This is a genomic window from Streptacidiphilus fuscans, from assembly GCF_015690355.1.
Lineage (GTDB): Bacteria > Actinomycetota > Actinomycetes > Streptomycetales > Streptomycetaceae > Streptacidiphilus > Streptacidiphilus fuscans.
Genome location: NZ_JADPRT010000003.1, coordinates 112,817 through 225,995 on the forward strand (window position 1 = coordinate 112,817; position 113,179 = coordinate 225,995).

104 protein-coding genes, 5 tRNA genes, 2 pseudogenes and 1 riboswitch (2 of these 112 cut by a window edge) are annotated in these 113,179 nt (G+C 70.4%); of the genes and pseudogenes, 37 read left to right on the forward strand and 74 right to left on the reverse strand.

Annotation, left to right across the window (positions count from 1 at the left end; all coding sequences use genetic code 11):
• From rplV to rfbB, 11 genes are all read right to left on the reverse strand, one after another.
• A protein-coding gene (gene rplV, locus I2501_RS07675) for a 50S ribosomal protein L22 (RefSeq protein ID WP_196193113.1) crosses the window boundary here: on the reverse strand, positions 1-344 show its 5' portion. It extends 4 nt beyond the left edge of the window; the window shows 344 of its 348 coding nt (coding positions 1-344); the start codon lies at positions 342-344; its stop codon lies beyond the left edge, outside the window.
• A gap of 46 nt (positions 345-390) precedes the next feature.
• Positions 391-672 carry a 30S ribosomal protein S19 gene (gene rpsS, locus I2501_RS07680; RefSeq protein ID WP_111504504.1) on the reverse strand — a complete coding sequence of 94 codons (282 nt, stop codon included), beginning with the start codon at positions 670-672 and terminating at the stop codon, positions 391-393.
• Between the two features lie 11 nt (positions 673-683).
• The gene (gene rplB / locus I2501_RS07685) at positions 684-1,520 is read right to left on the reverse strand and encodes a 50S ribosomal protein L2 (RefSeq protein WP_196193114.1); all 837 of its coding nucleotides are present in this window, start codon (positions 1,518-1,520) and stop codon (positions 684-686) included.
• Between the two features lie 41 nt (positions 1,521-1,561).
• Entirely contained in the window at positions 1,562-1,882 is a 321-nt protein-coding gene (gene rplW / locus I2501_RS07690) for a 50S ribosomal protein L23 (RefSeq protein WP_196193115.1), read from the reverse strand.
• Positions 1,882-2,559, reverse strand: a complete 678-nt coding sequence (gene rplD / locus I2501_RS07695) for a 50S ribosomal protein L4 (protein ID WP_111504500.1) — start codon at positions 2,557-2,559, stop codon at positions 1,882-1,884. The genes rplW and rplD overlap by 1 nt, the downstream gene beginning before the upstream one ends.
• Positions 2,560-2,563: 4 nt before the next feature.
• Complete coding sequence (rplC, locus tag I2501_RS07700; RefSeq protein WP_196193116.1) at positions 2,564-3,208, reverse strand: 50S ribosomal protein L3; 645 nt, start codon at positions 3,206-3,208, stop codon at positions 2,564-2,566.
• 16 nt (positions 3,209-3,224) lie between these two features.
• On the reverse strand, positions 3,225-3,533 hold the full coding sequence (gene rpsJ, locus I2501_RS07705) for a 30S ribosomal protein S10 (RefSeq protein ID WP_020549238.1): 309 nt from the start codon (positions 3,531-3,533) through the stop codon (positions 3,225-3,227).
• Positions 3,534-3,987: 454 nt separating this feature from the next.
• Complete coding sequence (locus I2501_RS07710) at positions 3,988-4,791, reverse strand: glycosyltransferase family 2 protein (protein WP_196193117.1); 804 nt, start codon at positions 4,789-4,791, stop codon at positions 3,988-3,990.
• Positions 4,791-5,189, reverse strand: a complete 399-nt coding sequence (locus tag I2501_RS07715; RefSeq protein ID WP_196193118.1) for a DUF2304 family protein — start codon at positions 5,187-5,189, stop codon at positions 4,791-4,793. The genes I2501_RS07710 and I2501_RS07715 overlap by 1 nt, the downstream gene beginning before the upstream one ends.
• A 34-nt stretch (positions 5,190-5,223) precedes the next feature.
• The gene (locus tag I2501_RS07720) at positions 5,224-6,564 is read right to left on the reverse strand and encodes a lipopolysaccharide biosynthesis protein (RefSeq protein ID WP_196193119.1); all 1,341 of its coding nucleotides are present in this window, start codon (positions 6,562-6,564) and stop codon (positions 5,224-5,226) included.
• Complete coding sequence (rfbB, locus tag I2501_RS07725) at positions 6,561-7,547, reverse strand: dTDP-glucose 4,6-dehydratase (protein ID WP_196193120.1); 987 nt, start codon at positions 7,545-7,547, stop codon at positions 6,561-6,563. The genes I2501_RS07720 and rfbB overlap by 4 nt, the downstream gene beginning before the upstream one ends.
• A 134-nt stretch (positions 7,548-7,681) precedes the next feature.
• On the opposite strand from rfbB, the gene rfbA reads away from it, so the two are divergent.
• Both rfbA and rfbC read left to right on the forward strand, forming a co-directional pair.
• Positions 7,682-8,557, forward strand: a complete 876-nt coding sequence (gene rfbA, locus I2501_RS07730) for a glucose-1-phosphate thymidylyltransferase RfbA (protein ID WP_196193121.1) — start codon at positions 7,682-7,684, stop codon at positions 8,555-8,557.
• Entirely contained in the window at positions 8,554-9,153 is a 600-nt protein-coding gene (rfbC, locus tag I2501_RS07735; RefSeq protein ID WP_196193122.1) for a dTDP-4-dehydrorhamnose 3,5-epimerase, read from the forward strand. The genes rfbA and rfbC overlap by 4 nt, the downstream gene beginning before the upstream one ends.
• Here rfbC and I2501_RS07740 read toward each other — a convergent pair.
• The 3 genes from I2501_RS07740 to I2501_RS07750 all read right to left on the reverse strand — a co-directional run bounded on the left by I2501_RS07740 (position 9,128) and on the right by I2501_RS07750 (position 12,390).
• On the reverse strand, positions 9,128-10,465 hold the full coding sequence (locus I2501_RS07740; protein WP_196193123.1) for an acyltransferase family protein: 1,338 nt from the start codon (positions 10,463-10,465) through the stop codon (positions 9,128-9,130). The two genes, rfbC and I2501_RS07740, sit on opposite strands and share 26 nt — an antisense overlap.
• Positions 10,458-11,402, reverse strand: a complete 945-nt coding sequence (locus tag I2501_RS07745) for an NAD-dependent epimerase/dehydratase family protein (RefSeq protein WP_196193124.1) — start codon at positions 11,400-11,402, stop codon at positions 10,458-10,460. The genes I2501_RS07740 and I2501_RS07745 overlap by 8 nt, the downstream gene beginning before the upstream one ends.
• Positions 11,403-11,490: 88 nt before the next feature.
• Entirely contained in the window at positions 11,491-12,390 is a 900-nt protein-coding gene (locus I2501_RS07750; protein WP_328806262.1) for a glycosyltransferase family 2 protein, read from the reverse strand.
• Positions 12,391-12,744: 354 nt separating this feature from the next.
• On the opposite strand from I2501_RS07750, the gene I2501_RS07755 reads away from it, so the two are divergent.
• Positions 12,745-14,238, forward strand: a complete 1,494-nt coding sequence (locus tag I2501_RS07755; RefSeq protein ID WP_196193125.1) for a glycosyltransferase family 39 protein — start codon at positions 12,745-12,747, stop codon at positions 14,236-14,238.
• Positions 14,239-14,456: 218 nt separating this feature from the next.
• Here the strand turns inward: I2501_RS07755 and tuf are convergent, their stop codons facing one another.
• The 6 genes from tuf to I2501_RS07785 form a co-directional block, all read right to left on the reverse strand.
• Positions 14,457-15,650: an elongation factor Tu gene (gene tuf / locus I2501_RS07760; protein ID WP_196193126.1), complete on the reverse strand. Its 1,194-nt coding sequence runs from the start codon at positions 15,648-15,650 to the stop codon at positions 14,457-14,459.
• Positions 15,651-15,812: 162 nt separating this feature from the next.
• The gene (fusA, locus tag I2501_RS07765) at positions 15,813-17,918 is read right to left on the reverse strand and encodes an elongation factor G (RefSeq protein ID WP_196193127.1); all 2,106 of its coding nucleotides are present in this window, start codon (positions 17,916-17,918) and stop codon (positions 15,813-15,815) included.
• Between the two features lie 42 nt (positions 17,919-17,960).
• Entirely contained in the window at positions 17,961-18,431 is a 471-nt protein-coding gene (gene rpsG, locus I2501_RS07770) for a 30S ribosomal protein S7 (RefSeq protein WP_037605734.1), read from the reverse strand.
• 2 nt (positions 18,432-18,433) lie between these two features.
• A complete protein-coding gene (rpsL, locus tag I2501_RS07775) occupies positions 18,434-18,805 on the reverse strand; it encodes a 30S ribosomal protein S12 (protein ID WP_014144289.1) in 372 nt (123 codons plus the stop codon).
• A 353-nt stretch (positions 18,806-19,158) separates the two neighbouring features.
• Complete coding sequence (locus I2501_RS07780; RefSeq protein WP_236046024.1) at positions 19,159-19,803, reverse strand: DUF1707 and DUF4190 domain-containing protein; 645 nt, start codon at positions 19,801-19,803, stop codon at positions 19,159-19,161.
• A gap of 180 nt (positions 19,804-19,983) precedes the next feature.
• The gene (locus I2501_RS07785) at positions 19,984-21,363 is read right to left on the reverse strand and encodes a DUF2637 domain-containing protein (RefSeq protein WP_196193128.1); all 1,380 of its coding nucleotides are present in this window, start codon (positions 21,361-21,363) and stop codon (positions 19,984-19,986) included.
• A gap of 170 nt (positions 21,364-21,533) precedes the next feature.
• Here I2501_RS07785 and I2501_RS07790 point away from each other — a divergent pair, with 170 nt between their 5' ends.
• Positions 21,534-22,781 (forward strand): DUF2786 domain-containing protein, encoded by a 1,248-nt coding sequence (locus I2501_RS07790; RefSeq protein ID WP_196193129.1) that lies wholly within the window; start codon positions 21,534-21,536, stop codon positions 22,779-22,781.
• Between the two features lie 89 nt (positions 22,782-22,870).
• On the opposite strand, the gene I2501_RS07795 is transcribed toward I2501_RS07790, so the two are convergent.
• The 10 genes from I2501_RS07795 to I2501_RS07840 form a co-directional block, all read right to left on the reverse strand.
• Complete coding sequence (locus I2501_RS07795) at positions 22,871-26,770, reverse strand: DNA-directed RNA polymerase subunit beta' (RefSeq protein ID WP_196193130.1); 3,900 nt, start codon at positions 26,768-26,770, stop codon at positions 22,871-22,873.
• 126 nt (positions 26,771-26,896) lie between these two features.
• Positions 26,897-30,370: a DNA-directed RNA polymerase subunit beta gene (rpoB, locus tag I2501_RS07800; RefSeq protein WP_196193131.1), complete on the reverse strand. Its 3,474-nt coding sequence runs from the start codon at positions 30,368-30,370 to the stop codon at positions 26,897-26,899.
• Between the two features lie 733 nt (positions 30,371-31,103).
• Entirely contained in the window at positions 31,104-31,493 is a 390-nt protein-coding gene (gene rplL / locus I2501_RS07805; RefSeq protein WP_196193132.1) for a 50S ribosomal protein L7/L12, read from the reverse strand.
• A gap of 80 nt (positions 31,494-31,573) precedes the next feature.
• Positions 31,574-32,146, reverse strand: coding sequence for a 50S ribosomal protein L10 (gene rplJ, locus I2501_RS07810; protein WP_196193133.1), 573 nt, complete (start codon positions 32,144-32,146; stop codon positions 31,574-31,576).
• 351 nt (positions 32,147-32,497) lie between these two features.
• Entirely contained in the window at positions 32,498-33,343 is an 846-nt protein-coding gene (locus tag I2501_RS07815; RefSeq protein WP_196193134.1) for a LolA-like protein, read from the reverse strand.
• A gap of 135 nt (positions 33,344-33,478) precedes the next feature.
• Complete coding sequence (gene rplA, locus I2501_RS07820) at positions 33,479-34,201, reverse strand: 50S ribosomal protein L1 (protein ID WP_196193135.1); 723 nt, start codon at positions 34,199-34,201, stop codon at positions 33,479-33,481.
• A gap of 107 nt (positions 34,202-34,308) precedes the next feature.
• Positions 34,309-34,743 carry a 50S ribosomal protein L11 gene (rplK, locus tag I2501_RS07825; RefSeq protein ID WP_196193136.1) on the reverse strand — a complete coding sequence of 145 codons (435 nt, stop codon included), beginning with the start codon at positions 34,741-34,743 and terminating at the stop codon, positions 34,309-34,311.
• A 232-nt stretch (positions 34,744-34,975) separates the two neighbouring features.
• Positions 34,976-35,833 (reverse strand): transcription termination/antitermination protein NusG, encoded by an 858-nt coding sequence (nusG, locus tag I2501_RS07830; protein WP_196193137.1) that lies wholly within the window; start codon positions 35,831-35,833, stop codon positions 34,976-34,978.
• 230 nt (positions 35,834-36,063) lie between these two features.
• Positions 36,064-36,399 carry a preprotein translocase subunit SecE gene (gene secE, locus I2501_RS40170; protein ID WP_196193138.1) on the reverse strand — a complete coding sequence of 112 codons (336 nt, stop codon included), beginning with the start codon at positions 36,397-36,399 and terminating at the stop codon, positions 36,064-36,066.
• Between the two features lie 109 nt (positions 36,400-36,508).
• Positions 36,509-36,581: transfer RNA gene (locus I2501_RS07840), tRNA-Trp, on the reverse strand.
• A 238-nt stretch (positions 36,582-36,819) separates the two neighbouring features.
• On the opposite strand from I2501_RS07840, the gene I2501_RS07845 reads away from it, so the two are divergent.
• The 4 genes from I2501_RS07845 to I2501_RS07860 all read left to right on the forward strand — a co-directional run bounded on the left by I2501_RS07845 (position 36,820) and on the right by I2501_RS07860 (position 41,677).
• Positions 36,820-38,058, forward strand: a complete 1,239-nt coding sequence (locus tag I2501_RS07845; protein WP_196193139.1) for a pyridoxal phosphate-dependent aminotransferase — start codon at positions 36,820-36,822, stop codon at positions 38,056-38,058.
• Between the two features lie 171 nt (positions 38,059-38,229).
• On the forward strand, positions 38,230-39,294 hold the full coding sequence (locus tag I2501_RS07850; protein WP_196193140.1) for an adenosine deaminase: 1,065 nt from the start codon (positions 38,230-38,232) through the stop codon (positions 39,292-39,294).
• A 116-nt stretch (positions 39,295-39,410) separates the two neighbouring features.
• Complete coding sequence (locus tag I2501_RS07855) at positions 39,411-40,688, forward strand: ABC transporter ATP-binding protein (RefSeq protein WP_196193141.1); 1,278 nt, start codon at positions 39,411-39,413, stop codon at positions 40,686-40,688.
• Entirely contained in the window at positions 40,685-41,677 is a 993-nt protein-coding gene (locus I2501_RS07860) for an ABC transporter permease (RefSeq protein WP_196193142.1), read from the forward strand. Before I2501_RS07855 ends, I2501_RS07860 begins: the two co-directional genes overlap by 4 nt.
• Positions 41,678-41,749: 72 nt before the next feature.
• On the opposite strand, the gene I2501_RS07865 is transcribed toward I2501_RS07860, so the two are convergent.
• From I2501_RS07865 to I2501_RS07900, 8 genes are all read right to left on the reverse strand, one after another.
• Positions 41,750-42,808 (reverse strand): UDP-N-acetylmuramate dehydrogenase, encoded by a 1,059-nt coding sequence (locus tag I2501_RS07865; protein ID WP_196193143.1) that lies wholly within the window; start codon positions 42,806-42,808, stop codon positions 41,750-41,752.
• A gap of 59 nt (positions 42,809-42,867) precedes the next feature.
• Complete coding sequence (locus I2501_RS07870; RefSeq protein ID WP_196193144.1) at positions 42,868-44,400, reverse strand: DHA2 family efflux MFS transporter permease subunit; 1,533 nt, start codon at positions 44,398-44,400, stop codon at positions 42,868-42,870.
• An 81-nt stretch (positions 44,401-44,481) separates the two neighbouring features.
• Positions 44,482-45,135: a TetR/AcrR family transcriptional regulator gene (locus tag I2501_RS07875; RefSeq protein WP_236046025.1), complete on the reverse strand. Its 654-nt coding sequence runs from the start codon at positions 45,133-45,135 to the stop codon at positions 44,482-44,484.
• A gap of 93 nt (positions 45,136-45,228) precedes the next feature.
• Entirely contained in the window at positions 45,229-45,657 is a 429-nt protein-coding gene (locus tag I2501_RS07880) for a MaoC family dehydratase (protein ID WP_196193145.1), read from the reverse strand.
• Positions 45,658-45,664: 7 nt separating this feature from the next.
• The gene (locus tag I2501_RS07885) at positions 45,665-46,120 is read right to left on the reverse strand and encodes a MaoC family dehydratase N-terminal domain-containing protein (RefSeq protein ID WP_196193146.1); all 456 of its coding nucleotides are present in this window, start codon (positions 46,118-46,120) and stop codon (positions 45,665-45,667) included.
• 195 nt (positions 46,121-46,315) lie between these two features.
• A complete protein-coding gene (gene rpmG, locus I2501_RS07890; RefSeq protein ID WP_004571794.1) occupies positions 46,316-46,480 on the reverse strand; it encodes a 50S ribosomal protein L33 in 165 nt (54 codons plus the stop codon).
• 83 nt (positions 46,481-46,563) lie between these two features.
• A tRNA-Met gene (locus tag I2501_RS07895) sits at positions 46,564-46,639 on the reverse strand.
• Between the two features lie 44 nt (positions 46,640-46,683).
• Positions 46,684-46,756: transfer RNA gene (locus tag I2501_RS07900), tRNA-Thr, on the reverse strand.
• 252 nt (positions 46,757-47,008) lie between these two features.
• Here I2501_RS07900 and I2501_RS07905 point away from each other — a divergent pair.
• Entirely contained in the window at positions 47,009-48,328 is a 1,320-nt protein-coding gene (locus I2501_RS07905; RefSeq protein ID WP_236046026.1) for an amidohydrolase family protein, read from the forward strand.
• A gap of 73 nt (positions 48,329-48,401) precedes the next feature.
• Here the strand turns inward: I2501_RS07905 and I2501_RS07910 are convergent, their stop codons facing one another.
• The gene (locus tag I2501_RS07910; RefSeq protein ID WP_196193147.1) at positions 48,402-48,923 is read right to left on the reverse strand and encodes a GNAT family N-acetyltransferase; all 522 of its coding nucleotides are present in this window, start codon (positions 48,921-48,923) and stop codon (positions 48,402-48,404) included.
• 178 nt (positions 48,924-49,101) lie between these two features.
• Between I2501_RS07910 and I2501_RS07915 the strand changes: the two genes are divergently transcribed.
• From I2501_RS07915 to I2501_RS39095, 3 genes and pseudogenes are all read left to right on the forward strand, one after another.
• Positions 49,102-49,722, forward strand: coding sequence for a PadR family transcriptional regulator (locus I2501_RS07915; protein ID WP_196193148.1), 621 nt, complete (start codon positions 49,102-49,104; stop codon positions 49,720-49,722).
• Positions 49,723-50,021: 299 nt separating this feature from the next.
• Positions 50,022-50,144 (forward strand): annotated as a pseudogene (locus tag I2501_RS39090) (helix-turn-helix domain-containing protein); the annotation flags it as partial.
• 143 nt (positions 50,145-50,287) lie between these two features.
• Positions 50,288-50,545 (forward strand): annotated as a pseudogene (locus I2501_RS39095) (IS30 family transposase); the annotation flags it as partial.
• 447 nt (positions 50,546-50,992) lie between these two features.
• Here I2501_RS39095 and I2501_RS07925 read toward each other — a convergent pair.
• Both I2501_RS07925 and I2501_RS07930 read right to left on the reverse strand, forming a co-directional pair.
• A complete protein-coding gene (locus tag I2501_RS07925; protein ID WP_196193149.1) occupies positions 50,993-52,261 on the reverse strand; it encodes an RCC1 domain-containing protein in 1,269 nt (422 codons plus the stop codon).
• Between the two features lie 1,078 nt (positions 52,262-53,339).
• Positions 53,340-53,420: transfer RNA gene (locus I2501_RS07930), tRNA-Tyr, on the reverse strand.
• 248 nt (positions 53,421-53,668) lie between these two features.
• Between I2501_RS07930 and I2501_RS07935 the strand changes: the two genes are divergently transcribed.
• Positions 53,669-54,157, forward strand: coding sequence for a YajQ family cyclic di-GMP-binding protein (locus tag I2501_RS07935; RefSeq protein ID WP_196193150.1), 489 nt, complete (start codon positions 53,669-53,671; stop codon positions 54,155-54,157).
• Between the two features lie 174 nt (positions 54,158-54,331).
• Positions 54,332-54,877, forward strand: coding sequence for a G/U mismatch-specific DNA glycosylase (gene mug, locus I2501_RS07940; RefSeq protein WP_196193151.1), 546 nt, complete (start codon positions 54,332-54,334; stop codon positions 54,875-54,877).
• Positions 54,878-54,913: 36 nt separating this feature from the next.
• Here the strand turns inward: mug and I2501_RS07945 are convergent, their stop codons facing one another.
• The 12 genes from I2501_RS07945 to I2501_RS08000 form a co-directional block, all read right to left on the reverse strand.
• Positions 54,914-55,321 carry a YccF domain-containing protein gene (locus I2501_RS07945; RefSeq protein WP_196193152.1) on the reverse strand — a complete coding sequence of 136 codons (408 nt, stop codon included), beginning with the start codon at positions 55,319-55,321 and terminating at the stop codon, positions 54,914-54,916.
• 63 nt (positions 55,322-55,384) lie between these two features.
• Positions 55,385-56,263, reverse strand: coding sequence for a zinc metalloprotease HtpX (gene htpX / locus I2501_RS07950; protein ID WP_196193153.1), 879 nt, complete (start codon positions 56,261-56,263; stop codon positions 55,385-55,387).
• 200 nt (positions 56,264-56,463) lie between these two features.
• The gene (locus tag I2501_RS07955; RefSeq protein ID WP_196193154.1) at positions 56,464-58,020 is read right to left on the reverse strand and encodes an NADH-quinone oxidoreductase subunit N; all 1,557 of its coding nucleotides are present in this window, start codon (positions 58,018-58,020) and stop codon (positions 56,464-56,466) included.
• A 3-nt stretch (positions 58,021-58,023) separates the two neighbouring features.
• Positions 58,024-59,568, reverse strand: coding sequence for a complex I subunit 4 family protein (locus I2501_RS07960; protein ID WP_196193155.1), 1,545 nt, complete (start codon positions 59,566-59,568; stop codon positions 58,024-58,026).
• A gap of 61 nt (positions 59,569-59,629) precedes the next feature.
• Positions 59,630-61,618: an NADH-quinone oxidoreductase subunit 5 family protein gene (locus tag I2501_RS07965; protein WP_196193156.1), complete on the reverse strand. Its 1,989-nt coding sequence runs from the start codon at positions 61,616-61,618 to the stop codon at positions 59,630-59,632.
• Positions 61,615-61,980, reverse strand: coding sequence for an NADH-quinone oxidoreductase subunit NuoK (gene nuoK, locus I2501_RS07970; RefSeq protein ID WP_196193157.1), 366 nt, complete (start codon positions 61,978-61,980; stop codon positions 61,615-61,617). Before nuoK ends, I2501_RS07965 begins: the two co-directional genes overlap by 4 nt.
• 5 nt (positions 61,981-61,985) lie before the next feature.
• Positions 61,986-62,558: an NADH-quinone oxidoreductase subunit J family protein gene (locus I2501_RS07975; protein ID WP_328806263.1), complete on the reverse strand. Its 573-nt coding sequence runs from the start codon at positions 62,556-62,558 to the stop codon at positions 61,986-61,988.
• Positions 62,555-63,181: a NuoI/complex I 23 kDa subunit family protein gene (locus I2501_RS07980; protein WP_196193158.1), complete on the reverse strand. Its 627-nt coding sequence runs from the start codon at positions 63,179-63,181 to the stop codon at positions 62,555-62,557. Before I2501_RS07980 ends, I2501_RS07975 begins: the two co-directional genes overlap by 4 nt.
• Positions 63,181-64,140, reverse strand: coding sequence for an NADH-quinone oxidoreductase subunit NuoH (nuoH, locus tag I2501_RS07985; protein WP_196193159.1), 960 nt, complete (start codon positions 64,138-64,140; stop codon positions 63,181-63,183). Before nuoH ends, I2501_RS07980 begins: the two co-directional genes overlap by 1 nt.
• The gene (locus tag I2501_RS07990; protein ID WP_196193160.1) at positions 64,137-65,171 is read right to left on the reverse strand and encodes an NADH-quinone oxidoreductase subunit C; all 1,035 of its coding nucleotides are present in this window, start codon (positions 65,169-65,171) and stop codon (positions 64,137-64,139) included. Before I2501_RS07990 ends, nuoH begins: the two co-directional genes overlap by 4 nt.
• Positions 65,168-65,800 (reverse strand): NADH-quinone oxidoreductase subunit B, encoded by a 633-nt coding sequence (locus I2501_RS07995; RefSeq protein WP_196193161.1) that lies wholly within the window; start codon positions 65,798-65,800, stop codon positions 65,168-65,170. The genes I2501_RS07990 and I2501_RS07995 overlap by 4 nt, the downstream gene beginning before the upstream one ends.
• Positions 65,791-66,192 (reverse strand): NADH-quinone oxidoreductase subunit A, encoded by a 402-nt coding sequence (locus I2501_RS08000; protein ID WP_196193162.1) that lies wholly within the window; start codon positions 66,190-66,192, stop codon positions 65,791-65,793. The genes I2501_RS07995 and I2501_RS08000 overlap by 10 nt, the downstream gene beginning before the upstream one ends.
• A 279-nt stretch (positions 66,193-66,471) precedes the next feature.
• Between I2501_RS08000 and I2501_RS08005 the strand changes: the two genes are divergently transcribed.
• The 3 genes from I2501_RS08005 (at position 66,472) to I2501_RS08015 (ending at position 69,179) form a co-directional block, all read left to right on the forward strand.
• Complete coding sequence (locus I2501_RS08005; protein WP_196193163.1) at positions 66,472-67,641, forward strand: sensor histidine kinase; 1,170 nt, start codon at positions 66,472-66,474, stop codon at positions 67,639-67,641.
• A gap of 160 nt (positions 67,642-67,801) precedes the next feature.
• Positions 67,802-68,296: an LppU/SCO3897 family protein gene (locus I2501_RS08010; protein ID WP_196193164.1), complete on the forward strand. Its 495-nt coding sequence runs from the start codon at positions 67,802-67,804 to the stop codon at positions 68,294-68,296.
• 205 nt (positions 68,297-68,501) lie between these two features.
• The gene (locus tag I2501_RS08015; RefSeq protein WP_196193165.1) at positions 68,502-69,179 is read left to right on the forward strand and encodes a sensor domain-containing protein; all 678 of its coding nucleotides are present in this window, start codon (positions 68,502-68,504) and stop codon (positions 69,177-69,179) included.
• A gap of 18 nt (positions 69,180-69,197) precedes the next feature.
• Here I2501_RS08015 and I2501_RS08020 read toward each other — a convergent pair whose 3' ends face one another.
• The 11 genes from I2501_RS08020 to I2501_RS08070 form a co-directional block, all read right to left on the reverse strand.
• Positions 69,198-70,940 (reverse strand): N-acyl-D-amino-acid deacylase family protein, encoded by a 1,743-nt coding sequence (locus tag I2501_RS08020; RefSeq protein WP_196193166.1) that lies wholly within the window; start codon positions 70,938-70,940, stop codon positions 69,198-69,200.
• Between the two features lie 88 nt (positions 70,941-71,028).
• Positions 71,029-72,153 (reverse strand): LLM class flavin-dependent oxidoreductase, encoded by a 1,125-nt coding sequence (locus I2501_RS08025; protein ID WP_196193167.1) that lies wholly within the window; start codon positions 72,151-72,153, stop codon positions 71,029-71,031.
• Between the two features lie 137 nt (positions 72,154-72,290).
• Positions 72,291-73,157 (reverse strand): SDR family NAD(P)-dependent oxidoreductase, encoded by an 867-nt coding sequence (locus tag I2501_RS08030; RefSeq protein WP_196193168.1) that lies wholly within the window; start codon positions 73,155-73,157, stop codon positions 72,291-72,293.
• Between the two features lie 132 nt (positions 73,158-73,289).
• Positions 73,290-74,207 carry a TIGR03619 family F420-dependent LLM class oxidoreductase gene (locus I2501_RS08035; RefSeq protein WP_196193169.1) on the reverse strand — a complete coding sequence of 306 codons (918 nt, stop codon included), beginning with the start codon at positions 74,205-74,207 and terminating at the stop codon, positions 73,290-73,292.
• Positions 74,200-75,471, reverse strand: a complete 1,272-nt coding sequence (locus I2501_RS08040) for an amidohydrolase family protein (RefSeq protein WP_196193170.1) — start codon at positions 75,469-75,471, stop codon at positions 74,200-74,202. The genes I2501_RS08035 and I2501_RS08040 overlap by 8 nt, the downstream gene beginning before the upstream one ends.
• Before the next feature lie 78 nt (positions 75,472-75,549).
• Positions 75,550-76,680 carry a S1C family serine protease gene (locus tag I2501_RS08045; protein WP_196193171.1) on the reverse strand — a complete coding sequence of 377 codons (1,131 nt, stop codon included), beginning with the start codon at positions 76,678-76,680 and terminating at the stop codon, positions 75,550-75,552.
• Positions 76,681-76,787: 107 nt separating this feature from the next.
• A complete protein-coding gene (locus I2501_RS08050) occupies positions 76,788-78,935 on the reverse strand; it encodes a glycosyltransferase family 39 protein (protein ID WP_196193172.1) in 2,148 nt (715 codons plus the stop codon).
• Positions 78,936-79,031: 96 nt separating this feature from the next.
• Positions 79,032-80,510, reverse strand: a complete 1,479-nt coding sequence (locus I2501_RS08055; protein WP_328806264.1) for a sensor histidine kinase — start codon at positions 80,508-80,510, stop codon at positions 79,032-79,034.
• Complete coding sequence (locus I2501_RS08060; RefSeq protein ID WP_196193173.1) at positions 80,507-81,262, reverse strand: response regulator transcription factor; 756 nt, start codon at positions 81,260-81,262, stop codon at positions 80,507-80,509. The genes I2501_RS08055 and I2501_RS08060 overlap by 4 nt, the downstream gene beginning before the upstream one ends.
• Positions 81,263-81,409: 147 nt before the next feature.
• A complete protein-coding gene (locus tag I2501_RS08065; RefSeq protein WP_328806265.1) occupies positions 81,410-82,180 on the reverse strand; it encodes a rhomboid family intramembrane serine protease in 771 nt (256 codons plus the stop codon).
• A 74-nt stretch (positions 82,181-82,254) separates the two neighbouring features.
• A complete protein-coding gene (locus I2501_RS08070; RefSeq protein ID WP_196193174.1) occupies positions 82,255-83,223 on the reverse strand; it encodes an aldose 1-epimerase family protein in 969 nt (322 codons plus the stop codon).
• Positions 83,224-83,645: 422 nt separating this feature from the next.
• Between I2501_RS08070 and I2501_RS08075 the strand changes: the two genes are divergently transcribed.
• On the forward strand, positions 83,646-85,814 hold the full coding sequence (locus tag I2501_RS08075; RefSeq protein ID WP_196193175.1) for an N-acetylmuramoyl-L-alanine amidase: 2,169 nt from the start codon (positions 83,646-83,648) through the stop codon (positions 85,812-85,814).
• A gap of 91 nt (positions 85,815-85,905) precedes the next feature.
• Here I2501_RS08075 and I2501_RS08080 read toward each other — a convergent pair whose 3' ends face one another.
• Positions 85,906-86,436 carry a hypothetical protein gene (locus tag I2501_RS08080; RefSeq protein ID WP_196193176.1) on the reverse strand — a complete coding sequence of 177 codons (531 nt, stop codon included), beginning with the start codon at positions 86,434-86,436 and terminating at the stop codon, positions 85,906-85,908.
• A gap of 316 nt (positions 86,437-86,752) precedes the next feature.
• On the opposite strand from I2501_RS08080, the gene I2501_RS08085 reads away from it, so the two are divergent.
• Positions 86,753-87,910 carry an acyl-CoA dehydrogenase family protein gene (locus I2501_RS08085; RefSeq protein WP_196193177.1) on the forward strand — a complete coding sequence of 386 codons (1,158 nt, stop codon included), beginning with the start codon at positions 86,753-86,755 and terminating at the stop codon, positions 87,908-87,910.
• Positions 87,911-87,931: 21 nt separating this feature from the next.
• Here the strand turns inward: I2501_RS08085 and I2501_RS08090 are convergent, their stop codons facing one another.
• Positions 87,932-89,026 carry a MerR family transcriptional regulator gene (locus tag I2501_RS08090; protein ID WP_196193178.1) on the reverse strand — a complete coding sequence of 365 codons (1,095 nt, stop codon included), beginning with the start codon at positions 89,024-89,026 and terminating at the stop codon, positions 87,932-87,934.
• Between the two features lie 144 nt (positions 89,027-89,170).
• Positions 89,171-89,917 carry a tyrosine-protein phosphatase gene (locus I2501_RS08095; RefSeq protein ID WP_196193179.1) on the reverse strand — a complete coding sequence of 249 codons (747 nt, stop codon included), beginning with the start codon at positions 89,915-89,917 and terminating at the stop codon, positions 89,171-89,173.
• Positions 89,918-90,039: 122 nt separating this feature from the next.
• Here I2501_RS08095 and I2501_RS08100 point away from each other — a divergent pair, with 122 nt between their 5' ends.
• The 5 genes from I2501_RS08100 to I2501_RS08120 all read left to right on the forward strand — a co-directional run bounded on the left by I2501_RS08100 (position 90,040) and on the right by I2501_RS08120 (position 93,507).
• Positions 90,040-90,531, forward strand: a complete 492-nt coding sequence (locus I2501_RS08100; RefSeq protein WP_328806266.1) for an SRPBCC family protein — start codon at positions 90,040-90,042, stop codon at positions 90,529-90,531.
• A 78-nt stretch (positions 90,532-90,609) separates the two neighbouring features.
• Entirely contained in the window at positions 90,610-91,308 is a 699-nt protein-coding gene (locus I2501_RS08105; RefSeq protein ID WP_196193180.1) for a class I SAM-dependent DNA methyltransferase, read from the forward strand.
• Positions 91,309-91,373: 65 nt separating this feature from the next.
• Entirely contained in the window at positions 91,374-91,901 is a 528-nt protein-coding gene (locus I2501_RS08110) for a pyridoxamine 5'-phosphate oxidase family protein (RefSeq protein ID WP_196193181.1), read from the forward strand.
• Positions 91,902-92,004: 103 nt separating this feature from the next.
• Positions 92,005-92,574 (forward strand): Rv1733c family protein, encoded by a 570-nt coding sequence (locus I2501_RS08115; protein ID WP_196193182.1) that lies wholly within the window; start codon positions 92,005-92,007, stop codon positions 92,572-92,574.
• A 108-nt stretch (positions 92,575-92,682) separates the two neighbouring features.
• Positions 92,683-93,507: a sensor histidine kinase gene (locus I2501_RS08120; protein WP_196193183.1), complete on the forward strand. Its 825-nt coding sequence runs from the start codon at positions 92,683-92,685 to the stop codon at positions 93,505-93,507.
• A gap of 50 nt (positions 93,508-93,557) precedes the next feature.
• On the opposite strand, the gene I2501_RS08125 is transcribed toward I2501_RS08120, so the two are convergent.
• On the reverse strand, positions 93,558-94,193 hold the full coding sequence (locus I2501_RS08125) for a maleylpyruvate isomerase family mycothiol-dependent enzyme (RefSeq protein ID WP_196193184.1): 636 nt from the start codon (positions 94,191-94,193) through the stop codon (positions 93,558-93,560).
• A gap of 304 nt (positions 94,194-94,497) precedes the next feature.
• Between I2501_RS08125 and I2501_RS08130 the strand changes: the two genes are divergently transcribed.
• The 3 genes from I2501_RS08130 to I2501_RS08140 all read left to right on the forward strand — a co-directional run bounded on the left by I2501_RS08130 (position 94,498) and on the right by I2501_RS08140 (position 97,675).
• Entirely contained in the window at positions 94,498-96,108 is a 1,611-nt protein-coding gene (locus tag I2501_RS08130) for a helix-turn-helix domain-containing protein (RefSeq protein WP_196193185.1), read from the forward strand.
• A 457-nt stretch (positions 96,109-96,565) separates the two neighbouring features.
• The gene (locus I2501_RS08135) at positions 96,566-97,060 is read left to right on the forward strand and encodes a hypothetical protein (RefSeq protein ID WP_196193186.1); all 495 of its coding nucleotides are present in this window, start codon (positions 96,566-96,568) and stop codon (positions 97,058-97,060) included.
• Between the two features lie 426 nt (positions 97,061-97,486).
• Positions 97,487-97,675 (forward strand): KOW motif-containing protein, encoded by a 189-nt coding sequence (locus tag I2501_RS08140; protein ID WP_196193187.1) that lies wholly within the window; start codon positions 97,487-97,489, stop codon positions 97,673-97,675.
• 75 nt (positions 97,676-97,750) lie between these two features.
• On the opposite strand, the gene I2501_RS08145 is transcribed toward I2501_RS08140, so the two are convergent.
• A tRNA-Arg gene (locus I2501_RS08145) sits at positions 97,751-97,823 on the reverse strand.
• A gap of 60 nt (positions 97,824-97,883) precedes the next feature.
• Positions 97,884-98,762 (reverse strand): NADP-dependent oxidoreductase, encoded by an 879-nt coding sequence (locus I2501_RS08150; protein WP_196193188.1) that lies wholly within the window; start codon positions 98,760-98,762, stop codon positions 97,884-97,886.
• Positions 98,763-98,876: 114 nt separating this feature from the next.
• Between I2501_RS08150 and I2501_RS08155 the strand changes: the two genes are divergently transcribed.
• The 4 genes from I2501_RS08155 (at position 98,877) to I2501_RS08170 (ending at position 100,749) form a co-directional block, all read left to right on the forward strand.
• On the forward strand, positions 98,877-99,254 hold the full coding sequence (locus I2501_RS08155; protein WP_196193189.1) for a MerR family transcriptional regulator: 378 nt from the start codon (positions 98,877-98,879) through the stop codon (positions 99,252-99,254).
• The gene (locus tag I2501_RS08160; RefSeq protein ID WP_196193190.1) at positions 99,251-99,802 is read left to right on the forward strand and encodes a GNAT family N-acetyltransferase; all 552 of its coding nucleotides are present in this window, start codon (positions 99,251-99,253) and stop codon (positions 99,800-99,802) included. The genes I2501_RS08155 and I2501_RS08160 overlap by 4 nt, the downstream gene beginning before the upstream one ends.
• Before the next feature lie 90 nt (positions 99,803-99,892).
• A complete protein-coding gene (locus I2501_RS08165; RefSeq protein ID WP_196193191.1) occupies positions 99,893-100,342 on the forward strand; it encodes a (4Fe-4S)-binding protein in 450 nt (149 codons plus the stop codon).
• A gap of 113 nt (positions 100,343-100,455) precedes the next feature.
• Positions 100,456-100,749 (forward strand): GNAT family N-acetyltransferase, encoded by a 294-nt coding sequence (locus I2501_RS08170; protein ID WP_196193192.1) that lies wholly within the window; start codon positions 100,456-100,458, stop codon positions 100,747-100,749.
• A gap of 158 nt (positions 100,750-100,907) precedes the next feature.
• Here I2501_RS08170 and I2501_RS08175 read toward each other — a convergent pair whose 3' ends face one another.
• Both I2501_RS08175 and I2501_RS40530 read right to left on the reverse strand, forming a co-directional pair.
• Entirely contained in the window at positions 100,908-102,191 is a 1,284-nt protein-coding gene (locus tag I2501_RS08175) for a transglycosylase family protein (RefSeq protein WP_196193193.1), read from the reverse strand.
• 5 nt (positions 102,192-102,196) lie between these two features.
• A riboswitch (cyclic di-AMP (ydaO/yuaA leader) is annotated at positions 102,197-102,355 on the reverse strand.
• A gap of 307 nt (positions 102,356-102,662) precedes the next feature.
• Positions 102,663-104,687 (reverse strand): D-alanyl-D-alanine carboxypeptidase family protein, encoded by a 2,025-nt coding sequence (locus tag I2501_RS40530; protein WP_196193194.1) that lies wholly within the window; start codon positions 104,685-104,687, stop codon positions 102,663-102,665.
• Positions 104,688-105,001: 314 nt separating this feature from the next.
• On the opposite strand from I2501_RS40530, the gene I2501_RS08185 reads away from it, so the two are divergent.
• The 3 genes from I2501_RS08185 to I2501_RS08195 all read left to right on the forward strand — a co-directional run bounded on the left by I2501_RS08185 (position 105,002) and on the right by I2501_RS08195 (position 107,386).
• Positions 105,002-105,727 (forward strand): GOLPH3/VPS74 family protein, encoded by a 726-nt coding sequence (locus I2501_RS08185; protein WP_196193195.1) that lies wholly within the window; start codon positions 105,002-105,004, stop codon positions 105,725-105,727.
• 327 nt (positions 105,728-106,054) lie between these two features.
• A complete protein-coding gene (locus tag I2501_RS08190) occupies positions 106,055-106,918 on the forward strand; it encodes a helix-turn-helix domain-containing protein (protein ID WP_196193196.1) in 864 nt (287 codons plus the stop codon).
• 273 nt (positions 106,919-107,191) lie between these two features.
• Positions 107,192-107,386: a DUF397 domain-containing protein gene (locus I2501_RS08195; protein ID WP_328806267.1), complete on the forward strand. Its 195-nt coding sequence runs from the start codon at positions 107,192-107,194 to the stop codon at positions 107,384-107,386.
• Positions 107,387-107,540: 154 nt separating this feature from the next.
• Here I2501_RS08195 and I2501_RS08200 read toward each other — a convergent pair whose 3' ends face one another.
• Positions 107,541-108,377: a hypothetical protein gene (locus I2501_RS08200; RefSeq protein ID WP_196193198.1), complete on the reverse strand. Its 837-nt coding sequence runs from the start codon at positions 108,375-108,377 to the stop codon at positions 107,541-107,543.
• A gap of 176 nt (positions 108,378-108,553) precedes the next feature.
• On the opposite strand from I2501_RS08200, the gene I2501_RS08205 reads away from it, so the two are divergent.
• The 3 genes from I2501_RS08205 to I2501_RS08215 all read left to right on the forward strand — a co-directional run bounded on the left by I2501_RS08205 (position 108,554) and on the right by I2501_RS08215 (position 110,942).
• The gene (locus I2501_RS08205; protein WP_196193199.1) at positions 108,554-109,297 is read left to right on the forward strand and encodes an XRE family transcriptional regulator; all 744 of its coding nucleotides are present in this window, start codon (positions 108,554-108,556) and stop codon (positions 109,295-109,297) included.
• 99 nt (positions 109,298-109,396) lie between these two features.
• The gene (locus I2501_RS08210; RefSeq protein WP_196193200.1) at positions 109,397-110,182 is read left to right on the forward strand and encodes an SDR family oxidoreductase; all 786 of its coding nucleotides are present in this window, start codon (positions 109,397-109,399) and stop codon (positions 110,180-110,182) included.
• A 79-nt stretch (positions 110,183-110,261) separates the two neighbouring features.
• The gene (locus tag I2501_RS08215) at positions 110,262-110,942 is read left to right on the forward strand and encodes an MSMEG_1061 family FMN-dependent PPOX-type flavoprotein (RefSeq protein ID WP_196193201.1); all 681 of its coding nucleotides are present in this window, start codon (positions 110,262-110,264) and stop codon (positions 110,940-110,942) included.
• Positions 110,943-110,945: 3 nt separating this feature from the next.
• On the opposite strand, the gene I2501_RS08220 is transcribed toward I2501_RS08215, so the two are convergent.
• On the reverse strand, positions 110,946-113,179 hold the 3' portion of the coding sequence (locus I2501_RS08220) for a bifunctional FO biosynthesis protein CofGH (protein WP_196193202.1). It continues 418 nt past the right edge of the window; the window shows 2,234 of its 2,652 coding nt (coding positions 419-2,652); its start codon lies beyond the right edge, outside the window; it ends in the stop codon at positions 110,946-110,948.

Here is a 113,179-nt window from a genome sequence, read left to right on the forward strand (position 1 = left end):
CGGGTCCCTTCCTTCGACGCGACGACCACGGTGATGTGGCTCGTCCGCTTGCGGATCCGGTACGCGCGGCCCTGGGCCCGCGGACGGAAACGCTTCAGGGTCGGGCCCTCGTCGACGTAGGCCTCGGAGATGTAGAGGCTCGACACGTCGTTGTGGTTGTAGTTGTGGTCCGCGTTCGCGATGGCGCTGTTGAGCACCTTGAGAACGGGCACAGACGCGGCCTGCGGAGCGAATCGCAGGACCGCCTGGGCCTCCGTGGCACTCATGCCACGGACAAGGTCCACCACGCGGCGGGCCTTCATGGGCGTTACGCGGATGTACCGCGCCGCTGCCCTGGCTTCCATGGTTGTCCCCTTGATGGTGATTGTCATCGTGTCTTCGCTTCGCAGGTCAGCGACGCTTGGACTTACGGTCGTCCTTGACGTGACCCTTGAACGTGCGGGTCGGCGCGAACTCGCCGAGCTTGTGGCCGACCATCGACTCGGTGACGAACACCGGGATGTGCTTGCGGCCGTCGTGCACCGCGAGGGTGTGCCCCAGCATCGCCGGAACGATCATGGAGCGACGGGACCAGGTCTTGATGACGTTCTGGGTACCGGCCTCGTTCTGGACATCCACCTTCTTCATGAGGTGGTCGTCGACGAAGGGCCCCTTCTTGAGACTGCGCGGCATCGAGACTGCTCCTAGCGCTTCTTGTTCGTCTTGCGGCGGCGGACGATCATCTTGTCGCTAGCCTTCTTCGGCTTGCGAGTACGACCCTCCTTCTGACCCCACGGCGAAACCGGGTGGCGACCACCGGAGGTCTTACCCTCACCACCACCGTGCGGGTGGTCGATCGGGTTCATGGCGACACCACGCACGGTCGGGCGGACGCCCTTCCAGCGCATACGGCCGGCCTTGCCCCAGTTGATGTTCGACTGCTCGGCGTTGCCGACCTCGCCGACGGTCGCGCGGCAGCGCGCGTCCACGAGGCGGACCTCGCCGGACGGCATGCGCAGGTGGGCGTAGACGCCCTCCTTCGCCAGCAGCTGGACCGACGAGCCCGCGGAACGGGCGATCTTCGCGCCGCCACCGGGACGCAGCTCGATGGCGTGGATGACCGTACCGACCGGGATGTTCCGGAGCGGGAGGTTGTTGCCCGGCTTGATGTCGGCGCTGGGGCCGTTCTCAACCCGGTCGCCCTGGCCCAGCTTGGCCGGAGCGATGATGTAGCGCTTCTCACCGTCTGCGTAGTGCAGCAGCGCGATGCGCGCGGTGCGGTTCGGGTCGTACTCGATGTGAGCGACCTTGGCCGGCACGCCGTCCTTGTCGTGACGACGGAAGTCGATGACACGGTACGCGCGCTTGTGGCCGCCACCCTGGTGGCGAACAGTCACACGACCGGTGTTGTTACGACCGCCCTTGCTGTGCAGCGGGCGGACCAGCGACTTCTCCGGCTCGGACCGCGTGATCTCGACAAAGTCGGCAACGCTGGAGCCGCGACGGCCCGGCGTTGTCGGCTTGTACTTGCGGATGCCCATGGCTTCTTCTGTCCTTAACCGTTACGGGATTCCCCAGCGCCTCAGGCGGCGGGGGCGTTCCCGAAGATGTCGATGCGGTTGCCCTCTGCCAGCGTCACGATGGCGCGCTTGGTGTCCTTGCGCTTGCCGAAGCCGGTGCGGGAGCGCTTGCGCTTGCCCTGGCGGTTCAGCGTGTTGACGTTGGCGACCTTGACCGAGAAGACGGCCTCGACGGCCTGCTTGATCTGGGTCTTGTTGGCGTCCGGCGACACCACGAAGGTGTACTTGTTCTCGTCGAGGAGCGCGTAGCTCTTCTCCGAGATGACCGGCTTGATCAGGACGTCACGGGGGTCCGTGTACGTCTTGCTCGTGATCTCGCTCATCAGGCGGCGCTCCCATCGAGCTCGCCCTCAGCGGCGACAGCCTTGGCGGACGCGACCGGACCGGCCACGAAGCGCTCGAAAGCAGCCTGAGTGAAGACCACGTCGTCGGAGACGAGCACGTCGTAGGTGTTCAGCTGGCCGGCGTCCAGGATGTGCACGGTCGGCAGGTTGCGGGCGCTGAGCAGCGACAGCTCGTCGTCACGCTCGACGACCAGCAGCACGTTCTTGCGCTCGCTGATCTTGCCGAGCAGCGTGCGGGCAGCCTTGGTGGACGGCGCCTCGGTCGCGGTCACGCCGGTGACGACGTGGATGCGAGCGTTGCGGGCCCGGTCGGTCAGGGCGCCACGCAGAGCGGCGGCCTTCATCTTCTTCGGCGTCCGCTGCGAGTAGTCACGCGGCACGGGACCGTGCACGACGCCACCACCGGCGAACTGCGGCGCACGGGTCGAACCCTGACGGGCGCGGCCGGTGCCCTTCTGGCGGTACGGCTTCTTGCCGCCACCACGGACCTCGCCACGACGCTTGGTCTTGTGCGTGCCCTGACGAGCGGCGGCGAGCTGAGCGACGACGACCTGGTGCAGCAGCGGAACGCTGACGCGCGCGTCGAAGATCTCAGCCGGCAGCTCGACGGTGCCGACGGTCTCACCCGCGGGGGAGAGAACGTTGATGGTGCTCATTACTTCAGGCCCCCTTCGCCGCGGTGCGGACCAGGATGAGGCCGCCGTTCGGACCGGGGACCGCGCCCTTGATGAGCAGCAGGCCCTTCTCCGCGTCAACGGCGTGGATGGTGAGGTTCTGCGTGGTGACACGCTCGTGGCCCATACGGCCGGCCATCTTCAGACCCTTGAAGACACGACCGGGGGTGGCGCAGCCACCGATGGAACCGGGCGAGCGGTGCTTGCGCTGGACACCGTGACCGGCGCCGAGACCCTTGAAGTTGTGACGCTTCATGACACCGGCGAAGCCCTTGCCCTTGCTGGTGCCGGTCACGTCGACCTTGACACCGGCCTCGAACACCTGAGCGGTGATCTCCTGGCCGAGGGTGTACTCGGAGGCGTCGGTCGTGCGCAGCTCGACCAGGTGGCGGCGCGGGGTCACGCCGGCCTTGGCGAAGTGACCCGCGAGGGGCTTGTTCACCTTGCGCGGGTCGATGTCGCCGAAACCGATCTGCACGGCGTCGTAGCCGGTGCCGTCGGCGGTGTGGACCTGGGTCACGACGTTCGGGCCGGCCTTGACGACGGTCACCGGGACGATGCGGTTGTTCTCGTCCCAGACCTGCGTCATGCCGAGCTTCTCGCCCAGGATGCCCTTGATCTGCTTAGCCATCTTCAGCTCACGCCCCTCAGAGCTTGATCTCGATGTCGACACCGGCCGGCAGGTCGAGTCGCATCAGAGAGTCAACGGTCTTGGGCGTCGGGTCGAGGATGTCGATCAGGCGCTTGTGCGTGCGCATCTCGAAGTGCTCGCGCGAGTCCTTGTACTTGTGCGGCGAGCGGATGACGCAGTACACGTTCTTCTCAGTGGGCAGCGGCACCGGGCCCGCGACCTGCGCACCAGTACGCGTCACCGTCTCGACGATCTTCTTCGCCGAGGAGTCGATGACCTCGTGGTCGTAGGCCTTGAGCCGGATGCGGATCTTCTGTCCCGCCATGGCTACTTCGTAGTCCTTCTGTCTCTGTCGCCTCTGCGCCGTACGCCTCCGGGTGGAGGCATTCGGGGCGTTTCCGCCGACCCACGCGGTCGGGCGTGTCGCGCTTGCCCTCAAGAGCAAGCCTTGGCGGAAACACCGGATCGGCACCTCTGACCACGCTTCCCGAAAGATTCCCGTACTTTCGCGCCGCAGCTGCCGCGTCTCGTCCAGACGTGCTGGATCACAGACAAACGGGCTTCACGGGCACGACGAGTACTGTGGGACTCGCTTTCGGTCCCCCCGATCCCGAAGGACCCGACCCCGAAGGGTCTGATGAGGGGCGCGCGACATCGGCGCTCAACCGAGCAACTCGGCTAGTGTGCCATACCGGACAAGGGGCACGCCAATCGAGGTCAACACGCCAGTGGGGCCTCCCGGAGGAGGCCCCACCTGACGTTCGATCAGTTCCCGCTGCTCACTCGGCGGTGGCACTCGCCAGTCGGGCGGTCGGCTGCTCGTGGGCGGGAATCTTCGGCATGCGCCGGATCATCGCCAGCAGCAGCACGAAGCCGGCCCGGCCCAGGTAGATCGTCGCCTTTATCGGCGAGGCGCTCGGCGTGCCGGTGGTGCGCTCGCGCATCGCCACCGGGATCTGGCGCACGGTGAATCCGCAGCGGACCGCGCCGACCAGGGTCTCGATCGTGTCGCCCAGGTACTCGACCGGGTACCAGTGCGCGAAGAACGCGATCATGCTCCGGTTGCAGGCCTTGAAGCCGGAGGTGGTGTCGGTGAGCCGGGTCCGCGCGATCCGCGAGAGCACCGCGGAGAGCAGCTTCATCGCCCACGCGCGCGGGCCGCGCACCGAGTACGCGCCCTCCCCCGCGAAACGGGCGCCGATGACCAGGTCTGCCGACTCCAGCGCCTCGACCAGGGCGGGGACGTAGCCGGGGTCGTGCTGGCCGTCCGAGTCGCACTGGATGGCGACGTCGTAGTCGTGCTCGTACGCGTAGCGGTACCCGAGGCGCATCGCGCCGCCGACGCCCAGGTTGTACGGGAGCCGCGCGACGGCGGTGGCGCCGGAGGCGGCGGCCACGCGGGCGGTGGTGTCGGCCGAGCCGTCGTCCACCACCAGGGTGTCCACTCCGGGGAGCTTCTCCTGGATCTCCTTGAGTATGAAGGGCAGGCCCTCCGACTCGTTCCAGGCCGGCAGGATCAGCAGCACCCGCTTGCCGTCCAGTGCCGCGGTGTCGATCACACTGTCGGTCACGTTGTCGCCCATCAGGCCCGCACCTCCCGCGGCTGCCCCTGCTCCTGTCGGTCGCGGAGCTCGGCGAGCTCGGCCGCGTGCTGGTCCAGCTGCGTGCGGACCAGGGCGATGTCCTCCGAGAGGGTGCGCGTCTCCGCCTCCAGGCGGCTCGCCTCCCAGCTCAGGTGCAGGCAGACGAGCAGCACCAGCAGGAAGCCGCAGAAGAGCACCAGGCTCGCCCCGTTGGCCACACCCAGACGGTGCGCGACCCCGTTCAGCAGGGACGGGAAGAAGCCGATCGGCGTGACCACGATGCCGATCGTGATCCAGATCGCTGCGTACTTCTCCCGCAGCTGCTGGCGGCGCAGCAGCTCCAGGATGCACCCGATCACCAGCACGCTGCTGATCGAGGTGAGTACGGAGAGTTGCACGGCGGGGAGCCTTTCAGATGGGGCGTAGGGAATCCTAGCGAGTGGCGACGGGTTCCGCGTCACGGGCGTCGGCGGGCTCACGGCCGCCGGACACGCGCGACAGCAGTACCAGAAGGACCCCCGCGGTGACCACCGAGCCGGTGAAGTACGCGAACTCCACCCGCGTCGAGGCACCCCCCGGTAGGAATGTCGCACCGACGAGCGCGACGGTTCCCACCACCCAGCCGAGCAGCTGGAGCTTGTGCCGTCCGACGGCCATCAGCGCCTGTCCGAGGACCAGCGCGAGCATGTAGGCCATCGTCCCGGCGGCGAACCAGAAGAAGTCCAGCATGTGCAGGACGTCGGGAGCGTTCAGGAAGGTGTGAATCAGCCAAGAACCGAGCAGGACCGAAGGAACTCCGCCCAGTACGCCCAGTCCGGTGATCACGCCGCAGGTGCGCAGCAGCATCTTCCGGAACCCGGCCCGGTCCCCCGAGGTCGCCGCCGTGGACAGCCCGGTCATCAGCGTCGGCTGCAGCGAGCCGAAGACGAAGAGCGGGATCCGGCAGAGCACGCCCGCGCTGAGCACCGCGAAGGTCAGGTTCGCATCGTTCGGCGCCAGCAACGCCAGGGCCACCACCGGAGCGTTGACCACGACCTGGGCCAGGATCGAGGCGCCCATCATCGTGGTGAGGTTCTGCGACAGCTCCGGCCAGGGCATCTGCGGCCCCGGACGCGAACCGCGCAGGGCCGGACGCAGCGTCAGCAGCATGGCCAGCAGCGGCGCGACCGCCATCACCAGGCCGTAGTAGATCGCCTCGTGCACGCCGGCCAGCACCAGCGCGAAGGCGAAGACCATGCGCAGTCCGCCGTCGAGGGCCAGCGAGATGCCGTAGGAGTCGAAGAGGCCGAGCCCGGCCAGCACGCCGCGGGTCATGAAGACCAGGCCCATGCCGACCAGCGTCGCCGCGAACGCCCAGACCAGGCCGGTGTCTCCGCCGAAGAACCGGTGCGCGACCGGACCGGCGGTGGCCGCCAGGATCGCGCAGAGCAGGGCCAGCAGGCCGGCGGTGAACAGCGCCGCCCGGCGGAACACCGGCCGGACGCCCTCGCCGCGGACCTGGCGCGCGGCGACGACCCGGGTGAGCTCCTGCTCGACCGGGAAGAACAGCCCGAGGCTCAGCGTCATCGCCAGCGACCAGAGCTCGGAGACGGCCGCGCGCGGGTCCTGTCCCAGCGCGTGTCCGGAGATCGCGATCTGGACGTAGGAGGCCAGGCCGAGGATCAGCGTCCCGCCGATCACCAGGTGGGTGCCCGGCGGGATGACGCTGAGGATCCGGGCGAACGGGCCGCTCTTCGCGGCCGGGGTCGCGCTCGCGGCGGCGGCCTCGCTCACTTCTCCAGCGCTGCCTTCGCCTTGAGCGGCTCCCACCAGGCGCGGTTCTCGCGGTACCAGGCGATGGTGTCGGCCAGGCCCTGCTCGAACGCGACCTGCGGGGTGTAGCCGAGCTCCTCGGAGATCTTGGTGATGTCCAGGGAGTAGCGCAGGTCGTGGCCCTTGCGGTCGGCGACGCGCTCGACCATGTCCCAACCGGCGCCGGCGGCCTCCAGCAGCAGGCCGGTCAGCTTCTTGTTGGTGATCTCGGTGCCGCCACCGATGTTGTAGACCTCACCCGCGCGGCCCTTGGCCAGCGCCAGGGCGATGCCGCGGCAGTGGTCGGAGACGTGCAGCCAGTCGCGGATGTTGCCGCCCTCGCCGTACAGCGGGACCTTCCTGCCGTCGATCAGGTTGGTCGTGAAGAGCGGGATGACCTTCTCCGGGAACTGGTAGTGCCCGTAGTTGTTGGAACAGCGGGTCACCACCACGTCCATGCCGTGGGTGCGGTGGTAGGCCAGCGCCAGCAGGTCGGAGCCCGCCTTGGAGGCGGAGTACGGGGAGTTCGGGGCCAGCGGCCACTCCTCCGTCCAGGAGCCCTCCGCGATGGAGCCGTAGACCTCGTCGGTGGAGACGTGCAGGAAGCGGCCGACGCCGTGCTTGCGGGCGGCGTCCAGCAGCACCTGGGTGCCCAGCACATTGGTGGTCACGAACGGCCCCGCGCCCGCGATGGAGCGGTCGACGTGGGACTCGGCGGCGAAGTGCACGACCGCGTCGTGGCCGGCCATGACCTGGTCGACGGCCTCGGCGTCGCAGATGTCGCCGCGGACGAAGCTGTAGTCCGGGTGGTCGGCCACCGGGTCCAGGTTCGCCAGCACGCCGGAGTAGGTGAGCTTGTCGAACACCGTGACCTGGGCGCCCTGCAGCGGACCGGGTGCCGTAAGGAGCTGGCGGACGAACTCGGAGCCGATGAACCCGGCACCGCCGGTGACAAGAATGCGCATAGTCCGGTCAGCATAGCCGGACCCCCTGAGCCCGGGGCCAGCCGCAGGCCGGACCTTTGCCCCTTCGTCACAGTCCGCAAACATCCACAACCCGGCGGGAGGGCCCCTCCGGGAGGAGGCCATAGAGTGGCCGCATGCGCGGCATTCTTCTCGCCGGTGGAACGGGCTCCCGTCTCTGGCCTCTGACCAGGGCGGTCTCCAAGCAGCTGCTCCCCGTCTTCGACAAACCGATGATCTACTACCCGCTGTCCACGCTGATGATGGCAGGCATCACCGAGGTGCTCGTCATCACCACCCCGGAGGACCAGGACCAGTTCCAGCGCCTGCTCGGCGACGGCTCCCAGTGGGGGCTGCAGCTGAGCTACGCCGTCCAGGAGCGTCCCGAGGGCATCGCCCAGGCGTTCTTGCTGGGCGCGGACTTCATCGGCGACCAGCCGGTGGCGCTGATCCTGGGCGACAACATCTTCCACGGCAGTGGCCTCGGCACCCGGCTGCGGGAGAACAAGAGCCTGGTCGGCGGGCGGGTCTTCGCCTACCCGGTGGCGGACCCGAGCGCGCTCGGCGTGGTCGAGTTCGACAGCGAGGGCAAGGTCATCTCCATCGAGGAGAAGCCGGAGAAGCCCAAGTCCCGCTACGCGGTGCCGGGCCTCTACTTCTACGACTCCGAGGTCGTCGAGATAGCCCGGAACATCACCCCCAGCGCCCGCGGCGAGCTGGAGATCACCGCCGTCAACGAGGCCTACCTGCGCCGTGACCGACTGACCGTCACCGTGCTGGACCGCGGCACGGCCTGGCTCGACACCGGCACCCACGACTCGATGGTCCAGGCCTCCGAGTACGTCCGGGTCATCGAGCAGCGGCAGGGCTTCAAGATCGGCTGCGTCGAGGAGATCGCCTGGCGCATGGGCTACATCGACGCGGCGCAGCTGCGCACCCTGGCCGAGCCGCTGGTCAAGAGCGGCTACGGCACCTACCTGCTGAACCTGCTGGACGAAGGGCTCACCGCATGAAGATCCGCCCGCTGAGCATCGAGGGCGCCTGGGAGATCACCCCGGTGCAGCACGGCGACCCCCGCGGCATGTTCATGGAGTGGTACCGCTTCGACCACCTCGCCGAGGCCGTCGGCCACCCGCTGCGGCTGGCGCAGGGCAACATGTCGGTCTCCGCGGCGGGTGTGGTCCGCGGCATCCACTTCGCCGACGTCCCGCCCGGCCAGGCCAAGTACGTGACCTGCGTGCGCGGCGCGGTGCTCGACGTCATCGTCGACCTGCGCGTGGGCTCCCCCACCTTCGGTCAGTGGGAGGGCGTCCGCCTGGACGACGCCGACCGCCGCGCGGTCTACATCTCCGAGGGCCTCGGCCACGGCTTCTGCGCGCTGACGGACGACGCGACGCTGTCGTACCTCTGCTCGGAGACGTACAACCCGACCGGCGAGCACGGCATCCACCCGCTCGACCCGACGCTGGCCATCGAGTGGCCGGCGGACGCGCCGCAGCTGTCCGCCAAGGACACGGCGGCCCCGACCCTCGTCGAGGCCGAGGCCGCCGGTCTGCTGCCCGTCTACGACGCCTGTCGCGCGTTCACTGCTTCCCTGCGCCGGCACTGACCGCCGACGCCGACTCGGAGGCCGTACCGGAGGCCGCCGTCGCTGCGGGAGCCGCTGCTCCCTCGGCGAGGGCGGCCTTTTCGCGTGCGGCTTGGCGCACGGCTTGGCGTGCGGTCAGCCAACGCTGCAGCGGCGCCGGGGTCCAGTGCCGCAGGCTCATGGCCCGGTCCTCCACCAGGTGCCAGGAGAGCCAGGCGAGCGCCCAGGTGATCGCGATCGCGGCCAGCACGTACGCGTAGTGGCCGTACTTGGTGAAGTGGTACATCAGCAGCGTCTGCAGCACGGGGAAGCCGTAGATGTAGATGCCGTACGAGTAGTCGTTCTTCCGTCCGACCCAGTGCAGCTTCTTCGGCATCCGCACGCCGCCCCAGATCACCAGGTAGGCGAAGGCCGGGTAGCCGATCACGAAGAAGCCGCCGAGCAGCAGCGAGCCGACCAGTGCGGCGAACGCGCCCACGGCGAGCAGGTCGTTGATCGGCACCCGCTCCTTGTAGAGCTGGAACGTCGCGCCGAGCAGGAAGACGAAGCCCAGGTAGATCACGTAGTGGCTGCTGAGCCAGCCGAGGATCGGCATGTTCCAGGCGGTGCTGCCCTCGCTGGGGGCGCCGCGCCAGCCCTTGGCGTCGATCAGGTTCATCAGGATCATGATCCAGAGCCCGACGGTCACCAGCGCGACCGTCCTGCGGGCCCGGGTCAACACGCCGCCGGCGGCCAGGATGCCGACGATGACGTAGCAGAAAATCTCGTACTTCAGCGACCAGAGCGCGCCGTCGAAGGCCCCGTTGAAGTTGGTGTGGCGGTGGATCCCGGTGGTCATGATCCCGGAGATGTCGTAGCCGCTGCCGATCGAGGTGTTCCACATCCCCTCGATGTACTGGAACGGCCCGTACTTGGCCGTCCAGAAGCCCGCCAGCGAGCCGTGCTGCCCGTGGTAGAGGACCGGCGCGAGCACGAACGCGGTCAGCACGATGCAGACCCACAGGGCCGGCAGGATGCGCAGCGCGCGGTGCCAGGCGTAGCGTCCGACGCCCAGCCGCTTGCCACTGCCGGTGATCATGAAGCCGGAGATGGCGAAGAAGCCGACCACGGCCATCTTGCCCAGGTCCACCTGGTTGCCGAAGAGCTGGGAGCCCACGTCCAGGCGGCCGTAGCCGACCGGGTTGCTGTGCGAGACCACGACGGACAGGGCCAGCAGCAGACGGATCAGGCCGAAGCCGTTGGCGCGGCCGGAGAGCAACTCACCCAGCGTGCCGCGGGTGCGCCACCACGCGCGGGGCCTGCCCGCCGGAGCGGCAGCTATGGTCTCAGCCATTCCGGCTTCCCTCCGCCTTCCAGAGCGCCGCGACGGACTCCGCCAGCGACCGGCGCGCCTCCCAGCCGAGCACGCGACGCACCAGTGTGACATCCAGGCACTGCCAGTCCGTCTCGGGCCCGGCGCCCGCCGGACCCGGGTCCTCGGTGATCTCCACCGGCACGCCGGAGGCGGCGATCAGGAGCTCGACCATCTGCCGCGCGGAGACGCCCTCGCCCCGGCCGACGTTGAGCACCGGCGTCGCGGCCCAGTCGACGTCGGTGGCGTCCAGCGCGACGACGACGGCGTCGACGACGTCGTCCAGGTCCACGAAGTCCCGCTGCGCGGTCAGCGGCGCGAGGGTGAGCGCGGCCGTCTCGCCCGCGGCCTCGGCAGCGGCCAGCTTGGCGGCCATCACGCCCAGCAGGCTGTGACCCGGCTGCCCGGCGCCGACGACATTGCCGACGCGCAGCGCCACGGCCTGCGCGCCGCCCTTGGCGGCGGTCTGCACCAGGTCGGTGGCCCGCACCTTCAACCGGCCGTACGCCATCACCGGCTGCGGCTCGTCGCCCTCGGCCTGGACCGTGCCGATCGGGGCCAGCCCATACTCGTGGACCGAGCCGAGCTGGACGAAGCGGACCGGCTCCGGCAGCAGCGCGATCGCGTCCAGCACGCGCTGGACCATGGTCACGTTGGCGTCGACCATCTGCTCGTCCGTCAGGCCCCACATGCCGCCCGCGGCGTTGACCACCGCGGTCACCTGCTCCTCGCGCAGCAGCTCGGCGAGGTCGGCGGCGGTCCCGGCGACCAGGTCGAAGGCCCGGAACCGTCCCGGCACCGGGACCTCGGGCTCGCGGCGCGCGACGACCAGCACCTGCCTGCCGCCCTGGACCAGCTCCTCGGCCAGGGCGCGGCCGATGAAGCCGGTACCGCCGAGGACCGCCACGCTGTTCGACATACCTGCTTCTCCATAGGTGGTTCGTGATGCGGCGAAGCCGCGGATCATGCCTGGTCAGGCCGAGCGCCAGGCCGGGACGGGCGGTGCGTCAGGGCCGACGGCCGGAGGCCGCGGCGTGCCGCAGCAGGGCACGCGCACCGTCCCGCTGCCCGGTCCGCAGCGCGCCCGGCAGCAGCGTGAGCGCGTGGATGCGCGAGGAGAGGTGCGTGCGGGCGGCCTTCGCCGCGCGCGGCCAGCCGTGGGCGTCGAGCCGGTCGGCGACGTCCGCGAAGTACTGCGCGGACTCCTCGAAGCGGTAGCCGCTGAACGCCTTCGCGGAGGAGATGCTCACCGCGTGCCGCCGGTACTGGAACGAGAGGGTCTCGTCGACCAGCAGCTGCTCGCCGTCCTGGATCAGGTCGATGATCAGCGCCAGGTCCTGGATGATCTCCAGACCCTCACGGAACCCCCACTTGCGCACCGCGTCCGTGCGCCAGCACAGCGCCGGGAAGTAGAGCCAGTTGCCGCGCAGCAGGTTGGCCGCGAGCGCCTCGCCGCCGAGCAGCCGTCGGCCCTGGATCCTGGGGGCGTAGATGCGGCGCTTGGCCTCGTCGACAAGCGTGTTGCTGGGCTTCCCGTCGGAGTCGATCACCTCGACGCCCGGCTGCACGATCGCCGTCCCCGGGTGCTCGGTCAGGGCGGCGCGGACGGTCGCGACGTAGTTGGGCAGCATGACGTCGTCGGTGCCCATCATCACGAAGTGCTCGGCCTCGACCAGGCCCAGGCACTTCTGGTAGTTGCCGACGACGCCGAGGTTCTTCTCGTTGCGCTGGTAGCTCACCCGCGGGTCGCCGAGCTCGGCGAACCACTCCGGCACCCCTGGTTCCTTGCCGTCGTCGACCACGACCAGCCGCCAGTCGCGGTCCGTCTGAGCGATGACACTGCGCACGGCGGTCTGCATCAGAGCGACGTCGCCGTAGTACGGCAGCATGATGTCGAGAGTGGTCACGATGAAGGCACCAAATCGGTTGGGGTCCGGACGGGCGGCCTGCCGGGCGCGCACGAGCTCCTGCGTGGGCGGAGGGCACCCTAGGGGCGAAGCATACCGACCGCGGCCAACCCGGTACCTTCCCGCGTTCACGCGTCCGCGTGCCTGCGCTCGGGCGGCTCACACGGCTCAGAGGCCTCGGACGCCTCAGAGTTCTCAACTGATCCTCGCTGCATCCCGAACTTCCGCCGCCGGCTTCCTGACCTCAGCCGGTTAGGCTGTGACGCTGACCCCGGACCGAGCACAGGGACGTCACAGAAAAAGACGTCACAGGAGAGCAGACGGAGAGCCGGGCAGGACTTGCTAAGGACCCCCGTGCCCCAATCCGTGCGCACCCTCATGGGCCGCCGACTGCTCGGTCCCGTGTGGCTGCTCCCCGTGCTGGTCACCCTGCTGACCACGCTCTACCGCCTCGGCAACCCCGTGATGTGGCAGGACGAGCTGGCCACGATCAGCGTCGTCACCCGTCCGGCCGGGAAGATCCTGGCGACGGTGCAGAACGTGGACGCCGTCCACGGCCTGTACTACATGGCCATCCACTTCTGGGTCACTCTTGCGGGCGACTCCCCCGCCGCGCTGCGGTTGCCCTCCGTCCTTGCGATGACCGCGGGCGCGGCCTTCACCGCGCTGGCGGCGCAGCGCCTCTTCGACTACCGGGCCGGCCTGCTCGCCGGACTGGTCTACGCGCTGGTCCCCGCGATCGGCCGCTACGGCCAGGAGGCGCGGGACTACGGCATGGTCGTGCTGGCGTCCTCACTGGCCCTGCTCCTGCTGCTGCGCGCGCTGGAGCGCCCCACCGCGCTGCGCTGGCTCTGCTACGCGGGCGCGCTGGCGCTCTCCGGCTACTCGAACCTGGTCTCGTTGGCCTACCTGGCCGGCCATGCCGCGCTGGTCGCGCTCGCGCTGCGCCGCGAGGGCGGCCGTGCCCGCTGGATCGGCTTCCTGGGCGCGGGAGCGCTGGCCGGGCTCCTGCTGATCCCCGTCGTCACACTGGGCGAGAAGCAGGCGACGCGTCAGATCTCCTGGATCCCCAAGCCGACGGTGCGCGACCTGGCCACGCTCTGGCCCCAGATCCTCTGCTCCACCGGGCTCGTGGTGGCCCTGGTCGCCGTCGTCGTCCTGCTCGGCTGGCGGGTCCGCCGCCGGGCGGAGCTGGCCGTGGCAGTGGTCATGACGCTGGTGCCGTTCGTCGCGGTGTGGGCGCTGTCGTACGGCTCGGTGTCGTACGTGATGCCCAAGTACCTCTTCTTCCTGATCCCCGCGGTCGCCCTGCTGGCGGGCGCGTCTCTGGCGACCCTGCGGCTGCGCTACGCGCTCCCCGTCGCGCTGGCGCTCGCCGTCGTCGTCATCCCGGACCAGCGCGCGCTGCACGGGACGCTCTCGCACAACCGCTACCAGTACCCGACGGCCGCGCCGTTCACCGCGCTGGACTACCGCGCGGCGGCGGACGTCGTCGCGGCGGGCTACCGCGCGGGGGACGGCATCGTCTACGGCTACGGCTACGCGCAGTGGTGGGAGATCCAGACCGGCGTCCCGTACTACCTGCCGTCCGGCGACAAGCCGGTCGACGTCTTCGCCGGGACGACGGCGGAGCAGCGCAACGACCTCTGGGGCATCACCTGCCCGGCGCCTGCGCGCTGCCTGGGCACCGAACCCCGCCTGTGGCTGGTCGCCGACGGCGGGCACGTGGTGAACCCCTTCACCACGGTCCCGAAGGCGGAGGCGAACGTCCTGCGCGCCCACTACCACGAGGTGCTGCGCAAGCTCGTCTCGGGCCTCTCGGTCTTCCTACTCACGCGCGTGCACTGAGCTGCCGCTCGGGCGGGCGGGGAAGTTGCACCCGCCCGCCTACTCGCGCCCACGCGGCGGAGCCGCATATGGGTAGAGCCCCGCGCCCCTGAGGAAGTGCAACTTCCCCGCCTGCCCCGAGGTCCCCTTGTTCAAAACACACAGAAGCCCCCTACCAGCAGTGCTGGCAGGGGGCTTCTTGTGTCGCTGAGTGGTGACTCAGATCAACAGGTCATCAATTACTTGATGATCTTGGTGACCTGGCCGGCGCCCACGGTACGACCACCCTCACGGATGGCGAACTTCAGGCCCTCCTCCATGGCGATCGGCTGGATCAGCGCGACCGTCATGCCGGTGTTGTCGCCCGGCATGACCATCTCGGTGCCCTCGGGGAGGGTCACGACGCCGGTCACGTCCGTGGTACGGAAGTAGAACTGCGGGCGGTAGTTGTTGAAGAACGGGGTGTGGCGGCCACCCTCGTCCTTCGACAGGATGTAGGCCTGGGCCTCGAAGTCGGTGTGCGGCGTGACCGAACCCGGCTTGATGATGACCTGGCCGCGCTCGACGTCCTCGCGCTTGATGCCACGGAGCAGCAGACCGACGTTCTCACCGGCCTGGCCCTCGTCGAGCAGCTTGCGGAACATCTCGATGCCGGTGACCGTGGTGGTGGTCTTGGTCTCCTTGATGCCGATGATGTCGACAGTCTCGTTGACCTTGAGGACGCCACGCTCGATACGACCGGTGACGACCGTGCCACGACCGGTGATCGTGAAGACGTCCTCGATCGGCATCAGGAACGGCTTGTCGACGTCGCGGTCCGGGGTCGGGATGGCCTCGTCGACGGCGTGCATCAGGCCGAGGAGCTTCTCGCCCCACTCCTTGTCGCCCTCCAGCGCCTTCAGCGCGGAGACGCGGATGACCGGGAGGTCGTCGCCCGGGAACTCGTACTCGGAGAGCAGCTCGCGGACCTCGAGCTCGACGAGCTCCAGGATCTCCTCGTCGTCCACCATGTCGGCCTTGTTCAGGGCGACAACGATGTAGGGGACGCCGACCTGGCGGGCCAGGAGGACGTGCTCCTTGGTCTGCGGCATCGGGCCGTCGGTGGCGGCCACGACCAGGATCGCGCCGTCCATCTGGGCGGCACCGGTGATCATGTTCTTGATGTAGTCCGCGTGACCCGGGCAGTCGACGTGGGCGTAGTGACGCGCCTCGGTCTGGTACTCGACGTGCGCGATGGAGATGGTGATACCGCGCTGACGCTCCTCCGGCGCCTTGTCGATCTGGTCGAACGGCGTGAAGGGGTTGATCTCCGGGTACGCGTCGTGCAGCACCTTGGTGATCGCAGCAGTCAGGGTGGTCTTGCCATGGTCAATGTGACCGATGGTGCCGATGTTGACGTGCGGCTTGTTCCGCTCGAACTTGGCCTTAGCCACTTTGGGGTCCTCCTGAGGACAGTTTCTGTACGCCGTTCGACGTCAGGTGGTCTGGGGTGGGGGCCGAAGGAGCCCGGGGTCCACATGTTCCGTGGACCCCAGGACCACCTCCGTACAGCCTAAGCGAGGTTTCGCACCGGAAAGTCCCGGTATGCGAGGTACTTACTCGCCCTTGGCCTTTGCCACGATCTCTTCCGCCACGTTCTTGGGAACCTCGGCGTACGAGTCGAACTGCATGGAGTAGCTTGCGCGACCCGAGGTCTTGCTGCGCAGGTCACCGACGTACCCGAACATCTCGGACAGCGGGACCAGCGCCTTGACGACGCGGGCGCCGTGACGCTCGTCCATGGCCTGGATCTGGCCACGGCGCGAGTTGATGTCGCCGATGACATCGCCCATGTAGTCCTCGGGCGTGGTCACCTCGACAGCCATCATCGGCTCGAGCAGCACGGGGGACGCCTTGCGGGCACCCTCCTTGAACGCCATCGAACCGGCGATCTTGAACGCGAGCTCGGAGGAGTCGACGTCGTGCGACTGACCGTCCAGCAGCGTCACGCGGACGCCCTGGAGCGGGTAGCCGGCGAGGATGCCGAACTCCATGGCCTCCTGCGCACCGGCGTCGACCGAGGGGATGTACTCACGAGGCACGCGACCACCGGTGACGGCGTTCACGAACTCGTAGCCCTCGCCGGACTCCAGCGGCTCGATCGCGATCTGGACCTTGGCGAACTGACCCGAGCCACCCGTCTGCTTCTTGTGGGTGTAGTCAATGCGCTCGACGGCCTTGCGGATCGTCTCGCGGTACGCGACCTGCGGCTTGCCGACGTTGGCCTCGACCTTGAACTCACGCTTCATACGGTCGACCAGCACCTCGAGGTGCAGCTCGCCCATACCCGCAATGATGGTCTGGCCGGTCTCCTCGTCCGTGTTGACCTGGAAGGAGGGGTCCTCCTCCGCGAGACGCTGGATGGCGACACCCAGCTTCTCCTGGTCACCCTTGGACTTGGGCTCGATCGCGACGCGGATGACCGGGGCCGGGAAGTCCATGGACTCCAGGATCACCTGGTTCTTGTCGTCGCTCAGCGTCTCACCGGTGGTGGTCTGCTTCAGGCCCATGACGGCGACGATGTCGCCGGCGCCCACCGAGTCGATCTCCTCACGCTTGTTCGCGTGCATGCGGTAGATCTTGCCGATGCGCTCCTTGCGGCCCTTGACCGAGTTGAGCACGGCGGTGCCCGCCTCGAGGCGGCCGGAGTACACGCGGACGAAGGTGAGCTTGCCCAGGTGCGGGTCCGACATGATCTTGAACGCCAGAGCCGACAGCGGCTCGTCGTCCGACGCGTGGCGGATGATCTCGACCGACTCGTCGCCCGGCTTGTGACCGACGATGGACTCGACGTCCAGCGGCGACGGCAGGTACTTCACGACCGCGTCGAGCAGGGGCTGGACGCCCTTGTTCTTGAACGCGGTGCCACAGAAGACCGGGGTGAAGTTGCTGGCGAGCGTGCCACGACGGATACCGGCGATCAGCTGCTCCTCGGTGGGCTCCTGGCCCTCGAGGAAGAGCTCCATCAGCTCGTCGTCGCCCTCCGCGGAGGTCTCGAGCAGCTTGGCCCGGTACTCCTCGGCGAGCTCGGTGTGCGAGGCCGGGATGTCGACGACGTCGTACATCTCACCCTTGGTGGCCTCGGCGGACCAGACCAGCGCCTTCATCGTGACCAGGTCGACGACACCGGTGAAGTCGGACTCGGCACCGATCGGCAGCTGCATGACCAGCGGGGTCGCGTTCAGGCGGTCGACGATGGAGTCGACACAGCGGAAGAACTCCGCGCCCGTGCGGTCCAGCTTGTTCACGAAGCAGATGCGCGGGACGCCGTAACGGTCGGCCTGACGCCACACCGTCTCGGACTGCGGCTCGACACCGGCCACACCGTCGAACACCGTCACGGCGCCGTCGAGCACGCGGAGCGAACGCTCCACCTCGACGGTGAAGTCGACGTGACCCGGGGTGTCGATGATGTTGATGGTGTTGTCGACGCCGTCGACGGTCCAGTGGCAGGTCGTCGCGGCCGACGTGATCGTGATGCCGCGCTCCTGCTCCTGCTCCATCCAGTCCATCGTGGCAGCGCCGTCGTGGACCTCACCGATCTTGTACGACACACCGGTGTAGAACAGGATGCGCTCGGTCGTGGTGGTCTTGCCCGCGTCGATGTGCGCCATGATCCCGATGTTGCGGACCCTGGCGAGGTCAAGGGAGGTTGCAGCCATTGTGGCTCGTCTCTCTCTTTCTTGGTTCTGACGGGGTTCGGACTACCAGCGGTAGTGCGCGAAGGCCTTGTTGGACTCGGCCATCTTGTGGGTGTCCTCGCGACGCTTGACGGAGGCGCCCAGACCGTTGCTGGCGTCCAGGATCTCGTTGAGCAGACGCTCGGTCATGGTCTTCTCGCGACGAGCGCGGGAGTACCCGACCAGCCAGCGGAGGGCCAGCGTGTTGGCGCGGCCCGGCTTGACCTCGACCGGCACCTGGTAGGTGGCGCCACCGACGCGGCGGGACTTGACCTCGAGAGTCGGCTTGACGTTCTCCAGGGCGCGCTTGAGCGCGACCACCGGGTCGTTGCCGGTCTTCTCACGGACGCCCTCGAGGGCGCCGTACACGATGCGCTCAGCGGTGGAGCGCTTGCCGTGGAGGAGGATCTTGTTGACGAGCTGGGTCACCACAGGGGAGCCGTAAACCGGGTCGATGATGACCGGGCGCTTCGGGGCAGGGCCCTTACGAGGCATTCTTACTTCTCCTTCTTGGCGCCGTAGCGGCTGCGGGCCTGCTTGCGGTTCTTGACACCCTGGGTGTCAAGGGAGCCGCGGATGATCTTGTAGCGCACACCCGGCAGGTCCTTCACACGACCGCCGCGCACGAGCACGATGGAGTGCTCCTGCAGGTTGTGACCCTCACCCGGGATGTAAGCGGTGACCTCGATCCCGCTGGTCAGACGCACACGCGCGACCTTACGCAGAGCCGAGTTCGGCTTCTTGGGGGTGGTCGTGTAGACGCGCGTGCAGACGCCGCGGCGCTGGGGCGAACCCTTCAGTGCGGGCGTCTTGTTCTTCTCGACCTTGTCCTGCCGGCCCTTTCGGACCAGCTGCTGGATCGTAGGCACCGTTTCTCCGATTCTTTGTGCCAAGGCTGGGTGAAACTAACCTGTTGCGTCTCACCGACTCTCCGACCCACGCGGTCGGGTGTGTCGGACGCCCTGCACATGATCCGAGCGAAAGACAGCTCGGACGTGTGGAAGCGCGGTATCCCATGCGCGGCGGCCTGACTGCACGCACGCGCGAGAGACCCGGGGACACCCCAGGCACAAGGTCAGAGCGTACCCAGCGGTTGGGCGCGGGTCAAAACAAATGCCTGTAGGCCCCTGGCGGCACTGTCAAGCCGTTGGGCCGAACGGGTGAACCGGGTCGTGTCGGGGGCGAACGGGGGCGCGGCGAGGCGGGGAAAGTCGGTCGCGCGTCAGGGGTGGGTGACGCCGAGGAGGATCAGAAGGACCCAGAGGCCCGTGCCCATGCTGCCGAGGACAATACCGGCTGTCGCCATGCCCGAGCCGTCCTGGTGACTGTCGCGCAGCTGGCTCTTGGCGATGATGCCGGTGACGAGGGCCGGAAGACCGGTCAAACCCATGGTGAAGACCTGGGCCAGGCCCAGCAGCAGCGAGGCCACCGCCGCGCCGTTGGTCCGCCTGGGCCGCGGCGGCCAGTACGGCGGCGCGTAGGCCGCGGGAGGGCCCGGGTACACGTACGGCGGCCCCGGCTGCACCGCGAACGCGGACGGCATCGGGCTGCTCATCGGCGTCGGCATCGGGCCGACCGGCAGATCCTGTACCAGCACCGCCAGTTGGCCGTACGTCTGGGCGCTCTGCGCCGCGCCGACGCGCTCGGCGTACTCCTCGCTGCTCAGCCGGCCCTCGGCGAAGGCGGCCTTCAGCACGTCGACCGTGCGCTCCCGGTCCGCCTGCGCTGCCCGCATCGCGGCCTGCGGCAGCCCGGCCGCCATGGGCGCGGCAGGCACCACCACGACCGGCTGCGGCTGCTGCACCGGCGCCGGACGCGCAGGCTGCGGCGGCTGACGGTACTGCCACGGTCCCATCGGCTGGTTCATCGACACTGCGCCCCTCCCGCTGGATCGACCACCGGCTCCCTCCCCCTGCCTTCGGCGGGGGACCCGCAGCTTCATAGTGCAAGACGAACGGCGGCCCCGCACGGTGCCCGCGCCACCCGGCGTGGACTGTCGCGCAGTTGTGACAGTGCCTCACCGACCGTGGCAGGCACGGGACGACTGTCAGGAACTGCTCTCGACGCGCTCGGCGTAGCGGCGGCGGAGTTCACCCCAGTGCCGGTCGAGCAACGCCGGGGCGACCTGGGCTCCGTACTGGTTCACAAGGTACTCGCTCAGCTGCTCCGGACCGGGCTCCTGCCCGTGCGCGTCCAGGTAGTTGACCAGCGCGGTGACGAAGAGCTCGAGGTCCTCCTGCTCGCTCTGCCGGGAGAACCAGGCCTCCGGCCCCGGGTTCGGCATCGGCGGCTGCTGGTTGGGCAGCCAGCCGATCCCGCGGGTGGACTGGTCGGCGAGCGGCGCCCCCTCGGGCTCCGCACCCTCGGACTGCTCGACCGTGCCGTCCGGGTCACCGAGCGGGCGGCGGTGGCGGCTGCGGACGACGGTGTTCAGCGCGTTGAGCGCGAGCTGGTTGACCGGCGGCGCGGCCTGCGCGCGGGCGGCCTGGACGCCGGCCTGCGGGTGCGCGGACGGCGCGGCCTGCTGGGCGTGCTGCGGTCCCGCATGCCGGGGCTGCGCGGCCTGCATCGGCTGCGCGGGCTGGCGGGGCTGCATCGGGGGCTGGGGCTGGGGCTGCGCGGCCGCCGGCTTCAGAAAGGGGTCCTCCTGCGGCACCGCCGACTGCTGGAGCGGCTGCTGGAAGGGCTGCTGGAGCGGCTGGGGATGCGGCTGGTTGTGAGCGACCGGGGCTTCCAGGGCCGGGGCGTCCTGGTCCTTGGGGCGGACCATGTCCAGATCGAGCGGCACGCCGTAGCGGGCCAGCTTGAGCGGCAGCAGCATCTCCAGCGGCGCCCGGTAACGCCAGGCACGGCCGTACTGGGCCCGCAGATGCGTCCGGTAGACCAGGCGGGTCTGCTCCAGCCGCACGACCTCGTCGTAGGAGCGCAGCTCCCACAGCTTCATCCGGCGCCACAGCCGGAAGGTCGGCACCGGGGAGAGGATCCAGCGGATCAGCCGGACCGACTCCATGTACCGGTCGGCGGTGATGTCGGCGATCCGGCCCACCGCGTGCCGCGCGGCCTCGACGATGACGATGAAGAGGAGCGGGATGATCGCGTGCATCGACATGGCGAGCGGGTCGCCGAACGACGTGGCGGCGTTGAAGACGATGGTCCCGGTGGTCAGCACCCAGGCCGCCTGCCGCAGCAGCGGGAACGGGATCCGCAGCCAGGTCAGCACCAGGTCCAGCGAGAGCAGCACGGCGATGCCGACGTCGACGCCGATCGGGAAGACCCAGGCGAACAGCCCGAAGCCCTTGTGCGTGGCCAGCAGGCGCACAGCCGAGTACGAACCGGCGAAGCCGATCCCGGCGATGATGAACGCGCCGACACCCACCGCGCCGATGAGGCGGCGGTGGGTCTTGGATATCACAGGGCGGTCGGCCATGACGCATGCTCGCTTCGTGCTCGAAGATGATCACTACGGACGGGCGGGCCAAAGCTTGCCATATGCACGTGCAGGACTTGCACCGAGCCCGGACACAATCCAAGAACAGCTCGTCAGCGGTCAGTTGATCCAGAACGGGCAGTTTGCACCGGCCGTGCACACTTGGAGTCATGCGTGACCACTCCCCCTCCCCCGCCGAGCTCGTCGCCAGCGCGACCGCCCTGGCGACCGGCGCGACGCCCGCGCAGAGCGAGCGCGCCGTGGAGGACGCCGCGTCCCTGCTGGCCGCACAGACCGGCGTGCGCGCCGGCGTGGACCGTGCACTGCTCAACCATGGGGAGACCCTGCTCGGAACGCTCTGGCGCAACCACTGGCGTCCCGCCGACGCGGTCCGCGTGGTGCGACGCGAGCTCGGCGCCGCGCATCTGGCCTTCGCGGTGGCCCTGGTGGCCGCCGAGGCGCGGCGCTACCCGCAGGCCGCCCTTGACCGCCGCTGGACGGAGCAGCTGCGCGAGTTGGAGGCGACCACCTGGCAGGGGCCGGAGGACGCCTGGCTGGACGAGGTCGCCGACCGTCATCGGCTGGACCGCTTCTCGGCGTTGACCGCGCTGCTGGAGCTGGTACGGCTCTGGTCCTGGCTCCCCCGGCTCACCGAGATCGGCCCCGTCCCGGCGGTCGGCAGCGGCTCCGCCACTGTGACGGCGCTCACCGCGCCCGTGCCCGGCGAGCCCAAACTGCTGGCTCGGATCCGCGCGCTGCTGGCCAAGGCGGAGTCCACGGACTACGCCGAGGAGGCGGAGGCGTTCACCGCCAAGGCACAGGAGTTGATGGCCCGTCACAGCATCGACGAGGCCCTGCTCGCGGCGCGCAGCGGTGACCGCACGCTCCCCGGCGCGATCCGGATCGGCATCGACAACCCGTACGAGTCCGCCAAGGCCCTGCTGCTGGACGCGGTCGCGGACGCCAACCGCGCCCGCTCGGTCTGGGACAAGGCCAACGGCTTCTGCACGGTCGTCGGCTTCGACGCGGACCTGGACGCGGTGGAGCTGCTCTACACCTCGCTGCTGGTCCAGGCGGTCACCGCGATGAACGGCGCACAGGTGCAGCGGCGCGGCCGCACCAAGGCCTTTCGGCAGTCGTTCCTCGTCTCCTACGCGTCGCGCATCCGCGAGCGGCTCAGCACGGCTACCGCGCAGGCGCAGAAGGAAGCGGTGGCGGAGACAGGCACCAGCGACCTCCTCCCGGTCCTGGCGGCCCGTCAGGAGGCGGTGGAGCGCCACACCACGACGCTCTTCCCGTCGCTGAAGAAGGGCCGCTCCATCCGCGTCTCGGACTACGACGGCTGGGAGCAGGGCCGCGCGGCGGCGAACAGGGCTCAGTTGCACTCTCCCCAGGGGCGCGGGGAACTGCGCGGCTGACCAGCCCCGCGCCACAGAACAGTGCAAACGCCGCAGGGCGGCTGCCTTCCCCTTTCGGGGAGAGCAGCCGCCCTGCGGCGTTGTGACTGTCAGCCGGTGTACGGCCCGTAGTCGTAGTCGTCCAGCGGGACGGCCTGGCCGGAGCCCGCGCCGAAGGGCGAGTAGTCCATGTCGTCGTAGCCGACGGCGGAGTACATCGCGGCCTTCGCCTCCTCGGTCGGCTCGACCCGGATGTTGCGGTAGCGGGGCAGACCCGTACCGGCCGGGATGAGCTTACCGAGGATGACGTTCTCCTTGAGGCCCAGCAGCGGGTCGGACTTGGCGTGGATCGCCGCGTCCGTCAGGACCCTGGTCGTCTCCTGGAAGGAGGCGGCCGACAGCCAGGACTCGGTGGCCAGCGAGGCCTTGGTGATACCCATCAGCTGCGGACGGCCGGAGGCGGGGTGACCGCTCTCGGAGACCACACGACGGTTCTCGACCTCGAAGCGACCGCGCTCGACGAGCTCGCCCGGGAGCAGCTCGGCGTCGCCCGACTCGATGATCGTCACGCGGCGGAGCATCTGCCGGATGATGATCTCGATGTGCTTGTCGTGGATGGACACACCCTGGGAGTTGTAGACCTTCTGGACTTCCTCCACCAGGTGGACCTGCACCGCGCGCTGACCCATGATGCGCAGCACGTCGTGCGGGTTGATCGTGCCGGCGGTCAGCTTCTCGCCGACCTTGACCGCGGAACCCTCCTCGACCAGCATCTTGACGCGCTTGGAGATCGGGTAGGCGATCTCGTCGCTGCCGTCGTCGGGGGTGACGACGATCTTGCGGGTCTTCTCGGTGTCCTCGATCCGCACGCGGCCGGCGGCCTCGGAGATCGGGGCCACACCACGCGGGTTACGGGCCTCGAAGAGCTCGACGACACGCGGCAGACCCTGGGTGATGTCGTCACCGGCCACACCACCGGTGTGGAAGGTACGCATCGTCAGCTGGGTGCCGGGCTCACCGATGGACTGGGCGGCGATGATGCCGACCGCCTCACCGATGTCGACCAGCTTGCCGGTGGCCAGCGAGCGGCCGTAGCACATGGCGCAGGTGCCGACGGCGGACTCACAGGTCAGGATCGAGCGGATCTTGACCTCGGAGACGCCCAGGCGGACCAGCTCGTCGATCATGACGTCGCCCAGGTCGACCCCGGCCGGGGCCACGACCTGGCCGTCGACCACGACGTCCTCGGACAGCGTGCGGGCGTAGACGCTGGTCTCGACGTTGTCGACCTTGCGGAGGGTGCCGTCGGCACCGACCGTGGCGATCGGCAGCTTGAGACCGCGCTCCGTCTGGCAGTCCTCCTCGCGAATGATGACGTCCTGGGAGACGTCGACCAGACGACGGGTGAGGTAGCCGGAGTCGGCGGTACGCAGGGCGGTGTCGGCCAGACCCTTACGGGCACCGTGGGTGGAGATGAAGTACTCCAGCACGGACAGACCCTCACGGAACGACGCCTTGATGGGGCGGGCGATCGTCTCGTTCTTGGCGTTCGACACCAGACCACGCATACCGGCGATCTGACGCATCTGCATCATGTTTCCACGAGCACCCGAGTCGACCATCATGAAGATGGGGTTGGTCTTCGGGAAGTTCTCGTTCATGGCCTCGGCAACCTCGTTGGTCGCCTTGGTCCAGATCGCGACGAGCTCCTGCTGACGCTCGTCACGGGTGATCAGACCGCGCTCGTACTGCTTCTGGACCTTCTCGGCCTGAGCCTCGTAGCCCTCGAGGATCTGCGGCTTGCTCGGCGGCACGACGACGTCCGAGATGGACACCGTGACGCCGGAGCGGGTCGCCCAGTGGAAACCGGCGGCCTTGAGGTTGTCCAGGGTCGCCGCGACGGTGACCTTGGGGTAGCGCTCGGCCAGGTCGTTGACGATCGCCGAGAGCTGCTTCTTGCCGATCTCGTAGTCGACGAACGGGTAGTCCTCGGGCAGCAGCTCGTTGAAGAGCGCGCGGCCCAGGGTCGTCCGCAGACGCAGCGGCTCGCCCTCCGACCAGGTCGGCTTGCCGTCCTCGTCGACCGGCGGCGTCCAACCGCGCGGCGGAACGGTGCCGGCGGGCAGACGCAGGTCGATCGGGGCCTGCAGGTCCAGCTCGCGGGCGTCGAAGGCCATGATGGCCTCCGAGGTCTGGCCGAAGGCACGGCCGACACCCTTGAGCGTGTCCAGGTCGCGGTCCGAGGTCAGGAAGAACAGACCCAGCACCATGTCCTGCGTCGGCATGGTGACCGGGCGACCGTCGGCCGGCTTGAGGATGTTGTTCGAGGACAGCATCAGGATGCGGGCCTCGGCCTGCGCCTCCGCGGAGAGCGGCAGGTGGACGGCCATCTGGTCACCGTCGAAGTCCGCGTTGAACGCGGTGCAGACGAGCGGGTGGATCTGGATGGCCTTGCCCTCGACCAGCTGCGGCTCGAAGGCCTGGATGCCGAGGCGGTGCAGCGTGGGCGCACGGTTCAGCAGAACCGGGTGCTCCGCGATGACCTCTTCGAGCACGTCCCACACGACCGGACGGGCACGCTCGACCATGCGCTTGGCCGACTTGATGTTCTGCGCGTGGTTCAGGTCGACCAGGCGCTTCATCACGAACGGCTTGAAGAGCTCCAGCGCCATGGCCTTCGGCAGGCCGCACTGGTGCAGCTTGAGCTGCGGGCCGACGACGATGACCGAACGGGCCGAGTAGTCGACGCGCTTGCCGAGCAGGTTCTGACGGAAACGACCCTGCTTGCCCTTCAGCATGTCGCTGAGGGACTTCAGCGGGCGGTTGCCCGGACCGGTGACCGGACGGCCACGACGGCCGTTGTCGAACAGCGAGTCCACGGCCTCCTGGAGCATGCGCTTCTCGTTGTTGACGATGATCTCGGGCGCGCCGAGGTCGAGAAGCCGCTTCAGGCGGTTGTTGCGGTTGATGACGCGGCGGTACAGGTCGTTCAGGTCGGAGGTCGCGAAGCGGCCACCGTCCAGCTGCACCATCGGACGCAGGTCCGGCGGGATGACCGGGACGCAGTCCAGCACCATGCCGGCCGGCTTGTTGTTGGTCTGCAGGAAGGCGGAGACGACCTTGAGACGCTTCAGGGCGCGGGTCTTCTTCTGGCCCTTGCCCGTCTTGATGATCTCGCGGAGCTTCTCTGCCTCCTCCTCCAGGTCGAAGGACTCGAGGCGCTTCTGCAGGGCCGCGGCACCCATGGAACCCATGAAGTAGGTGCCGAAGCGGTCGCGCAGCTCGCGGTAGAGCAGCTCGTCGCCCTCGAGGTCCTGGACCTTGAGGGACTTGAAGCGCGCCCACACCTCGTCGAGGCGGTCCAGCTCGCGCTGGTTGCGGTCGCGCAGCTGCTTCATCTCGCGCTCGGCGCCCTCGCGCACCTTGCGGCGCACGTCGGCCTTGGCACCCTCGGCCTCCAGCTCGGCCAGGTCGGCCTCGAGCTTCTTGGCACGGGACTCCAGGTCGGAGTCGCGGCGCTGCTCGATCTGCTGGCGCTCCACGGAGACCTGGGCCTCCAGGGAGGGCAGGTCACGGGTGCGGCGCTCCTCGTCCACCCACGTGATCATGTAGGCGGCGAAGTAGATGACCTTCTCCAGGTCCTTGGGAGCAAGGTCCAGGAGGTAGCCGAGGCGCGAGGGAACGCCCTTGAAGTACCAGATGTGCGTGACAGGAGCGGCCAGCTCGATGTGGCCCATCCGCTCACGACGCACCTTGGCGCGAGTGACCTCGACGCCGCAGCGCTCGCAGATGATGCCCTTGAAGCGGACGCGCTTGTACTTACCGCAGTAGCACTCCCAGTCCCGGGTGGGGCCGAAGATCTTCTCGCAGAAGAGCCCGTCCTTTTCCGGCTTGAGGGTGCGGTAGTTGATGGTCTCGGGCTTCTTGACCTCGCCGTGCGACCACTGACGGATGTCGTCAGCGGTGGCCAGGCCGATTCGCAGCTCATCGAAGAAGTTGACGTCGAGCACTCTCGTCAATCCCTTTCGTCACCCCAGAAGGCGGGGCGGGGGTCGAAAACGTCTGTCTGGTCTGAAAGGGGGGCCTGGGGGTCGAAGGGCCGGCCTTGCTTCAAGTGGAGGCCGGCCCTACCCCTGTCAGACCTCTTCGACGCTGCTCGGCTCGCGCCGGGACAGGTCGATACCGAGCTCCTCAGCGGCGCGGAACACGTCCTCGTCGGAGTCACGCATCTCGATGGACATACCGTCGGACGACAGCACCTCCACGTTCAGGCAGAGCGACTGCATCTCCTTGATGAGGACCTTGAAGGACTCGGGGATGCCGGGCTCAGGGATGTTCTCGCCCTTGACGATGGCCTCGTAGACCTTCACGCGGCCGAGAACGTCGTCGGACTTGATGGTGAGCAGTTCCTGGAGGGCGTAGGCGGCGCCGTACGCCTCCAGCGCCCACACCTCCATCTCACCGAAGCGCTGACCACCGAACTGCGCCTTACCACCCAGCGGCTGCTGCGTGATCATGGAGTACGGACCGGTCGAACGGGCGTGGAGCTTGTCGTCGACCAGGTGGTGCAGCTTGAGGATGTACATGTAGCCGACCGAGATCGGCATCGGGAACGGCTCGCCGGAGCGGCCGTCGAACAGCTGGGCCTTGCCGGACTGGCCGACCAGACGCTCGCCGTCACGGGTCAGCGTGGTGTTGTCCAGCAGACCGGTGATCTCGTCCTCGCGGGCGCCGTCGAAGACCGGGGTGGCCAGGTTGGTACCCGGGTCCGCCTTGTCGGCGCCGATCTTCTGCAGGCGGCGGGCCCACTCCTCGGCGATGCCCGAGACGTCCCAGCCGGTCTTGGCGAGCCAGCCGAGGTGGGTCTCCAGGACCTGTCCCGGGTTCATTCGGGACGGGACACCGAGGGGGTTGAGGACGATGTCGACCGGGGTGCCGTCGGCGAGGAACGGCATGTCCTCGACCGGCAGGATCTTGGAGATGACACCCTTGTTGCCGTGGCGGCCGGCGAGCTTGTCACCGTTGGTGATCTTGCGCTTCTGTGCCACGTAGACGCGGACCAGCTGGTTCACGCCCGGGGGCAGCTCGTCGCCCTCCTCGCGGTCGAAGACGCGCACGCCGATGACCTTGCCGGACTCACCGTGCGGGACCTTCAGCGAGGTGTCACGGACCTCACGGGCCTTCTCACCGAAGATCGCGCGCAGCAGGCGCTCCTCCGGCGTCAGCTCGGTCTCACCCTTCGGGGTGACCTTGCCGACGAGGATGTCACCGGTGGTGACATCGGCGCCGATGCGGATGATGCCGCGCTCGTCCAGGTCCGCCAGGACCTCCTCGGAGACGTTCGGGATGTCCCGGGTGATCTCCTCGGGGCCGAGCTTGGTGTCACGGGCGTCGACCTCGTGCTCCTCAATGTGGATCGAGGAGAGGACGTCGTCCTGCACGAGGCGCTGCGACAGGATGATCGCGTCCTCGTAGTTGTGACCCTCCCACGGCATGAACGCCACGAGCAGGTTCTTGCCGAGGGCCATCTCGCCCTCGTCGGTGCAGGGACCGTCGGCCAGCACCTGGCCGGCGATCACGCGGGCGCCCTCGTCCACGATGACCTTCTGGTTGAAGGCCGTGCCCTGGTTGGAGCGGGTGAACTTGGCGACGCGGTAGGTGGTGTAGGTGCCGTCGTCGTTGGCGACCGTGACGTAGTCCGCGGAGACCTCCTGGACCACGCCGTCCTTCTCGGCGGCGATGACATCGGCGGCGTCGACCGCGGCGCGGTACTCCATGCCGGTGCCGACCAGCGGCGACTCGCTCTTCAGCAGCGGGACGGCCTGGCGCATCATGTTCGAGCCCATGAGCGCGCGGTTGGCGTCGTCGTGCTCGAGGAACGGGATCATGGCGGTCGCGACCGACACCATCTGGCGCGGCGAGACGTCCATGTAGTCGATCTCGACACCGGGGATGTAGTCGATCTCGCCGCCACGGCGACGGACCAGGACACGGGCCTCGGCGAAGTGGTTGTCGTCCGTCAGCGGCGCGTTGGCCTGCGCGATGACGAAGCGGTCCTCCTCGTCGGCGGTCAGGTAGTCCAGCTCGTCGGTGACGATGCCCTCGACGACGCGACGGTACGGCGTCTCCACGAAGCCGAAGGCGTTGACCCGGCCGTAGGAGGCGAGCGAACCGATCAGACCGATGTTCGGGCCTTCCGGGGTCTCGATCGGGCACATGCGTCCGTAGTGGGACGGGTGCACGTCTCGGACCTCGAAGCCGGCACGCTCACGGGACAGACCACCGGGGCCCAGCGCGGACAGACGACGCTTGTGGGTCAGACCCGACAGCGGGTTCGTCTGGTCCATGAACTGGGACAGCTGGCTGGTGCCGAAGAACTCCTTGATGGAGGCGACGACCGGCCGGATGTTGATCAGGGTCTGCGGCGTGATCGCCTCGACGTCCTGGGTGGTCATGCGCTCGCGCACGACACGCTCCATACGGGCGAGACCCGTACGGACCTGGTTCTGGATCAGCTCGCCGACGTTGCGCAGACGACGGTTGCCGAAGTGGTCGATGTCGTCGTCCTCGATGACGATCGTCGAGCCGTTCGGCGCCTGCTGCTCGGTCTCACCGGCGTGCAGGGCGACCAGGTACTTGATCGTCGCGATGATGTCGTCGACGGTCAGCACACCGGAGTCGAGACCCTGGCCGACACCCAGCTTCTTGTTGATCTTGTACCGGCCGACCTTGGCCAGGTCGTAGCGCTTCGGGTTGAAGTAGAGGTTCTCCAGAAGCGTCTGCGCGGCCTCGCGGGTCGGCGGCTCGCCCGGGCGCAGCTTGCGGTAGATGTCGAGCAGCGCGTCGTCCTGGCCCTGGGTGTGGTCCTTCTCCAGGGTGGCGCGCATCGACTCGTACTGGCCGAACTCCTCCAGGATCTGCTCGGAGGTCCAACCGAGGGCCTTGAGCAGAACGGTGATCGACTGCTTGCGCTTACGGTCGATGCGCACACCGACCATGTCGCGCTTGTCGATCTCCATCTCCAGCCAGGCACCACGGGACGGGATGACCTTGGCGGAGTAGATGTCCTTGTCCGAGGTCTTGTCCAGGGTCGTGTCGAAGTACACGCCCGGGGAGCGGACCAGCTGGGACACGACGACACGCTCGGTGCCGTTGATGACGAAGGTGCCCTTGTTGGTCATCAGGGGGAAGTCACCCATGAAGACCGTCTGGGACTTGATCTCACCAGTCTCGTTGTTGGTGAACTCGGCCGTGACGAAGAGCGGGGCCGCGTACGTGAAGTCGCGGTCCTTGCACTCGTCGATCGAGTTCTTCGGGGGCTCGAAACGGTGGTCGCGGAAGGTCAGCGACATCGACCCGGAGAAGTCCTCGATCGGGGAGATCTCCTCGAAGATCTCCTCCAGACCGGACTTGGTCGGGACGTCGTGACCGTCTGCGAGGGCGTTCTCCACTCGCGACTTCCATGCGGCATTGCCGAGGAGCCAGTCAAAGCTCTCGGTCTGAAGCGCCAGAAGGTTCGGAACCTCGAGGGGCTCCTTGATCTTCGCGAAGGAAATGCGGAGCGGGGCGGTGGATGCGGAGGTGTTCGAGGCGTTGCGCGAGGCGGCCAAGAGGGGGTCCTTCCGAGGGCTCGGACTCACTACGCGCGTACCGGGCCCGCCCCTCGCACGGGTAGCATCCGCGCTCTCGCACCGACGTCGGGACCGAGGCATAAGGCCTGGTCAACGGCGGTGCGCGGGCGGGGTGCCACCCCTGGTCAGGGCAGCGCAGACTCCGGGCGACGAGTCACGGAGCAGCTAAAAGGCAGCGCAAAGGGACAGTGTAGCCAACGGCTGCACTGCTGTCCAGTCCGGATTCGGAGACCGAATCGTCGAACTCCCAACTTCGCGGGCCGACCCCTCCCGGGGCAGCCACATCCGTCCACAGAGGGCGGTCACTTCGTTCCGTGAGGGATGCTTCCCACCACGACGCGAATCCATGCCTCGTGCTGCCTACTCGCTCAAGACCTCGCGTCCTGAGAATTGCGCGCCTCGTGCCGTTCGTCAAGGGCGGGCGGGTGTCCGGCTCGGTTACACACCGACATCACCGCTGCTCGCCCGCTACCAGCCCGCCGCTCCTGCCCAGCTCCCGCCCTGCGTCGGACGGGCTCTCGCAACGTCGATCACCATACTCGCCCGCGCTGACAACCGGCACCCGCGCTACGCCGGATGGACTGAAAGAACGTCACCTCGGACAAAAAGAAACAGGGGCGATCACTCGGAAGAGTGATCGCCCCTGCCTCAGAGCGCTCGGGCCGACATCCCTGGGGAATCAGCCCGCCCGGACCTGACGGTCCGAGAGGTCTTACTTGACCTCGACGGACGCGCCAGCGGCCTTGAGAGACTCGGCGGCCTTCTCAGCGGCCTCCTTGGTGGCCTTCTCCAGAACCGGCTTCGGCGTACCGTCGACCAGGTCCTTGGCCTCCTTGAGGCCCAGGGAGGTCAGCTCGCGCACGACCTTGATGACCTGGATCTTCTTCTCGCCGGCGCCGGTGAGGATGACGTCGAACTCGTCCTTCTCCTCAGCGGCCTCGGCGGCGGCGCCACCAGCGGCACCACCAACGACGACGGCGGCGGCCGGAGCGGCGGCGGTGACGTCGAACTTCTCCTCGAAGGCCTTCACGAACTCGGAGAGCTCGATGAGGGTCATCTCCTCGAACTGCGCGAGCAGGTCGTCCTGGCTGAGCTTCGCCATGATCTTGGCGTCCTTCCACTAAGTCGGCTGGTGCCGGATGTAATGAACGGCGGGCGTGCACGGCCCGCTGCGAGAACGGATTACTCCGCGGCGGGAGCCTCGTCCTCGACGGCGGGGGCCGGCGTACCGGCACCGCCCTGCTCCTCCACCTTGGCGCGCAGCGCCTCGACGGTGCGAACAAGCTTCGACGGCAGAGCCTGGAAGAGCGCGGCAGCCGAGGACTGCTTGGCCTTCATGGCGCCGGCGAGCTTGGAGAGCAGCACCTCGCGGGACTCGAGGTCCGCGAGCTTCTTGATCTCGTCACCCGTGAGCGGCTTGCCGTCAAGCACACCGCCCTTGATGACGAGCGCCGGGTTCTCCTTGGCGAAGTCACGCAGAGCCTTGGCCGACTCCACCGGGTCACCGGTGACGAAGGCAACCGCCGTCGGACCGTTGAACTGGTCGTCCAGCGTGGTGATCCCGGCCTCGTTGGCCGCGATCTTGGTCAGCGTGTTCTTCACCACGGCGTACTGGGCGTTGGCGCCGAGCGAGCGACGCAGCGTCTTCAGCTGCGCCACGGTCAGACCGCGGTACTCGGTCAGCACGGCCGCGTTCGAACCGCGGAACTTGTCCGTGAGCTCGGCGACGGCGGCAGCCTTGTCGGGCCTTGCCATAGGCTTACGCCTCCTTCCGTGATGTCGATGCGTGGCCGACCAGTGAGTCGACCTGCCAAGCGCATGTCCGCCGGAAGGAGAAGGGCGAAGTCCCGAAAACTACGACGAGCCCCGGCGCAGGCGCACGGGGCTCGGACCAACAGCTCGACGCTGCGCGAAGCGCGGCGGAGCGGTCGGGACAGATGTCCTCGAATCAACCTGCGCGGGCCGTCCGCAGCATTCGCTGTGCGGATCCTTCGGTCCTCGGCACCCTTGCGGGCACACAGGGACAACCAGCGGTCAGTGGCTTGATTGGAAGAGTACGTGACCGACCGCCCGAGGGGCAAATCGCCCTCCGGGCGGTCGGCAGGATCAAGCGTTCAGGCCCTTGACCAGCTGCGCGAAGTCGACCGTGTCGGACGCCGAAGGCGGCGTGACGGTGACCGGGCTGGTGCTGAAGTCGGCGTAGTCGACCTGGATGTCGAACCCGACCGCAGCGCCGGGTGAGGTGGTCTGGTGAACCCGGACGGGGCGGTTCTGGCCGTCGACCCAGAGGTCCACGTTGATCGAGGTCAGGCCGAGCTGGGTGTCCTGGGCGAGCACGGACCTGATGTTCGCGTCCTGGCTGTTGGCCAGCTTGGCCAGCTCGACCGTACCGGCGTAGTGGGTCGTCTGGACGCCGTCCACGGTCGCCGTCCCCACACGGTGGATGTCTCCGGAGGAGGTGAACAGCTTGATCTGGGTGGACGGGTCGTTGCCCGAGCTCTTGTCCATCTGCTCGGCCATCGCCTTGCCCGCCGCGCCGAGCTCGGTGAAGTCCATCTTCATCCAGTGCTTGCCACCCAGCTGAGCAGCCCCTGTGTCACCGACGTTCATGTACATCGTGGTACCGGACATCAGCATGTGCACCGAGTCCGTGCCCAGCTGGCTGAACTGGGAGCTGTTCATCGTCATGTCCATCGCCAGCGGCTTCCACGAGAGAGCCCCGCTGCCGGTCAGCGCCATCGACTTGCCCTTGGCGCTGATGTGCTCCGTCATTGAGACATGCGCGGAGCTGAACTGCTGCGTGGCCTTGGTGGTCAGTGACATGGCGTCGGCGACGCTCACCAACGGAGCCGCAGCACCGGCGGCCACCTGCTTGGCTGCGCTGCATGCCGAGACGCCGACGAGCGCGAGCGCGACGGAGGTCGCGGCGACGAGCGTGCGGATGTGACGCATCAGATCCCTCCCCTGTTCTTCATCTGTGCGGGGACTGACAGTACTCCTGGCTTCGGACAACGCAACGGGCCGGTACCCGCTCCCGAAAGAGCTGGTACCGGCCCGTTACAGACCTACGCTGGTCGATCCAAGGGATCAGACCGACGCCGGGTCCTCCTCGGTGAGGAGGTTGCGGGTGCGGTTCGGGTCGACCTGGATGCCGGGGCCCATCGTGGTGCTGATGGCGACCTTCTTGATGTAGCGGCCCTTGGCGGCGGACGGCTTGGCCCGGAGGACCTCCTCCATCGCCGCGGCGTAGTTCTCGACCAGCTTCTCGGTGTCGAACGACGTCTTGCCGATGATCAGGTGCAGGTTCGAGTGCTTGTCGACGCGGAACTCGATCTTGCCGCCCTTGATCTCGGTGACAGCCTTCGCCACGTCGACGGTGACGGTGCCGGTCTTCGGGTTCGGCATCAGACCACGGGGACCGAGCACGCGGCCCAGGCGGCCGACCTTGCCCATCAGGTCCGGGGTGGCGACGACGGCGTCGAAGTCCAGACGACCCTTGGCGACCTCGTCGATCAGCTCGTCGGCACCGACGATGTCGGCGCCCGCAGCCTCCGCAGCCGCGGCACGGTCACCGGTCGCGAAGACCAGGACCCGGGCGGTCTTGCCGGTGCCGTGCGGAAGGTTGACGGTGCTGCGGACCATCTGGTCGGCCTTGCGCGGGTCGACACCCAGGCGCATGGCGACCTCGACGGTCGAGTCGAACTTGGTGCTGGAGGTCTCCTTGGCGAGACGGAGGGCCTCGAGGGGGGCGTAAAGACGCTCGCGGTCGATCTTGGCGTCCGCGGCAGTCAGAGCCTTGCTGCGCTTCACTGCTGCTCCTACTGAATGTTTCTTGGCGTGGAGTCGTGGTTGTGACGGGCCGCGCCCGGCCCTACCACGGTCTTGCTCTATGTAAGACAGAGCTCTACCGAGGGGGTTCAGCCCTCGACGGTGATGCCCATCGAACGAGCGGTACCCGCGATGATGCGCGAGGCCATCTCGATGTCGTTCGCGTTCAGGTCGGGCATCTTGGTGGTGGCGATCTCGCGGACCTGGGCAGCCGTGATCTTGGCGACCTTGGTCTTGTGCGGCTCGCCGGAGCCCTTCTCCACGCCCGCAGCCTTGAGGATCAGCTTGGCGGCCGGCGGAGTCTTGGTGACGAAGGTGAAGGAACGGTCCTCGTAGACCGTGATCTCCACCGGGATCACCATGCCACGCTGCGACTCGGTGGCCGCGTTGTAGGCCTTGCAGAACTCCATGATGTTGACGCCGTGCTGGCCCAGGGCCGGGCCGACGGGCGGCGCGGGGTTGGCCGCACCAGCGTTGATCTGGAGCTTGATAAGCCCCGTGACCTTCTTCTTCTTGGGAGGCATGCTCTCTCCGGGTCCTTACGAGAGGTGTTCCCGACCGGCGCGCGGCAGCGCACCAGCGGGGCCTTGGATATCCGTGTGGCTTCGGCGGGGGCTCAGAAAACCGGCCCGCAGTGCACACACATCGAACCAGAATAGACCGAGACCCCGCCCAGCCCGAAATCCGTTACCGAAAGCCGGACGGCCCCGCCCCCTCCGAGGAGGGGTGCGGGGCCGTCGGACGATGCTGCGAACGTCAGTCGTTCTTGGCGATCTGGTCGAAGGAGAGCTCGACCGGCGTCTCGCGGCCGAAGATCTCGACGAGGCCCTTGACCTTCTTCGAGTCCGGGTTGATCTCGTTGATGGTGGCCTGCAGCGTGGCGAACGGACCGTCGGTGACGGTGACCGAGTCGCCGACCTCGAAGTCGAGGACCTGGACCTCGGTCGGACGGACCGGGCTCGGCTTGCCGGCCTCCTTGGCCGCGGCGCGCTCGACGTCGGGCGCGAGCATCTTGACGACCTCGTCCAGCGTCAGCGGGTACGGGTCGTAGGCGTTGCCGACGAAGCCGGTCACGCCGGGGGTGTTGCGGACGACGCCCCAGGACTCGTTCGTCAGGTCCATGCGCACCAGCACGTAGCCGGGGAGCTTGTTCTGGCGGATGGTCTTGCGGTCGCCGTTCTTGATCTGGACGACCTCTTCCTGCGGCACCTCGGCCTGGTAGATGTAGTCCTCGACGTTCAGCGAGACGGCGCGCTGCTCCAGGTTGGCCTTCACCCGGTTCTCGTAACCGGCGTAGGTGTGGATCACGTACCACTCACCCGGCGCGGTGCGCAGCTCCTCGCGGAAGGCGACCACGGGGTCAATCTCGACGCCGTCCTCCTCGGTGACCGCGGAGCCGGCCTCCTCGAAGGCCTCCGTGGCGGAGGACTCGTCGCCGGTGACCACGCTCATGGCCTCCTCCTCGGCGGAGCGACCGGCCGCTTCCTCGGCAGCCTCGTTCTCGTCGACGTCGGAATCGGCGTTGTCGACGATCTCCTCGGCGGAGTCGTCGCCCCACGCCTGCTCTTCGGCCTCCTCGGCCTCAGCGGCGTCGTACGAGTGGGACTCAGACACGTTGGCTGCTTCTTCCTGCTTGTGAACGGTCGGTGGATTCCACGATACCGACTCAACGTTAGCGGAGCGCCCGGACCGCTCGGGTCGGGGCGCGGAGCAAGCCAGCGGAGAGGTGCGACGCGGGGACTGCGCGAGCGCGCGGTCGGGCCGGAGAGCCCAGCTGGAACCAGTCGGACCCGGATCGGATCGACGTGGATCAGTCGGATCAGATCGGCTCGGCCGCGCTCGGATCAGCCGAAGACCATCGAGGCGAGCTTCACGAAGCCCGTGTCGAGGCCGTAGACGAGAGCCATGATCACCAGAACGAAGACGATGACCACCGAGGTGTAGGAGGTCAGCTCGTTGCGCGTCGGCCAGACGACCTTGCGCAGCTCCGCGATGATCTGGCGGTAGAGACGAGCGGTGCGCGCGAAGACGTTCGGGCGCTTCTCGCGGCCCCGGCCGCCACGACCCTCGGGGTCGCCGGCCTTGCGCGCACGCTTCCGGTCGCGACGGGACAGATCCTCGTCGCCGGAGCCACCCGAACCACTCTCAGGTGTGGCGGTGGAGCCTACGGTCTCCGTCACTAGTCCCTCACCTGAAATCGGGTACCTGTAGGGGCACCCGTGAACCACGGGGCCCCTGATTGCACTGCTGACGGTACCGCCTGTACGAAGTTTCCGACAGGGCGGACAGCAGGGCCGGAGGGACTTGAACCCCCAACCGCCGGTTTTGGAGACCGGTGCTCTACCAATTGAGCTACGACCCTTTGGAGTCCGCTGGGCGGACTCGCGTGACCAACCTACAGCATCGGACGGTCGGCAGGTTCGCTGCCGGGCCCGCGCCGTCGGTGGGCTTCCAACGAGGGTTGAGTGTAGGGGGTTCGAGGCGTGCACGTCGAATGAGTACCGCCCGGAACCGACGCGACGCCCGTTCGCCCACACTCGTTCGTGCCGTATCGCGGAATGCCCGCACCGCGTTTCCCGGGCTTCTGCAAGCATGCAGCCATGAGCGCTGTCTCCCCTGACCCCAGCATCCGTCCCGCCGACCGACGGGTCTCGGCCCGGATCGGCGCCATCGCCGAGTCGGCCACCCTCGCCGTGGACGCCAAGGCCAAGGCCCTCAAGGCCGCCGGCCGCCCCGTGATCGGCTTCGGCGCCGGCGAGCCCGACTTCCCGACCCCGGACTACATCGTCCAGGTCGCGGTCGACGCCTGCCGTGACCCGAAGAACCACCGCTACACCCCGGCCGGCGGCCTGCCCGAGCTCAAGCAGGCGATCGCCGACAAGACGCTGCGCGACTCCGGCTGGACCGTGGACCCCTCCCAGATCCTGGTCACCAACGGCGGCAAGCAGGCCATCTACCAGGCCTTCGCCGCGATCCTGGACCCGGGCGACGAGGTGATCGTGCCCGCGCCGTACTGGACCACCTACCCCGAGTCGATCCAGCTCGCGGGCGGCGTCCCGGTCGTGGTCGTGGCCGACGAGACCACCGGTTACAAGGTCTCCGTCGAGCAGCTGGAGGCCGCGCGCACGGAGAACACCAAGGTGCTGCTCTTCGTCTCCCCCTCCAACCCGACGGGCGCGGTCTACACCCGCGCCGAGGTCGAGGCGGTCGGCCGCTGGGCGGCCGAGCACGGCCTGTGGGTGCTGACCGACGAGATCTACGAGCACCTGGTCTACGGCGACGCCGAGTTCATTTCGTTGCCGGTGGCGGTGCCGGAGCTGGCCGACAAGTGCATTGTGGTCAACGGCGTGGCCAAGACCTACGCGATGACCGGCTGGCGGGTCGGGTGGGTGATCGGCCCCAAGGACGTCGTCAAGGCGGCCACCAACCTGCAGTCGCACGCCACCTCCAACGTCAGCAACGTGGCCCAGCGTGCGGCGCTGGCCGCCGTCGCGGGCGACCTGACCGCGGTCGACGAGATGAAGGTCGCCTTCGACCGGCGCCGTCGCACGATCGTCGAGATGCTGAACGAGATCCCCGGCGTGGTCTGCCCCGAGCCGGAGGGCGCGTTCTACGCCTACCCCTCGGTCAAGGGCCTGCTGGGCAAGTCGATCCGCGGCCGTCGCGCGGAGACGTCGGCGGACCTCGCCGCGCTGATCCTGGACGAGGCCGAGGTCGCGGTCGTCCCGGGCGAGGCCTTCGGCACCCCGGGCTACCTCCGGCTCAGCTACGCGCTGGGCGACGAGGACCTCGTCGAGGGCGTGACCCGCATGCAGAAGCTGCTGGCCGAGGCGCAGTAGTCGCGCTACTCAGGGGCGCGGAGTTCCCCGCGCCCCTGTTGTGGTCGATCGCCTGCATCGGTTCCCGCGCCCCGGACGTTTGCAACGTCCCAGCGCACAGGAAGATCACTCGATCGGGCGGCGCGAAATTGTTGTTTCCCTTCCGGCCCCCGGATGCGCAAGGATCTGTGGATGGAACAGGTCCTGGCCCCGTCCCGTCCCGACACCGCCTCCGCCGCGCGGGACGTGCGTCTGCTGCCCAAGGCGCATCTGCACCTGCACTTCACCGGGTCCATGCGCCCCGCCACCTTGATGGAGCTCGCCGACAAGCACGGCGTCCGCCTGCCGGAGGCGCTCAGCTCCGCGGAGCCGCCCAAGCTGCGGGCGACGGACGAGCGCGGCTGGTTCCGGTTCCAGCGGCTGTACGACGCCGCCCGCTCCGTGCTGCGGGACGAGGAGGACATCCGGCGGCTGGTGCGCGAGGCCGCGGAGGACGAGCGGGCCGACGGCTCGGGGTGGCTGGAGATCCAGGTCGACCCGACCTCCTACGCGCCGCGGCTCGGCGGCCTGATTCCCGCGCTGGAGCTGGTACTTGACGCGGTCGACGAGGCGTCGCGGGCATCCGGGGTCGGCATCCGGGTGCTGGTCGCCGCGAACCGGATGAAGCACCCGCTGGACGCCCGCACCTTGGCCCGGCTCGCCGTCCGCTACGCCGACCAGGGCGTAATCGGCTTCGGCCTCTCCAACGACGAACGACGCGGCCTCGCACGGGACTTCGACCGTGCCTTCCGGATCGCCACCGACGCCGGGCTGCTGGCCGCCCCGCACGGCGGGGAGCTGGCCGGGCCGGAGAGCATCCGGTCGTGCCTGGACGACCTGGGCGCGGGCCGGGTGGGCCACGGCGTCCGCGCCGCGGAGAGCCCGGCGCTGCTGCGTCGCCTCGCCGAGGACCGGATCACCTGCGAGGTGTGCCCGGCGTCCAACGTGGCGCTGGGCGTCTACGAGCAGCCGCAGGACGTGCCGCTGCGCAGGCTCTTCGACGCGGGCGTACCGATGGCCCTCGGCGCGGACGACCCGCTGCTCTTCGGCTCGCGTCTGGCCGCCCAGTACGAACTGGCCCGCGAGCACCACGCGTTCACTGACGAGGAGTTGGCCGAGCTGGCCCGCCAGAGCATCCGTGGTTCGCTGGCGCCGGAGCCGGTCCGGGGCCGGTTGCTGGCCGGGGTGGACGCGTGGCTGGAGTCCCCGGCGGAGTAGTCCGCCTCTGTGGGCTCCCGCGTCAAGAGCCGTACGTGCGGCTCGGGGTGACATTTCGTGGTGTGTTCGTGATGGGATGGACATGACCGATTGTCGCCCGTCCAGCAGGAGTACCCATGATCGAGGCGCGCGGCCTGACCAAGCGCTACGGCGCCAAAACGGCCGTCGACAACCTCAGTTTCCAGGTTCGCCCCGGTATCGTCACCGGGTTCCTCGGGCCCAACGGCTCCGGCAAGTCCACAACGATGCGCATGATCCTGGGACTTGACTCACCGAGCTCCGGAAGCGTCACCGTCGGCGGCCAGCCGTTCAAGCAACTCGCCAATCCGGCACGGACCCTGGGCGCACTGCTCGACGCCAAGTCGATGCACCCCGGCCGCAGTGCGCGGTCGAACCTGCTCAGTCTGGCCCGGCTGGCCGGGCTGCCGAGCCGCCGGGTGGACGAGGTGCTGGCTCAGGTAGGCCTGCAGGAGGTGGGCGGGCGGCGCGCGGGGGGCTTCTCGCTCGGCATGGGCCAGCGGCTCGGCATCGCCGCCGCACTGCTGGGTGACCCGCAGGTGCTGATGCTGGACGAGCCGGTCAACGGCCTCGACCCGGAGGGCGTGCTCTGGGTGCGCCAACTGATACGCAGCTGGGCCTCGGAGGGCCGGACGGTCTTCGTCTCCAGCCACCTGATGAGCGAGATGGCGCTGACCGCCGACCACCTGGTCATCATCGGTCAGGGCAAGATGCTGGCCGACATGAGCCTGCAGGGCTTCATCCAGCAGTACTCGTCCGGCTACGTCGGCGTCCGCACCCCGCCGGAGGACTCCGCCCGCCTGGTGGGCGTGCTCTCGGCGGCGGGCGGCAACGCCCAGCCGAACCCGGACGGTTCGCTGAAGGTCACCGGGCTGGAGGCCAACCGGATCAGCGAGCTGGCCCACGCCCAGGGCATCCGCCTGCTCGAACTCTCGCCGCAGCAGGCCTCCTTGGAGGAGGCGTACATGCGGATGACCCAGCACGCGGTCGAGTACCGCGCGTCCGCGCCCGGGTACCCGGGGATGCAGCCGGGGATGCAGCCCGGCATGCAAGCGGGGATGCAACAACAGGGGATGCAGACTCCGCCGCCCGTGGGCGCACAGCCGTTCCCGGGGGCGCCCGGCGCCCAGGGCGCTCCGGCGGGCTACGGGCCCACGCCGGGCGCGTACGGGCCGCCGCCCGGCCAACAGTTCGGCCAGCAGTTCGGCCAGCAGCCCGCTCAGCAACCCGGCCAGCAGTTCGGCCAGCCCATGCAATCGGCGCAGGCCCCCGTCGCGCAGGCGGCTCCGCCCGGCTACGGCTTCCCGCCCGCCGCAGGCGTTCCCGGCCAGCCGCAGCAGCAGGTCAACCCCTATGCGACGAAGAGCGAGGGATGAGCGTGTCGCAGCCTTACCCCCAGACGTACCCGCAGCAGGGCGCACCCGCTCCCGCACCCGGCTACGCGCCGCAGCCCGGCTACCCGCCGCAGGGACAGATGCCGGGCCAGGGCCCTGGGCCGATGCCCGGCCAGATGCCAGGTGGTCAGATGCCCGGCCAGTTCCAGGGTCAGCCGCCGGTCCAGCCCCCGCGCACGCCCACGATGGCCGGCGCCGCCGAGCGCCCGAACCTGCTGCACGCCCTCGCGTCGGAGTCGACCAAGCTCTGGACCACCCGGTCGACGCTGTGGCTGCTGATCTGCGCCACACTGTCGATGCCGGTGGTCGACTTCGCGATCTCCTCGCACTACGCCGGGCTGGACCAGGTCCTCAGAAGCCAGTTCACGACCGACTCGAGCATCTCCGCTCTCACCGCGCTCCTGCTCTACGTGCCGCTCGGCGTCATGGTGATCACGACCGAGTACTCCTCGGGCATGATCCGCAACATCTTCACCGCCTGCCCGCGCCGGGCGCGCGTGCTGACCGCCAAGACGTTGATGCTGTTCGTCGGAACGCTCGTCACGACGACTCTGCTGAGCGCCCTGAGTCTGTTCGTGTCGCATGCGATGCTGCCGGGCAACTTCGGTGAGCCTGTCGCCAACAGTGACGTGCTGACCACGGCGTTCCGCTGCGGGATCTACCTCACGCTGGCCACGATGTTCTCCTACGGGCTCGGCGCCATCCTGAAGCGTTCCGCCCCCGCGATCCTGATCATGATGGCCGCGATCTTCGTGCCGTTCGTGGTGGCGGTGGTCACCGGCGCCGCACCGGGCAGCCTGGGCGAGAAGTTGATGGACTACTCGCTGATCTCCGGCCTGCTGAGTCAGTTCAACCCGCAGGACGCGCCCGCGACCGGCCCGTCGGCCACAGGCATCCTGATCTATCTCGCCATCGCGGCCGCAGCCGCGATCGGCGGCGCGTACGCGCTGGTGCTCACCCGCGACACCTGACGGTTCGACCGACCGCTCGATCGACGGTCCGACCGCCGGTCCGATCGACGATCCGTCCCCGTGGTCGGGGTCTCAGAGCGAGACCCCGACCATCACCGGCTCGTTGACCAGCGTCACGCCGAAGGCGTCCGCCACCCCGGTCTGGATCTCGCGTGCCAGCGCGAGGAGGTCCGCCGCGGTGGCGGTGCCCCGGTTGGTCAGGGCGAGGGTGTGCTTGGTGGAGAGGCGGGCCGGACCGGCGCCGTAGCCCTTGGTGAAGCCGGCCTTGTCGATCAGCCAGGCAGCGGAGGTCTTCTTGTGCCCCGCTCCCGCCTCGTACGCCGGCGCCTGGACGTCCGCACCCAGCCGCTCGGCGACCCGGGCCAGGAAAGCCGCGTGCTCGGCCTCGGTCAGGATCGGGTTGGTGAAGAACGAGCCTGCCGACCACGTGTCGTGGTCCTCCGGGTCCAGCACCATGCCCTTGCCACTTCGCAGCTTCAGCACCGCCTCGCGGGCCGCGCGCAGCTCCACGCGCTCCCCCGGCCCGACGCCCATGGTGCGCGCCGCCTCGGCGTAGCGGACCGGCGTCGACATGCCGTCGGCGTCCTCCAGCGCGAAGCGCACCCGCAGCACCACCCAGCGGTCCGGCTCGGCCTTGAAGCGGCTGTGCCGGTAGGCGAAGGCGCAGTCCTCGGCGGAGACGGTGACCGTCTCCCCGGCCCGGCGGTCGTAGGCGACGACCTCGGTGATCGTCTGGGAGACCTCCTGGCCGTAGGCGCCGACGTTCTGCACCGGCGTGGCACCGGCCGAACCCGGGATCCCGGCCAGGAACTCGATGCCGGCCAGGCCGTGCTCCAGCACAGCGGTGTCGACGGCGTCGGACCAGACCTCTCCCGCGGCCAGCTCCAGCGTGGTGCCGTCGAGAGCGAAGCCCTTGGTCGCGATGCGCAGGACGGTGCCGGGGAAGCCCGCGTCGCCGATCACCAGGTTGCTGCCGCCGCCGAGCACCAGCAGCGGCTCGCCCGCCTGGTCGGCCGCACGGACGACGGCCACGACCTCGTCGTCGGTCGTCGCCGTCACCAGCCGCCCGGCCGGGCCGCCGATGCGGAGCGTGGTCAGGGGGGCGAGGGGCGCGTCATGGAGTTCCTGCACGGGGACAGGGTATCCGGCGGCACCGGACACCCTGTCTGCTCGCATCGTCAGCCCTGTGTTCAGGCGACCGGCTCGGGCGTCTGCGTCGAGGGCCCGGCCGACGGCCCGACCGGCCCCTCGGCCGACCCATCGGTGACTGCCCCGACCGGCCCGTCGGCCGACGCATCGGTCACCGCTCCGCCCGCCGCCACCGGCTGCCCCTGCACGGTCCGGCTCCGGCGCGGGGCGATCAGGATCGCGACCACCGCCATCGCGACCACGGCCGCGCCGACCCACAGCGCCGGGATCAGCCCGTCGACGAAGCTCTGTCCGCTGGCGTAGCTGCCGCGCGCGGTGAAGACCGACGTCAGGACCGCGACGCCGAGCGCGCCGCCCACCTCACGCAGGGCGTTGTTGGTGCCCGAGGCCACGCCCTGCTCCTCCGGCTTGACCGAGCCCATCAGCATGGCCGCCACCGGGGCGAAGAAGAGCGCCATGCCTGTGCCCGAGATCACCAGCCCCGGGACCTGGCTCGCGTAGCTGATGTGCGCGGCGGCGATCGCCGCGAACCAGCCCAGCCCGATCGCCTGCAGTGCCAGACCGACGGCGATCACGGTCCGGCCGCCGATCCGGTCTACCAGCAGTCCGGCCAGCGGCGCGACGATCATCGGCATCCCGGTCCACGGCAGCATCCGGACGCCCGCACCCATCGGGCTGTAGCCCTGGACGTTCTGCAGGTACTGGCTGAGCAGGAAGATCGCGCCGAACATGCCGAGCGACATCAGCATCGACGCGGCGTTCACGGCGGCGAAGGTGCGGTTGCGGAAGAGCCGCAGCGGCAGCAGCGGATGGGCCGCCCGGGACTCCCAGACGATGAAGCCGACCAGCAGCACCGCGCCACCGACCAGCCCGGACAGCACCGGCACGCTGGTCCAGCCGTCCGAGTTGCCGCGGATCAGGCCGTAGACGATGCCGAACAGACCCGCGCTCGCCAAGGCAGTGCCGGTGACGTCGAGCCGGCTGTTGGGCCCGAACGACTCGGTCAGCCGCAGCCTGGCCAGCGGCAGCAGCAGGAGGCCGATCGGGACGTTGAGGGCAAAGATCCACTGCCAGGACAGGTGCTGGACGACGGCTCCGCCGATCAGCGGGCCCATGGCCACGGCCATGCCGTTGACCGCTCCCCAGGCCCCGAACGCCACGCCTCGCCTGGCGGCGGGGACGGCGCTGGTGAGCAGGGTCAGGCTGACCGGCATCAGCAGCGCCGCCCCGACGCCCTGCGCCGCGCGTGCGGCGACCAGCACGTCGATGCTCGGCGCGAGGGAGGCGGCGAGCGACGAGACCGTGAAGAGCCCGAGCCCGATGATGAAGAGCCGACGCCGCCCGAACCGGTCACCGAGCGCCGCGCCGAGCATCAGCAGCACGGCGAAGGTCAGCGTGTAGGCGTTGACCGTCCACTCCAGGTCGGTGATGCCCCCGCCCAGATGGGCGCGGATGGACGGCAGCGCGGTGGTGACCACGAGGTTGTCGAGCGCGGCCATGAAGCCTGCGGTGCTGGTGATGACGAAGGCCCAGACAGCTGGGCGGCCCTTGCGAGCGGTCGGATTGCTGGCCATGGTGTCCCCCTGGCGCATGTAGTGATCGATCAATAACTTTTGGCGACCGAAAAATCGGCGGCCGTCCCCTCAAAAGGGGCGTCAGCCGCCGATCGAATCCGTCTTCACGTGTGCGTTCTTGCTGATCGCGTTCTTGGTGCTCGTTGCAGCGGTGCTCTCGTTGTTGGCGCCCGGGATCCCGCAGGCCTTCTTGCCGAGCGACTGCCAGACCCGATGGTCGGGCGGGAAGCCCATCGCCACCAGGGAGTTGATGAGCATGCCGGAGGCGAAGAACTGGCCGATCTCCTCCGGCGTCGAGCCGGAGACCGCGGCGACGGAGTCCCAGAGGTCCTCCCAGAGCGCCCGGACGGCCTTGCCCACCTCGTGGTCCCCCGCCGCCTCGGCGGCGGCGGTGGACACGTACATCTGCATCTGCATGAGCAGGCGGCTGCGGTCCCCGATCAGCTCGACGTACGCATCGCCCATGGCTTCCAGGGCCTCCTCGCCCTGCAGCCCTTCGGCCGCGGCGAGGAAGCTCTCCTTGACCTCTTCCATGCAGCGCCGGACAGCGGCCTCGAACAGCGCCCGCTTGTTCTCGAAGAGCCGGAAGAGGTACGGCTGCGACACCCCGACCTGCCGAGCGATCTCGGCGGTCGAGGTGCCGTTGTAGCCACCGTCGGCGAACGCGACCATCGCGGCGCGGATGACGCTCTCACGCCGCTCCTCCGCGCTCATCCGCATGCTCGTCCTCGCCATGCTTCAAAGTTAGTGGTTGATTACTAACCACGCAAGAGGGCAGCGCACCGACCTGGTCGCCACCGAGTCCGTGCTTCCCGCGGTCGGCCCCGATCAGCCCAGCTGGACGACGGCGCGGGCCATGCCCAGCACCTTCTGTCCGGCGCTGGTCGCGGTCAGGTCGACCCGGACCCGGCGCTCGTCCAGCTTGGCGGCGACCTTGGCGCTGACCTCGATCGTCGCGCCGGTCGCGTCGTTCGGCACGACCACCGGCTTGGTGAAGCGGACGCTGTACTCGACCACCGCGGCCGGGTCGACCGTCCAGTCGGTGATCACCCGGGCCGCCTCGGCCATGGTGAACATGCCGTGGGCGATCACGTCCGGCAGGCCGACCTCCTTGGCGAAGGCCTCGTTCCAGTGGATCGGGTTGAAGTCGCCCGAGGCGCCCGCGTACTGGACCAGCGTGGCGCGGGTCACCGGGAAGGTCCGGGCCGGGAGTTCCGTGCCCACCTCGACGTCGTCGTAGTTGATGATCGCGGTCATCCCCGCCTCACTCCCCCGCCTCGGCCGCGCGGGCGACCAGCATCATGAGGGCGGTCACCACGTGCTCGCCGCTCTCCTCGTGCACCTCGCCACGGACCGTCAGCACGTCGTTGCCGGCCAGCGACTTGATCGACTCGATCATGCAGGTGACCCGCAGGCGGTCACCGGCGCGCACCGGGCGGCTGTAGACGAACTTCTGGTCGCCGTGGACGACCCGGCTGAAGTCCAGGCCCAGCTCCGGGTCCTGGACCACCTGTGCGGCGGCACGGTAGGTGATCAGGAACGGGAACGTGGGCGGCGCGATCACATCGGGGTGGCCGAGCGCCTTGGCCGCGTCCGCGTCGAGGTACGCCGGGTTGGCGTCACGGACCGCCTCGGCGAACTCGCGGATCTTCTCGCGCCCGACCTCGTACGGCGCGGTGGGCGGGTACGTCCGCCCGATGAGGGAGGGATCCAGCGGCATGCGCGACTCCTGAAAGTTGTCGACTGAGACTGAGAGTTCTCGAACAGAGTTCCAGACACAGTTTCCGGGCACGGGCCCGGGCATGGCTCCGGACACGACGAAGGCCGCCCCCTTGACGGAGACGGCCTTCGGCTCGAAGTTCTCTAAGAACCCGAAGATGCTGACGAGATTGCGACGATGCGCGCAGGCGCAGGGTCAGCGGGTCTCGCGGTGCGCGGTGTGCGCGTTGCAGCGGGGGCAGTGCTTCTTCATCTCAAGACGGTCCGGGTCGTTACGCCGGTTCTTCTTGGTGATGTAGTTCCGCTCCTTGCACTCCACGCACGCCAGCGTGATCTTCGGACGGACATCAGTGGCGGCCACGGGAGTGCCTTCCTCGGACAGACAACGTTACAGACAGACAAGAGTAGCCGACCGGGCCTGAACCAGGAAATCGGCTACGGGTGTGGTAGCGGTGACCGGACTTGAACCGGTGACACAGCGATTATGAGCCGCTTGCTCTACCAACTGAGCTACACCGCCACGACGATCGCGTTCCCCGCCTTGGCGGGGAACCCTCTCATCCGAGCCCCCATGCGGAATCGAACCGCAGACCTTCTCCTTACCATGGAGACGCTCTACCGACTGAGCTATAGGGGCGAACGGGGAAGACATTACACGGTCCGCAGCCCAACCGTGAAATCCGTTTGGCGCTGCTCCGGTACGACTTTTGCCACGGCCGCCACACGCCCCACGCGCCTCCCCTGCCGACCGCGGCCCGCGCCCTAGGCTCACTGTCTGCGATCTTGAACTTCACGCAGTTTCCAGCGGTCACGCGGCGGTCACGCAGCCTCCAGGCAGTTTCGCGGCAGGCGGCGGGAAGCGGCAGGCGGCAGGAAGGAGCGCCGGGCCATGGCAGCCGAGGCGGGGGGCGGAGCGGGGACCGGCGCGGACGCCGGAACGGCAGGGTCGTCGGCGCTGCAGCCGGCACTGCTGCTGACGGGTGCGCGACTGGCCGACGGCCGGGCCGTCGACGTGCGGCTCTGGGGCGAGCGGATCGAGGCGGTCGGCGCGTTCGGCAGCCTCAGCGCCCCGGAACGCCTGGACCTGCGCGGCTACCTGCTGCTCCCCGCCCCGGCGGAGCCCCACGCCCACCTCGACGAGGCCTTCACCGGGGACGGCGGCGGGCCGGGCAACGCTGGTGGCTCGGACAACGCTCGTGGTTCGGGCAGCGCTGGTGGTTCGGGCAGCGCTGGTGGCTCCGGTGGCGACGAGCTGCGGCGGCGGATCACCGAGGCCGCACTGACCTACCTCGGCTACGGCACGACCGCGCTCCGCACGCAGATCCTGGTCAGCGACGAGACCGGCCTCGCCCGCCTCGAAGCGGCACTCCAGGCGGCGCGGGACCTACGGGGACTGGTGGACTGTCAGATCACCGTCCTGCCGGGGCGATCCACCGCCGGCGTGCCTTCGGCATCCGCTGTCGAGAGCGAGCGCCAGGCCCTCGCCCTGCTGCGGGACGGACTCCGCGCCGGGGCGCACGCGCTCGGCGGACGCCTCACCGAGGCGCCGCATCCGCCCGCCCGTCTGGCCGCTCTGGTCGCCCTCGCCCGGGAGTGCGACCGCCCGCTCGATCTGCACGGCACGGCAGGGCTGACCGCGCCTGCCGCAGGCGCCCGTCACACCACCACCGAACTCCCGCCGGGCTCGATGCTGTGCCTGGACGGGCCGCCGCCCTTTGCCGCAGCCCTGACGAGCTCGGGTGCCGGCGTCGTGGTCCTCCCGGCGACCGGACGCTGCGCGGGCGGACCGCCTCGGACCGTCAGCGGCTTCGATCCCGCGTCGGTCCGTGCGCTGGCCGAGGAGGGGATCCCGGTCGCCGCCGGGAGCGGGGCGCTGCGCGACTCCGTCTGCCCGGTCGGCCGCGCGGATCCGCTGGAGACGGCCTTCCTGCTGTCGGCCGCGACGGGCCTCTCCGCGGCGGAGGCGTACGCGGCCGTCAGCTCGAGCGCGCGCGCGATGCTCGGGCTGACGCCCGGACAGATCCGCGCCGGCGATCCGGCCGAACTGGTCGCCGTACGCGGCGAGAGCCTGACCGCCGCGCTGTCCGGCGGGCACAGCCGGGTCGTGATCCACCGTGGCCGGGTGGTCTCCCGCACCAGCGCCGTCCGCGAGTACGCGGACACCACCGCTGCCGCGGTCCCCCGCCAGGGCCGCCCCGGACCAGCCTGAGGTGACGTGACGTGACGTCACCTCACCCGCCGCCTCATCCGATGTGACATCTGACGTTGCATCCGATGTGACATCAATCTCCCGGCAGCGACTGCCAGTAGTGCACCAGCAGCTCGCCCCAGTCGTCGATCTTGACCCGGCCGGTGCGGCGGAAGCCGAGCGCGCGGTAGAGCCGGTTGGCGCGCAGATTGTCGGCGTGGGTCCAGAGTTGGGCTTCCGCGTAGGCCCGGGTGCGCGCCTCGGCCAGCACGTGCTCCATCAGACGGCGCCCGACCCGCTGGCCCCAGCGGTCGGGCGCGACGCTGAGCAGGCTGAGGTGGATCAGCCCTTCCTTCGGCGGCCCCGCGCCGTCCTCGGTCAGGCCCTGGACGCCGAGGACCGTGCCGACGATCCCCGCTCCGGCGGGTCGGCCCTCATCGCGCGCGAGGAGGAGCATGGCTCCGGGCGCGGCCATCCGTCCGTGGGCGAGCCGCACGTGATCCGGCGGCAGCGGGCGACCATTTCGGCGGATCAGGTGCGAGTGCTGCCACACGGCGAGCGCCGCGTCGACCTCCTCCGCGGTGGCAGGGCCTACCGCGACTGTGCCACCACCCATACCGGGCCCCCTCACCGGGCGCACGGGCACCCGTGGCCAAGCTTTCTACCACTCGCAGACACGCACGTCAGCAGCCTCGCCGATCCGTCTCACGCGGCGGCCTGCCCCCGAGCCGCGCAGCGACTAGTCGACATCAGACTAGTTCACATGTGAATACTCCGGGCATACGATGTCAGACATGAGCACCCCGCTGCGCAGTTCCCCCCTCTCGCTGACCGTCCTGTCGCTGCTGCACTACCAGCCGCTGCATCCGTACGGGATCCAGCGGCTGATCAAGCAGTGGGGCAAGGACCAGGTGGTCAACGTCACCCAGCGTGCCAGCCTCTACCGGACCATCGAACGCCTGCTCGCTGCTGACCTCATCGCGGTCCGCGAGACCGAGCGGGACCAGCAGTACCCGGAGCGCACGGTCTACGAGGTCACCGACGCAGGCCGCCGAGTCGCCCGCGAGTGGCTGTTGGAGATGCTCGCCAGGCCGAAGCAGGAGTACCCGGAGTACCCCGCCGCCCTGTCCCTCCTGATGATGCTCACCCCGACCGAGGCCCTCTCCGTCTTCGAGGAGCGCGCCGCACTCGTCCGCACCTCCCTGCGGGAGATCGACGCCGTCAGCGCGGCGGAGGCGGCACACTCGCTGCCCCGCGTGACGATGCTGGAGACGGAGTACCAGCGCGTGGTGACGGCGGCTCAGCTGGACTGGCTGGATTCCGTCATCGCCGACCTCAAGTCCGACCTCCTCTCCTGGACCCCCGAGGAACTCCTCGCCTTCGCCGACACCCAACGCACCGACGCGGAGGGCTGAGGCCGTTCGAAAAAGGCTGTTCAAAGGAGGCCGCTCGAAAAGGGACATGCAAAAGGCCCCGGACAGCTTGCCCTGGGTTCTAGGGATCGTTGCAACACCCCAGTTCAAGGGGCGCGATGTTCGACATGCGGCAGGTCCGGACGGTGGCTCAGGAACGGAAGGCCCTGGTCCGTGAGCGGGAGGAATACTTCCGACTCACGCACCAGGGTCTGACCAGCCGTGAAGCATGCAGACGTGTTGGGATCAACTACCGGACCGGGAAGCGGTGGCGTAACGGCCGTAACGCCTCGGGAAAGGGCATGGCCAGGCCGCCTGTTGTAGTGCCGCGGCCGACAGCAGGCCCATCCAGGTATCTGCGCGACGCCGATCGAATCCACATAGCCGACCGACTGCGCGGGAAGGCACCGATCTGCACGATCGCAGCAAAGCTCGGCCGCAGCCCCTCGACCGTCAGCCGCGAGATCAAGCACAACTGCCACGAGGAGAGCGGGGCATACCGCCCCTATGCAGCCCAGGCCCGCGCTGATGCCCGCCGGCCGCGGCCCAAGCCCGGCAAGATCGCCCAGAGATGGCCGGGCACGGCATCTTCACCCTCGCCACCCAGATCCCCGTGTACTTCTGCGACCCAGCCAGCCCATGGCAACGCGGCTCCAACGAGAACACCAACGGACTGCTCCGCCAGTACTTCCCCAAGGGAACCGACCCCTCCCGGCACGACCCCGCCCACCTGGCTAACGTCGCCGCCGAACTCAACGGCCGCCCACGCAAAACGCTCGGCTGGGAAACCCCAGCCGAGCGCCTGCATAAACTGCTCGCGGCCTGACCAAACCAACGACGTGTTGCAACGACCGCTAGAAACCACCTCGAACGGGGAGGGCCTCAAGTCGTTTCGGGGGACTGTACAGCAGCGAAGTAGCAACCGCTTTGGCTGGAGTCAGCCGAGGGCGTCCCCGGGCTTCCGCAGAGCCTCGAGCGTCTGGCTGTCCGTCACGTGGGTTTAGATCTCGATGGTGATCGAGATCTACGAGTGACGCAGGATCTTCATTGCCACGCGCGGGTGGACGACCAGCACAGCCAGGAGTGACCCGCAGGTGTGACGTGCGTCATGAAGCCGGATTCCCCGGAGGCCGGCACGACGCGAGCCGCTGCGGAGCTCAAGGAACGCTGGCGGACGCTCCGACGAATCACCCTCAGCGCCAGCCGGACCCGCGACATCGCCCGCGGCGCCGGTGAGTTCGTCCGGGGGCAGGCGCTGCGGCTGCGCGGGAAGTCACGTCATCGGGCGGGCAACCCGGTGTGCACGGTCCTTGTCGCACGAGCACCCCGCGCGCAGGCTGATGGCCACGTCGAAGTTGGTCCCGGAGATGTCCCGCGCGCAGCCGGTGACGAACACCGGCGCCTTCGCGTCTGTGCGGGTGCCGTCCCCCACCTGTCCGAACCGGTTGTAGCCCCAGGCATAGACATCCCCTTCCCTGGTGATGCCGTATGACGTCGCGCCGCTGGTGGCGATCTTCGTGAACCGCAGGCCGGTGGGGAGGGGGACGCGCACGGGCGAGGGCTGCGCGCGTGTCGTGCCGGTGCCGAGCTGGTACTGGCGCCCGTCGCCCCAGGCGTAGAGGTCGCCGTCATCGAGCAGCACGAGGGTCTGGCCGTTGCGCGGCAGCGATCCGCCCAGGAACACCTTGTGCACGCGTCCGGGCAACTTGACCTGCAGTGGCGTGGTAGAGATTCCGCCGGTCACGCCCTGACCGAGCTGGCCCTGGAAGTTGTAGCCCCAGTTGTAGTAGCTGCCGTCAGCCAGCAGCGCGCCGGAGTTGTTCCAGGACGCTGTCAATCGGGTGACCTTCGCGCCGGCGGGCAGCTTGACCGGCACCGGGACGGAGGTGGCTGTCCTGGTTCCGTCGCCGAGTTCGCCGAACACGTTGCTGCCGCACGCGACCGCGTGCCCGTCGGACAAGTAGATGGCGTGCCCGAACGCTCCGGCCGCGTCGGTGACGTGGTTCAACGGAAGTTTGACCGGGACGAGCTGCGGGGCTCGGGTGCCCAAACACAGTGCGTCGCCGAAGGGGTTGGTGCCCCAGCCCCAGACGCTGCCGTGGGTGTCGATGGCCAGGCCTTCGTCATACGGCATGACGTCGTCCGGGATCGAGGCGATCGTCACCCCGGGAGGGAAATCGACCTTCACCGCCGAATCGAGGGAGTCCTCCGTCCCGCCGTTCCCCAGCTCCCCATCCGCGCCCAGACCCCACGCGTAGACGCTGCCGTCGTTCAGCAAGGCGTAGGCATTCGAGTTGGAGGTCCCGATCTGCTTAACCGGGCCAGGCAGGTGGACCGGAAACGGTGTCGTGCGCGGGGAGGTGATTGAGGACGTGTTGCCGAACGAGCCCCAGTACTCGACTGTCGAGGAGAGCGAGCTGGCGGCGTCGGCCGACGCCGGTACGGCCGGACCCGCGAGCAAGGCCAGCGGGCCCAAGCCGAACAGCACCAGGCGCGATACGCGGGGCAACCAGTTGACTACTTTCCGAAGTGCATGTTCCATGGCGTCAGGTTAGAGGCGGCATGCATCCCGCCCGGGTAGCCCAACCCCGACATCCGAGTGAATCTCCCACATGGTCAAGGTCGTCTTCCCCAGCACCGCGTGGCCCTGACGAACGCTGCGCACCCAGCTGCGCGGACTCGACGGCGCCGACCGACCAAGGGCCTGCGCCCCCTGCGCGACCGCGACGCCGAGGAGGACGCCGAAGACTAGACCCTCTGGTCACTTAGACTCTCTGGTCACTCTCGGGAGGCGACGCCTACTCCGCCGAATCCCTAGAACACTGAGTGATCGCCGCACCCCCGGATTGTCAGCACCTCCGGAGCGGGTCGAGCGACGAGCATTGACGGAGCATCATGGTTCCCACTGAGCAAGGCGTCTGCTGCGCCGGATCGTGGCGCGACGATACGCATCGACTGACGCTCTTCGGCGGTCCATCTAGGCCAATCTGGGATGCCGAGTAGAAACGAGCAGACACGATTAGAAACGAGTTTGACTGAGTCTCACGGGGCCTGCAGGCGGAGCTTGGCGGTGAGCGAATCCGCCAATACCGCAGGTCCGAAGCCAAATCGACGGTGGAAAAGCTCAGGAAATCGCCGAGGCCCTGTCGAGCTAGCTGCGGGCCCCTGACCCTCTTGATCCTCCTCTTGGGAGTGATCTGGCTGATCGGAATCGTCGTCCCGCCGGCCCATCGGAACAGTCAGCGGACCGGTCAGCAGGCATTTGCGATGATCCGGGCGATTGCGGGCCGGAGCTGACCCACCGAGCCGCGGGATATGCCGTCGGGACGCAACTGCCAGCTGGCCGCTCGCATCTACGGCCGATCAACCGCGCGCCGAGCTATCCCCACCCTGGCCCGGCTCGAACACGGCAGACCCCCTCCACAAAGACGGACCGGCGTTAGGGGCGTCTGCCGATCGGCGCAGGGTCAGGTCAAGCCTATCGGGGACGCCGGAGCGGCCGTGCCATACGCGTGCCAGAAGGAGCGGGGAACAGCGGTACGTGGCGGAGATCACCGGGGCGTGGACATGCGAGAGGCCCCGGACAGCTTTCGCTGGCCCGGGGCCTTTCGGCTTCCACGTGGCGGGTGCAGGGTTCGAACCTGCGTAGCTTGCGCGACAGATTTACAGTCTGCTCCCTTTGGCCGCTCGGGCAACCCGCCAGGGATGGTGTCTCGCGGTTTCCCGCTCCGACGACGTAAACCATACCTGATGGTGGGGGGTGCTTCGCCACTCGGTTGATCAGTGTGGGGGCGGGCAGGCGGCCGAGTGGGTGGCTAGGCTGGTTCGGCTGCCGCGTGGCCGGAAGGTAGGGGCGCGTGCGGGCGGTTCGGCGGGCGATATGCGCGGTCGGAGCCGCAGGAAAACCGACAAGACAGTCCATACCATCAGTCAAGGAGACACAACGATCATGGCCGACTCCAGTTTCGACATCGTTTCGAAGGTCGAGCGGCAGGAGGTCGACAACGCGCTCAACCAGACCGGTCGCGAGATCGCCACGCGCTTCGACTTCAAGAACGTCGGCGCGTCCATCGAGTGGTCCGGCGACAAGATCGAGATGCGGGCCAACGGCGAGGAGCGGGTCAAGGCGATCCTCGACGTGTTCGAGACCAAGCTGGTCAAGCGCGGCATCTCGCTCAAGTCGCTGGACGCCGGAGAGCCGCAGCTGTCGGGCAAGGAATACAAGATCTTCGCGACGATCGAGGAAGGCATCTCCCAGGAGAACGCCAAGAAGATCGCGAAGATCATCCGGGACGAGGGCCCCAAGGGCGTCAAGGCCCAGGTCCAGGGCGAGGAGCTGCGGGTCACCTCCAAGAGCCGGGACGACCTCCAGGCCGTGCAGGCGCTGCTGAAGGGCAAGGACCTCGACTTCGCCGTGCAGTTCGTGAACTACCGCTGATCCCGTCGCCCGTCGGGAGCGTCGAGACCGTCGCCGACGGGATCGCACTGAGCGGGCCTGCCTCAGCCGGTGGATCACCGGCTGCCACGAGGGCGGTCGCGGAGAGTCTCCGCGACCGCCCTCGTCGTACCCGCGGGACGGAAGCAGTACCGCCACCGGGGAGAATGGGCTGCTGTGAAGCCGACTCCTGAACAACTGGCCAACGCCGCCGACGCGACGATCGAGGACGTGATCGGCCCCGACCTGCGGGTGCTGTTCTGCGGGATCAATCCGGGGCTCTGGTCAGGTGCGACGGGGCATCACTTCGCCCGTCCCGGCAACCGGTTCTGGCCGGGGCTGCACCGGAGCGGCTTCACGCCGCGTCAGCTGCGGCCGGAGGAGCAGCAGGAACTGCTGGGGCTCGGGCTGGGGATCACCAACGTGGTGGCGCGGACCACTGCCAAGGCGGACGAGCTGACCGCCGAGGAGTACCGCAGTGGCGGCCAGGCGCTGGCGGAGCGGGTCGCACGTTGGCAGCCACGGGCGCTCGCCGTGCTCGGCATAGGGGCCTACCGGACCGCGTTCGGGCGTCCCAAGGCGGTCGTCGGGCGGCAGGACGAGCCGCTGGGCGGCACCGAGGTGTGGGTGCTGCCCAATCCGAGCGGGCTCAACGCGCACTACACCCTGGACGGGATCGCGGCGGAGTTCCGCACGCTCAGAGAGGCCGTCGACGGCCGCTGAGCCCCGTCCGGCGCCCGGAGTTCAGGCGCCCAGGGTTCAGGCACCCCAGCCGGCGAAGCGCTCGTCCGTCGAGACGATCTCGCGTCCGAGCGGCATCAGCGATATCGGGATCATCTTGAGGTTGGCCCAGGCGAAGGGCAGCCCGATGATGGTCACCGCCAGCGCGATGCTCGTCGCCAGGTGGCCGATGGCCAGCCACCACCCGGCGAAGATCAGCCAGACCACGTTGCCCGCGCACGACGCCGCACCGGCGTCGGGGCGTTCACGCGTGGTCCGCCCGAACGGCCAGAGGACGTAGAGCGCGATCCGGAACGAGGCGATCGCCCATGGGATGGTGATGATCAGGATCGCGCAGATGATCCCCGCGACGACGTACGCGAGGGACATCCACAACCCGCACAGCACCAGCCAGAGGACGTTGAGGACGAAGTTGATGACCTTCACGTGCTTTCCTCTCTACCGAGTCCGTGTCCCGTTCTACCGGGTCTGTGTCTCGCCCGCTGCCGCTCAGCGGTGGGGTTGGTAGCCGGCCATCTGCTCGAGCCGGGAGATCCGGTCCGGCATCGGCGGGTGGGTGGAGAACAGCTTGGTGGCCAGACCGCCGCCCGACCCGGCGCGAAAGGGGTTGGCGATCATCATGTGACTGGTCGTCTCCAACTCGGGCCGGGCCGGAAGCGGAAGCTGCTGGGTGCCGCGTTCGAGCTTACGCAGCGCGCTGGCGAGCGCCAGTGGATCGCCGGTCAACTGGGCACCTGAGGCGTCGGCCTGGTACTCGCGGGAGCGGCTGACAGCCAGTTGGATGATGCTTGCGGCGAGCGGGCCCAGGATGATGATCAGCAGCATCCCGGCCAGGCCGGGGCCGTCGTCGTCATCGCTGCGCCCGATCGGGATCAGCCAGGCGAAGTTGACGAGGAACATCACCACGGACGCCAGCGCGCCGGCCACCGAGGAGATCAGGATGTCCCGGTTGTAGACGTGGGAGAGCTCGTGGCCCAGCACGCCGCGCAGCTCCCGCTCGTCGAGCAGGTTGAGGATGCCCTGGGTGCAGCAGACCGCCGCGTTGCGCGGATTGCGACCGGTGGCGAAGGCGTTGGGGGCGTCCGTCGGGGAGATGTAGAGGCGCGGCATGGGCTGCCGGGCCGAGGTGGAGAGCTCACGGACGATCCGGTACAGCACTGGGGCCTCGATCTCGCTGACCGGGCGGGCCCGCATCGAACGCAGCGCCAGCTTGTCACTGTTCCAGTACGCGAAGCCGTTCGTCGCCAGGGCCACCACCAGCCCGATGAGCAGGCCCGTACGCCCCCAGAAGCTGCCGATCACCAGGATCAGCGCGGACATCACGCCGAGGAGTACAGCCGTCTTGAGACCGTTGTGCTGGCGGTGCACGGAAGCCCTCCGAGACGTGCGTTGGGGGGTGTCTTTCACAGCCCGTTTCGCTTTTTCAACGGGTGAGACGGACTTTCTAGTTCCCTTCTCACCCCCGGGCACGGCCCGTGCAAGTCGAGAGCGCGCGCCGGGGCCCGCCGCCGGACGTGCGCCGGGACATGGGCCAGGACGCGCCGTGGGACGTACTGCGGTCTGCCCGCTCAGCCGAAGAGCGAGCCGGACGCCAGCTGCAGCACCAGCTGCGGCGCCACCGACAGCACCACGCCCAGCACCGTGGCCACCGCGACCGCAGCGCCCAGGGCGACCGGCAGCCCACGGCGAGCCGCGGCGGGGGCAGCGACCGGGCTGGGCTGGAAGAGCTTGGCGGTCCATGCCAGGTAGTAGTACAGGGCCACTACGACATTCACCGCCATGATCACGGCCAGCCAGCCGAGACCGGCGTCGACCGCGGCGCGGAAGACGACGACCTTGCCGAAGAGGCCGATCACGCCCGGCGGCAGACCGGCCAGGTTCAGCAGGAAGAACGCCATGGCCAGCGCCACCGCGGGACGCCTCGCGAAGAGCCCCTGGTACACGTCGAGCCGGTCGCCGCCGAGGGTGACGACCGCGAAGGCACCCAGGTTGACCAGGCCGTAGATCAGCGCGAAGGCCACGGTGGAACCGATCGCCCCGGAGCCCGAGGCATGACCTGCGCCCGCGGCCGCGATCGGGACCAGCAGGTAGCCGGCCTGGGCGACGGACGACCAGGCGAGCAGCCGTACCGCGCTGTGCGGCGCGTCGGAGCGCTGACGCAGCGCGCCGACATTGCCGACCGTCATGGTCAGCGCGGCGAGGACCGCCAGCGCGTAGCCCCAGTCTCGCCCGTACGAGTGAAAACCCAGGACGGCGATTGCGGCGAGGCCCGCGAGTCCGGCAGCCTTTCCGACCACAGAGAGATACGCGGCGACGGGGACAGGGGCGCCGGCGTAAGTGTCCGGCACCCAGAAGTGGAACGGTGCGGCGGCCGTCTTGAAGGCGAAGCCGACCAGGGTGAGCACGGTGCCGACGGCGACGAGCACGTGCAGCTGCGACTGGACGTGGGGCAGTGCGGCACCGATCCGGTCGAGGTAGAGGCTGCCGGTGGCGGCGTAGACGAAGCTGACGCCGAGCAGGGTGACGGCCGTGGCCGTGACCGACGACAGGAAGAACTTGAGCGCCGCCTCCCCGCCCCGTCCGTCGCGGCGGAGGGCGACGAGCGCGAAGGCCGGCAGCGTGGTGACCTCCAGCGCGACGACGAGCGAGGCCAGGTCACGGCAGGCGGGCAGCAGGGCCGCCCCGCAGGCCGAGGCGAGCAGCAGGAACCAGAACTCCCCCACGGGCAACCGGTCCGCGTCGACGGAGAAGAGCGAGAGCAGCGCGACCAGCAGCGCCCCGGCCAGCACCAGCAGCTGGAAGGCCAGCGCGAAGTGGTCGGCGACGTAGGAGCACGAGGTCACCCCCGCCGAGGTGGTGCAGAACGTGGTCCGGTGGCCCGCGCGCAGCGGAAGAAGCAGGACCAGCGAGGCGGCCAGCCCGGCCACCGAGAGCCAGCCCAGCAGCGGCTTTCGCGCCGTCGGCAGGAACAGGTCCGCGACCAGCACGACCAGCGCCACCACGGCGGGGACGAGGGGCGGCAGGACGGCCAGCCAGTCCACGGACTGGATCAGCGACCCGGCGGGGACGGCGGCGGCCAGGGCGTCAGTAGGGAGGGCGCCTGCGGTGAGAGCGGTAGTCAGCATGGCTCAGCTGCCTCCGAGCAGCGCCTGGACGGCGGGCGTGGACAGCCCGAGCAGCAGCGCCGGCCAGAGACCGGCGACGACGGTGAGCACGACCAGCGGGGTCCAGGTGACGGCCTCGTAGGTCTGGACGTCGGTGAGGGTCGCCCCCGGAACGGCGGGCGCGGTGACCGGGTCGCCCATGCAGACCCGGCGGACGACGGAGAGCAGGTAGGCCGCGGTGAGCAGGGTGCCGAACCCGGCCAGGACCATCAACGCGAGGAAGGTCGGCCGGGACAGCCCGGCGGCGGGGTGGAAGGCGCCGAGCATGGCCAGCAGTTCGCCCCAGAACCCGGCCAGGCCCGGCAGGCCGAGACTGGCCACCGCGCCGAAGGCGAGCAGCGCGCCGAGCCGTGGGGCTCGGCCGTACAGGGCGGCGCCGCTCTCGACCCGGGCGCCGGCGAGGGTGTCCAGGTCCGCGGTGCCGTACCGGTCCTTGATCGCGCCGACGAGGAAGAAGAGGAGGCCGGTGATGAGCCCGTGCCCGATGTTGGCGAAGAGCGCCCCGTTGATACCGACCGGGTTGAGGGTCGCGATGCCGAGCAGGACGAAGCCCATGTGGCCGACCGACGAGAAGGCGATCAGCCGCTTGAGGTCGCCGCGGCTCCCCGGCCGGGCCAGCGAAAGACAGGCCAGCGAGCCGTAGATGATGCCGACGACGGCGAAGGCCCCGAGGTAGGGGGCGAGTTCGTGCATCCCCTGCGGGACGCTCGGGATCAGCACCCGGACGAATCCGTAGGTGCCCATCTTGAGCAGCACGCCCGCCAGCAGCACCGAGCCCGCCGTGGGAGCGGCCGTGTGGGCGTCGGGGAGCCAGCTGTGGAACGGCCACATCGGCGCCTTGACGGCCAGTCCGATGCCGATGGCCAGCACGACGAGGATCTGGGTGCCACGGGACAGGCCGTGCCCGTGGTTGGCGGCCAGCGCGGTCATGTCGAAGGTCCCGGCCTTGAGGCCGAGCAGCAGCAGCCCGAGCAGCATGACCGCCGAGCCGAGCAGCGTGTAGAGGATGAAGCGGAACGCCGCCGGTCCCCGGTTCTCCCCGCCCCAACGGGCGATCAGGAAGTACATGGGCACCAGCACGATCTCGAACGCCACGAAGAAGAGCAGCAGGTCGAGCACCGCGAAGGTGGCCAGCATGCCGGTCGCCAGGAGCAGCAGCAGCCCCGTCCAGCCCCGTTCGCTGCCGCCCGCGGGCAGGCGCTTGAGCGAGTAGAGGGCGCAGAGGAAGGTGAGCAGTGCCGTCAGCACCAGCAGCGGCAACGAGATGCCGTCGACGCCGAGGTGGAACCGGACGTTGAGCGCCGGGATCCACGCCACGTTCGTGACGCCCTGCATCCGGGCCGGGTGGTGCAGGTCGAACCCGGCGGCCAGGGCGACGGCCACGGCCAGGTCGGCTCCGGTCACGGCGACGCCGAGCCACAGCGCGCGGCGTCCGCCGAGCGCGGGCACCAGCGTCGCGGCGGAGCCGACCAGCGGCAGCGCGAGGAGGACGAGAAGCAGCACGGTCATCTGGCGGTCGCCTCCGAGCGAGCGGTACGGGCGCGACGGGCAGGGCAGGCGGGGCTGGTGGTCACTGGGCCACCGCCACGACGATGGCGAGGACCACGACACCGGCCGCGAGCGCGCTCAGATAGCCCTGGGTGTTGCCGTTCTGGGCCCGCCTGACGACCCGTCCGACCAGGCCCGGAGTGATCGCCGCGCCCTTGACGTAGGTCTCGACGACCTCACGGTCGAGGAAGGCGACCAGCGTGGCCGCGCCGAGCACCGGGCGGACGAAGACGCGGTCGTAGAGCCGGTCGACGCCGAAGCCGTCCCGGGCGGGCCCGAAGAGCGGGCCGAGCAGCACCCGTCCCGGATCGGCCACCGCGCCCGACGCCACGGCGTCGGCGGGCAGGGTCGCCGCGGCGCGGCGCCAGGCGGCGTAGGCGAGGCCGAAGCCGAGCAGGGCGACCGCCGTGCCGATCACGCTGGTGGGCAGTGACGGCGTCAGCGAGACGCCGTCCAGCCAGGCGGGAAGCCAGTTGGTACGCAGGCCGACCAGGCCGAGCCCGATGCTCGGCACGGCCAGCAGCCACAGGGGCACGCGCATCGCCGCGGGCTCGGCGGTGACGACCTTGGCGGTGCCGCCCTCCCCGGCGACGGCCTGCGCGCCGCGCGGGTGGAAGGCGAGCAGCCAGAGCCGTGCCGCGTACATCGCGGTCAGCAGCGCCGTCAGCAGGCCGCCGACGAGGACGATCCAGCCGAGGTAGCAGGGGACGTTCCCCGCCGGGCCGAGGCCGTCGGTCAGCGCGTGGCCGTTGGCCGCCTGCTCGGCGGCTGTCAGCACGGACTCCTTGCTGAAGAACCCGGAGAACGGCGGCACACCCGCGAGCGCCAACAGACCGATGCCCATGGTGGTGTAGGCGTCCGGCACGCGACGCCTGAGCAGACCCTCGCCCGAGCCGCCCGAACCGTCGGAGCTGCCCAAGCCGCCCGGACGGGCCATCGCGGTGAGCGAGTTGGTGTGGGCGGCGTGTATCACCACACCGGCCGCGAGGAAGAGCAGCGCCTTGAACGCGCCGTGGGTCAGCAGGTGGAACAGGGCGGCGTCACGGTCGCCCACGGCGAGCGCACCGGTCATGTAGCCGAGCTGACCGACCGTCGAGTAGGCCAGCACCCGCTTGAGGTCGTCCTGGGCCAGCGCGCACAGCGCCGAGCCGATCATGGTGATCACGGCCAGCACGCCCAGGACCACCAGGGCGGTGGTCGAGAGCAGGAAGACCGGCATCAGCCGGGCCACCAGGTAGACGCCGGCGGCGACCATGGTGGCCGCGTGGATCAGCGCGGAGACCGGCGTCGGACCGGCCATCGCGTCCGGGAGCCAGGTGTGCAGCGGGAACTGGGCCGACTTGCCGGCGACGCCGCAGAGCAGCAGCAGCGCGGCGAGGGTGGCGTGGTGCAGGTGCCCGGTGGTCGCCGCGCCGATGATCCCGTTGATGCTGAACGTGCCCGCGTCGCCGGCCAGCACGAAGATGCCGAAGAGGAAGGGGACGTCACCGAGCTTGGTGACCAGGAACGCCTTGATCGAGGCGGACCGGGCGTCCTCGCGCTCCCAGTGGTGACCGACCAGGAAGTACGAGCAGATGCCCATGACCTCCCAGCCGACCAGCAGCACGATCAGGTCGCCGGAGTAGAGGACCAGCAGCATCGCCGAGGTGAAGAGCGAGACCAGCGCCGCGTAGGAGGGGTAGCGCGGGTCCTCTCGCAGGTAGGCCGTCGAGTAGAGCTGGACGCAGGTCGCGACCACGCCGACGAGCACCGCGAGGAGGACGGCGATGCCGTCCAGGTGCAGCGAGAGGTAGATCGGCACACCGCCGGTGGGGGTGAGCTCGGTGGCGGCGTCGAGAAGGTGGCCGGGGCCGAGCCGGGCCGCGACGACCACGGCGAGTACCGCCGTGGTCAGCGTCGGCAGTACCGCGAGCGGCCGGGCCATGCCCGGAGCGCGCCGTCCGCAGGCCAGGCCCGCGAGCGCGCCGAGGAACGGCAGCAGCGGGACGAGGATCGCGAGAGTGAGGGTCATCCGACGGTGGCCTTCCCCTCGGTCGGGTCGACGGGTTGATCCCCGTCCGGCTCGTCGCCGTCGTGGAGACGGCCGACCCGGTCGATGTCCGCGGTACCGCGGTTACGGAAGATCAACAGCACGACGGCCAGACCGATGCCGATCTCGGCGGCTGCGATGGTGATGGTGAACAGGGTGAGCGCCTGGCCCGCGTGCAGGCTGTCGCGCAGCCAGACGTCGAAGGCGACGAGGTTGAGGTTGACGGCGTTGAGCATCAGCTCGACGGACATCAGCATCAGCACGGCGTTGCGGCGCGCGAGCACGCCGTAGAGGCCGACGCAGAAGAGCAGGGCCGCGAGGACGGCCGGGTAGACGAGATGCACGCCGCTCAGCGCTCCCCTCGGTCAGGAGTCTCTTGGACGTCGCGGCGGGACAGGACGATCGCGCCGACGAGCGCGGCGAGCAGCAGTACCGACAGCGCCTCGAACGGCAGCACCCAGTAGCGGAACAGCGTCACGCCGTTGGTGGCGGTGCTGCCGGCCACGGTGCCGAGGTCGACCCAGGTGGTCCGGAAGGCGTCCACGACGAGGGTGACCAGCGTCGCCGCCGCGGCCAGCGCGACGCCGACGGCGAGCCACCGGTTGCCCGAGTCCGCGTCGGGCGACTCCCCGATCGGCGCACGGGTCAGCATCAGGCCGAAGAGGACGAGCACGACGACCGCGCCGACGTAGATCAGCACCTGCACCCAGGCGATGAACTCCGCCGTCAGCAGCAGGTACTCGACGGCGAGCCCGCCCAGCGCGACGACCAGCCAGAGCGCGGCGTGGACCAGCTGCTTGGTGGTGACGGTCAGCAGAGCCGCGCCCAGTACGGCCAGGCCGACCAGGGCGAAGACGATCTCGACACCGGTCGGCGAGAGGAAGCTGTGGCCGGAACCGACCACGGACGGAACGACGTTCACGCGTCCCCCTCCTGCTCCGCGGACGCCGCGGAAGCCTCGGACGCCTCAGATGCCCCGGACGCCGCGGAAGCCTCGGCGGCGGCTGCCGCAGCCGCTGCCGCTGCGGCGACGGCCTTGTCGGCGGCCTTGCGGGCGGCGGCGATCTCCTTGGGCTCCTCCGCCGCCGGGTCGAGGGCGGGCGGGGCGGGGACGGTCCACATCCACTCGCGCAGGCGGTCACGCTCGTGGGTGAGGTCGAGGATGTCCTCCTCCGCGTACTCGAACTCCGGCGACCAGAAGAGCGCGTCGAAGGGACAGACCTCGATGCAGATGCCGCAGTACATGCAGAGCGAGAAGTCGATCGCGAACCGGTCCAGCACGTTGCGGGTGCGGGCGCGCGCGTTCGGGTCGGCTGCGGGCAGCGTCTCCTTGTGGGAGTCGATGTAGATGCACCAGTCCGGGCACTCGCGGGCGCAGAGCATGCAGACCGTGCAGTTCTCCTCCAGCAGCGCGATGACGCCGCGCGAACGCGGCGGCAGCTCGGGCTGGACGTCCGGGTACTGGGCGGTGACGGTCCGCTTGGTCATGGTGCGCAGGGTGACCGCGAGGCCCTTGGCCAGACCCCGACCGGGGAAGGGGGACATCAGGAGATCACCACCTTGACGACGCCGGTGACGGCGAGCTGCGCGAGCGCGAGCGGGATGAGCACGGTCCAGGCGAAGCGCATCAGCTGGTCCTCGCGCAGGCGCGGGTAGGTGACGCGCAGCCAGATGACGACGAAGGCCAGGGCGAAGGTCTTCAGCAGCATCCAGAGCCAGCCGAGCGTGGCGGCCATCGGCCCGTGCCAGCCGCCGAGAAAGAGCACGGCCGTCAGCGCGGAGACGACGAGGATGCCCGCGTACTCGGAGAGCAGGAAGAGCGCGAAGCGCAGGCCGGTGTACTCGGTGTAGGCACCGAAGATGATCTCCGAGTCGGCGACCGGCATGTCGAACGGCGGACGCTGCAGCTCGGCCAGCCCGGCGACGAAGAAGACGAAGCCGCCGACGATCTGCCACGGCACCCACCACCAGTGGAAGGCGCCGAGGATCCCCGTCAGCGAGACGGTTCCTGCGGCCATGGCCACGGAGGCGGCGGCGAGCAGCATCGGCAGCTCGTACGCCATCAGCTGGGCGGCGGTGCGGATGCCGCCCAGCAGCGAGAACTTGTTGGCCGACGCCCACCCGGCCATCAGCGAGCCGAGCACGCCGACGCCCATCACCGCGAGCACGAAGAAGAGGCCCGCGTCGATCGACTGCCCGACCAGGTCCCCCGGGCCGAGCGGGATCGCCAGCAGCGCGAGGAGGTACGGCAGCAGCGCGACGGCGGGCGCGATCTGGAAGATCTTCCGGTCGGCCCCGGCCGGGACGATGTCCTCCTTCTGCGCGAACTTGACGCCGTCGGCGACGAGCTGCGCCCACCCGTGGAACCCGCCCGCGTACATCGGGCCGAGACGGCCCTGCATGTGCGCCATGGTCTTGTGCTCGGTCTGGCCGATGACCAGCGGGAACACCAGGAAGACCACGAGCACCGCGACGCAGCGCAGCAGCGCGTCGAGCGTGGTCACGCGTCCTCCTCGGGGGTGGTGGTCGAGTCGTCGGTGCGCGGCTCCGGCTTCGGAGCCTCGGGCGCGGGCGCAGCCTCTGCGTCTGTCTCGGGCGCAGCCTCTGCCTCTGCCTCGGGCACCGCCTCCGGTTCGGGCTGCTGGCTGACGCTGCCGGCCGAGACCGAACGCGAGCGGCGCGGCCGGGCAGTGGGTGCGGCAGGAGATGATGCAGCGTCAGGAGACTGCCAGGGCGCGTCCGGCGAGGCAGGCGCAGGCGCAGCCGGGGTCTCCTCGACCGGAGCTGGAGCCGGGGTCTCGCCCGTCTGGCTCGCGCTGCCGGCCGCGACCGAGCGCGCGCGACGCGGGCGATCCGCCGCCGCTCCGGCCGCACCGCCTGCGCCAGCCGCACCCGCCCCGCGCGCGGCTCCGGCGCGCGCGCCTCGGGCCGGGCGCTCGGGGACGGGCGGCAGGGTGCCGGCGAGCGGGCCCCACTCGTTCGGGTCGGGGACGCCGGGCGGCAGCATGCGGCGACGGCCGCCCTCCGCGGGGCTGTGGTCGCTCTCCCCCGGCTCCTTCGCGCCGGGCCACGCCTTGGCCACGCGGGCGGCCAGGACGAACTCCTTGCGCAGCGGGTGGCCCTCGAAGCCGTCCGGCAGCAGCAGGGTGATCAGGTGCGGGTGCCCGGGGAACTCGATGCCGAACATCTCGTGCGTCTCGCGCTCGTGCCAGGCCGCGCCCGCGAAGACCGGGACGGCGGTGGGCAGCGACGCGGCGTCGCGCGGGACGCGGGTGCGCAGCAGCAGGTGCTGCGCGGCGGTGCCGTCGCCGACGCGGGCCAGGTGCGCGCTGACGGAGAAGCCCTCGGCCAGTTCGTCCACGGCGGAGAGCCAGTCGAAGTAGGCGAGCCCGAGCTGGTCGCGGCAGGTGGTCAGCGCCTCGGTCCAGTGCTCGGCGGGGACGTCCACCGTCACCAGCTCGTACGCCTCCGCCGCCGAGGCCCACGGACCGACGGCGGCTGCGATCTCCTCGGCGGAGCGGTCGAGGATCGTCATGCCTGGTCACCGCCGTCGGCCTGCGGCCCCTGGACGAGCGGGCGGGCCAGCGCGGTCGGGGACGGCGGCGCGGCGGGGGAAACCGCCGTGGGGTACTGCTCCGGCAGCGACTCGCGCGCGATCTTCTCCTGCAGCTTGAGGATGCCCTGGAGCAGCGCCTCCGGCCGCGGCGGGCAGCCGGGGACGTAGACGTCGACCGGGATGATCTGGTCGACGCCCTTGGTCACCGAGTACGAGTCCCAGTACGGGCCGCCGGAGTTGGAGCAGGCGCCGAAGGAGATGACGTACTTGGGCTCGGGCATCTGCTCGTAGAGCCGCTTGATCGCGGGTGCCATCTTGTCGGTCACCGTGCCCGAGACGATCATCAGGTCCGCCTGGCGCGGTCCGGGTGCGAACGGAATGACGCCCAGACGGATGAAGTCGTGCTTGGCCATGGACGCGGCGATGAACTCGATGGCGCAGCAGGCCAGCCCGAAGTTGAAGCACCACAGGCTGTACCGGCGGCCCCAGTTCAGCACCACCTTGATCGGGTCGGGCGCCATCCGGGCCAGCGGGCCGAGCCGCCGCGGTTCCAGCGCCGCCGCGCCGCCCGGCCGCGAGGGGTCCGGCGTTCCGAGGTTCACGACCATGTCAGGACGCCCTTCTTCCACGCGTAGAGGAGGCCCACGGCGAGGAAACCGATGAACACGAACATCTCGATCAGCGTCCCGGCCCCGAATCCGGGCGCGGCGAAGACCGTGGCCCAGGGGAAGAGGTAGATCGCGTCGACCGCGAAGATCACGTAGAGGAAGGCGTAGACGTAGTAGCGGATCTGGGTCTGCGCCCAGCCCTCGCCCACCGGGTCGACGCCGCACTCGTACGCCAGCAGCTTCTCCTGCGTCGGCGCGTAGGGCCGCAGCAGCTGGTTGCCGGCGAACGCCACTCCGACGAAGAGGACGCCGATCAGCGCCATCAACCCGACCACGGAGTACGCGTGGAAGTACCCCGGTCGGGATGCCGCCAATGCCTGCACGGCCTGCATGCTCGGTCGCCTCCGGACTCAGCCTACGTCGACGCGGTCGGGTCGGTTTAAGGGAATCTTTGCCTTTACGGCGTAGGAGTCTAGGTCCCCGGGCGTCCCAGCTGTGAACTCGCCCACCGGATGGACGGCTGCCTGACGCATACCGGACTCCTGCAGGTCGCACGGCGGGACGACGGACAGCCGGAGATCACCGGGGAGTAGGGGGTAGGGCTGTCCCTACCCCGGAAGCGGCGACCTTCCCCATGGTGTCGGGGGTCCCTCGGCGGCGAGCCTGGCAGCATGGACCTGATGACGACCGACGTGGACCGACGCCCCCGCTTCAACGCCCGGCTCGGCCGCGAGCTCGCCTACCTGCTCACCAACCTGCCGCTGGGCATCATCGGCTTCGTCGTCACCGTCGCCCTGCTGGCGCTGGGGATCGGCACGGCCGTCACGTTCGTGGGCATCTGGGTGCTGGCCGGGGCGCTCTTCGCGGTGCGCGGCGGCGCGGTCGTGGAACGGGCCCGCGCGCGGGCGCTGCTCGGCGAGGCCCCGCCGGAGCCGCTGCCGGTGCAGTCGGCCAGGTCCGGCCCGCTGAACCGGGCGCTGGCGGTGCTGGGCGACGGGATGGCTTGGCGCGGCGCGCTCTACTTCGTGGTGATGCTGCCCTGGGGGATCATCACCTTCACCTTCGCCCTGGTCTCGATGATCGTGCTCTTCCCGGCGCTGCCGTGGATCGCGCGCGGGCTCAGCCAGGTCGACCGGCTGCTGGTCAACGGGCTGCTGGCGCCGGGCGGGCTGACCGAGCGGGTGCGCGAGCTGGAGGACGACCGCGGCACCGTCGTCGACTCGGCCGCCGCCGACCTGCGCCGGATCGAACGCGACCTGCACGACGGCGCGCAGGCGCGGCTGGTCGCGCTGGCCATGGACCTGGGCCTGGCCAAGGAGAAGCTGACGGAGGATCCGGAGGCGGCGGCCCAGATGGTCGCAGGCGCGCACAGCGAGGTGAAACTGGCCCTCCAGGAGCTGCGCGACCTGGCCCGGGGCATCCACCCGGCGGTGCTGACCGACCGCGGCCTGGACGCCGCGCTCTCCTCGGTCGCGTCCCGCTGCCCGCTGCCCGGCGGCGTCCGGCTCGGCGTCGACTTGCCGGAGCGACCCGCGTCGGCGATCGAGGGCATCGCCTACTTCACCGTCAGCGAGCTGCTGACCAACGCGGCGAAGCACGCGCAGGCGCGCAGCGCGCAGGTGGAGATCTGGCGCGCGGACGACCGGCTGATGCTCCAGGTCCGCGACGACGGCATCGGCGGCGCGACCGAACTGCCCGGCGGCGGCCTGGCCGGTCTGGCGGACCGGATCCGCGCGGTCGACGGCGTCTTCGTCGTCAGCAGCCCGGTCGGCGGCCCGACCGTGGTGACAGTTGAACTGCCGTGGCGAACACGGACACAGCAGCTCGACAAGCGGAACTGATCCTCCTACCCGCCACCCGGGCCGGGAAAACTGACAGCTGGTCACGGCAGTACTACCGAGCAGCCACAGTTGCGTCTCGAACTCACAGACTTCTCCCCGGAATCGCTAATCTGCGGCGTTCGACAGGTTGTTCGCAGATGCACTCCCAGGGGGAACCAGCATGTCCACTCCGCCGAACCCGTACCAGGGCCAGCAGCAGGGCCAGCAGCAGGCGCCGGGCTACCCGCAGCAGCCGCCGCAGCAGCCCAACCCCGGCTTCCAGCAGCCGCAGCCGAACCAGGGCTTCCAGGTTCAGCCCCCGCAGCAGCCGGCGCCCGGCGGGCGCACCAAGCGCGTCGGCAAGGTCCTCGGCATCCGTCTGATCGTCAGCGTCGTCGCCCTGATCGTCATCGGCGTCGGCGGCTTCATCTGGGACCACGCGACCGGTGCTGCCGACACCGCCAAGGTCGGCGACTGCGTCCAGAACACGGGCAGCGACAGCAACCCGAACGTTCACGTCCTCAGCTGCTCGGACCCGAACGCCAAGTTCAAGGTGCTCCAGGTCATCAACAACAGCAGCGACGACTCCCAGTGCCAGAACGTGCAGGGCGTCGTGGCCGCGTACACCGAGTCCGGCTCCAACGACATGGTGCTCTGCCTCGGCAACAACGGCTGACACGACATCGCGTCCAGCAGCTGATCGACAGGGCCGCCCGCCGCTCAGGCGCGGGCGGCCCTTCGGCGTTTCTGCAGGCAGGGTGGGGTTAGCCCCACCCCAAGACACCGAAGCGCCCCAATGCCCCCAGCGCCCGTGCCGGGCAGGCTGGTTCATGACGGCGGAGACCGATCCGCGGCAACGAACCGACGAGGGAGCAGTCCTGATGAGCAGCATCGCGGAGCAGCGCCGCGCCATGACCGGACCGGCCCCGTATCGGCCGGGGTTCCTGCGGGCGCCCTTCTCCGGGCAGACCTGGCGGGAGACGCTGCATCTGGTGCTCGACCTGCCGATCGGCGTGGTGATGTTCAGCCTGACCGCCGTCCTGTTCTTCTTCGGCGTCGGCACGGCGATGACGTTCATCGGGCTGCCGGTGCTGGCCGCGCTGATGGGCATGGCGCGGGGGTTCGGTGCGATGGAGCGGGCCCGTAGTGGCGCGTTGCTCGGGCAGGAGGTGGCCGGGCCCGCGCCGCTCGTGCCCAACCGTCCCGGCATGATGGCCTGGATGGGCGCCCTGCTGAAGAACGGCGCCAACTGGCGGGCGGTGCTCTACGGCGTGCTGATGCTGCCGATGGGGATCCTCGGCTTCACGCTCGCCGTGGTGCTGTGGAGCGTCGGGATCTCGGCCGCGCTCTACCCCGCCTACCACTGGGTCTTCCCCCGCTACGTGGGCTGGCCGGGTTACAAGCTCTGGGACTACGACAACCACAGCTACTACATCCACACCGTCCCGGAGATCGCCGCGACCTGCGCGGTCGGGATCGTGCTGGTGCTGCTGACGCCGCAGGTGCTGCGCGGCATCGCCGCCGTCCGTCGGGCCATGGCGCGGGGGCTGCTGCGGTAGCGAGCAGCCCCGCACGCCTCAACCCCGGGTCGACACCGTGCGGGTGTCACGGCCCGAGCGGAGCACCGTGCCGGGTATCGCGCCCGTCAGCTTGTCCTCCCGAAGCGTCTCGACCCCGTTGACGCGGACCGCGACCACGCCCTCCGCCCGCGAGTCCAACCGCGGGCTGTCGCCGGGCAGGTCGTGGACCAGCGTCGCGGGGCCCGCGTCGATCCGCTCGGGGTCGAACAGGACCAGGTCCGCGTGGTTGCCGACGGCGACGGTCCCACGGCCGCGCAGGCCGAACAGCTCCGCCGGGTCGGCCGTCAGCATCCGCACCGCCTGCTCCAGCGGGACCAGCTTGCGTCGCCGCAGGCAGTCGCCGAGGAAGCGGGTGGTGTAGGGCGCGCCGCACATCCGGTCCAGGTGCGCGCCCGCGTCGCTGCCGCCGAGCAGGACGTCCTCGTGCTGCCAGGTGTCGCGCCGCAGCTCCCAGCTGGCCGGGTCGTTGTCGGTCGGCATCGGCCACAGGACCGTCCGCAGGGTGTCGTTGACGCAGATCTCGACCAGCGTCGCGAACGGGTTCTGGCCGCGCTCGGCGGCGATGTCCCGCACGACGCGTCCGGTCAGGCCGGCGTTGGCGTCGCTGTAGGTGTCGCCGATGACGTAGCGGCCGAAGTCGGCGAGCCGACGGAAGACGCCCGCCTCCGGGCTGTCCGCGCGGCGCAGCATCTCCGCCCGCACCTCCGGATGTCGCAGCCGGGCGATCCGCTCCGGCACCGGCAGGCCGAGGATCTCGCCCCACCCCGGGATCAGGTTGAGCGCGCAGAAGGTGCCCAGCGACATGTTCATCGGCGTCAGGATCGGCATGGTCAGCGCCACGATCCGCCCGCCCGCCGCCCGCGCCCGCTCGGACGCCAGCAGTTGGCGCGGGACGCGACCGGGGACGGCGGCGTCGATGGTCAGCACGTTCCAGTTGAGCGGGCGTCCGGCTGCCGCGCTCATCTCGACCAGCAGCTCGATCTCCTCGTCGGCGAAGGTGTCCAGGCACCCGGCGACGATCGCCTCGATCTGCGTGCCCGGCGCCTCGCCGACCGCCCGGGAGAGGGCGACCAGCTCCTCGCGCCGCGCGTGCCGGGAGGCGACCGGCTGCCCGTCGCCGTCCGCGTGGGTGGACGACTGGGTGGTGGACAGCCCCCAAGCCCCCTCCGCCATGGCCTGCTTGAGCAGCGCGGTCATCTGCGCGAGCTGCTCGGCGGTCGGCTGTCCGCCGACCGCGTCGGGGCCCATGACGTGGCGGCGCAGCGCGCAGTGGCCGACCATGAAGCCCGCGTTGACCGCGGTCCTCCCGTCCAGCGCGGCCAGGTACTCGCCGAAGGACGACCAGCCCCACGGCACGCCCTCCTCCAGCGCGGCCAGCGACATGCCCTCGACCCGGCACATCATCCGCCGCGTATAGTCCGCGTCCTCCGGCCGGGCCGGGTTGAGCGGCGCGAGGGTGAACCCGCAGTTGCCACCGGCGACGGTGGTGACCCCATGGCCGAGCGACGGGGTGGCGAACGGGTCCCAGAACAGCTGCGCGTCGTAGTGGGTGTGGGGATCGACGAAGCCGGGGGTGAGCACCAGCCCGGTGGCGTCCTCGGTCGTCACCGCCGACTCCCGGCACCGGCCCGGCTCGGCGATGACGGCGACCTTGCCGTCCTTGATCCCCACGTCGGCACCGCGCGCGGCGGCGCCGGTGCCGTCGACCAGCGTCGCGCCCTGGATCAGATGGTCGAGCATGGTTCCTCTCCTCCCTGGTTCGACTGAATCCCCTGTCCGACCAAATCCCTGGTCCGACTGACTCCCTGGTCCCGACTGGACCGATCCCTTATCCGACGGACTGGCGGAACCGCGTGGTGCGGTGCACGGGATCGGTGTCGATCTTCGGGATCACGTGCTCGCCGATCAGGTTGATCGTCTGCGCCGTCTGCTCCGGCGGGATGCCCACCGGCAGGCCGAAGACCAGCTGGTCAGCCCCGGCCGACTCCCAGCGCTTGCACTGCTTCAGCACCTCGTCCGGGTCGCCGCAGATCATCAGCTCCTCGGCGATCAGCAGCTCGATCAGCTCCTCGCTGTACTCCGGCAGCAGCTCCGGCCAGACCGGGATCCCCTCCGGGCGCGGGAACGTGTCGTGGTAGCGGAAGAGCAGCGACTGCAGGTAGTTGAGCCCCCCGGCGGCCGCGATCCGGCGCGCCTCGGCCGAGGTCTCGGCGCAGATCGCGGTCGAGGTGACCATCACGTTGTCGTTGACGAAGGCCCCGACCGGCTCGGCCTCGCGGATGGCGTCCTTGTAACTGGCCACCACCCACTCCATGTCGGAGACCTTCTGCACGCTGAACCCCAGTACGCCGAGGCCCTTGCGCGCGGCCATCTCGTACGAGGCCGGGCTGCCCGCCGCGTACCACATGGCCGGGTGGGCCTTGCCGTACGGCTTGGGCAGCACCTTGCGCGGCGGCAGCGTCCAGTGCTTGCCCGTGAAGCCCGGGTACTCGTCGTTCAGCCACATCCGGGGGAACTCGCCGATGGTCTCCTCCCACATCTCCTTGGTCGCGTCCATGGACGCAACGTCGGGGAGGAACCCGAGGATCTCGTGGCTGCCGGCGCCACGGCCCGTGCCGAACTCGAAGCGCCCGCCGGAGAGATGGTCCAGCATGGCGACGCGCTCGGCGACCTTGACCGGGTGGTTGACCTTCGGCAGCGGGTTGAAGATCCCGGAGCCGACATGGATCCGCTCGGTGGCGTGGGTGAGGTAGCCGATCACCACGTCGTTGGCGGAGATGTGCGAGTACTCCTCCAGGAAGTGGTGCTCGGTGACCCACGCGTACTTGAACCCGGCCTTGTCGGCCTTGACGACGTAGTCCATCTCCTCCATCAGGGCGTGGTGCTCGGCCTGCGGGTCGGCCTGGGAGCGACTTCTGGGCACGTAGCCCTGGATGAAGATGCCGAACTCCATGGGTTCACCGTCCAGTCCCGGATTGGATCCATCACATCTGACGGACAGTCAGATTTGGTTGTCTGCGACTCTGGCATTCGGCCGGAGCGCCGGTCAAGAGCCGAGCTGACTGACCGTCAATACTCCTGCTCGGCATATCAGCCGATGGTGACCCCGCACATCCAGCCGCCGTCGGCCACCATCGGCTGGCCGGTGACGTAGGACGAGTCGTCCGAGGTCAGGAAGAGCGCGAGGCGCGCCATCTCGTCCGGGCGGCCGATCCGGCCCAGCGGGACGACCTTGGCGTACAGCTCCTTGGTAGCCGCGGCCAGCGCCGCCGCGTCCTCCGCGCTCATCAGCGGCGCGCCCGACTCCCCCACGAAGGCGTTGGCCGGGTCGGACATCGGGGTGTCGACCGCGCCGGGGCAGACGGCGTTGACCCGGATGCCCTTGGGCGCCAGCTCCAGCGCGGCGACGCGGGTCATCGCGACGATCGCGCCCTTGGTGGCGGCGTACGAGGTCACCAGGGCCATCCCGGTGAGCGCGGTGTAGGAGGCGGTGTTGACGATGGTCCCGCCGCCCGCCGACTCGATGGCGGGTGCGGCGGCGCGCATGCCGAGGAAGCAGCCGACCTGGTTGACCCGGACCACCGCCAGGTACTCCTCCAGCGGCGTGGTGACCAGCTCGTTGAAGCGCAGGATCCCGGCGTTGTTGACCAGCCCGTCCAGCTTGCCGAAAGCGCTGGTGGCAGCCTCGACGGCCGCCGCCCAGTCGTCCTCGCTGCTGACGTCAAGGTGCTGGTAACGGACCCTCCCCTCGCCGAGCTCCAGCTGCAGCTCCTTGGCCAGCGCCTCGCCCTGGTCGTCGAGGACGTCACCGATCAGCACCTGCGCGCCCTCGGCGGCGAAGAGACGCGCCTCGGCGGCGCCCTGCCCCCGCGCGGCACCGGTGATCAGCACGGACCGGCCGGACAGACGGCCGGAGGCACGGTCGGGGACACGGTCGGGGGCAGCAGCTTCGGTCATGGTGCGGACTCCTTCGGGACTCGTCCGACGTCCGGCAGAGCATTTCTGACGGATCGTCAGTTCTCGTCGTCCGAGTGTCCTTCCAGAGCCCGCACAAGGGAAGACCGCGCATGGAAGGAGCTGGAACCGCCCTCACACCAGCGGCAGCACGTCCGTGGCGATCAGCTCCAGCTGCGCCAGGTACTCGGCCAGGTCGCGGCTGCGCGGACGCAGCTGCAGATGGGTGGCACCGACCGCGACGTACCGCCGCAGCAGCTCCGCCAGCGCGTCCGGCTTGCCCGAGACGGAGCGGCGGCCGATGTCCCAGCCCGGTTCGCCGACGTAGAGCGGCGGCGCGATCGCGTTGACGACGAACGGCCCGCTGCGGCCCGCCTGTTCGCGGGTGGTGCGGATCAACTCCAGCTGCGCGGGCAGCGCGTCCAGGGTGTCGCCCTGGGAGAGCCAGCCCTCCGCCAGCCGTGCCGCCCGCCGGACCGCCGCCGGGGCCGAGCCGCCGACCCAGATCGGTGGACGCGGCGTCTGCACCGGACGCGGCGAGACGGCCAGGTCCCGGAACCGGAACCGGGGGCCGTCGTGCACCGGGTACTCGTCGGTCAGCGCCGCGTCGAGTGCGCCGATGGTTTCGTCGAGGATCTCGCCGCGCCGGTGGAAGTCGACGCCGAGCGTCTCGAACTCCTCCTGCACATGGCCCGCTCCGACGCCGAGCACCAACCGGCCGCCACTGAGCAGGTCGACGGTCGCGTACTGCTTGGCGGAGAGCAGCGGATGCCGCAGCGGCGCGACGGCGATGTGCGAGAGCAGCCGGGTCCGCGTGGTCAGCCCGGCCAGGTAGCCGAGCGTCGACACCGGGTCGTACCAGGTCGCGCCCATCGGCCCGACCAGCCGACGCGGGACGGCGACGTGGTCGCAGCAGGCGACGTAGGCGTAGCCGAGCCGGTCGGCGGCCTGCGCGACGGCGGCCAGCTCGGCCGGTCCGGCCGCGGCCTCCCAGGGTTCGACGAAGATGGTGCTCTGCGCCTGGACGGGCAGTTGGATCCCGAACTCAGCCACCCTGCACCCCCGCTGACGATTCCGCCGAGGATCCCGCTGCGGACCCCGCTCCGCCCCACAGCCCGTCCGGCGTCAGCCCGAGCAGCTCGATCGCGTTGCCGCGCACGATCTGCTCGACGACGGGCGCTTCGAGGTGGCCCATCTGCTCCTCGGCGACCTCGCGGCTCTTGGGCCAGGTCGAGTCGGAGTGCGGGTAGTCGGTCTCGTAGAGAACGTTGGCCGCGCCGATCGCGTCCAGGTTGCGCAGGCCGTGCGGGTCGTCGAAGAAGCAGCCGTAGACGTGCTGGGCGAAGAGTTCGCTGGGCCGGGTGAAGACCTTGTCGGCGACGCCGCCCCAGGCGCGGTTCTCCTCCCAGACCACGTCGGCGCGGGCCAGGATGTAGGGGATCCAGCCGATCTGGCCCTCGGCGTACATGATCTTCAGGTCGCGGAACCGGTCGAACTTGCCGCTCATCAGCCAGTCGACCATGGAGAAGCAGCAGTTGGCGAAGGTGATGGTGGACCCGACGGCGGGCGGCGCGTCGGCGGAGGTCGACGGCATCCGCGAGGAGCTGCCGATGTGCATCGCGATGACCGTCCGGGTCTCCTCGCAGGCGCGCAGGAAGGGGTCCCAGTCGTCGGTGTGGATGCTGGGCAGGCCCAGGTGCGGGGGTATCTCGCTGAAGCAGACCGCCCGGACGCCGCGCGCCGCGTTGCGGCGTACCTCGGCCGCGGCCAGCTCGGCGTCCCAGAGCGGGACGATGGCGAGCGGGATCATCCGCCCCTGCGCGGCCGGGCCGCACCACTCCTCGACCATCCAGTCGTTGTAGGCCCGGATGCAGAGCAGCCCCAGCTCGTGGTCCTTGGCCTCGGTGAAGGTCTGGCCGCAGAAGCGCGGGAAGGTCGGGAAGCAGAGCGCGGACTGGACGTGGTTGACGTCCATGTCCTCCAGCCGCTCGGGTATCGAGAACGACCCCGGCCGCATCTGCTCGTAGGTGATGGCCTCCAGCCGCACCTCGTCGCGCGGGTAGCCGACGGCGGTGTCGAGGCGGGTGAGCGGGCGGCGCAGGTCCTCGTAGACCCACCAGTCGGCGATGGTCCCGTCACTGCCGGGGGCGCCCATCACCGGCGTGAACCGGCCGCCGACGAAGGTCATCTCGGCGAGCGGGGCCCGGACGATGCGCGGGCCGAGCTCGCGGTACTTGGCGGGCAGCCTTTCCTGCCACACGTGCGGCGGCTCGACGGTGTGGTCGTCCACCGAAATGATCCAGGGGAAGCTCTCCATGCGGGTCAGGCTACGCGCAATCTGACGATCCGTCAGGAGTGTGCGCGCGGCCCGACCCGCGGTGCGGGAGCCCGGGAATCAGAGGGTGCCGAGGGTGACCGTCGCGGTCTTGGTGGCGCCGTCGCGGAGGTAGGTCACCTGGACCTGCTGCCCCGGCTTGTACGAGGCCAGCACGGTCGACAGGGTCGCCACGCTGTCGATGGGCGTGCCGCCCAACTGCGTGATCACGTCGCCCGCCTGGAGCCCGGCCTTGGCCGCCGGGCCGCCCGCGGTGACCGAGACGATGCCCGCGCCGGTGTTCGGGGTGCCGTTGCTGCTGGTCCCGGTGATCACCGTGCGCGTGCTGATGCCCAGCGCGGCGCGGCCGGAGTTGGTCACCTTGCCGCTCTGGATCATCTGGTCCGCCAGATTGGTCACCGTCGACGCCGGGATGGCGAAGCCGATGCCCGGGGCCTGCGAGTTGCCTTCGTTGCTGTCGACCGCGGCCAGGGTGTTGACGCCCACGATCTGGTTGGAGAGGTTCACCAGCGCGCCGCCGCTGTTGCCCGGGTTGATCGCGGCGCTCGTCTGGACCATGTTCGGGATGGTCGCGCCCTGTGGGTTCTCCTGGCTCTTGCCCTCGCTGACGGTCCGCCCGACCGCCGAGACGATGCCCTCGGTGACGCTGGACGAGAGTCCGAGCGGGTTGCCCATGGCCATCACGATCTGGCCGACGTCGACCTTGGAACTGTCCGCGAAGACGGCCGGCTTGAGCCCGGAGGGCGGGCTGCTCAGCTTGATCACGGCCAGGTCGTTGGGCGGGTAGGAGTACACCAGCGTGGCCGTCAGCGGCTTGCTCTGGTCGGACAGCGTCACCTGGAAGTTGGTCGAACTGCCCACCACATGCGCGTTGGTGACGATGTCGCCCTTGGTGTCGTAGACGATGCCGCTGCCGAGGCTGTTCTCCGCGTTGATCTGGACGACGGACGGGAGCACGGCCCTGACGGTGTTCTCGTAGTCCATCTGCAGGTCGTTGCTGACGCTGGGCGCGGGTGCGGCGCTGCCCGCGTCGGCGGACTTGCCCCCGTTGCTGCTACCACCGCTGCTGGTGCACGCGGTGGCGGTCAGCAGCAGCGCCGTCGCGGTCAGGACGGCGGTGACGGCAGAGACAGCGCGACGCTGACGACGTGCGCGGCGGATACGACGGACCGTGCTCGGAGGCGTCTCCATGGGTACGACCTGCGACCTTCACTGTCGATGACAATTTGGGCACATTGTCGCTTTTGTCAGTAAAAACTCACGGAAGGCGCGCGAGCACGGCCACAGCTCGGCTCGGTTCAGCCCGCGGTCTTCGGGTTCGTCAGGTCATAGACCGTCACTCCGTCGACCGTGGTGGCCTTGTAGTTCTGGGCCACCCAGGCGGCGATCTGCGCGGAGTCGTTCGAGCCGCCCGTGCCGGTGCTGGTACTGGTGCCCGTGCTGCTGGAGCTCGGGCCGCCCGTGCTCAGCGTGCCGCCGAGGAAGTAGTGGATCTTCCCGGAGCGCGCATAGCTCTCGAACTGGGCCAGGCTCGGCGCCGGATCGGTCCCGTTGAAGCCGCCGACGGCCATCACCGGATCGCCGCTGGCCAGCTGGTAGCCCGCCGCGTTCTGGGAGCCGACCGCCGCGGCGACCCACGTGTAGCGGGAGGCGTCCTGCTTGAGCAGCGAGGTCAGCGCCTTGCCCGGGTCGCTCCCGTTGAGCAGCGAACCGATCCCGCCGGCACCCCCTGCTCGACCGGCACCGCCCGCACCACCGGCACCGCCTGCACCACCAGCGCCGCCGGTGCCACCGGGCGTGCCGCCGCGCTGTCCGAAGCCGCCGGCGCCGCCGAAACCACCGGGTCCACTCGCCCGACTGCCGCCGCCGGTGCCGGGCATCCCGCCCCCACCGGGCATCCGACCGCCTCCGGGCATCCCGCCGAACCCCGCGCCCTGTACCGACGGGCCGGCCGACGGCAGCGAGCCGCTGTGCGCGGTGCCCGCCGTATCGATGCTGTACGCGGCCGGGCCGCCGAGCCCGGCGAGGACGGCCGCCAGCGCCGCGACCACGGCCCACCGCCGCGTCAGCAACGGCCCGAACGCCAGCGCCAGCGCGCTCGCCAGGCCCACCAGCAGCACCGCGTACCGCAGCCACGGCAGCCAGTCCGCGCTCCGTGCCAGCAGGACGAACGACCAGACCGCCGTCACCGCGACGACCAGCGCCGCGACACCACTCGCCGCCCGACTGACCCTGCCGCTACCGCTGCGAAGCTCCCAGAGCAGCCCGGCGCCCATGCCCACCAGCACCGCGAGGTACGGCGCGAGGGCGACGTTGTAGTACGGGTGGAAGATCCCCTGCATCCAGCTGAACACCAGGAAGGTGGTGACCAGGGCCGTCCCCCAGAGCACGAAAGCGGCCCGACGCCGGTCGGTGCGCGGCGCGCGGCGCGTCCACCAGAGGCCCGCCACCAGCAGGATCAGCGCCGCCGGGAGCAGCCAGGCGATCTGACCGCCCATCTCCGCGCCGAAGAGCCGGGTCAGTCCGGTGCTCCCCCAGTTGCCGCCCCCGGCAGCGCCCCCTCCACCGCCGCCGCCGACGCTGCCGGTCTCGGAGCCGGTGATCCGGCCGAAGCCGTTGTAGCCGAAGGTCAGCTGGAGGAAGGAGTCGTTCTGGCTGCCGCCGACGTACGGCCGGTACTGAACCGGCGTCAGTTCGACGATCGCGACCCACCAACCCGAGCTGACCACCAGCACCACCGTCGCCAGCAGCAGCTGTCGCACCCGCCGCCAGAAGCCGGTCGGCGCGAGGAGCAGATACCCCAGGCCCATCGCGGGCAGCACCAGGAACGCCTGCAGCGTCTTGGTCAGGAAGGCGAAGCCGACACAGGCGGCCGCCATCAGCAGCCACCGGGTCCGCGCCTGCTCCTGCGCGCGCTGGACCGCGTAGAGGGCGAGCGCCAGCAGCAGCGCCAGCAGCGCGTCCGGGTTGTTGAACCGGAACATCAGCGCAGCGACCGGAGTCAGCGCCAGCACCGCCCCGGCCAGCAGCGCGGGGCCGGCGGAGAACCGGCGCTTGACCGCCGCGTAAGCAACGGCGACGGCCGCGACGCCTTCGAGTGCCTGCGGCACCAGGATCGACCACGCGTTGACGCCGAACAGCCGGGCCGACAGCTCCATCACCCACAGCGAGGCCGGCGGCTTGTCGACGGTGATGAAGTTGGCGGCGTCGGAGGAGCCGAAGAACATCGCCTTCCAGCTGTGCGCCCCGGCCTGGACCGCTGCCGAGTAGAACTGGTTGGCCCAGCCGGACGCGCCCAGGTCCCACAGGTAGAGCAGCGCGGTCAGGGCCAGCAGCGCGAAGAAGGCGGGCCGGGCCCAGCGTGGATCGCGGCCGGGCGTGGCCGCGCCGGGCTCGTCGGGCTCACCGGGCGTGGAGGCGAATGTGCGTGCGGCGGTGGTGGTCATGCCCTCCACCGTCACCGAGCGCCCTGTTCGCGCCGTGTCGGGCGGGTGTGCGCCGCCTGTGAGGACGCGCGCCGCGAGGCGAGCTGGGACGTCCCGTCAGGCCAGTGGCAGCCGCACCGCGAACACGGTCTCCCCGGGCACGCTGGTCACCCGGACGTCACCGCCGTGCGACGCGACGACGGCGGCCACGATGGCCAGCCCCAGCCCGGTCGAGCCGGGCCCTGTCGAACGCTCGCCCGTCGACCCGACCGCCCGCGCGCGCGAGGTGTCACCGCGCGCGAAACGCTCGAAGACCGTGGGCAGCAGGTCGGGCGGGATGCCCGGACCGTCGTCGGCGACGGTCAGCAGCGCGTGCCCGTTCTCCACCGCCAGCGAGGCGGTGACGACCGTGCCCGGCGGCGTGTGCTTGCCCGCGTTCGCCAGCAGGTTGACCAGGACCTGGTGCAACCGGTGCTCGTCGCCGGTCACCTCCGCCCCGGCCTCGGGATCGTCCGGCAGCCGGACCTCCCACTTGTGGTCCGGCACGGCCGCGTGTGCGTCCCGGACCGCGTCCACGACCAGCGGCGCGAGATCGACCGGCTCACGGTCCAACTCCCGGCCCGCGTCCAGGCGGGCGAGCAGCAGCAGGTCCTCGACGAGCGCGGTCATCCGGGTCGCCTCGGACTCGACCCGGCCGAGCGCGTAGGCCGTGTCCGGCGGCACGGTCTCCTTGCTGCGGCGGGTCAGTTCGGCGTAGCCCTTGATCGAGGCCAGCGGGGTGCGCAGCTCGTGGCTGGCGTCGGCCACGAACTGACGCACGCGCGTCTCGCTGGCGTGCCGGGCCTCCAGAGCGGCGGAGACATGGTCGATCATCCGGTTCAACGCCGCGCCGACCAGTCCCGACTCGGTACGCGGGTCGGTGTCGACGGTGGGCACCCGGGCCAACCGGCCCACCTCGCCCCGGTCCAGCGGCTCCTTGGCGATCCGCGCGGCGGTCGCGGCGACCCGGTCCAGCGGGCGCAACGACACGCGCACCAGCGCGAATCCGGCGAAGCCGACCAGGAACATCGCGGCCACGCCCAGCACTGCCTCGGTGGCGATCAGGTTGTCGATCGGTCCGGTGACCGTCGACTCCGGCAGACCCACGATCGCGCGACCGGCCCCCGGTCCCTCCGGACCCGGAGGCATGGAGAGCACCCGGTACTCCCCAAGGGTGGGCAGGTCGACCGTGGACGCCTCGCCGCTGACCGGGGTCGCCTCGAGGGCGGTGATCTCGGCACCGGTCAGCGACTGGCTGTTGAAGCTGTCGATCCCCGAATACCGGACCGACCCGTCGGCATTGAGCACGACGGTGACCGCACCGGAGCCCCCGTGCGGGTGGCCGAGGCCGCCTCCGTCACCGGCGGGGCCTCCACCAGGGCCGTTCAGGGACGCCATCGCCGCGCCGTGCAGCTTGTCGTCCAGGCCGCCCTGCATGTACTCGCGCAGCTGAAAGGTGGTCAACCAGGCCACCACGGTGAAGACGACGGCCAGGAGCACCGTCATCGTCACGACCAGGCGGGTGCGCAGCGGCCAGGTCGACCAGCGGCGGATCACGACGCTGCCGCCGCCTCCGCGGGCTTGAGCACGTAACCCGCACCACGCATGGTGTGGATCATCGGAGCACGGCCCGCGTCGATCTTGCGGCGCAGGTAGGAGATGTAGAGCTCGACCACGTTGCCCTGGCCGCCGAAGTCGTAGTTCCAGACCCGGTCCAGGATCTGGGGCTTGCTCAGCACCCGGCGCGGGTTGCGCATCAGGAAGCGCAGCAGCTCGAACTCGGTCGCGGTGAGGCGGATCGAGGTGCCGGCGCGGTGGACCTCGCGGCTGTCCTCGTCCAGGGTCAGGTCGCCGACGACGAGCATGGACTCGCTGCGCGCCGAGGCCGCGCCGGAGCGGCGCAGCAGCCCGCGCAGTCGGGCGACGACCTCCTCCAGGCTGAACGGCTTGGTCACGTAGTCGTCGCCGCCCGCGGTCAGGCCCGCGATGCGGTCCTCGACGGCGTCCTTGGCGGTCAGGAAGAGCACAGGCACGTCGTGCTGCTCGGAGCGGAGACGACGCATCACCTCAAGGCCGTTGAGGTCGGGCAGCATCACGTCGAGGATCACCGCGTCGGGGCGGAACTCGCGGGCGGCGCGCAACGCGGACGCGCCGTCGCCGGCAGTCGTGGTCTGCCAGCCCTCGTAGCGCAGGGCCATGGACAGGAGGTCGGCAAGGGGGGCCTCGTCGTCCACGACGAGCACCCGCACGGGGGTGCCGTCGGGGCGACGGAGCTCGGTGACGGCCGCGTCGGAGGAAGTCGTGGTCATGCTCCGATACGGTGCCGCCGTTGCATGAGAAAACTATGAGGTCGCGCTTCCGGTTGCCTGTGTATTCCCTGGCAATTCCCCAGGAGCCTGCCAGGAACTCCCAGGAATCGCCCAGAGCAGCCCGCCCCGAGCAGCCTCGGTGCAGCCTCAGAGCAGCCCGAGGTCGCCGAGCTCCTTGTGCAGGTCGGACCGGGGTCCGGCGGCAACGTCCTTGCCCGGCCCGGACGGTATCGACCCGCCTCCGGTAGACCCGGCTCCCCTCGACCCGCCCCCCGTCGGCGTGCCGGACGGCGTCGTGCCGGACGCCGTCGCCGGACGACGGTCCCGCAGCAGCCAGGCGCCGACCACGCCGCCGACCAGCCCGCCGAGGTGCGCCAGCCAGCTGATGCCGGGCGTGCCAGGGACGGCGACCGTCAGCATGTAGGCGAACGAGGCACCCATGACCAGGCCGACCAACGTGTCGATCAGGTGCCGGTCGAAGATGCCGCGCAGCACCACGTAGCCGAAGTAACCGAAGATGACGCCGCTCGCGCCCGCCCCGACGGTGTCGCCGCTCTGGAAGATCCAGACCGCCAGGCCGCTGGTCACCGTCACCAGCAGCGTCAGCCAGAGGAACCGGGCCACGCCCCGGTACGCGGCCAGGAAGCCGAAGACGAAGAGCGGCCCCGAGTTGGACTCGATGTGCGCCCAACTGAAGTGCAGGAAAGGCGCGGTGAAGATCTCGGGCAGGCGGCCGACGTCGTGCGGAACCACGCCGTACTCCACCGAGAGCTGCTGGTGGTCCATCCAGTTGACGATCTGCACCGCCCAGATCGCCACCATGACGCCGAACATCACGAAGAACGCCTTGCGCGCCTCCGCGAGCATCCGCTCCGGCGTGTCCAGCTCCTTCGGAGCCCACAGCTGCTTCGTGTCCACGGTGCCCACCCCCCGCTCTCGTGTCGGAGCACTCAGGAGGAACTCTAGAACCGGGCACCGACAGCGGACCGCCGCTACAGCGCACCGATACCGAACCGGTGCGCGACGCGCTCCCCCGGCTCGATCCGCAGCAGGTCCTCGCCGGTGGCGAAGGCGTTGGGCGGACAGCTCATCGGCTCGACGGCGATGCCCGCGCGCCGGTGCCCGGCGGACAGGGTGTCGCCGGTGTAGAGCTGGAGCCAGTCGACGCCCTCCCCCACCCGGAGCTCGACGCCGTGCCCGCCGTCGGACTGTCCGCCCTCGGGCGTCTCCGGGGCGGTCAACCGGACCCGGGCCAGCCCGTCCGCGCCCCTGGTCAGGCCGGTGTAGGCGGTGTCCAGCACGGTGTCGCCGATGGCGCGGGGCGTGCGGAAGTCGTAGCCGGTCCCCGCGACGGACTCGCGCCCGTCGGGGATCTTGCGCTCGTCGACCGGCAGCCAGGTGTCCGCGGGCACCTCGAGCACCGACTCGCCGATCCGTCCCGGGCCGCGGCCCAGCGTCAGGTACGGGTGCGCGCCGAAGCCGTAGGGAGCGGGCCGGTCGCCGACGTTGTGCGCCGCGAGCTCGACCGTGAGCCCGCCCTCGCCGAGCTCGTACTGTGCGGTCAGGTCCAGGATGTGCGGGTAGCCGTGCATCGGATAGAGCCGCAGCCCGAGCCGGACGAACGCCGAGCCCTCGGCGAGGACCCGCCACGGCAGCCACCGGGTGAAGCCGTGGCTGGCGTTGCCGGTCGACGGCTCGGTCAGGTCCAGCTGCCGGTCCTCGCCGTCGAACCGGTAGCGGCCGTCGCGGACCCGGTTCGGCCACGGGATCAGCAACTGCCCGGCCCCGCCGGGAGGCTGGGTGTCCGCCGGGTAGCCGACCAGCAGCGGACGGCCGTCGTGGCTGAGCTCGCGCAGCCCCGCGCCGACACCGTTGACCACGGCGCGGTAGCCGCCGCCTTCGATCACGTACTGCGGCCCGTTGGGCGAGACAGATTCCTGTGACAGCGCGTCGTCAGCCATGAGGCCATCCTGTCACCCGGGCTCCGGAAGTGATGGCTGGGCGCAGGCTGTGCGGAGGCTGGATGTGCCCGGTATCACCTGGGGAACGAGGAACCGTACGGGAGTGCTAGTCTCACGCTCACTCTCACAGACCATCAGCACCACCAGCAGAACCTCTCAACGCACCACCCTCACGGCCCATCTGGGCCTGCCTGGCACCCCGCGTCGGGACGGCCGGGCCGTCTGGTGCGCGCCGGCCGAACGTTGGGCTACCCGGGTGGCCCCGACCGCCGCGAGCGCGCGCGAGACCGGCTGAGCTGACGCGACGCGGACGGCCTGCGGCGGGCCCGTCCACCCACGGCCTCACGGCCGGACCACGACAGAGGCACGCCTTGACGGCTCGACACGTCCGCCGACGGTCACGTCGCTGGATCGGCGCTGCGGTGGCGATCGCCGCCGGCGCGGTGGTGATCGGCGCGGCCGCCGAGGCCGCGCCCAGCCCCGCCTCGGCCCGCACGGCCACCCCCACGACGGCGCCCGTCGCAGGCGCGCTGGCCTGGCCGAGCACCCCGGACCGGACCTCGACCGCGTTGCAGCGGGCCTTCACGGCCGCAGCCGCCGAGTTCCACGTGCCGGTCGACGTCCTGCTGGCCGTCTCGTACGAGGAGACGCTGTGGGAGTCCCACGGCGGCCGTCCCAGCGTCACGGGCAACTACAACGTGATGGGCCTGACCGAGGTCTCCGACGCCGACCTGACCGCCCCGTCCAGCCAGTCGACCCGGGACCTGACCGGCAGCGGCGCCGCCCACGCGCCACAGCCCTCCGCCCGTGCCCTGGCCGAGCGCGCCTCCGTCGACACCGCCTCCCCGGCCATGCACACGCTGCAGACCGCGGCGGCACTCGCGGGCGTTTCTGCCAATTTGCTGAAGACCGACATGACCCAGAGCGTGCGCGGCGGAGCGGCCCTGCTGGCCTCCTACGAGTCCCGGCTGCGCCCCCAGGCGGCCGCGCCTGGCGGGGTGCCGACCGACGCCGCCGCCTGGTGGCCCGCCGTGGTCGCCTACGCGCAGGCGGAGACACCGGTCGCCGGTCAGCAGTTCGCGGCCCGGGCCTACACGTTGATCCAGCAGGGCGCGTCCAGGGTCACCGACGACAACCAGGCCGTCTCGCTCACCGCCGCGCCGAGCGTCGCCCCGCCCGAACTCGCCGCCGCGCAGGCCTCGGTGGCGAGCACGGACGGCGGCGACGGCACCTCCGTCGCGGAGTGCCCGGGCGGCCTCGCCTGCGCCGTCTCCCCGGCCGCGTACCAGCAGAACGGCACCCAGGACGGCAACTACGCGAAGGCGAACCGTCCCACCGACGGCGACCAGGTCGACTACCTGGTGATCCACGACACCGAGGGCTCGGCGGCGGGCACGGTCGCGTCGTACCAGGACCCGACCGCCTACTCCAGCGCCCACTACGTCGTCGGGCGCGACGGTTCGGTGACGCAGCTCGTCCCCACCGCCGACGTCGCCTGGCACTCGGGCAACCAGACCGTCAACGCGCACTCGGTCGGCATCGAAGCGGAGGGTTACGCGCTGCCGCAGGGCAGCTGGTACCCCGAGGCGGAGTACGAGTCCACGGCAGCGCTGGTGAAGTACCTGGCGGCGAAGTTCGAGATCCCGCTGGACCGCGAGCACATCCTCGGCGCGGACGACGTCCCCGAGGCGGCCCCGGCCTCCCTCGCGACGTCGACCTCCGCCCCGGCGGCCTCCGGCGCGACCCCGTCCACCGCGTCCACCGCGTCCGCCCCTGCGACGCCCGCCGCCGCGGCACCCTCAAGCCCTTCCGCGTCCGCGTCCGCCGCGGACGACGCGGCGGACCTGCCCGCCGATCCCGGCCCGTACTGGGACTGGAGCCGCCTGCTCGCCCTGGTCGGCGCGCCGCTGGGCGGCACGCACGCACGCCCGGTCGTCGGCGGACTGGTCACGCTCGCGCCGCCGTACTCCCTGGCCACCCAGCCCGCGGTCACCGGCTGCGGCGGCGACGGCCAGGCCTGCCCCTCGCACCCGGCGAACTTCGTCTACCTCCGCCAGGCCCCCTCCGCCGACGCCCCGCTGGTCGGCCAGGGCACGACGGCCGCATCGGACGGCACGGACAAGGCCGCCTACGGCCAGACCTTCGTTGTCGCGGACGTCTCCGGCGACTGGGTCGCCCTCTGGTACGACGGCCAGGAGGCGTGGCTGCAGGACCCGAACTGGTCCGACACCCTCGTCCCCGACCCGACCACCAGCGCCGACCTGATGCTGGTCGCCCCCGCCGGCGACCGCCCGATCCCGGTCTACGGCCGTGCCTTCCCCGAGACGTCCGCGTACCCGTCCCAGCTGGGCGCTCTGGCCGCTTCGGCGAGCCAGCAGCTCGTCCCGCTCGCTGACACGATCTCCCCGGGCCAGGCGTACCTCGCGGGCTCCGAGGTGAGCGGCGACTTCAACGCCGCGACGTACGGCTGCGGCGGCGCGGTGGGATGCCGGGTCGTGATCGGGACGACGCAGTACTACCCGATCCAGTTCGACCACCGGCTGGCGTTCGTCATGGCCTCGGACGTCCAGCAGATCGCGCCTGCGCGGTAGCCGTTCGGGCCGCCCGGGACCTTCTGGCCTGGACGGCCCGAACAGCCTGGACGGCTTGGACGGCTTGGACGGCTTGGACGGCTTGGACGGCCTAGACGACCACCGCTGCCGCCACGAGCGCTGCCCCCGCAACCGCCGCGAACGGCTCCCGCCGCGGATCGGGGGCGACCCGCCCCACCGCGCGGGCCGCCGCGCACGCGGCCACCGCTGCGGCGACCGGTAGCGGGACGACGCCCACGAGCCCCGCCGCGACCAGCGCGCCGAGCGCCCACCGCGTGCGGTACGGCCCGAGGAACGCCAGTACGGCCAGTGCCCCGAGCAGCGGGACGGGCAGGCGCGTGCCAGGGACGCCGTCGAACCAGCCTGCGGCCGATGCGACCGCCACCGCGGCCAGCGGGCCCGCCGGGCCGAGGCGTGACGCGCGCTCCGCGCGGATCAGCAGGAACGCCGTCGCCATCGCGAGCAGCATCGAGGTCGACTGCCAGGCGGACGAGTGCGCCGCCCAGTCCGCGAGGCGGAGCAAGGCGCTGTGCTCGGCCGGGTGGTAGCCGGAGGCGTCCGCCAGCGCGTCGACCAACAGGGTCACCCCGAGGCCGACCGCGATCCCGGACGAGACCGCCATACCCATCCGATCGAGACGCAGATCAGCACGCAGATCGAGACGCTGCCGCATTGTCGGACCCGCCCTTCGGCCGTGGCCGCCGTCCCTGGGAGCGTAAGCGCCGCACCACCGCCCCGCGACCGCAGCGGACCGGCACAGGGGTGAGGCGCAGGAGGAGGCGCAGGACCGGGCGCGAGAGCAGATCGCTCGTTCAGTCCAATGGCCCAGCAACCGCCCCGTACTGCGAGAACTCTCACCCCCTCCCACCTGGACAGCCGGGCTACCGGCGATTAACTTAACGTTCGTTCGACCAGTGCCGTCCGAGAGGAGCGCCGTCGTGCGCCGCACCGTTTTCACCGAGGACCACGAGGCGTTCCGGGAGACCATCCGCGACTTCATCGCCAAGGAGGTCGTGCCCGTCTACCAGGAGTGGGAGCAGGCGGGTCACGCGCCCAAGGACTTCTACCTGAAGCTCGGCGAGTTGGGCGTCTTCGGCATCGAGGTGCCGGAGGAGTTCGGCGGCGCGGGCATGACCGGCTTCAAGTACCAGGCGATCGTCACCGAGGAGTGCGCCCGCGCGGGCGTCAGCTTCGGCTCCGCCGGCGTGCACACCGGCCTCTGCCTGCCGTACATCATGGAGTACGCGAACGAGGAGCAGAAGAAGCGCTGGCTCCCCAAGTTCGTCTCCGGCGAGATGATGACCGCCATCGCCATGACCGAGCCGGGCACCGGCTCCGACCTGGCCGGCATGACCACCACCGCCAAGCTGACCGAGGACGGCAAGCACTACGTCCTCAACGGCGCCAAGACCTTCATCACCGGCGGCGTCCAGGCCGACATGGTGCTGGTCATCGCCCGCACCTCCCCGGCCACGCCGGAGGACCGCCGCGGCGGCCTGTCCATCCTCTGCGTCGACACGACGCTGCCGGGCTACTCGGTCGGCCGCAAGCTCGACAAGATCGGCCTGCGCACCTCCGACACCGGCGAGCTGGCCTTCGTCGACGTCAAGGTCCCGGTCGAGGACCTGCTGGGCGAGGAGGGCAAGGCCTTCTCGTACCTGGCCCACAACCTGGTCCAGGAGCGCCTGGCCATCGCCGTCGGCGCCTACGCCTCCGCCCGTGCCGCCGTGGACCTGGCCGTCGCCTACACCAAGGACCGCAAGGTCTTCGGCCAGTCGGTGGCGTCCTTCCAGAACACCAAGTTCGAGCTGGCCGCCTGCGAGGCCGAGGTCGACGCCGCCCAGGCCGTCGTGGACCGCGCGCTGGAGCACTTCGAGACCGGCGACCTGAACGCGGCGGACGTGGCCAAGGCCAAGCTGTTCACCACCGAGGTCTGCTCCCGCGTCGTGGACCGCTGCCTCCAGCTGCACGGCGGCTACGGCTACATCCTGGAGTACCCGATCGCCCGCCTCTACGCGGACAACCGGGTCTTCCGCATCTACGGTGGCACCAGCGAGGTCATGAAGATGGTCATCGCCAAGTCGCTGGGCCTGTAAGGCTCCAGGCACGCACTGCCCTCAGCACCCCGACTCGGCCACGTCCGCGACCGCACAGGCCACGTTGTCCGGCCCGCCCGCCCGGCGGGCCAGGACGACCAGCTCGCGGACGGCCGCGTCGGGGTGCTCTGCGTTGATCAGGGTCTGCCGCAGCTCCTCCTCCGCGATCACCGCCGACAGCCCGTCCGAGCAGAGCAGGTACCGGTCCCCGACGCGGACCTGCTGGAGCGTCAGGTCGGCGCGGCTGTCCGCGCGGCCGTCCAACGCCCGGGTCAGCAGCGCCCGTTGCGGGTGCGTGGCGGCCTCGTCCGCGGTCAGCCGTCCCTCGTCGACCAGGGACTGGACGTGCGAGTGGTCCTGGGTGATCCGGAACAGCTCGCCGTCGCGCAGCAAGTAGGCGCGCGAGTCGCCGACATGGACCAGGGCCATGCCTGCGTCGTCCGCCGTCGAGCCCGTCCACAGCAGCGCGGTCAGCGTCGTGCCGGAGCCCGCGTCGGCGAGCCCCTCGACGCCGCGGTTGGCCTCGGCGACGGCGTCGGTGAGCAGGTTCAGCACGTCGCCCTGGCCGGGGGCGAGGGTCCCGGCGACCGGCTTGAGCGCCTCGACGGCCAGTGAGCCCGCCAGGGCCCCGGCCGGGCCGAACCCGTCGGCGACCGCGAGCAGTCCGGGACCGGCGTACGCCGTGTCCTGGTTGCTCTCGCGGACCAGGCCGGTGTCGCTGGCGGCGGCGCAGCAGAGGGTGAGCGGTTTCGTGATCATGGGTTCGTGGTCCTTCCCGGTGGTTCCGTTCAGGTGGTCCACGAGGAAGGCGGCGAGCCGCCGCCGGGACGCGGTGTCGTCCTCGACCCGCGCCCAGTAGGCGGCGACCTCGGTCGCGGCCTCGGCGGGAGGCAGCGCGCAGACGGTCTGGATCCGGGCCAGCGGCATGCCGAGCAGCCGCAGCCAGGCGACGAGCCGCGCCTGCTCCAACTGCGCGGGCGCGTAGTAGCGGTACCCGTTCTGCGGATCAACCCGCACCGGCGGCAGCAGGCCCAAGTCGTCGTAGAGACGCAGCGCCTTGGGCGACAGCCGCGCCCGGCGCGCGAACGCCCCGATCGTCAGCAACTCGTCCGACATCGGCCCGCTCCTCTCCGCTCCAGGTTCCGTTCTACGTCGGGTTCCGTGCGACGTCAGGTCCCGTGCTTCCTCGTGCCAGGCCCGTCCGGGGCCCGGCACGACCGATGCTGGGCCTTGCCCCAGGGGCAAGGTCAACGGCACGCCTCACCCGTCGAGCAGCGTCTCACGCAGCCGCCCGACCAGGTCGTCGTCGACGCCGAGCCGCTGTTCCGCGTAACCGCGGACCGAGCCGTAGTCCTTCGCCAGCCCGGCCAGGAAGAGCTCCATCACCTCGGCCGGGGCGTACCCGTATCCGGGCCAGCGAGGCGGACGACCGTCGCCGTGCTCGGCGGTCCAGTGCGCGCGCAGCCGCTCGGCGGCCAGGTCCGTGAGCGCGAAGTCGGCGACGATGTCGGACTCCGCGACGTCCAGCAACGCCAGGACGGTGGCGGCGAGTTGGCCGGTGCGGTCCTTGCCGGAGGCGCAGTGGAAGACCAGCGGCCCGCTCGCAGGGTCGGCGATCACCTCCAGCGCGCGGCGGATCTCCACCACGCCGTCCTCGGCGACCTCCCGGTACCGCTCGGCCAGGAACGGACCCGGCTCGACCTCCGGGCCCTGGCCGGGCTGGTCGTAGGGGCGGTGCTCGATGCTGCAGTGGTGGTAGGCGACGCCTGCTCGCTCGGCGATCCGGCCCCGCGCCTCGATCTCGAAGCCGTGCCGCAGGTCGATGACGGTGGCGATGCCCAGCCCGTCGAAGACCTTCCAGTCCGCCCCGCTCGCCAGCTTGGACAGCGCATCCGCGCGGTAGAGCCGCCGCCAGCGCACCGACCGGCCGCCCCGGGTGCGGTAGCCGCCCAGATCACGGAAGTTGAGCAGGTTCTCGAAGCCGATGTGCCGTTCGGGAGTCGTCATGATCGCACCCTAGGCATCGTCACCCGTCGTCCGAAAGGACGTCACCGCGCTGTGCGGTCGCAGGCACCGTGCTGGGATGGGACCTTCGGAGAGAAACCGGGGACATCGGAGGAGGCAGCGCCGTGGCGATCACCCCGAACACCCCGAAATCCCCGAACACGCCGGAGGACGCGGTGGTGGTCCGACGCCGCATCAGGGCCGAGCCGGAGGTGGTCTTCTCCTACCTCATCGACCGCGACCGTCTGCTCTCCTGGCAGGGCGTCGAGGCGGTGCTCGACCCGCGTCCCGGGGGCATGTACCGGATCCGGGTGCTGGGCGACGCGATCGCCACCGGCCGGTACACCGAGATCGCTCCGCCCGTGCGGGTCGTCCTCACCTGGGGGTGGGAGAACGAAGGCGACCCGGTGCCGCCCGGCAGCAGCACCCTGCGGATCGAGCTCGCCCCGGACGTGCTCGGCACGCTGCTCACGCTCACCCACACCGACCTGCCCACCCTGGCCCGCGAGCCGCACCGGACCGGGTGGGAGCACTACCTCGACCGCCTGACCATCCGCGCCTCCGGCGGTGATCCCGGCCCCGACCCGTGGGAGCAGGAGGCCGAGGAGGGCGGCTGAGCGGGGGCACGTCGCCCAGAGGTCACGCGCCCGAGAAATGGTTCGCATCCGGCCGCGTGGATCACGGAGACTGCGGCCATGGTCGATTTCGCACAGTTCGACACCCGTGGCTACCCCACCGTCGACGTCCGCACCGGGTACGCCGCCTGGGTCGGCAGCTACGAGAACACCGTCGAGGACCTGATGGACCTCGACGTCCTCGCCTCCCTCACCACCCCCGCCTGGGCGGACGTGGACCGCGCCGCCGATCTGGCCTGCGGCACCGGCCGCACCGGCGCCTGGCTGCGTGCGCAGGGCGTCCACGCCGTGGACGGCGTGGACCTGACCCCGGAGATGCTGGCCGTCGCCCGCTCCCGGGGCAACCACGCCCGCCTCGTCGAGGGCGACCTCGCCGCGACCGGCCTGGACGCCGACGCCTACCCGCTGGTGATCACCTCGCTGGTCGACGAGCACCTCCCGTCGCTGCAGCCGCTCTACCGCGAGGCGTTCCGACTGGCCACCCCGGGCGGGCTGTTCGTCCTGGTCGGGCTGCATCCGCAGTTCATCATGGCCGCCGGGATGCCCACCCACTTCACCGCGGCCGACGGCTCCGAGCTGGCCATCACCACCCACGTCCACCTCGTCAGCGACCACGTCACCGCCGGACTGGCCGCGGGCTGGCAGCTCGCCGAGATGCGCGAGCGGGTCGTGGACGACGTGTGGGTGGCCAAGAAGCCCAAGTGGGAGCGGTTCCGGGGCCAGCCGGTGTCCGCCGCGTACGTCTGGCGCAAGCCGTAGCGCGGTCGGCGACCCTCCGGTGATCGGAGCGCGAGCCGGGGCCGGGGCCTGCGAGAATTCCTCGCATGTCCCGGCCCGGCACTCCCCCTCCCGACGAGCCCCGTCCCGACGAGCCCCGTCCCGACGCGGCGCTGCTCGACGCGGCGCTGCTCGATGCACTGCGCGCCCACACGACGCTGACCCTCGCCTACGCCGACGCGGACGGCCCGCAGGCCTGCGCCGTCCTCTACGCCATCGGCGCGGACGCCTCGCTGGTCTTCGTCACCGCCGCCACCACCCGCCACGGCCGGGCACTCTCCGTCGCGCCCGCCGTACCGGTCGCGTTCACCGCGCAGGCGGACGGGCAGGAGTGGACGGCGCTCACCGGCGTCCAGGGACGCGGCGTCTGCCGCCGTCTCGCGGACGGGCCGGAGCGTGACGCGGCGTGGCGCGCGTACACGGAGCGCCACCCCTTTGTCACCGCCGACCCGAGGCTGCAATCCGCCTTGGAATCAACGGCGTTGTGGGCGATCCACCCCACCTGGCTGAGGCTGATCGACAACTCCCGTGGCTTTGCCACCAAGCTGGAGTGGCAGTCCCCGCCGGAGAGTTGAACCGTCCTCACCCGAGGGTTGAAATAGCCGGGCACCGGGCAGCACGATGGTCTGAGGAAGGTCCAGAGGCCTCGGGGTGGCAGGGCATAAGGAGGCGGTGGCCATGGCCACGCCGTCAGTCGCGCCGCAACCGTCGGCCGTGCCCCGGCGGAGGAATCCGCTGCACCGGCGCGCCGATTCGCTCCGCTCGTGGCTGCGCGTCGCCTTCGTGGTGAGCATCGGCATCACGGTGGCGCTGACGGTCCTGCTCGGCCTCCAGCTCTACGCGCACAGCCGCGCCGCCGCCGAACACGCCCAGACGGGGCTGCACGAGGTGTCGACCGTCGCGACCACCGACCCGTCCTCGGCGGGCGTCGGCACCTGGGTCGCCACTCTGACCTGGACGGATACGTCCGGCCCGCACACCGTCCAGGCCCCCGTCCCGGTGGCGACGGTCCCCGGCGACCACGTCCCGCTCTGGGTCGACGCCAAGGACGTCCCGCAGCCGCAGCCGATCCCGGCCGTGCAGAGCGCGGGCAGCGCCGCCACCTACGCCCTGGCCGCCTTCGCCGCCGGCACGACCCTGCTGGCCGGCGGCTACGCCCTGGCCCGGCACTCGCTCGACCGGCGGACCTGGCGGGCCTGGGAGGAGGAATGGGCACGGGTCGAGCCGGACTGGACGCACCGCAGCTGAGCGCGCTGCCACCCAGCTGCCCCCGGCTGCCGCTCCAGCCGTCACCCACCGCTCCGGTGATCGTTCCCCCGGTGATCGTTATGTCCGGTTCCATGCGATTCTGAGCTGATGTCCGAGCTGATGACGCCGCTGGCCAGGAAGGTCCGGACGGCGACCGCCGCCGGGCTGGCCGCGCTGCCGCCCTCGTTGCTGGCCTCGCTGCTGGCGGTGGCCTGGCTGCGCAGCCGCGCCGCCGTCGACCGGCTCCGGCGGGCCGCCGAGGAGCAGCGCCGCTTCGTCGCCGACGCCGCGCACGAGCTGCGCAGCCCGATCGCCGCCCTCCGTACCAACCTCGAGGTCTCCCTCGCCCACCCGGAGCAGACCGACTGGCCGGTGACCACCGCGCAGGCGCTCACCTCCGTCCGCCGCCTCCAGGAGCTGGCCGAGGACCTGCTGGTGCTGGCCCGCCCCGACGACCCCGACCGCCACAGCGAGCTGGTCGACGCGGGCGCCCTCGCCCGCGACCTGGTCGCGGACTTCCGCACCACGCATCCGCACCGCCCGGCCTACGCGCTCGACGTCCGCGACACCGCCCGCGTCCTGGGCAACCGCAGCGATCTGGGGCGACTGCTGCGCAACCTGCTCGACAACGCCACCCGCCACGCCGCCACCCGCGTCGAGCTGACCGTCGACGTCGACCGGGCCGCCGTGGAGCAGGAAGCCGAGTGGGTGGTCCTCACCGTCCACAACGACGGCTCGGACATCCCGGCCGAGGACCGCGAGCGGATCTTCGAGCGGTTCACCCGACTGGCCGAATCCCGTAGCCGGGATGCGGGCGGATCCGGCCTCGGCCTGGCCCTGGCGCGCGAGACCGCCGTCCGCCACGGCGGCTCGCTCTCGCTCACCCGGAGCGGGCCCACCTTCGTGCTGCGGCTCCCGGTCGCGGCGCCCTGAACGCAGACCGCCTTCAGCGCGAGCAGCGGCTCAGCACCGCCCGCACGGCATCAGAACCGCGCGCGCAGCGTCGGCAGGCCGTCGCCGGACAGCTCGGCCAGATGCGCCTCGCGTCCGGTCATCGCCATCACCAGGGACAGCATCGGCCCGGTCACCTTCGGGCCCTCGCCGTGCGCCCAGTCCACGTCGTCCGCGACCAGCCGGACACCCGCGATCCGGTTCTTGGCGCCGATCAGCAGGTTGGAGCCCTTGAAGAAGTCCGCGACCCGGACCAGAGACTCCTCGGGGTAGTCCCGTCGGAGCCCCAGCGGCCTGCGGATGTCCTCGGAGTGGACCACCGCCTCCCCGAGCATCGCCTCGGTCGGGCCGGGCGGGGAGGTGGTGCGGTCCTGGACGCCGCGGAACGCCGCCACCGTGTCGGCCGGGGTGGCTCCGGTGTGCGCGGCGACGCCCTTCGCCGAGAAGACCGGGAAGCGGAACCCCGACCTGGCCATCTCCATGACGAACCGGGGCGGCGTCATCAGCGCCGTCGACACCATGTGGCCCAGCACCTGGTGCACGCTCCACTCGCTGCACAGCGAGGTCGTCGTCCAGGCCTCGTCCGGCATCCGCGCGCCCTCCAGATCCGTGAGCAGCGCCTGCCGCTCCGCGTGGATCAAGGGCCAGGGGCTGGTCGTACCGGCCATGATGACCACCGCCTTCCGCCGTCGATCCAGCCATAACACCGCGTCGTCCCTCCCGCTACCCGACCTGGATGATCCTCCAGTACCGGCAGGTCAGGGCCGTGTGTGCGACCAGTCGTGAGCGGTCTCCGCGCGTTGCTTCAATCGCGGCACAGCACCGCGAAGAGGCAGGGGAAGGGGCAGGGGCAGGGCCCACGCATCGGACAGGCCTACCCGCCGCTGAGGCTTGCATTTACGATGCCTGTGCGCACTTCCTCCTTGCTACCGCGAGGGTAGGAACCGGCGCGGACCGCAAGGAGCAAGGGACGTGATCGTCGGGGATCTGCTGGGCCTGACCGACCTGCGGATCGAGGTCGGCTGGGCCACGCCCGAGCTCCTCGCCCGCGAGGTCACCGGCGTCACCTCCACCGACCTGCAGGACCCGGCCCGCTACCTGCGCCCCGGCGAGCTGGTGCTGACCGGCCTGGTCTGGTGGCGTCCCGACGACCTGGTCGCCGATCCGGCCGCCGCGGCCCGCGCCGCCGGACGGTTCGCCACCGCGCTGCGCAGCGCCGAGGTCGCCGGGCTGCTCGCGGGCGAGGGCACGCACGGCGCGGTCCCGGCGGAGCTGGCGGCGGCGTGCCGGACGCACGGCATCCCGCTGCTCTCGGTCCCGGCCGGGACCAGCTTCCGCGCCGTCACCGACCGCGTCTACCTGCGGCTTTGGGGCGACCTCCAGCTCCGCTCCGAGGGCACGGCGGCGGTTCCGGCCACCGTCCGACGCGAGTTGCTGGGCCTGCTGCACTCGGACGCGGAACCGTCCGCCGTGCTGGCGCGGGCGGTGGCGGACCTGGGCCTGCCGGACTGCTCGCTGTTGACGACGGCGGGGCGGACGCTCGGCTCCTCGGCTGCGCCCGGAAGGACGACAGGCAGGCCCGCCCTCGCCGCACCTGCCGCACCTTCCCCGCGTGCGCTTCCCGTCGGCCCCCAGGGCGCCTCGCCGTTCGACGGCTGGCTGCTCCAGCCCCATGCCGAGCCGGCGACGAGCGCGGTCGCCGTCCTGCACGGACTCGCCGAACTCCTGGGCCCGTTGGCGGTCCGAGCCCGGTCCACGGCCACCGCGCAGCGGCAGGGCGCCACCCGGGTGCTCGACCTGATCCGCGCGGGCGCGACCGGCGCGGGCAGCTCCAACTCAGGCGTGGACGGCGAGCTCGCGGAGGCGCTGACCGCCTGCGGCCTGCCGACCGGCGCTGCCTCGTCGTCCGCACTCACCCCGGTCGTCGTCCGGATCCCCGGCAGCCCGGCCGCCTGGTCCCCCGCCGCACTGGCCGAGGCCCTGCACCGGACGGGCGCGCCCTTCGTCGTCGCGGCGGACGCCTCCGCCGCCGGAACAGCCGTCGGCCTCACCGCCGCCCCGGCAGCGGACGTCACCGCCGCGCTCCGCGCCGCTCTGCCGCAACTGCGCTCGGCGCTCTCCGCCCGCCAGGCGGCCCCGGCCGTCGTCCGCGCGGGCGTCGGCCCGTCCGCCGCCCCGAACGCGGGCGCGCTGCGCTCCGCACTGGTCCAGGCCGAGTACGCGCTGGCGTCCGCCGACCCCTCGGACGGCCTGGGCGGCAGCGCCCGGCTCGACTCCCTCGCGACGCTGCTGCGCGGCATCCCGGCGGAGGTCCAAGCCGCCTACCGGGACCGGCTGCTCGCCCCGCTGGTCGAGCACGACCGGGCCAACAGCGTCTCGCTGCTCGACACCCTCGACGTCTTCCTCCGCCTGGACGCGTCCTGGAGCCGCACCGCGCGTGCCCTGCACATCCACGTCAACACGGTCCACTACCGCGTCGGCCGCATCGAGGAGCTGACCGGCCGCAGCCTCTCCCGCCTGGAGGACCGCCTCGACCTCCGCGCCGCCCTCCTCTGCGGCCGGACGGAACAGTCCGGCGTGTGAGGCGCACTGGCATGTGAGGCGCACGAAAGCCCGGACCGACGACGGTCCGGGGCTTTCGGCTGTCCAGCGCTGTGCCCCATGCCAGATTCGAACCTGCGACACCGGCGCTAGGAGAGCCGTAGTTTGACGGACCCTAGCCTGCTCCGAGCTGCTGCCGAGCCCTCCGCCCAACGGGAAGGTTGATCATTTGGGCGATTTCTGGGAGATCAGGTGTGCGAGGACAGTCCGAATCGGCGTCCGGCACCTCTGGCCCGACCCAACGGCTCGAACTGACCAACGAACGGGCATAGAGCTGACGCACGATAGAGGCCTTCACCGCTGAGTCCGCGCGGTGAGGGCTTCTCTGCGTTGGTGCCGTTCGGCGCAGTGACACCAGCGCGAAGAGTGACGGTCCGCCAGCGCCCCGGGTGCGGCGCGTACGGTCGCGCAGCACCCCGGGAACTCGAAGGGACTGACTGTGATCCGCGCACTCAGGAACACCGCGGCGGCACTCGCCGCCACCGCCCTCGTCAGCCTGCCAACCAGCGCCACCGCAGCCGACTGGGGCAACGGCAGCGCCCCCGTCTTCGTCGTCAACAACGTCCACCAGACCGCGCTCGGTGACATCTTCAACGCCGGCCACGACAACACCGTCGGCTCCAACGACGCTTCCCAAGGCACGCCGGGAGTCGGCGTCGGTGTCGGCGTCCACTACACCTTCTTCATCCAGGTCGGCGGTCGAGTCGGATTCTTGGTTGGGACGATCCCGTCACAGGATTGGCCAGGCGTCCTGTCCGGCGGCGGAACATTCCAGGTGAATGTGGACGCGAAGGGCGAAGCGGTCTACCAAAACAGCGTGGACGGTACAGCTGTGACGTTGCTCGTCGATCCCGCCTCGCCCGACCCTCTCCAGTGCGGCCCGACGATGGGGGTGCGCTGTGAGGTCCGCGGGAACCGATTCTTGATCAACTGACAGTTCCGAGAAGCCGGTGGCCCCCGCGCAGCTGTTTACGCGGGGGCCGACCTGTTGGTGCCGTGCTGCGGGAGGCCCGTCCCACAGGCCGGTACCCGCATCGTCCGCAAGTCCCCCACAGCCCTGTGGACGATCCGCTGAACCCGCCCGGAACGCCTTGGGAGCGTGGTAGTCCGGGCGGGAGACCTACTCGGCAGGTCCAGCAACGGAGCGGCGGCCGACCGCCAAGTGAGCCCGTGGCGCCGCCCCCAACCCGCCCTGTCAGTGGCACGGTCTACTGTCACCCGCGTTGGATCGGACAGGGGCCTCATCGGAGGCGCACCGCGATCAAGGGGGGTGGCTCAGAAGAGGCCCCCGGGCTTTCAGCTCCGGGACTTCGTGCAGCTCCGAACCCACCCCCCTCACGGACCCATCAAGGGGAGCAGCATGTCTGATCTGTGGAACCTGAAGGCCGGGGACAAGGTCAGGGTGACCCGCGGCCCCTTCGCGGGCGACGCGGGCACGGTTCACTCCGTCGACCGTGAGCGAGGGCGGGTGCGCGTACTGGTGCTGGTCTTCGGCGACACGACCACCGTCGACCTGCCGCGGTCCGACGTCGAGCGGCTTGCCGGGTGATCCGGCGGGCCCGTTGCCGTCACCTACTACCGTCAAACGCCCCGGACCATGATCGGTCCGGGGCGTTTGCGCAGGTGCCCCATGCAGGATTCGAACCTGCGACACCGGCTTTAGGAGAGCCGTGCTCTATCCCCTGAGCTAATGAGGCGCGGGGCCAGTGTACCGGGTCTGTGGATCAGCGACGGGGCTTCGGCGCCTGGGCGCGGGGTCAGAAGTGGAGTGCCACCTTCCCGGTCAGGCCGCCGCGCTCGAACAACTCCGTTGCCCGGCGGACCTGGCGGACGGAGAAGTGGTGGGCGATGTGAGGGCGGACGACCCCCGCGTCCACCAGGCGGACCAGCTCGGCCAGATCCGCGCGGCTCTCCTGGACGTAGCTCTTCTCCGCGCGCGGGATCTCGGGCAGCGGCGCGTCCGCGACGGAGACGTAGCGGCCGTCCGGCGCGAGGGCGGCGGACACGTCCACGCCGGCGGTGTCGAGGACCGCGTCGTAGCTCGCGGACTTCAGGTCCGAGACCGCCGACGCGACGGCGGAGAGGCCCAACGCGGCTGCGGGGGCCAGGTGTTCGGCACGGGAGACCAACCCGTCCACCACCACGCCGCGGTGCAGCGCCAGGGCCACCGCCGTGCGCCCCACCGCGCCGAGCGCGCCCGAGACCAACAGCCGCTGCCCCGCGACGAGATCCAGCGGCCCCAGCGCCTGCAGGGCGGTGACCCCGGCGAGAGGAAGGGCCGCTGCCTCGACCAGCGGGACGGACGCGGGCGCGTGGGCGACCAGCGTGGTGGGCAGCGCCACCAGCTCCGCCCAGGTGCCGAGCCCGGTCGCCAGCTGGGCCGACATCGCGACCACCCGGTCCCCGACCGCGAAGTCGGCCGACTCCGTGGCGACCACCACGCCCGCGAGGTCCCAGCCGAGCGTCATCGGGAACGCGGGCCCGACGTCCCAGGCCCGGGTCTTCCAGTCGACCGGGTTGATCGTGCTGGCCACGGTGGCGACGAGCACGTGACCCGCCCCGGCGACAGGGGCGGCGGCCTCGCGCACCCGTAGGACTTCGGGACCACCATGCCGGTCGATCTGGACAGCGAACACGCGGGGTACTTCCCTCCGGACGAGCGTCGGCCGACGGTCGGACGGACCGTCAGCAGTCAGTACTCGGACCGTAAACTCTGACACCGGTGTGAGAGTCAAGCTCGGGGGGATCACGTGCGCATCGGTGAGATGTCCCGCAGGACCGGCGTCCACGCGAGGCTGCTGCGGTACTACGAGGAGCAGGGCCTGCTCACCCCCGAACGCGGCTCGGGGAGCTACCGCTCCTACCGCGAGGAGGACGTGGAGACGGTCCGGCGGATCCGGCGTCTCCTGGCCGCTGGGCTGTCCACCGCCAGCATCGCGCTGATCCTGCCCTGCGTCCGGACGGACGGGCCCCGGCTCGTGCCGGTCTGCGAGGACACGGTGGCCGCGCTGCGGCGCGAACACGCGCGCGTGAGCGGGGCCATCGACGAACTCCGGGCGTCGAAGGAGATGTTGGAACACGTCATCCAGGCCGGAGCGGGTCCGGCGGCTGGCACAGTGGATGCGTGATCGAGGTACGCGTCGCGCACACCGCCCAGTTGGACGAGGCGGAGCTCGCGGCCGCGCGGGCGTTGCTCTACCGGGTGTTCGCGGACATGGCCGAGGAGGACTGGGAGCACTCGCTCGGCGGCGTGCACGCGCTGGTCCGCGAGGCCGGGCCCGGCGGCGAGGTGGTCGCGCATGCCGCGGTGGTGCAGCGGCGGCTGATGTACCGGGGCCGGGCGCTGCGGGCCGGGTATGTGGAGGGCGTCGGGGTCGAGGCGCGCCTGCGCGGGCAGGGGTACGGCGGGGCGGTGATGGCCGCGCTGGAGCGGGTGATCCGGCGCGCGTACGACGTCGGTGCGCTGGCGGCGACCGACGAGGCCATGGGGTTCTACTCCGCACGCGGCTGGCAGCGGTGGCAGGGGCGGGCGTCGGCGCTGACGCCCGCGGGGGTGGTCCGGACGCCGGACGCCGAGGACTGCCTCTTCGTCCTGCCGGTGGCCTCCGGCCCGGTGCCGGAGCTCGACCTGACCGACGAGCTGACCTGCGACTGGCGCGACGCCGACGTGTGGTGACGTGCGTGGACCCGCCAGGGCGTCACGCTGCGGTGCCCGGACTGCGGTGCCCGGACTGCGCTGCACGGGACGGCGACGCACCATGAGGGTATGCAGGACTTCGAAGGGCTGCCGCCGGGCGACCGCGTGAAGGTGTACGAGGCGCCGGGCATCCGGGTCCGCTACGACGCCGGACGGTGTCGGCACTACGCCGAGTGCGTGCGCCGCGCCGGGGAGGTGTTCGACCCGGAGAAGCGGCCGTGGATCCAGCCCGGCAACGCCGACCCGGAGCGCGTCGTCGCCGCCGTGCACGCGTGTCCGACGGGCGCGCTGCACTATGTGCTCCCGGACGGACCCGCCGAGGAGCCCGAGCGTCCCACCGTGATCACGCCGGAGCGGGACGGCCCGCTGCTGGTCCGCGGCGACCTCCGGATCGAGGCGAGATCGGGAGAGGCGGGAGAAGCCAGAGAGGTCCGCGCGGCGTTCTGCCGCTGCGGCGCGAGCGCCAACAAGCCGTTCTGCGACGGCTCGCACGAGCGCATCGGCTGGCACGAAGGCTGAGACGCGCGTGTCCGTTCCCAGGAAATCGGCCCGCGTGACGGAGACTGCAGAAGACGGAGAATGCGGGCGATACGGACAGCCACGGGCAGCAGCACCGGCAGGAGGCGGCGAGGATGAGCACGAGCGAGGCCGAGGTCACGGTCGCCGACGCACCGGGGGCGCAGCGGTTCGAGGCCCGGATCGAGGGGGAGCTGGTCGGGTTCACCTCGTACGTCCGCGACGACGACCAGGTGATCTACCAGCACACCGTCGTCGGCCCCGCCTACGAGGGCCTGGGCATCGGTGGCCTGCTCGCGCGCACCGCCGTGGAGGACGGCCGCCGCCGCGGCCTGAAGGTCACGGTGACCTGCCCGTTCATCAAGGCCTGGCTGACACGACACCCGGAGTACCAGGACGACGCCGAGTGAACGGCGCATCCGGTACTCCGGGTGCATGAGGGAGAGGAATCCCCGACGGGCGGCGTCCTCACCTCCGGAACGACGCCCGCCAACTGCGACGCGGTGGACCGGTCCGAGCCAGACAGGTCACCCGGACCGGCTCACCACGCCACACCTTGTGCGGTGCGTCAGGAGACGCGACCGGCGAAGCTCGGGGTGTAGTTGCTGATGGTGTCGTACTTGACGCCCGAGCTCGGGTTGGCCGCCTCGACGTAGCGACCGCCGCCGACGTAGATGGCGACGTGGTAGACGCCGGAGTCGGAACCGTCGCTGGACCAGAAGAGCAGGTCGCCCGGCTGCAGCGCGTCGAGGGAGACCGGCGTGGTCGCCGAGGCCTGCTCGGAGGAGGTACGCGGCAGGTTGATGCCGGCCTGGGCGTAGGCGGCCTGGGCCAGACCCGAGCAGTCCCACGAGTTCGGGCCGGTGCCGCCGTACACGTAGGAGTCGCCCACGTGCGCCTCGGCGAAGGCGATCGCCGTGGCGGCAGCGCCGGAGCCGACCTGCGTCGTGCTGCTCGACGTGGTCGACGCACCGGTGGACGCCTGGGCGGAACCCGAGGAGTTCGAGCTCGCGGAGGAGTCCGACGCGTTCGACGCGTTCGAGGCGCTCGACGACGAAGTCGCGGACGAGGACGAGTCGTTGTCCGAGTCGTTCGACGGCTGGGCGGCCGGAGCGGAGACGGCCTTGCCGCCCAGGACCAACTGCTGACCCGGGAAGATCAGGTTCGGGCCGTGGGTGAGGGTCGCCCGGTTCAGCTGGTACAGGCGCTCCCAGCCACCGGAGACGTCGTGCTTGGCCGCGATGGTGGACAGCCAGTCGCCGGCCCGGACCGTGTAGTGCCCGGCGGTGGAGCTGCCGGTCGCCGGGGCGCTGGACGCGCTGGAGGCGGCGGCACCGGACGTGGAGTCGGACGCGGAGGAGCTGCTGCCGGAGGCCGACGAGCTGCTCGCAGCAGACGAGTTGGCGGACGTGGCGGAAGTGGCCGAGTTGGAGGAGCTCGACGAGCCGGAGGCGCTGATCGCCGGGGCGGGGCCGCCCTGGGTCAGACCGGCCTGCGGGCCGCAGACGGGCCAGGCGCCGGGGCCCTGGTCCGCGAGGACCTTCTCGGCGACGGCGATCTGCTGGTCCTTGCTGGCCTGGTCCGCGGAGGACGCGTACTGCTGGCCGCCGTAGGCGTCCCAGGTGGACTGCGAGAACTGCAGACCGCCGTAGTAGCCGTTGCCGGTGTTGATGGACCAGTCACCGCTGCTCTCGCACTGGGCGACGGAGTCCCAGGTGGAGACGGTGGCGGCGTGGGCGCCGGTCGCGGTGACCAGCGGGAGGGCGAGGCCTGCGCCGGTCAGCCCGACGGTGGCGAGCAGGCGCTTGGAGGCACGACGGGCGATTTTGGGCGCGCGGTGGCGACCAGTCATGGTGTGGGTCCTCTCCCACGCCTGCGAGGTGAGCTGTCGGGTTCGGGCCGGAGTTGCCCGGCCGTGCAGAGCACGGCTTCACCCCTAGCCGAGAGCGACACGCTCCCGGCGACTTACCTGGGTCCCCCGCTCCTGCCGTGGTGTGCGTCGGGTGACAGCTGACAACCCCGACGGCAGGACTCGGCGTTCCGGAGATGTCAGTTCCGCTTAAGTGCGAACGACGCCGACCGTAGGCAGATCGAAGTTCAAACCTCAAGCCGATCCACGGCCCCTGAGAGGTCCGTCACATCACCTGCCGTTGGTTCGCACTCCAACCCTGCATAGATGTCCGAAATGTCGTCAAGATTGCGCCCCCGGGCATGACAACGGGCCCGTCCGTCGGACGGGCCCGTTTCGAGCAGAGGACGCAGCGAGAGAGCTGAGAGAGCGTCAGGTGGCTAAGGTCAGGTCAGGTGGATCGGGTCAGGTGGCTCAGGTCAGGCGGGTGAGCTTCGCGCCGACGCTCGGAGTGCTGAGCGCGGACTGCAGCGCCACCGGGATCGTCTGCGCTCCCGCGCCGCTGCCCACGACCAGGTTGCCGACGGTCGTCCCGGCGGTCGCGGTGTGCGGGACGGACTGCCCCGTGAGCGGCTGCAGCGACATGGTCACCGACAGACCGCTCCAACCGATGACGTTGACGTCCGCGGTGGCCACCACCGGCGTGTGCCCGCCAAGACCGTCGTCGACGTACCCGACGACGTCGCCCTTCTTGATCACGGTGTGCGACTGCAGCGCGCCCTCGGCGCTGACGATCAGCTGCTGGCTCTTCTGGAGCACCTGGGCGAGGATGCCCTGCCCCGGCCCCGTCCCGGTCGCGGGCTGGCTCAGCACCGCGCCCAGGATCAGCTGCTGCGAGCCCCCGACGTTCTGCTCCGCGGCCCACACCAGGTTGCCGAGCGCGGCCGTGCTGGTGCCGGTCTTGATGCCGACGACGCCGTTGCTGCCGACCAGCGTGTTGGTGTTCGGCGTGACGCCGTTCTCCGCCGCGTTGAACGACGGGGTGCTGACGACCTCCTTGAAGACCGGCATCTGCATGGCCGCCTCGATCAGCTTGAGCTGGTCGTTGGCCGTGCTCTTGGTGGTCGCGTCCAGACCGCTCGGGTCGGTGTAGACCGTCTTGGTCATGCCGAGGCCGGCCGCGGTGCTCTGCATCTTCTGCACGAAGGCGGCGTCACTGCCCGCGTCCCAACGGCCCAGCAGCCGGGCGACGTTGTTGGCGGACGGGATCAGCAGCAGCTGGAGCGCCTGGTACTCCGTCAGCGGCTCGCCGACCGAGACCTTCATCACCGACTCGCCCTGCGGCTTGCCGGTGTTGTAGTCGTTCACCGCCGCCTGGTCCACCGGGACCATCGGCCCCTGGTCGCCGACCTTGAGCGGGTGGTCACGCAGCACGATGTACGCGGTCATCACCTTGGTGACACTGGCCAGCGGCACCTGGTTGTCGCTCCCGCTGTGCCCGAGCACACCCAGCCCCGGTACGGCCACGGCAGCCTGACCGGCCGTCGGCCACTGGAGGTTCGGCGTACCGCCGGAGAAGGTGAAGCTCTGCTCTCCGGTGTACTGGAGCGTCGGCGTCGGGATCGGGCGCAGCAACTGCGCCGTGCCGAGCACGATCACGAGGGCCAGCAGCAACGTGCCCCAGAGCCGGATCCGCCGCAGCGCGATCCGGGCCGGGGTCATCGGCCGGCTGCTCAGCGTGGCCAGGATGTCCATCGCCTCGGCGGTGGTCTCCGGCGACGGCATGACGGCGGTGGCCGTCCCCATCGCACCGGCCCCGGCCGGGACGGCCTCGGGCGACGGCGCACCCGAGCCACCGCCGGCCCCGCCTGGTCCGCGCGACCCGCCCGGCGGCGTCGGCGGGAGCGGCGGCGGGAAGACGGGCATGGCCCGCGTCTCGTCCTCGTCGTCGGGCTCGTCGGCGGCAGGCGCTTCGGCAGCGGGCTCGGCGGCGGGCGCTTCATCGGCAGGCGCGTCGGCGGTCGGCTCGTCCGTGTCCTCGGCGACGGGCTCGTCCGCGGTCGGCTCGTCCGCCTCGACGGAGTCGGTGGGCTCTTCGGCGGACTCCTCGACGGCTTCGGGCTGCGCCTCTTCGTCGGCTTCCGCCTCTGCTTCCGCCTCCGGTGCTTCTTCCTCGGCGGCGTCGGTCTCAGCCTCGGGGGCTTCGGGGTCCTCGGGGGCCTCCTCCGCCTCCGACGCCTCAGCCTCCGGCTCGGCCTCGGTGTCAGCCTCGGTCTCGGTGTCCGCTTCGGGCTCCGTCGACTCCGCCTCGGGCTTCTCCGGGTCCGCGTCGAGCGTGCGCAGCACGCGGGTCGGCATGTCGACCGAAGATTCGGTCGCTTCCTCGATCTCGGGCGCGGGTTCCACGTCCGGAGCGGGGACAGCGGGATCATTTCCCGCGCGTTCCGGCTCCCGCTCCGCGCCCGCGGTCCGCTGCGACCTGTCGGGGGACTCACCCACGTAACCCAGCCTCCTCTGTACCTGCGCACGTCCGTGCAGGACTGTCCCTGCAAACTGCCTGTGACTGCCGCATCGGCCCTGCTCACCGACGTCGACAAAGCGCGCAGGGACCAGTCTCCTGCACGCGCGGGGCCATTCCTGTTCACCGGGCCGCCGACCGGCGATTCCCCCGTGATTCCCCCGCTCCTCGGCCAGACGCGGACACGCGGTACGGCGGTTCCGAAAGATCACGGGTCCGTGTCACTCTCAAGGCCCTCTCGACAGCAGGGTGTGAGAGGCGTCACTCTGTTGTGCATCCACGCGGGGAGGCTTGGATGGGCAAGAGCCGCAGAACAATTCCCGAGGAGCTGCTGTTGCTCGCTCTGGACCCGGCCACGGGTACCACAGCGCAGCCCCAGACGCTCGATCTCGGACTGGCCGGAGCACAGCTCGTCGAGCTGGCCATGGCCGGACGAATAGTCCCGGACGGGGACCGGATCACCGTGGTCAATCCACGGCCGACCGGTGACCCGACCCTCGATCACGCGCTCGAACTGCTGCGCAGACGTGGCAGTGCCGTACGCGCCGTGCAGTGGATCGGCGGCCCGCGACTGGGCCTGCGCCAGACCTATCTCGCGCACCTGGAGCGGTGCGAGATGGTGAAGGCCGTGCCGGGCCAGGTGTGCGGCGTACTGCCGACGACCCGGTACCAGGCGTCGGACGAGTGCACGAACAGCGCCATCAAGGAACGGCTCGACACGGCGATCCGGACCGGGGTCCCCCCGGACCCGCGTACCGCCGCACTGGCCGCGCTGGCCCACTCGGTCGGCCTCGGCAAGCACCTCTATCCGGGTAACGAAGGCCGCTCGTGCCGGTCACGCCTGCGCGATCTGATTCGTTACGACCCCCTCGGCGGCATGGTCGCTCACGCGGTCATGGACGTGCAGAACGGTCTGCCGACGACGCAGGTCCGGGCGAACAACACCCGACCCGCCCCGGCACGACCGGCCGCCACCCGACCGTCGGTGTCCACCGGGATGGTGCGCGCCGGCGTGCGCTAGCACGGCACGCGCTGGAGCGGCGGCGAACCACCCTTCGCCGCCGCTCTCCCGCGTGCCCGACACGCGCGGCATCACCAATACATGCGGCTTCACCAACACATGCGGCCTCGCCGACACGCGCGGCCTCAACGAAAGGCGCAGCTTCACCGAACTGCCAAGTGTCAGGGGAGAACGGCCCACGCTCACAACGACGCACGCGGGCGCAGAATCGTTCCGTCTTTGAACGGATTAGTCAACATCCCCGGCGATTGGACCACATGAGGGCGTGTCGAGGTGGCATTCTGCTGGCACAGGGGCGTGCCTCACCACCGATGCCCAGGAGAGACCGTGTCCACCGCCAGCAGCGTCAATCCCACCGTCCGCCGCCGCCGTCTCGGCGCAGAGCTGCGACGGCTCCGCGAGCAACGGGGCCTCACCGCGGAGGAGGTCGCACAGCAGCTGCTGGTCTCCCAGTCGAAGATCAGCCGCCTCGAGAACGGCCGACGCAGCATCAGCCAGCGTGACGTCCGCGACCTCTGCGAGGTCTACGGGGTCAACGACCAGTCGATGATCGACGGTCTGATGACCATGGCCAAGGAGTCCCGCCAGCGCGGCTGGTGGCACGCCTTCGGCGACGTCCCGTACAGCGTCTACATCGGTCTCGAAGCCGAGGCGGTGGGCATCCGGACGTACGAGTCGCTCTTCATCCCTGGTCTGCTGCAGACCCGGGACTATGCGCACGCCGTCGTCTCGGGCATCCAGCCGGAGGCGCAGCCCGGACAGATCGACAAGCGGACGGACGTCCGGATGGTCCGCCAGGAGCTGTTGCGCAACAGCGACGAGCCGCTGCGGCTCTGGGCCGTCGTCGACGAGGCCGCCCTGCACCGGGTGGTCGGCAGCCCGGAGACGATGCGGGCACAGCTGGAGTACCTGATCGAGGCCAGCACGCTGCCGCACGTCACCGTCCAGGTGCTGCCGTTCGGCATCGGCGCGCACCCCGGGATGACCGCCAACTTCTCGATCCTGGAGTACCGGGACGCGTCGGACGCCACCGTCGTCTATCTCGAGGGCGTGACGAGCGACCTGTATCTGGAGAAGGAGACGGATGTGCGGGCGTACGCCAGCCTCTACCAGCATCTCCAGGCGCAGGCCCTCGGGCCGGAGCAGACCCGGGAGCTTGTGGACAAAGTGGCGAAACACCACACCCAGTGACGGATAGTCCGCAAAACCGGCGCGCACGATCGCTGGGGGCGCGATCATACACCACGGGCATAGCTCTCAGTGCGAGCCTTCTCCAAAAGCTATCCAACGGGTGAACAGAAACTGGTGACAGTTTCCAGATACCGGACCCGGTGGGCAGACTGACACCAGCAATCACGATCACCCGCTTGTCGGATCCGGCGTGCTGGATCCAACGCGCCGGATCCGGCGTCCGCGGGAGTCGCCGATTGTGTGTCGGTCACCTCTTCCGGAACGGAGATGGAAATGATCACTGAGGCCCTCAACTGGCGCAAGTCCAGCTACTCGGGCGCGAATGCCTGCGTCGAGGTCGCCCGACCCGCCGCGGCCGTCCACGTCCGCGACTCCAAGGATCTGAGCGGCCCCTCGCTGGAGTTCAGTCGCGAGGCCTGGACGTCCTTCCTGGCCGAGGTCGCCACAGGTTCCCTCGACCTGACCTGAGCGACTCCCCCACCAGCCCCGACTCGGCCGGCCCACCCCCGGGCGCCGGAACGGATCGTCCCCGTCCGGCGCCCTCATGCCTGTCATGCCCGGCACAGCTCATGCACAGGCCAAGCGAGATTCGGCCAACTCCCGTCCGCCCGGGAACCGTTGGCTACCGCAGCTCGTCCACATAGGTGTCCGTACCCGGCAGGGTCGGGATGAACGGCGCCACCAGCTCCACCCGCGCACCGGGAACCGCACCGGCCACCTCCCCGTCCAGGCCGGTGAAGGCGTCCCAGCAGGTGCGCGGGTCCTGTTGCAGGAACCAGATCAGGGTGAGGCGGGTGTCCGTCCCGTCCACCGGCTTCACGTACGACATCCTGTCCACCGGCAGCGGCAGCGGCTCGAAGAGCGTGCACATCGCGGCCGGTGAGCCGCTGCGCAGTCGGGCCGGCAGGTGCCGGTCCATCAGCCAGTCGGTCAACTGGCGTCGCTGCTCGGCGTTCTCGGTGTCGATCACCTGCAACACCAGTCCCTGGTACGGGAAGTCCAGCGCGTGGACGTCGCGCGGCCCGGCCGCGCCGTCGCGGTAGTAGGTGCTGACGTGCTGCTGGAACGCGGTGAAGACGTGGGTGCGGTCGCGGTAGACGCGGCCGTCCCGGTTGAGCCGCTTGTTGATCTGCACGGTCCACCGCATATGGGCGTCGTGCCGCCCCTCGGTGACCCAGTAGACGGACAGGTAGCAGCCTGCGGTGACGGGCTCGGCCACGGCCGACTTCTCCGGATAGCGCAGCAGTTGCAGCTCGCGGGTGGCGACCCAGCGTCGTCCCGCGAACATCCAGGGCATGGCCATGGCCCCGGCGTAGAAGTGGTCGTCCTCGTACCAACGGTTGTAGCCGTACTCGTGGCCCGGCAAGGGCTCGACCATGGTGATCAGCGCACTGCCGATGGCGACGCCATAAGGCCCGCTCGCGGCCAGCTGCGTGTACTGCTCCAGATCGTCCGTCATGAGCTGACGGTAAGTCAGATACTGACAACTTCCCAGAGTCCGGACGAGGCAAGCGCTTCACGACGACCGGGCTGCGAGGGCCTGGTGGATCCTCCAGGTGTGAACACCCGACATGCCGGATGCGCTGGACGTTTCTGGGCTGTCCGGTCCATGTTTGTCCCGATTAGCCTCCCGACATGTCGAGACGCGCGGGCTCTGCGCCCGCCTCCCCCGTTCCGTTCGACCCCGCCGCCGCCCGTGCGGTGCGCAGCGCCCTGGGACTGAGCCCTGCCATGGTGGCCCGCGCCCTGTCCGACTCCTATGCCATGCGGGTGCCGCCGGCCCTGGTCATCGCCTGGGAGACCGGGGCCACCCATCCCACCGAGCGCGAACTCGTCGCCCTGGCGCGGGTGCTGTGGTGCCTGCCGGGGCAGCTGATGGGCGGCCGGGCGACGACCCTGCGCGACTATCGTCTCGCTCTCGACCTGCCGCTGGAGGAGGTGGCCCGCCGCCTCCGCCTCTCGGTGCGCGACTACACCGCCATGGAGACGCGCTGGGACGGCGACCGCAACGAGACCCTGGACCTGGCCCGGGTGCTGCAGCTCTCCCCGCGCGCCCTGGTCCGCGCCTGCGGCCGGGAGGAGCGCCTGGACGAGGTGCTGCGCCGGGCGGTCGACGGCCGGTGGCAGTCCCAGGTGGAACCGGCCAGGGAGCTGGTGCCGACCCTCTCGGAGGAGTGGATCACCCACGCGCTCAAGTCGCTGGCGGGCGAGCGGGCGACGTCCAGCGCGCTGTGGGGCAGCACCAGTGCGAGCAACAGCAGCGCGGTCGGCAGCGGTGCGGCCGGCAGCAGCGCGAGCAGTGCCGCCTCCGAAGCGGGACGGCAGGAGTCGCCCGACGCCGAACTCTCCGAGCGCTTCTGGGCCCTGATGGACATCTGACAGAGCGCGGCTCTGGCCTTCCCCGCGTCGCGGCCCTACTCTGACGCATCGTCAGTTCACTCGTCGGTTCACCGGGCGAGGATGCGGGAGGACGGACCCATGCTGCTCGAAGGACGCACCGTCGTGGTCTCCGGGGTCGGCCCGGGGCTCGGTCAGCGGGTCGCGCTCGCCGCGGCCCGCGACGGCGCCAACGTGGTGCTCGGCGCCCGGACCGAGGCGAACCTGGTCAAGGCGGCCGAGCAGATCGAGGCCGACCACCCCGGCCGCGCGGCCTGGAAGCGCACCGACATCGCCGACCCGGACCGCTGCGACGCGCTCGCCGCCCTCGCCGTGGAGCGTTTCGGCCGGATCGACGCGGTCGTCCACGTCGCCGCCATGGACCAGCACTTCGGCGGCATCGCGGACGCCGACTTCGACGAGTGGCGCCGCGTGCTGGACGTCAACCTGATCGGCACCCTTCAGCTGACGCGCTCCTGCCTCCCCGCGCTGCGCGAACGCGGCGGTGCCGTCGTCATCATCGGCACCCAGTCCGCGGTGGCCGCGCCCAGCCAGGTGCGGCAGGCCGCGTACGCGGCGTCCAAGGGCGCGCTGACCAGCGCGATGTACTCGATGGCCCGCGAGCTGGGGCCGGACCGGATCCGGGTCAACACCGTCCTGCCCGGCTGGATGTGGGGCCCGCAGGTGGAGTCCTACGTGACCTGGACGTCCGCCTCCGAGAACGTCCCCGAGGACGAGGTGCGCGGACGCCTGGCCGAGCGGATGGTCCTGCCGGAGCTGGCCACCGACGGCGACGTCGCCGAGGCCGCGATCTTCCTCGCCTCCGATCGCGCCCGCGCCATCACCGGCCAGTCGCTGCTCGTCAACGCCGGGGAGCTCATGCGCTGACGCGCGAGCTGCCGCTGTCGCGCGCGCTGCTGAGGCGTGGACCTGCACGGATCTTGACTGCGCCCATATCGTCGTTCGTATGACGACACCCCCCGGGTCCAGACCGCCCGCCGGCTCTCACCCCCTGTTCGACGCGCTCCGGGCGGACGCCGTGACCAGCATCGAGCAGCTGCGCGGCCACTACCCCGCGCCGGGCGCGAACGCGTTCCGCAAGGTGCGGGACCGGCTGACCGAGGACACCCGGGCGCTGGTCGGCTGCGCCTCACTGGTCTTCGTCGGCAGCGCCGACTCCGCCGGGCACCCCGACGTCAGCCCGCGGGGCGGCCCGGCCGGATTCGTCTCGGTGCTGGACGACGTCACGCTGGCCATCCCCGACGCGACCGGGAACAAGCGGCTGGACACCCTGCAGAACGTCATCGAGACCGGGCGGATCGGACTGCTCTTCGTCATCCCCGGCCGCGACACGACCCTGCGGATCAACGGGCGCGCCTGCGTCTCCACCCGGCCCGAGCTGCTGGACCAGCTGACCTCCGTCGGCAAACCCCCGGTCAGCGCGCTGGTGGTGGCGATCGAGGAGGTCTACCCGCACTGCCCGAAGTCGCTGATGCGCGGCAACGCCTGGAAGCCGGAGAACTGGCTGCCCGCCGACGCCCAGCCGACCTCGGCCCAGGTCACCCTCTCCCAACTGGACCTGCCCGACCTGACGCTGGAGCAGGTGCTGGAGGACCAGCGCGACATGCTGGCCAACCGCTACCTCTGAGCGCTACTGGTCCAGCACCGGCAGCAGCTCCGGAAGGTGGCCGTCGGAGGCCAGGGCCGCCGCCCGACGCTCCGCCGACACCTCGCCGTAGAGGGTGGTGCGCTGCGCGGCCGGACGTCCGGCCGCCTCGGCGACCGCCTCCAGGTCCCGGACGGACTTGTAGCTGCCGTAGGAGGAGCCGGCCATCCGGGAGATGGTCTCCTCCATCAGCGTGCCGCCCAGGTCGTTGGCGCCGCTGCGGAGCATCTCCGCCGCGCCCTCGGTGCCGAGCTTGACCCAGCTGGTCTGGATGTTGGGGATCCGCCCGTGCAGCAGCAGCCGGGCCATCGCCGTCACCGCGCGGTTGTCGCGCATGGTCGGGCCGGGCCGGGAGATGCCGGCCAGGTAGACCGGCGCGTTGGTGTGCACGAACGGCAGGGTCACGAACTCGGTGAAGCCGCCCTTGCCGCGTTCGAGCGCGCGGTCCTGCATGTCGGCGAGCACCCGCAGATGACCGAGCCAGTGCCGGGGCTGGTCGACGTGGCCGTACATCATCGTGGACGAGGAGCGGATGTCCAGCTCGTGCGCGGTGGACACGACCTCGACCCAGGTCGCGGCGGGCAGCTTGCCCTTGGTCAGCACCCAGCGCACCTCGTCGTCGAGGATCTCGGCGGCGGTGCCGGGGATGGTGTCCAGACCGGCCTCCTTGGCCTGCTGGAGCCAGTCCCTGAGGGACAGTCCCGTCCGCGTCGCGCCGTTGACGACCTCCATCGGCGAGAAGGCGTGCACGTGCATGCCGGGCACGCGCTGCTTGACCGTCCGGGCGATGTCGAAGTACGCGGTGCCGGGGAGGTCCGGGTGGATCCCGCCCTGCATGCAGACCTCGGTCGCGCCGACCTCCCAGGCCTGCTCGGCGCGGTCGGCGACCTGCTCCAGGGAGAGGGTGTAGGCGTCGGCGTCGGTGCGGCGCTGCGCGAAGGCGCAGAAGCGGCAGCCGGTGTAGCAGACGTTGGTGAAGTTGATGTTCCGGGTCACGCAGTAGGTGACGGTGTCGCCGACCGTGTCGCGGCGGACGGCGTCGGCGACGGAGCAGAGCGCGTCGAGGGCCGGGCCGTCGGCGTGGAGGAGCGCCAGGGCCTGATCGTCCGTCAGCCTGCGCGGGTCGTCGGCGGCGACGGCGAGGGCCTCGCGCACGTCGCCGTCCAGGCGCTCGGGCGCCCCGGACGCGGCGGCGGCCTCGCGCAGCGCCTCCCAGTCGCCGTAGACCTCGTCGAAGTCGCTGCGGCGGTCGCCGGTCCTGCCTCCGCCCGGTCCGTCCGCGTCGATCTCGACGTGGAGCTCGGTGCGGCCCGAGGCGACGAACACCTCCTCGGGCTCCTGCCACGGCAGTCCGATCGGCAGTGCGTTCTCCCGGGCCAGCCCGGTCTCCGGGTCCGCGAGCGCGCGGACGTGCGGGAGCACGCGCGGGTCGAGCCACGGTTCGTCGTGGCCGTCCCGCAGCGCCGGTCGCACGTACTCCGGATAGACCGTCAGCCGCTCGCGCAGCGTGAAGCCGGACCGGGCCGTCCGCGCCGCCAGGTCGTCGATCTGCGGCCACGGGCGCTCGGGGTTGACGTGGTCGGGGGTGAGCGGCGAGACGCCGCCCCAGTCGTCGATGCCCGCGTCGATGATCAGCGCGTACTCCTCGTCGACCAGGTTCGGCGGGGCCTGGATCCGGGCGGAGGGGCCGAGGACCAGCCGGGCGACGGCGATGGTCGCGGCCAGCTCCTCCAGCTCGGCGTCGGGCATGGCGCGCATCGCCGTGTCCGGCTTGGCGCGGAAGTTCTGCACGATCACTTCCTGCAGCCCGTGGTACTGCCGGGCCACCCGGCGCAGCGCGAAGAGGGCGTCGGCGCGCTCCTCGCGCGTCTCGCCGATGCCGATCAGGATGCCGCTGGTGAACGGCACCGCCGAGCGGCCCGCGTCCTCCAACACCCGCAGCCGGACAGCCGGTTCCTTGTCCGGGGAGCCGTGGTGGGGACCGCCGGGCTCGGACCAGAGCCGGGTGGCGGTGGTCTCCAGCATCATGCCCATCGACGGCGCGACCGGCTTGAGCCGCTGGAAGTCGGTCCAGCTCAGCACCCCGGGGTTGAGGTGCGGCAGCAGGCCGGTTTCCTCCAGCACCCGGATCGACATGGCCCGGACGTAGGCGAGGGTGTCGTCGTAGCCGTGCGCGTCCAGCCACTCGCGAGCCTCGGGCCAGCGGTCCTCGGGACGGT

Excerpts from the sequence above, each read along its gene's own strand:
- I2501_RS07780 (WP_236046024.1), bottom strand. The coding sequence starts at position 19,803 with ATGAACCAGCCGATGGGACCGTGGCAGTACCGTCAGCCGCCGCAGCCT.
- rfbA (WP_196193121.1), top strand. The coding sequence starts at position 7,682 with ATGCGCGGCATTCTTCTCGCCGGTGGAACGGGCTCCCGTCTCTGGCCT.
- I2501_RS08015 (WP_196193165.1), top strand. The coding sequence starts at position 68,502 with ATGAGCAGCATCGCGGAGCAGCGCCGCGCCATGACCGGACCGGCCCCG.
- I2501_RS07860 (WP_196193142.1), top strand. The coding sequence starts at position 40,685 with ATGAGCGTGTCGCAGCCTTACCCCCAGACGTACCCGCAGCAGGGCGCA.
- I2501_RS07815 (WP_196193134.1), bottom strand. The coding sequence starts at position 33,343 with ATGCGTCACATCCGCACGCTCGTCGCCGCGACCTCCGTCGCGCTCGCG.
- fusA (WP_196193127.1), bottom strand. The coding sequence starts at position 17,918 with ATGGCTGCAACCTCCCTTGACCTCGCCAGGGTCCGCAACATCGGGATC.
- I2501_RS08200 (WP_196193198.1), bottom strand. The coding sequence starts at position 108,377 with ATGACGGACGATCTGGAGCAGTACACGCAGCTGGCCGCGAGCGGGCCT.
- I2501_RS08090 (WP_196193178.1), bottom strand. The coding sequence starts at position 89,026 with ATGTCGGACGAGTTGCTGACGATCGGGGCGTTCGCGCGCCGGGCGCGG.
- I2501_RS07955 (WP_196193154.1), bottom strand. The coding sequence starts at position 58,020 with ATGCTGACTACCGCTCTCACCGCAGGCGCCCTCCCTACTGACGCCCTG.
- I2501_RS07910 (WP_196193147.1), bottom strand. The coding sequence starts at position 48,923 with ATGGGTGGTGGCACAGTCGCGGTAGGCCCTGCCACCGCGGAGGAGGTC.
- I2501_RS08110 (WP_196193181.1), top strand. The coding sequence starts at position 91,374 with ATGTCCCGGCCCGGCACTCCCCCTCCCGACGAGCCCCGTCCCGACGAG.
- I2501_RS08040 (WP_196193170.1), bottom strand. The coding sequence starts at position 75,471 with ATGGAGAGCTTCCCCTGGATCATTTCGGTGGACGACCACACCGTCGAG.
- I2501_RS07850 (WP_196193140.1), top strand. The coding sequence starts at position 38,230 with ATGGAACAGGTCCTGGCCCCGTCCCGTCCCGACACCGCCTCCGCCGCG.
- rplC (WP_196193116.1), bottom strand. The coding sequence starts at position 3,208 with ATGGCTAAGCAGATCAAGGGCATCCTGGGCGAGAAGCTCGGCATGACG.
- rplD (WP_111504500.1), bottom strand. The coding sequence starts at position 2,559 with ATGAGCACCATCAACGTTCTCTCCCCCGCGGGTGAGACCGTCGGCACC.
- I2501_RS07935 (WP_196193150.1), top strand. The coding sequence starts at position 53,669 with ATGGCCGACTCCAGTTTCGACATCGTTTCGAAGGTCGAGCGGCAGGAG.
- rfbB (WP_196193120.1), bottom strand. The coding sequence starts at position 7,547 with ATGCGCATTCTTGTCACCGGCGGTGCCGGGTTCATCGGCTCCGAGTTC.
- I2501_RS08060 (WP_196193173.1), bottom strand. The coding sequence starts at position 81,262 with ATGACCACGACTTCCTCCGACGCGGCCGTCACCGAGCTCCGTCGCCCC.
- I2501_RS08210 (WP_196193200.1), top strand. The coding sequence starts at position 109,397 with ATGCTGCTCGAAGGACGCACCGTCGTGGTCTCCGGGGTCGGCCCGGGG.
- I2501_RS08120 (WP_196193183.1), top strand. The coding sequence starts at position 92,683 with ATGTCCGAGCTGATGACGCCGCTGGCCAGGAAGGTCCGGACGGCGACC.
- I2501_RS08115 (WP_196193182.1), top strand. The coding sequence starts at position 92,005 with ATGGCCACGCCGTCAGTCGCGCCGCAACCGTCGGCCGTGCCCCGGCGG.
- I2501_RS07915 (WP_196193148.1), top strand. The coding sequence starts at position 49,102 with ATGAGCACCCCGCTGCGCAGTTCCCCCCTCTCGCTGACCGTCCTGTCG.
- I2501_RS08140 (WP_196193187.1), top strand. The coding sequence starts at position 97,487 with ATGTCTGATCTGTGGAACCTGAAGGCCGGGGACAAGGTCAGGGTGACC.
- I2501_RS07845 (WP_196193139.1), top strand. The coding sequence starts at position 36,820 with ATGAGCGCTGTCTCCCCTGACCCCAGCATCCGTCCCGCCGACCGACGG.
- I2501_RS07710 (WP_196193117.1), bottom strand. The coding sequence starts at position 4,791 with ATGGGCGACAACGTGACCGACAGTGTGATCGACACCGCGGCACTGGAC.
- rplW (WP_196193115.1), bottom strand. The coding sequence starts at position 1,882 with ATGAGCGAGATCACGAGCAAGACGTACACGGACCCCCGTGACGTCCTG.
- rfbC (WP_196193122.1), top strand. The coding sequence starts at position 8,554 with ATGAAGATCCGCCCGCTGAGCATCGAGGGCGCCTGGGAGATCACCCCG.
- I2501_RS07785 (WP_196193128.1), bottom strand. The coding sequence starts at position 21,363 with ATGGCCGACCGCCCTGTGATATCCAAGACCCACCGCCGCCTCATCGGC.
- I2501_RS07740 (WP_196193123.1), bottom strand. The coding sequence starts at position 10,465 with ATGGCTGAGACCATAGCTGCCGCTCCGGCGGGCAGGCCCCGCGCGTGG.
- I2501_RS08020 (WP_196193166.1), bottom strand. The coding sequence starts at position 70,940 with ATGCTCGACCATCTGATCCAGGGCGCGACGCTGGTCGACGGCACCGGC.
- I2501_RS08050 (WP_196193172.1), bottom strand. The coding sequence starts at position 78,935 with ATGACCACCACCGCCGCACGCACATTCGCCTCCACGCCCGGTGAGCCC.
- I2501_RS08175 (WP_196193193.1), bottom strand. The coding sequence starts at position 102,191 with ATGACTGGTCGCCACCGCGCGCCCAAAATCGCCCGTCGTGCCTCCAAG.
- rplJ (WP_196193133.1), bottom strand. The coding sequence starts at position 32,146 with ATGGCAAGGCCCGACAAGGCTGCCGCCGTCGCCGAGCTCACGGACAAG.
- I2501_RS08095 (WP_196193179.1), bottom strand. The coding sequence starts at position 89,917 with ATGACGACTCCCGAACGGCACATCGGCTTCGAGAACCTGCTCAACTTC.
- I2501_RS07880 (WP_196193145.1), bottom strand. The coding sequence starts at position 45,657 with ATGACCGCGATCATCAACTACGACGACGTCGAGGTGGGCACGGAACTC.
- I2501_RS08080 (WP_196193176.1), bottom strand. The coding sequence starts at position 86,436 with ATGGCGGTCTCGTCCGGGATCGCGGTCGGCCTCGGGGTGACCCTGTTG.
- I2501_RS08045 (WP_196193171.1), bottom strand. The coding sequence starts at position 76,680 with ATGGAGACGCCTCCGAGCACGGTCCGTCGTATCCGCCGCGCACGTCGT.
- I2501_RS07960 (WP_196193155.1), bottom strand. The coding sequence starts at position 59,568 with ATGACCGTGCTGCTTCTCGTCCTCCTCGCGCTGCCGCTGGTCGGCTCC.
- I2501_RS07885 (WP_196193146.1), bottom strand. The coding sequence starts at position 46,120 with ATGCCGCTGGATCCCTCCCTCATCGGGCGGACGTACCCGCCCACCGCG.
- I2501_RS08000 (WP_196193162.1), bottom strand. The coding sequence starts at position 66,192 with ATGCAGGCCGTGCAGGCATTGGCGGCATCCCGACCGGGGTACTTCCAC.
- rpsS (WP_111504504.1), bottom strand. The coding sequence starts at position 672 with ATGCCGCGCAGTCTCAAGAAGGGGCCCTTCGTCGACGACCACCTCATG.
- I2501_RS08125 (WP_196193184.1), bottom strand. The coding sequence starts at position 94,193 with ATGGCCGGTACGACCAGCCCCTGGCCCTTGATCCACGCGGAGCGGCAG.
- I2501_RS08030 (WP_196193168.1), bottom strand. The coding sequence starts at position 73,157 with ATGACCGAAGCTGCTGCCCCCGACCGTGTCCCCGACCGTGCCTCCGGC.
- I2501_RS07965 (WP_196193156.1), bottom strand. The coding sequence starts at position 61,618 with ATGACCCTCACTCTCGCGATCCTCGTCCCGCTGCTGCCGTTCCTCGGC.
- I2501_RS07925 (WP_196193149.1), bottom strand. The coding sequence starts at position 52,261 with ATGGAACATGCACTTCGGAAAGTAGTCAACTGGTTGCCCCGCGTATCG.
- I2501_RS08025 (WP_196193167.1), bottom strand. The coding sequence starts at position 72,153 with ATGGAGTTCGGCATCTTCATCCAGGGCTACGTGCCCAGAAGTCGCTCC.
- I2501_RS07980 (WP_196193158.1), bottom strand. The coding sequence starts at position 63,181 with ATGTCCCCCTTCCCCGGTCGGGGTCTGGCCAAGGGCCTCGCGGTCACC.
- I2501_RS07995 (WP_196193161.1), bottom strand. The coding sequence starts at position 65,800 with ATGGTCGTGAACCTCGGAACGCCGGACCCCTCGCGGCCGGGCGGCGCG.
- rplL (WP_196193132.1), bottom strand. The coding sequence starts at position 31,493 with ATGGCGAAGCTCAGCCAGGACGACCTGCTCGCGCAGTTCGAGGAGATG.
- I2501_RS07745 (WP_196193124.1), bottom strand. The coding sequence starts at position 11,402 with ATGTCGAACAGCGTGGCGGTCCTCGGCGGTACCGGCTTCATCGGCCGC.
- rpsJ (WP_020549238.1), bottom strand. The coding sequence starts at position 3,533 with ATGGCGGGACAGAAGATCCGCATCCGGCTCAAGGCCTACGACCACGAG.
- I2501_RS07875 (WP_236046025.1), bottom strand. The coding sequence starts at position 45,135 with ATGGCGAGGACGAGCATGCGGATGAGCGCGGAGGAGCGGCGTGAGAGC.
- I2501_RS07990 (WP_196193160.1), bottom strand. The coding sequence starts at position 65,171 with ATGACGATCCTCGACCGCTCCGCCGAGGAGATCGCAGCCGCCGTCGGT.
- I2501_RS08105 (WP_196193180.1), top strand. The coding sequence starts at position 90,610 with ATGGTCGATTTCGCACAGTTCGACACCCGTGGCTACCCCACCGTCGAC.
- I2501_RS08195 (WP_328806267.1), top strand. The coding sequence starts at position 107,192 with ATGATCACTGAGGCCCTCAACTGGCGCAAGTCCAGCTACTCGGGCGCG.
- I2501_RS07790 (WP_196193129.1), top strand. The coding sequence starts at position 21,534 with ATGCGTGACCACTCCCCCTCCCCCGCCGAGCTCGTCGCCAGCGCGACC.
- I2501_RS07855 (WP_196193141.1), top strand. The coding sequence starts at position 39,411 with ATGATCGAGGCGCGCGGCCTGACCAAGCGCTACGGCGCCAAAACGGCC.
- I2501_RS08170 (WP_196193192.1), top strand. The coding sequence starts at position 100,456 with ATGAGCACGAGCGAGGCCGAGGTCACGGTCGCCGACGCACCGGGGGCG.
- I2501_RS07870 (WP_196193144.1), bottom strand. The coding sequence starts at position 44,400 with ATGGCCAGCAATCCGACCGCTCGCAAGGGCCGCCCAGCTGTCTGGGCC.
- rplB (WP_196193114.1), bottom strand. The coding sequence starts at position 1,520 with ATGGGCATCCGCAAGTACAAGCCGACAACGCCGGGCCGTCGCGGCTCC.
- I2501_RS08215 (WP_196193201.1), top strand. The coding sequence starts at position 110,262 with ATGACGACACCCCCCGGGTCCAGACCGCCCGCCGGCTCTCACCCCCTG.
- rplK (WP_196193136.1), bottom strand. The coding sequence starts at position 34,743 with ATGCCTCCCAAGAAGAAGAAGGTCACGGGGCTTATCAAGCTCCAGATC.
- I2501_RS08070 (WP_196193174.1), bottom strand. The coding sequence starts at position 83,223 with ATGGCTGACGACGCGCTGTCACAGGAATCTGTCTCGCCCAACGGGCCG.
- I2501_RS08165 (WP_196193191.1), top strand. The coding sequence starts at position 99,893 with ATGCAGGACTTCGAAGGGCTGCCGCCGGGCGACCGCGTGAAGGTGTAC.
- I2501_RS08005 (WP_196193163.1), top strand. The coding sequence starts at position 66,472 with ATGGACCTGATGACGACCGACGTGGACCGACGCCCCCGCTTCAACGCC.
- I2501_RS08205 (WP_196193199.1), top strand. The coding sequence starts at position 108,554 with ATGTCGAGACGCGCGGGCTCTGCGCCCGCCTCCCCCGTTCCGTTCGAC.
- I2501_RS07905 (WP_236046026.1), top strand. The coding sequence starts at position 47,009 with ATGGCAGCCGAGGCGGGGGGCGGAGCGGGGACCGGCGCGGACGCCGGA.
- I2501_RS08010 (WP_196193164.1), top strand. The coding sequence starts at position 67,802 with ATGTCCACTCCGCCGAACCCGTACCAGGGCCAGCAGCAGGGCCAGCAG.
- I2501_RS08185 (WP_196193195.1), top strand. The coding sequence starts at position 105,002 with ATGGGCAAGAGCCGCAGAACAATTCCCGAGGAGCTGCTGTTGCTCGCT.
- rpsG (WP_037605734.1), bottom strand. The coding sequence starts at position 18,431 with ATGCCTCGTAAGGGCCCTGCCCCGAAGCGCCCGGTCATCATCGACCCG.